This is a genomic window from Duganella sp. CF517 (assembly GCF_900110275.1).
Classification (GTDB): Bacteria; Pseudomonadota; Gammaproteobacteria; order Burkholderiales; family Burkholderiaceae_D; genus Rugamonas.
In genome coordinates this window covers 517,972-633,314 of the sequence record NZ_FODC01000002.1, presented here as the reverse complement: position 1 = coordinate 633,314, position 115,343 = coordinate 517,972, and the positions used below count along the sequence as shown (strand labels likewise).

Below are 115,343 nucleotides of genomic sequence, written 5' to 3'. Positions count from 1 at the left end.
AAAAAATATCGCCAGCCTGAAGGCCGTCGCCCTCGCCGCCGCCGTGTTCTGCGCCATGCCGCAAGGCGCGCACGCGGCCAGCAACGAGGACATCGTCAAGCGCCACTTCGCCTCGCTGGTTTCGGGCAAGGAGCCGAAACTGGCCGAGCTGACGATGTTCTTTACGATGATGCCCAAGGGCGGCGATCTGCACCACCATTATTCCGGCGCGATCTACGCCGAGCAGTATCTGGAGTGGGTGGACAAGGAGGGCTACTGCGTCAACAAGACCAGCTTCATGATCGACAAGACCAAGGAGACCGTCGCCAGCGAGCGCGCCAAGCCGCTGGCCGAGCGCGCGTGCCTGTCCGGCCAGGATATTTTGCAGGACAACACGGTACTGGCCAACCTGCTGCAAAAATGGTCGGACAAGGACTTTTACAACCATAGCGCGATCCAATCGCCGCCGGACCGCCAGTTCTTCGATACCTTCGGCTACTTCACGCCGGTCGCGTCGACCAACGCGGCCGAAGGCCTGAAGACGCTCAAGCAGCGCGCGATCCAGGAAAACCTGAGCTACATCGAGACCATCTACGAGATCGCGCCGATCGCGCAGGACAAGGCCTTCGACGACAAAGCCCTCGCCGGCGGCGTGACCGACGCCGACCTGGCCGCCTTCAGCGCCAAACTGCAGGACGACAAGGCCTACCAGGGCTGGATCGCCGCCTACCTGGACAACGTCAAGACCTCCGGCGCCGGCATCGACGACGCCGACTTCACGATGCGCTACCAGCCGTTCGCGCTGCGCTTCCTGTCGCCGTCGCAGGTGTTCTCGCAGATGGTGTCGAGCTTTAAGCTGGCGTCCTCCAGCCCGATGATCGTCGGCGTCAACATCGTCGGCCAGGAGAGCGTCCACGTGTCGATGCGCGACTATGCGATGCACATGCAGATGTTTAAATTCCTGAAGACGAAGTATCCGAAGGTGAAACTGGCGCTGCACGCCGGCGAGCTGTCGCTGGGCATGGTGCCGCCGGAAGGCCTGACCTTCCACATCCGCGACGCCATCGACGTCGCCGGCGCCAGCCGCATCGGCCACGGCATGGACATCGCCCACGAGACCAATCCGCTGCAGATCATGAAAAAAATGCGTGATCGACAGATTCCGGTCGAGGTCAACCTCAGTAGTAACGACTTTATTTTGGGTGTGAAGGGCGCCGCGCATCCGGTCACCCTGTACCGGCAATATGGCGTGCCGTTCGTGCTGTCGACCGACGACGCCGGCGTGTCGCGCAATAACCTGTCCGGCGAATTCGTGTTGTACGCGGCCCGTTATCAGCCGACATATGCGGAAGTTAAAAAACTGTCGTACGACAGCATCCGGTATTCCTTCCTCGCCGACGCCGACAAACAGCGGCTGTTGAAGGGCTTGGACGGCAAGTTCAGCAAATTTGAAGCGGAAATTGCTGCGTCGCAAAGCAAGGCGGCGCGCTAGGCGTACAAGCGTCGCCAGCGGCAAGCTGGCTCAACAGCAGGGCGGTGTGGTGTCCGATCCACATCGACCTGCGGTTTGTTACAAAATATTCTGCCGCACAGCAGCATTCGACTGTTGTCATAAATTCCTCTCTGTGGCATGCGCGGCCCCCGTTTTTTAACGCTTGTGGCCGCGATACGACATATGCGCGGGCAGTGGTGTTGCTTTTTGCAGTAATACCAATGAAAAGATTTCACGTGAGAATGGCTGATTTATAATTCCGGCTTATTCCACGTCGTAGTTGCACTCGCATGTGAATCTAGCCTTATTTATATATTTTTCATCTGAATTCGTAAAATAAATCGTATTTGTCATGCTTTTTTCGATCCTGCATAGTTGGCGCGGATGATCCAAAAAAAGCAAGATTATTGCTTTCTCACAGTTCAGTAGATAAGTGGCAAACCAGGCGATGCGTCACCTACCGACGTCACAGCCCTGACATATTAAGCCGTTACACTCACCCGCTGCCGTTGGCACGCCGGGATTTGGGCGGCTCGACCAGTTGCAGCAAACGTAAAGCGGAGTGCCGCCATCAGCGGGATTTCCACATAACTATTAGTCTTTTTTGGGGTTATACAATGATCAATCATAAACGGCTCAAGCTGACGCAAATAGCGCTCAGCCTGTCTATCGCGCTCGCGGCGGCACCGGCCTTTGCACAGAACACGACGTCGGCCATCGGCGGCCGCATCTCGGTGGCCGACGGCAAGCCAGCAGCGGGCGCGACCGTTACCATCGTCCATACCGAATCCGGTACCGTGACCAACATCGTGACCGACGCCGAGGGCCGTTACGTCCAGCGCGGTCTGCGTACCGGCGGTCCGTACACGATCACGATCACCAAAGACGGCGTTGTGGAAAAACGCGAAGGCGTCTTCACGCAACTGGCGGAAACCGCCACGGTCGACGCGACCCTGGGCGGCTCGATGCAAACCGTGACCATCGCCGGCACCGCCGGTGGCCGCTCGGAGCGCTTCAACAAAACCAACATGGGCGCCGGCACCAGCATCAGCGCCACCGAACTGGCGATCCAGGGTTCGATCAACCGCAACCTGCAAGACTATGCCCGTGCCGATCCGCGCGTGTCGCAGACCGACAAGGAGCGCGGCGAGATGTCCGTCGCCGGCCAGAACTCGCGCTACAACTCGCTGACCATCGACGGCGTGGCCGTCAACGATACGTTCGGCCTGGAGTCGAACGGCAGCCCGACCGCCAAGCAGCCGATCTCGATCGAAGCGATCCAGTCGGTGCAGGTCAACGTCGCCAACTACGACGTCACGCAAAAGGGCTACACCGGCGGCAATATCAACGCGGTCACCAAGTCCGGCACCAACACCGTCAAGGGCAGCGTCTACTACGTGTTCCGTAACGACAGCATGGCCGGCGATCGCTACAACGCCTCCACCGACACCTACTCCAAGCCGGCGCCGTTCAAGGAAACGACCAAGGGCGCGACCGTCGGTCTGCCGCTGATCCAGGACAAGCTGTTCCTGTTCGCCGCCTACGAGAAACTGGAATCGACCCGCAACGCGCCATCGTTCGGCCCGCTGGGCAGTTCGCTGACCAACGTCGGCATCACGCCGGCGGCCATCGCCAGCGCCACCGATATCGCCAAGAACACGTATGGCATCAACATCGGCGATTCGTCGATGTCGGCCGGTTCCCAGCTGACCGTCGACGATAGCCTGGTCAAGGTCGACTGGAACATCAACGACAACCACCGCGCCATGTTCCGCTACTCGAAGACCAAGCAGGCGGAGCCGCAATTCACCGGCATGTCGGCCACCGGCCTGTCGCTCAACTCGGAATGGTTCTCGCAAGAGAAAGTCATCGAGACGCTGGTCGGCCAGTGGACCGCCGACTGGAGCCCGACCTTCTCGACCGAGGTGAAAGTGTCGTCGCGCGACTACGACAGCACGCCGTCGCTGAACTCCGCGCTGCCGCTGATGAACCTGTCGTTCACCGGCGCCAATCCGGCCGGCACGCCGTCGACGGTGTCGACCGCCGCCCGCACGCTGTCGTTCGGTACCGATAACAGCCGCCACCGCAACATCCTCGGCACCAAGACCAAGGACGCCTACGCGGGCGCCAACTGGTCGCTGGGCGATCACGAAGTCAAGTTCGGCTCGGACTACAGCAAGAACGATGTCTACAACGCCTTCCTGCAGAACATCTGGGGCAACTACACGTTCTCGTGCGTGCAGAACTGGAACTACGCGTTCCTGGGCGGCGGCACGCTGACCGACTGCGGCAACAACGCCAACATGCAGGCCGCCGTGCTGGAGAACTTCCGCATCGGCCGTCCATCGTCGTACACGTTGCAAACGCCGAACAATGGATTCTCGCTCGACAGCGCCGTGTCGAGCTTCAGCATGAAGAACTACGGCCTGTTCCTGCAAGACACCTGGAGCGTCACGCCGCAACTGACCGTCAGCTACGGCGTGCGCCTGGACGCCACCCGCATGAACGACCGTCCGCTGCTCAATACCCGCGTCGCGCAAGCCGCTGTCGCCGCCAGCGGCGCCACCGACAACCGTCAGACCGGCGGCTTCGGCCTGGACAACACCGTCACCTTCGACGGCCAGAATGTCTGGCAGCCGCGCGCCGGCTTCAACTACAGCTTCGACACCGTGCGCAAGATGCAAATCCGCGGCGGCGCCGGCTTGTTCCAGGGCGCGGCCGCCACCGTGTGGCTGTCGAATCCGTTCTCCAACCCTGGCGTGGCCACCTCCAGCATCAGCTGCAGCGCCTCGACCCGGGCCTGCCCGAACGTCGGCGGCACCTTCACGCCGGACATCACCAAGCAGCCGACCACGCTGAGCGGCGGCACCAGCACCGCCCAGTTGAACGTCGACGCCCTGGCGCCGGGCCTGAAGCAGCCGTCGGTGTGGAAATCGAACATCGCCTTCGACACCGAACTGCCATGGTACGGCCTGGTGCTGGGCCTGGAGTACATGAACACCAAGGTCAAGGACGGCATCTACTACCGCAACCTGAACCTGGGCGCGGCCACCCGCATCGGTACCGATGGCCGTGAGCTGTACTACAGCGACGCCGCCTACGATACCCGTTGCTGGTCGTCGACCGGTACGCTGACCACCACCGGCGCCACCTGCGGGGCAACCTCCGCCCGCGCCGCCGCGCGCACCAAGTCGGGCAGCAACATCGGCTTCAACAACGTGCTGGTCGCCACCGCGACCGACAAGGGCGGCAGCAACCTGGCCACCGCGTCGCTGAGCCGTCCGATGACCAACGGCTTCGGCTGGTCGCTGTCGTACACCTACACCGATGCCAAGGAAGTGTCCGGCCTGACGTCGTCGACGTCGAGCTCGAACTACAGCGGCCGTTCGGTGTTCAACCCGAACGAGGAAGTCAACGCCAACTCGAGCTATCTGGTGAAAGACCGTATCAACGCGCTGGTCAACTTCCAGAAGCGTTTCTTCGGTTCGTACAAGACCACCTTCGGCATGTTCTACGAAGGCCGCACCGGCAAGCCATACAGCTGGACCATCAACAACGACTTGAACGGCGATGGCCTGGGCGGCAACGACCTGATGTACATTCCGTCGGCGCCGGGTTCGGGCCAGGTGGTGTTCCTGGGCGACACCGCGACCAACAAGACCAACGAAAACAAGTTCTGGTCGATCGTCAACGCCAATGGCGTTCTGCGTAATGCGAAAGGCCGCGTCGTCGACCGTAACAGCGACTTCTCGCCTTGGACCAACACCTTCGATCTGCGTATCGCGCAAGAGATCCCGGGTCTGTTCAAAGGCAACAAGGCGTCGTTCACGCTGGACCTGTTCAACTTCGGCAACCTGCTGAACAAGAAGTGGGGCCGTATCAACGAAGTCGGCTTCCAGGCCGCTGGCGCCCAAGCCCGCAGCTTCGTCGACTTCGCTGGTTTGGACGCCGCCGGCCGTTACATCTACAAGGTGCGCGACAACGTCGAATCGCTGGACGTTCGCCAGAACAAGGGCGAATCGCAGTGGGCCATCCAGGCGACTGTGAAGTACGAATTCTAAGTTCGTAACTCCTTGTTGATCCAAAAACGGCTGGTGGCGACATCAGCCGTTTTTTTATTGCGGGACGGTTTGTAACGTAATATTTTTGCCGGGCCCGGCGCCGTTTTTCGGCCGGCCCGGGCTGTACAATATTTGATTATTTCCGATTGATCAGTAATGACTAAACCTTTGAGTTCCGTCGCCGGCGCCGTGTTGGCGGGCGCGCTGGCGGCCTTGTCCGGCGGCTGCGCCTTCGGACCGCCACCGTTGCCGCCGGGCGTCGTCGAGGTGCAACTGGCCACGCTCAACGACTTCCATGGCAACCTCGAACCGAGCCGATTCGTGTACGACAGCGTGCGCCATGACGACGCGCGCACGGTGATGGCCGGCGGTATCGATACGCTGGGCGCGGCGCTGCGGGCCTGGCGCAAGCAGGACCCGGAACTGCTGCTGGTCGGCGCCGGCGATTTGATCGGCGCCAGCCCGGCCATCTCGTCGATGTGGGCCGACGAGCCGACCTTGGCGGCGATGGATTTGTTGGGACTGCGCGCGAGCACCGTCGGCAATCACGAATTCGACGCCGGCCGCATCGAGCTGCTGCGCCAGCAGAAGGGCGGCTGCAAATCGCCGCGCGCCGACAAGGCCTGCAAGTTCGATCCGGACTACGCCGGCGCGAAATTCAGTTATCTGGCCGCCAACGTGATCGACATGGTCACCCGCAAGCCGATCCTGCCGGCCTACAAGATCGAGACCGCGCATGGCGTCAAGGTGGCCTTCATCGGCACCGTGCTGCGCGAGACCGCCGAAACCTCGATGGCGTCCGGCATCGCCGGCCTCGAATTCATCGACGAGGCGGACGCGATCAACCGCCAGTTGCCGGAACTGCGCCAGCAGGGCGTGGGCGTGTTCGTGGTGCTGCTGCACCAGGGCGGCACCACCGTCGAGAAGTTCGACCAGCACGATTGCGGGCAGCTGAAAGGCCCGGTCGTCGATGTCGTCAAACGCCTCGATCCGGCGATCCGCGTGGTGGTCAGCGGCCACTCGCACAAGGGCTATCTGTGCCGGGTGGACGGCCGCCTGGTGACGCAGTCCGATACGGCCGGCCACGTGATGGCGCGCATCAAGCTGCGCATCGATACCGCCACCAACACGCTGCGCGACGCCAGCGCCACGCAGGAGGTGATGGTGCCGGGTGCCTGGCCGGCCGACCCAGCGCTCGAGGCGTATCTGAAGAAGGCGCGCGAGCGCAGCGCGGCGCAACTGGCGCGTCCGGTGGCGGCGCTGGCCGTGCCCAGCGTGGAGCGCGATCTCGATGACGGCGGCGAGTCGCCGCTGGGCGACCTGGTTGCCGACTCGGTGCTGGCGGCGGGACGCCCGTTCGGCGCGCAGATCGCCTTCATGAACAACGGCGGCATGCGCAGGGACCTGGAAAGCGGCGCCGGTAACCGTGTCGCGGTCGGCCAGGCGCAGGCGGTGCTACCGTTCGGGAACAAGCTGGTGGCGATGAACCTTAAAGGTTGGCAGATCCACGAGCTGCTGGAACAGCAGTGGATCGGCGGGCGCGATTCGTGGCGCGGGCTGCTGCAGGTGTCCGACGGCTTCGCCTATCAGTGGGATGCGAAACGCGGCGAAGGCAGCAAGGTGCTGCCCGACAGCGTGACGCTGAACGGCGTGCCGTTGCAGAGGGAGTCGTCCTACCGCGTGATAGTGAATAACTTTCTGGCCGAAGGCGGCGATGCGTTTCCGATGTTCGCCAATGGCAGCAACCGCGCCGAAACGGGCGTGCTCGCCGTCGATGCGCTGACCGCCTACCTGGTCAAGCGCGAGGAGGCGGGCAAGCCGGCCGGCAGGGCCGGGACGCAGCAGCGCATCCGGCGCCTGCGGTAATCAAGACTAAATACATTTATTGGAGTAACCGCTATGCGTCGTACCTTACTTTCCGTCGCCGTGTCGACGCTGCTGGCTTCCGCCGCGCCGGCGCGCGCCGAGTTTTCCATCCCCGGCTTTGAACTGGTGCAAACCGCGCCGGTCGAAACGTCGCTGCGCAGCGACGACCTGCGCGATCCCGCGACGGTGTGGAGCGAGATGTTCGACAACGCCAAAACCGAGATCGTGATCGGCCAGTTCTACGCGGTCAATAAGCCGGGCAGCGCGTTCGACAAGGTCGTCGAGCGCCTGGCGGCGGCCGGCAAGCGCGGTGTCAAGATCCGCTTCCTGCTCGAACAAAAAGGCCTGGGCCTGTCGGAGAAACCGACCTTGGACCAGTTGCGGGCGATTCCTAACCTGGAACTGCGCATGCTCGATTTCAGCAAGTTGACCGGCAACGGCATCATCCATGCCAAGTACATGGTGGTCGATGGCGCCACGGCCTTCATCGGCAGCCAGAACTTCGACTGGCGCGCCTTCGAGCATATCCACGAGACGGGACTGCGCATCACCGATCCCAAGCTGGTTGGCCAGGTGCTGGCGGTGTTCAACCAGGACTGGCGCGCGCAGGCGCTGACGGAGCAGGGCACGGCGGTGCCGGCGCTGAACGCCATCACGGCGGCACCCAACTACCGCCAGGAGACCTTCCTGCTGGCCAGTCCGAACCGCTATAACCCGGCCGGCATCGGCGACTCCGAGTCCGGCTTGCCGGCGCTGCTGGCCGACGCCAAAAGCGAAGTGCGGATCCAGCTGTTGGAGTACGCGCCGCTCAGTTATGGGCCGAAGGGCACGCGCCCGTACTACGCGGTGATCGACAACGCGGTGCGCGCCGCCGCCAATCGCGGCGTCAAGATCAAGCTGATGGTCTCCAACTGGAACCTGGAGCAACCGGCGCAGGCCTATCTGAAAAGCCTGGCGATGCTGCCGAACGTGGAGATCCGCGTGGTGACGATACCGGCGGCGTCGGGCGGTTTCATTCCGTTCGCGCGCGTCATCCACAGCAAGACCATGGTGATCGACAATCAGGTCGCGTGGGTCGGTACCAGCAACTGGTCCGGCGGCTATATGGATTTGTCGCGTAATATGGAAGTGGTGATGCGTAACGAGAAAATGGCGCAGCGACTGGCGGCCACGCAGGAGCGGATCTGGAGCTCGCAGTACGCGCAGGCGCTCGACATCAACAAGCAGTACCCAAAACCGGTCAAAGGCAAAGCGGAATGAAGAAGCTATTGGTGGTAGCGGCGGTGTGCGGCGCCTTCGCCTCCGCGTTTGTCTGCTCCGACGCGCAGGCGTGGGGCAACGACGGCCACCGCGCGGTCGGCGCCATCGCCGATCAACTGATCATGGGCAGCAACGCCGAAAAGCGCGTGCGGGACTTGCTGCTGCCCGGCGAGAGCCTGGAAAAGATCGCCACCTGGGCGGACTGCATCAAGGGGACTTATTGCGGCCCGCAGACGGCGGAGATGGAGGCCTATGTGGCGGCCAATCCCCGCCATAGTGAGTACCACTACACCAACGTGCCGTTCCAGCTGAGCGAGTACCACGACCACGCGGTGGGGACGGCAGACGACGACATCGTGCAGACGCTCAAGCAGTGCATCGTTACTTTGCAGGGCAAGGGCGATTCGGTCAGCAATCCGCGCAACTTCACGCCGCGCCAGGCTTTGCTGATTCTGACCCATCTGACCGGCGATATCGCGCAACCGCTGCACGTGGGCGAAGCGTATGTCGGCAAGGACGGCGGATTCGTGGTGCCGGCGGGGCAGGCGCAGCTCGACGCCGGCGCGGCGTTCGCCACCCAGGGCGGCAACAACCTGCTGCTCGACGACGTCAAACTGGGCGAGAGCAGTGGACGCCTGATTCCGCCGCCAGAGGCCGAAAACGTCGATCCTCCCGGCCCGCCGCGCGCGCCCAGGACTACCCGCCCGCTACATTCGTATTGGGACGGCTCGGTGGTGAACTACGCCTTCCGCCGCATCGACGCGCGCACGCCGGAGCAATTCGCGAAGCTGGTCATCGCGGCCAATCCTGCGGTCGCCGTCGACAGCGGCGATCCGGTCGGCTGGCCCTATCAATGGGCCGAACAGGCGCTGGCGGTATCCAAACTGGCGTACGACGGCGTGGTGCCGGGCGCCATGTCCACGCAGACCAGCAAGACCACCGGCGCGGTCTACTACACCTGGCCGGTGTCGGTGCCGGACGATTATCCGGTGCCGACCTCGGCCGCCGCCAGGACGCAGCTGACCCGGGGCGGCTACCATTTGGCCGCCGTGCTCAAGGCCATCTGGCCCTGACGACCGGGATGGTGCCATAACAACGGATCGCTCGTACCGTTGAGCGCTTTGTTGACTTCCGACATCGCTACTGCTTATGCTAGAGACGAAGCTCTTGATTTCGTAGGCCGCGACCCCGCCCACGTGCAACCGATTTTTCGCTGGCAAACGCTGTCGGAGGTAATATGGATAAGCACGCGGCGGACCTGGTCCGCCTGATGGCGATGGCGGCCGCGCTGGGCGTGTGCTGCCCGCGGGCCGGCGCGCAGAACGCGGTCGGCGAGCCGGCGCGGGACCCGGCCGCCGTCTCGCCATTCAGCGCGAACGTCACGCTGGCGTCGCAGTACATCTCGCGCGGCTTTCGCCAGACCTGGGGCAAGCCCGCGCTGCAGGGCGGCTTCGATTACGCCGGCCCTGCCGGCTTTTCCGCCGGCACCTGGCTGTCGACCGTCAGCAACCGCTACATCGAGGACGGCACGCTCGAGTGGGACATCTACGGCGCCTACAACGGCAGCGCCGGCGATATCGGCTACTCCGGCGGGCTGTATGTCTACATCTATCCCGGCGCCGAATACCGCGCCACCGCCACCACTTACGACTACACCGAGCTCGCGCTGGGCCTGAGCTACAAGTTCGCCTACGCCAAATACAACTACACGGTCAGCAAGGAGTTCTTCGGCATCGAGAACGCGCGCGGCACCGGCTATCTGGATGTCGGCGCCAATATCGACCTTGGCGGCGGCTACGCGCTGCAGCTGCACGCCGGCCAGGGCCGGGTGGCCAACAACAGTGTCTGGAACTGGCGCGACTACAAGGTTGGCGTCAGCAAGGCGCTGGCGCCCGGGTGGAGCGCTGCCGCCGCCTACACGCGCGCCCACGGCGCCACCGACGCCTACGACCGCTACACGCTGGGGATACCCAATTCCGCCGGCGTGATCGAGAGCTCCAATCCGGCCGAGGGCACTTTCGTGCTGTCGCTGACCCGGACCTTCTGACCCTTTTGCGTACAGGCCATCCATGACTAACGCAGCTTCCTCCAACGCCGTGCGCGGCTCGCGCTTCAGCCTCTCACTCAACGGCAAGATCTGCGCCGCCGCCACCGCGCTGGTGGTGCTCAGCCTCGCGGTCACCGCGACCGTGATCGGCATCCGCAGCAGCGCCAGCGCGGAGGCTGCGGCGATGGAGCTGGCACGCACCTCGGCGCGCCAAGTGTCCGACGCGCTGCAGGCGCGCATCGTCACCAATCTGTCGGCGGTCATCAACCTGGGCGGCGCCATGCGCGCCACCAGCGCGGCCAAGCTGCCGTTGGCGCGGGACCAGGTCAACGAGATGGTCAAGGCCACCTTGGGCGGCTCGGAGGACCTGATCGGCGCCGCCGTCACCTGGGAGCCGAACGCCCTGGACGGCAAGGACGCCGAGTTCGCGGGCAAGGCGCCGTTGTACGACGCCACCGGGCGCTATATGCCGTACTGGACCCGCACCAGCGCCGGCGGCGTGCAGGCCGAGCCGATCGTGTTCGACAGCGCACCGGGCGCCAACGACTGGTACGACATTCCCAAGCGTTCGGGCAAAGTGTTCTTCACCGAACCTTATAATTATCCGGTCGCGGGCAAACCGGTGTTGATGGCGTCCCTGGTGGCGCCGATCCTCGTCGAGGGCCAGTTCAAAGGCGTTGCCAGCGCCGACTTCATGCTCACACGGCTTGGCAAAATCCTCGCCGAGCTGAAAACCATCGAGGGCGCGAAACTGAGCCTGATTTCCAATGGCGGCCTGTATGCCAGCAATCCGGTCGCAGAAAAGCTGGGCAAGAAGGCCGACGACGTACCGCCCGAAGGACTGGCGCGGGTCCGCGAGGGCAAATCCTACGAATACGAGGAGCAGGGCATGGTGCATCTGCTGCAGCCGCTGTCGATCCACGCCGAAGTCGCGCCATGGTCGGTGAAGCTGACGTTCCCGAAAAGCGTGGCGACCGCGCCCGCGCGCGAGCTGCTGCTGTACACGCTGATCGTCTCGCTGGTGTGCGCGGTGGCGACGGCCCTGATCCTGATCGCCGTGGTGTTCCGCCTGACCAGCCCCTTGCGCGTGCTGGGCGAGCGCATGACGGCGTTGTCGAGCGGCGACGCCGATTTGAGCGTGAAGCTGGACGTCGTTGGAAAAGACGAGCTGGCGGTGATCGGCAACGGCTTCAATCAGTTCGTCGGCAAGATCCACGACGTGCTGCTGCAGGTGAGCGCGAGCGCGGAAAACGTCGCCCGAGGCAGTTCCGAAATCTCGCACGGCAACGCCGACCTGTCGGCGCGCACCGAGCAGCAGGCCAGCGCGCTGGAGGAAACGGCCGCCTCGATCGAGGAGTTGACCAGCACCGTCAAGGAGAACGCGGAGAACGCGCGCTTGGCCAACCAGCTGGCCGGATCGGCATCGGCGGTGGCTGAAAAGAGCGGCGCGGTGGTGACGCAGGTGGTGGCGACGATGGCCTCGATCAATGCGTCGTCCAACCAGATCGTCGACATCATCAGCGTCATCGACGGCATCGCGTTCCAGACCAACATCCTGGCCTTGAACGCGGCGGTCGAGGCGGCGCGCGCGGGCGAGCAGGGACGCGGTTTCGCGGTGGTCGCATCGGAGGTGCGCAATCTGGCGCAGCGCAGCGCGGCGGCGGCCAAGGAGATCAAGGCGCTGATCGACGACTCGGTCGGCAAGGTGGCGGCGGGCAGCCGCCTGGTCGACGAGGCCGGCGGCACGATGGACGAGGTGGTGGCCAGCGTGCGCCGCGTGACGGAGATCATGAGCGAGATCACGGTCGCCACGGCCGAGCAGAGCGAGGGTATCGCGCAGGTCAACCAGGCGGTCGTGCAGATGGACGGGGTGACGCAGCAGAACGCGGCGCTGGTGGAGCAGGCCGCCGCCGCCGCCGAGAGCCTGCAGGAGCAGGCGGCCCACCTGGCGCAGGCGGTGAGCGTGTTCAAGCTCGATCGCGGCGCGGCGCCGTCGTTGTCCATCCCCGCGCGCAGGCCTGCGACCGTCCCTGCACGCGTGACCGCGCCGGTTGCCGCCCCGCGTGCCGCTATCGCGCGGCCTGCGAAGGCCGCCTCCAGGCCGGCCTCCAAGCCGGCGAAGGCGGACAGCGAGTGGGAAGAGTTCTAGCCGTCGGCCAGCACCACGTCGATACCCATGTCGCGGTAGGGCGCCAGCAGCGCGTCCGGCACGCCGGCGTTGACGATGATCGCGCCGACGCTGTCCATCGGCGCGATCTGGAACGGTGACGCGGTGTCGAGCTTTTCCGGCGACGCCAGCACCACCGTCTTGTGCGCCGCCGCCGCTATCGCGCGCTTGACCCCGGCCTCGTCGTAGTCGCCGGTGCTGATGCCTTGCTCCGGATGCAGGCTGCAAACGCCCATGAAGTAGATATCGGTGCGGATCTGCGCGATGGCGTCCAGCGCGGCCGGTCCCATGGCGACGATCGAATGCTTGAACAGGCGGCCGCCGATCATGATCACGTCGATCAGCGGATGGTCTGCCAGTTCGACCGCGATGCTGGGACTGTGCGTGACGACGGTGCACTTCAAATCGGCAGGCAAATGGCGCGCCAACTGGACCGCCGTCGTACCGCCGTCAATGAACACCATCTGGCCCGTTTTGATCATGGCGGCCGCCGCGCGGGCAATGGCAGGCTTGGCGTCGCTCGATATCTGCTGGCGCTCGGCGAAGTTGCCCATCGCGGGTGACGCGGGCAGCGGCGCCGCCAGCGGCAGCGCGCCGCCGTGCACCCGCTGCAGCAAGCCTTCGCCGGCCAGCTCGCGCAGGTCGCGCCGTATCGTGTCCTCCGATAATCCCCACTCCTCGCTCAATGATTTGGCGACGATCTGTCCGTCCTCTTTGAGGCGCGATAGTAGCAGTTCCTTGCGTTGACGAGTGAGCATGATTTGCACGAATTATCTTGATATTGCACGATAATGCATGATATCGTAAAAATACGCAACTCAGAGAGTCCACCATGCCCGAAGATCGTATCCGCATCCACAAAGTCGAAACCCTGTCCGACGACTGGTTCGTGCTGAAGAAGACCACGTTCGACTATCGCCGCAGCGACGGCACCTGGCAGCGCCAGTCGCGTGAAACCTATGATCGCGGCCATGGCGCGACGATCCTGCTGTACAACCGCGAGCGGCGCACCGTGGTGCTGGTGCGGCAGTTCCGTTTTCCGGCGTATGTCGAAGGGCACCCCGGCTTCTTGATCGAGGCGCCGGCCGGGCTGCTGGACCAGGCCACGCCGGAGGTGCGCATCAAGGCCGAGGTGGAGGAGGAGACGGGGTATCGCATCGGCGAGGTGCATAAGGTGTTCGAGGCGTTCATGAGTCCCGGCTCGGTCACGGAGCGGCTGCACTTCTTCGTCGCGGAATACGATCCGGCGTCGCGTCCCGGCAGCGGCGGCGGCGTGGCGGAAGAGGGCGAGGACATCGAAGTGCTGGAACTGCCGATGGAGCAGGCGATGGCGATGATGGCCTCCGGCGAAATCGCCGATGGCAAAACCATCATGCTGCTGCAATATGCCGCGCTGCACCTGCTGCGTTAAACGTTAGAGTGAACTCGATGTGACGACTGTTCCACGTAGGGCGGATTAGCGAAGCGTAATCGGCCAATCCCAGCCGGTGGCTCGGCCACACTTTTTGGGTGCCCTCAATCGTAAAAAGGTTTAAAGTCCTACAGTGACGGATGCGTTTCGTTTTCCCTGGCGCGGACTATGTGCATGTTGACCCATGCAGAATACGATAAGTGGTGCAAGCGTTACCGTCAGGGAAAGGCATAACCATGAATTTTCTCGTTGATCAGATCGATGGCACTGCCCTGGCTGCAGCGTGGCAGGAGTTCGACCACACCGCTGGGCTGAGGCCGATTAAAACCGAAACGGACTACGATCACACTGTCGCGTTGATGAACCGCGTACTGGATGTAATGGGGGAAGATGAGCAACATCCTTTGGCGGGACTGTTGGAGTTGTTGGCGAAAATGGTTAGCAGCTACGAAACGATCCATTATCCGGTGGAGCAATTATAGAAACGACCGATGCGCATCATTAGCAGCCTACTCGCCGCTGCGATGGCGGCCTTGCTCTTTTCAAGCCACGCCGGCGCCGCCGCTTACGTCGGCAACGCCAAGGCCGGCGAGGCGGCGTTCCGCAAGTGCGCCTCGTGCCATCAGGTCGGCCGCTACGCGCAGGCCGGCTACGGCCCACAGCTGAACGGCATCATCGGCCGCAAGGCGGCGTCCACGCCGGACTTCAAGTATTCCGAAGCGATGAAGAAATCGGGCATCGTCTGGACCGAGCAAAAACTGGCCGCGTACCTGCGCGCGCCGCACGACGTGGTGCCGGGGACCAGCATGCGTTTTTGGGGTATCGGCGACGACCAGCAGATCGCCGATCTGCTGGTGTATATGCGGGAGTTCCGCTAGGAGAGGGCGGGATTAGCGCGACTTGACGAACGGGATGCCGAGCGATTTCGGCGCCACCGACTTGGCCATCAGGCCCGCCAGCACGATCACGGTCAGCACGTACGGCACCATCTGGATCATCGCGCCCGGCAGGCGGCCGATGCCCGGCAGTTCCACGCCTTCGATCTGGATTTGCACCGCGCCGAAGAAGCCGAACATCAGGCAGCCCAGGAAGGTGTACAGCGGACGCCAGTTACCGAACACCATCGCCGTCAGCGCCAGGTAGCCGGCGCCGGCCGACATGTCGCGCAGGAAGAAGCCGCTCTGCACGATCGACAGGTAGGCGCCCGCGAACGAGCACAGGAAACCGGCGATCAGCATCGCCATGTAGCGCTGGCGCTCGACGCTCACGCCCGCCGCGTCGGCCGCGTGCGGGTTCTCGCCGCAGGCGCGCAGGCGCAGGCCGAAGCGGCTGTGGTAGACGATCCAGTGCACCAGCGGCACCAGCGCGAAGGCCATGTATACCAGCACCGAATGGCCGCCGATCAAATGCGCGTAGACCCAGCCGATGAACGGTATGCCCTCGACCGCCGCCGTCCCCGGCAGCACCACGTCGAACAGGCGCGCCGAGCCCAGGTCCGGCGTGCGGCCGCCCTGCTGGAAGATGTACTGCGCCACCACGAAGGTCAGGCCGCTCATGGCGATGTTGATGGCGATGCCGGCCACCAGCTGGTTGCCCTTTTGCGTGATGGCGATGTAGGCCTGCAGGCTGGCCAGCAGCATCGACACCACGACGCCGGCCATGACGCCGTACCACGGATTCTGCGTGGTGAAGGCGACGGCCGCCGAGACGAACGCCGACGCCAGGATTTTGCCCTCAAGGCCGATGTCGATCACGCCCGAGCGCTCGGCGAACAGGCCGGCCATGCCGGCGAAAATCAGCACCGGCGCGTTGCGCACGGTCGATACCAGGATACTGCCGATATGGAGGTCGTCGAAAGTCATAGTGTCCTCACTTCTTCAGTTTGAGCAGTTTGGCGATCGCCGGCGCGTACAGGTTTTCCATCGCGCCGCAGAACAGGATGATCAAGCCCTGCACCAGGATCACCGTCTCCGGCGGGATGTTCTGCTTCTCCAGCGACAGGTCGAAGCCGCCCTGGGTCAGCGCGCCGAACAGCACCGCCGACAGGAAGATGCCGACCGGATGCTGGCGGCCCATCAGCGCGATGGCGATGCCGATGAAGCCCGCGCCGCCGACGAAGTTGAGCGACAGGTAGTGGGTCGAGCCCATGATGGAGTTGACCGAGCCGAGACCGGCCAGCGCGCCCGAGATCAGCATGACGATGATGATCATCTTGCTGATGCGGATGCCCGCGTAGTGGGCGGCGTGCTTGTTCAGGCCCGTGGCGCGCAGCTTGAAGCCCCACGAGGAGCGCGACACCACCACGCCGTAAATCACCAGCGCGATGATCGCCAGGAAAAAGCTGATGTTAAGCGGGGTTTCGCCCAGCACCGGGAACCATTGGTTCAGGCGCGGCATTTCGGCGGCGGCGGCGAAGGCGCGGCTGGCCGGATTCTGTTCGCCCGGCGGCACCAGCTTGACGATCACGGTGTTCATCAGCGCGGCGGCGATGTAGTTGAACATGATGGTGGTGACCACCACGTGGCTGCCGCGCTTGGCCTGCAGATAGCCGGGCACGAACGCCCACAGCGCGCCGAACAGCGCCGCGCCGATCATGCCGACCGGGATCAGCACCAGCGCCGGCAGGGTGCTGTCGAAGGTCAGCATGGCCAGGGTCAGGCCAAGGCCGGCGAAGTACATCTGGCCTTCGGCGCCGATGTTGAACAGGCCCGCCTCCATCGCGATCGACACGGCCAGGCCGGTGAAGATGAAGGTGGACGCGTAGAACAGCGTGTAGCTCAAGCCCTCCGGATTGACGACGGCGCTGTTGATCAGGATCGCCAGCGATTCGGTCGGGCTTTCGCCCAGCAGGTGGATCACCAGCGCGGTCACCAGCAGCGCCGACAACAGGTTCAACAGGGGCAGGGCAAACGCGGTCGCCCAGCGTGGCAGGTCTTTGTTCATGATTTGTGCATTCCGCCCATCAGCAAGCCGATACGGGTCGTGTCGAATTCTTCAATTTTCAGTTCGCCGGTGATGCGGCCGCCGCACATGACGAGGATGCGGTCCGCCAGCGCGCGCACCTCCTCCAGTTCCACCGACACCAGCAGGATCGCCACGCCGGAATCGCGCAGGGCCAGCAGCTGTTTGTGGATGCTTTCGATGGTGCCGATGTCGACGCCGCGCGTGGGCTGGCCGACCAGCATCAGCTTGGGCTGCGCCAGCACTTCGCGCGCGATCACCACCTTCTGCTGGTTGCCGCCGGAGAGCAGGCCGATACGCAGGTCGTGGTTATCGGGACGCACGTCGAAGCTTTTCATCAGCGCGTCGCAGCGCGCCGCGATGGCCTTGAAGTTGAGCAGGCCCCATTTGTTTTTCAGCTTGTCCTGGTAGCCTAGGATGGTGTTGTGCATGACCGAGAAGGCCTTGACGACGCCGTCGCGCAGGCGGTCCTCCGGCACGTGGGCGATGCCCAGTTCGCGGAAGGTGCGCGGCAGGCCGTCGGCGTCGGAGCGGCCGCCGAAGGGCAGGTCCTTGCCGAGGAATTCGAGCGTGCCGGACGTCGGCAGGCGCATGCCCGACAGGATTTCCATCAACTCGCTCTGGCCGTTGCCGGAGACGCCGGCGATCGCCACGATTTCGCCGGCGCGCAGGGTGAAGCCGATGTCGGCCAGCAGCTTGACCTGCTGGTCGTCGCTGAGCTGCAGATTCTCGACGCGCAGCACCGGCGCGCCCGGGTTGTACGGCGCGCGCGGCAGGTTGTTCTCGATCGGGCGGCCGACCATCATGTTGGCCAGCGCTTCCTTGGTGGTGCCGGCGGTCGGCACGGCGCCGATCACGCGCCCGCCGCGCATCACGGTGACGGTGTCGGTGATGTCGAGGATTTCCTGCAGCTTGTGGGTGATCAGGATGATGGTTTTGCCCTGTTCCTTGAACAGGCGCAGGATCTCGAACAGCGACGCGGTTTCCTGCGCCGTCAGCACGGCGGTCGGCTCGTCGAGGATCAGGATGTTGGCGCTGCGGTAGATCTGCTTGAGGATTTCGACGCGCTGCTGCGCGCCCACCGACAGGTCGTGGATGGTGGCCAGCGGATCGACGTCGAGCTGGTAGCGGGCGCAGATCTCGCGCAGCTTGGCCTCGACGGCGGCGCGCTTGGATTGAAGCTTGAAACCGCCCTCGCTGCCCAGCATGACGTTGTCGAGCACGGTCATGTTCTCGACCAGCATGAAGTGCTGGTGCACCATGCCGATGCCGAGGGCGATCGCCTCCTGGCTGTTGTGGATGCGGCGCGCCTGGCCGTCGAGCAGGATCTCCCCGCCGTCGGCGCGGTAGTAGCCGTACAGGATACTCATCAGGGTCGATTTGCCGGCGCCGTTCTCGCCCACCAGGCCGTGGATCGATCCCTTGGCGATGGCGAAGCTGACGTCCGTGTTCGCCTTGACGGCTCCGAAATGCTTGGAGATGCCGCGAAATTCTACTGCTGGCTGCATAGGGTCGTTTTCGGTTCGGTTAAATAGCTGTAATGCGTTAGCTGTAATGCGTAAAACGGTAAAGCGTAAAACGTTAAACGCGCCGCACGGGGGACAACCCCGGCGGCGCGCTCAATATGCGAACTGGCGTCAGACGGGGCAGGCCGCGCCGGAACGGATATCGATGACCTTGACCTTGCCGTCGACGATGTCCTTGCGCGCGCCCAGCACGCGCTTTTCGATCTCCGGCGTGATCAGCGAGCGGTTGTGGGCGTCCAGCGCCCAATCGACGCCGCCTTCCTTGATGCCCTTGGCGGTCACGCCGGCCTTCCAGGTGCCGGCCTTGACCTGCATGAAGGAGTCGTAGACGGCGTTGTCGACGCGTTTGACCATCGAAGTCAGGATCGCACCCGGATACAGGTGGTTCTGGTTGGAGTCGACGCCGATGGCCAGCTTGCCTTTTTCCTTGGCCGTTTGCAGCGTGCCCAGGCCCGAACCGCCGGCGACGGCGAACACCACGTCGACGCCGCGGTCGAACTGCGAACGGGCCAGCTCACCGCCCTTGGCGGGGTTGTTCCACGAATCGGCGGTGGTGCCGACCATGTTGGAGGTGACGTCGACCTTCTTGTCGACCGATTTCGCGCCCTGGGCGTAGCCGCAGGCGAAGGTGCGGATCAGCGGGATGTCGACGCCGCCGATGAAGCCGAGCTTCTTGGATTTGGACGCCATCGCGGCGGCCACGCCGACCAGGTACGAGCCTTCTTCTTCCTTGAAGGTGATCGAATTGATGTTGGCGCCTTGCGCCACGCCGTCGATCAGCACGAAACGCACCTTCGGAAATTCCTTGGCGACCTTCTGCACGGCCGACTGCTGGGCGAAGCCGATCGAGGCGATCAAATCCATGTTCTTGCGCGCCAGGCCGCGCAGCACTTGCTCGGCCTGGGTGTCGCTGGAGGCTTGCACCTCGGTGAAATTGATGTTGGTTTCCTTCTTGAAGCGCGAGGCGCCTTCAAAGGCGGACTGGTTGAACGATTTGTCGAACTTGCCGCCGGCGTCATACACGATGGCCAATTTTGGGTCCGCCGCGGACGCGCTGGCAGCGATACAGATGGCTGCAACCGTCAAACTAAGTTGTGAAAGTTTCATGAGTAGGCTCCTGGAAGAACGATATTGTATATTTTTATTGGACGAAACATATAATCCGGCGCCGTTTTATGGCGGCAAATCCCTGATTTTTAGAGCTTTGCCTCGGGGTCGGCCGGCGCCGGCGGGCACGCCGCGCCGAAACCTTGTTTTAATGGCAGTGTTGATCGATCGCTGACGGGGCCGGGCGGCGGCGCTCCGGGCCGTCCATGTCGCACTGCCGCAACAGTCGGCGCCGAATTAAATATTTTTATATTGTTGCTTTTTGTCCTATTGGAAAAACTTCCTGCCGTTTGGATAAGTGGTGGACCGCACGTCAAGCGGGCCCTGCCGGCACACCCCTGCCATTCTTGAAACGTCTTGCTTTGTGCAAGTGACCAGCGTTTGCGCTAGGCGATCGGCTATTTTTTAGGCAATCCGTCACTATGCATCAGCCGGGATATGTACGACAAATTCGATTTTGTTTAGTCATTTAGACAAAATAGATATGAATCGAACCATGGAAAAAGTAGGTTTATGTCATTTTCTTCCATGCTAGGATGATCGGGATAACTACAAATACCATCCAAACTTATACAAACGGGAGCAGCATTTATGAGCAAGAACAGTAGTGGTTTCGCGGTGCGATCGTTGATCGCCCTGGCCGTGGCGAGCGCCTTCCCGCTGCACGCGGCCCTGGCCACCGAAGCTGGCGCGGACGCCCAGTCGGCAGCCGCCGAGGGACAAGACGCCGCGGCCGCGACCACCGCGCCGCGCAGCGCCGGCGGCCAGCTCGAAACGGTGATCGTGACCGCGCAGCGCCGCGCCGAAAACATCAAGGACGTGCCGATGTCGATCGCCACCGTCAAGGGCGACAAGCTCGATGTGCTGACATCCGGCGCCGCCGACATCCGCTTCCTGTCGGGCCGTTCGCCGTCGGTCTCCATCGAATCGGATTACGGCCGCACCTTCCCGCGCTTTTATATCCGCGGCCTGGGTAACACCGATTTCGACCTGAACGCCTCGCAGCCGGTCGGCCTGGTGATGGACGACATCGTGATGGAAAACGCCATGCTCAAGGGCTTCCCGGTGTTCGACGTCGACCAGATCGAAGTGCTGCGCGGCCCGCAAGGCACGCTGTTCGGCCGTAACTCCCCGGCCGGCGTCATCAAGTTCGACTCCGCCAAGCCGGTCTTCAAGCAGGAAGGCTATCTGCAGGTCGGCCTGGGCAACTACTCGGCCAAAACGGTCGAGGGCATGTTCAATATGCCGGTCAGCGACACGGTGGCGCTGCGCGTCTCCGGCACCAGCCAGCATCGCGGCAACCGCGTGGATAACACCAACCCGTCGGGCAAGGGCACCCAGGAGTTCGAAGGCTACGGCGACCAGGCGATCCGCCTGCAGGCGCTGGTGCAGCCGAACAAGGACCTCAGTGCGCTGTTCAACTACCACGCGCGCGACTACCACGGCAACGCCACCCTGTTCCGCGCCAATATCATCAAGAAGGGCACCAACGATCTGGTCGACGGCTTCGACTACGATTCCTACCCGAGCGACGGCATCAACCACCAGAACCTGAAAACCAAGGGCGGCAGCATCCGCCTGAAGTACAACGCCGGCGACGTTACCTTCAACTCGATCACCGGCTACGAGAAGCTGGACTTCTACAGCCGCGCCGACGTCGACGGCGGCTATGGCGCCGTGTACGCGCCGCCGTATGGCCCCGGCTTCATCCCGTTCGCGGTGGAGACGGCCGACGTGCTGCCGAACCACAAGCAGTTCTCGCAGGAGCTGCGCGCCGAATCGAACTACAGCGGCCCGCTTCAGTGGATCGGTGGTCTGTTCTTCTTCAACGAGAAGATCCAGATCGACTCGGTCAGCTTCGAGACCTTCGACGCCGGCAATCCGCAGCGGGCCAACTACGCGGTGCAGTTCCAGGACACGAAGTCCTACGCGGCCTTCGGTTCGCTGAACTACACGGTCTCGGACAAGCTCAAAGTGCGCGGCGGCGTGCGTTACACGAACGACAAAAAGGAGTTCGCCGCTTCGCGCGTGCAGACCGACGGCCGCACCAACTTCAACATCGACAACACCTCGCACAACGTCAGCTGGGACTTGAGCGGCACCTATGAGCTGAACAAGTCGACCAACCTGTTCGCCCGCGTGGCCACCGGCTACCGCGCGCCGTCGATGCAGGGCCGCCTGGACGACTTGACCAGCCAGCCGTCGTTCGCCGGCGCCGAAAAAGCGGTGTCGTATGAAGCGGGCATCAAGCAGGACCTGTTCGAGAAGCGCGCGCGCCTGAGCGCCAGCGTGTTCCAGTACCGGATGAAGGACAAGCAGCTGACCGCCGGTAACGGCTCGGTCAACATGAATCAGCTGATCAACGCCGACAAGGTCACCGGGCAGGGCGTGGAGCTGGACTTCCAGGCCAACCTGAGCGATGGGTTCAGCATGACGGCCGGTTACAGCTACAACCACACCGAGATCAAGGACCCGAACCTGTACGTGAAATACTGCGGCAACGTATTGAACAACCCGACCGGCGCCAGCGGCTGCACACGCCTCGATCCGGACGGCGCCGTCGCAGGCCTGTCGCTCATCGACGGCAACCCGCTGCCGCGCGCGCCGAAGTCGCAGTTCAACATCACGCTGAAGTACAGCACCGCGATCGGCGACGGCGAGTTCTACGCCTACACCGACTGGGCCTATCGCAGCAGCTACAACTTCTTCCTGTACGAGGCCAAGGAATACAAGGCCAAGCCGCTGACCGAGGGCGGCGTGCGCGCCGGCTACAAGTGGGGCAACGGCAAGTACGAAGTGGCCGCGTTCGGGCGCAACATCACCGACCGCCAGGTCATCGTCGGCGCGATCGACTTCGACAACCTGACCGGCATGCTGAACGAGCCGCGCACCTGGGGCGGCACCTTCAAAGTCAACTTCTAAATCGAAGCCATGAGAGAATCCCCGCGCATCGCAAGGTGCGCGGGGATTTTCACATCCAGGGAGCTGAAATGAATCACACTGTTAATCTGTGGCCGCTGCTTGGCGTGGCCGTTATCGTTCTCGGTTTCGCGCTGCGCGCGCATCCGGTGCTGGTGGTGATCGCCGCCTGCGCCGTCACCGGCTTCGCCGCGGCGATGGATGTCGGGCATCTGCTGGCGGTGCTGGGCGCGGCCTTCATCAAGACGCGCAACCTGCCGCTGATATTGCTGCTGCCGCTGGCGGCCATCGGCCTGCTGGAACGCTACGGCTTGAAGGAACACGCGCAGGCGTCGATCGCCCGCATCAAGTCGGCCACCACCGGGCGCCTGCTGATCGTGTACCTGGCAATCCGCGAAATCAGCGCCGCCTTCGGCCTGACCAGCATCGGCGGCCACCCGAACATGGTGCGACCGCTGATCGCGCCGATGGCCGAGGGCGCGGCCGAGAACCGCTACCCGGCGCTGACCGACCCGCTGCGCCACCGCATCCGCGCCATGTCGGCCGCCACCGACAACGTCGGCCTGTTCTTCGGCGAGGACGTGTTCGTGGCCTTCGGCGCCATCGTGCTGATGCAAACCATCCTGCGCGGCGAGGGCATCGAGGTCGATCCGCTGCACATCGCGATGTGGGGTATTCCGACGGCGGTGACTGCCTTCATCATCCATTCGTGGCGGCTGCACCGGCTCGACGCCCACATCGCCCGCGCAATGATGAAGAGCGTAAAGGGCGGCCAGGCATGATCTTCAAGCTCGATTTCTTTTATCTGGTGCTGGGCGCGATGCTGCTGATGATCGCGGTGATGGCGCTGCGCGACCCCCACAATCCCAAGCGCTATTCCAGCGCGCTGTTCTGGGCCTTGTACGCGGTGGTCTATCTGGCCGGCGACTGGCTGCCGCCGGTGGCGGCGGGCGCGCTGATGGTGGCGATGGCGCTCATCGCCGGCTTCGGCGGCGTCACGCTGGGACGCTACGGCGAGCGCTCGCCCGAGCAGCGCCGCGACAGCGCGCAGCGGCTGGGCCACAAGCTGCTGATCCCCGCGCTGATCATCCCGATCACGACGATGATCGGTTCGACCTTGCTCAAGGACGTGAAATTCGACGGCCGGTTCCTGCTCGACCCGAAGAACACCACCCTGGTGAGCCTCGGTTGCGGTTCGCTGTTCGCCGTCGCCACCGCGTGCTGGCTCACGCGCGCCACGCCGCTGCAGGCGATGCGCGAGTCGCGCCGCCTGGTCGACCATCTGGGCTGGGCGGTGGTGCTGCCGCACATGCTGGCGGTGCTTGGCCTGCTGTTCACCGAGGCGGGCATGGGCAAGGCCGTGGCGCACGTGGTCACCTCGTACATCAACATGGACGTGAAGCTGGTGGCGGTGGCGGTGTACTGCATCGGCATGGCGCTGTTCACCATCATCATGGGCAACGGCTTCGCCGCCTTCCCGGTGATCGCCGGCGGCGTCGGCATCCCGGTCCTGGTGGGCGTGTACCACGCCAACCCCGCGGTCATGGCGGCCATCGGCATGTTCAGCGCCTACTGCGGCACGTTGATGACGCCGATGGCGGCCAACTTCAACATCGTGCCGGCGGCCTTGCTGGAGCTGCCCGACAAGAACGCCGTGGTCAAAATTCAGGTGGCGACGGCGCTGCCCATTTTGCTTGTTAATATTGCACTACTGTATTTTCTTCTGAACATGTAAACGACAATCATTTAGGTTAGAGTAGCGATCTGGTAGTTGAGTGTGGAGTCAAAGCGGATGAAAAAGATCATATTGTTGACGGGTTTCGAGCCGTTCAACCAGGAGACGATCAACCCTTCCTGGGAAGCGGTACGCGCCCTGCAGGGCTGGCACGAAGGGGATTTCGTCGTGCACGCGCGCCAGTTGCCATGCGTGTTCGGACAGGCCAAGAAGGCGATGCACCAGGCGGTGGAGGAACTGCAGCCGAGCATCGTGATCGCGGTCGGCCAGGCCGGCGGCCGCGTCGATCTGTCGATCGAGCGGGTCGCGATCAACGTCGACGACGCGCCGATCGCCGACAACCAGATGCGCCAGATCGTCGACCAGCCCATCGTCACCGGCGGTCCGGCCGCTTACTTTTCCACGTTGCCGATCAAGGCGATCGTGCAGGCTCTGCGCGAGGCCGGCCTGCCGTCGTCGGTGTCGCAAAGCGCCGGCACGTTCGTGTGCAACCACGTGTTCTACGGCTTGATGCACCAGGCCAGCGAATGGGGCACGACGATGCGCGCCGGCTTTATCCACATCCCTTATCTGCCGCAGCAGGCGGCGCGCCATCCCGGCGCCGCCAGCATGCGGCTCGACGACATGGTCGAAGGCCTGCGCATCGCCATCCGCACCACGCTCGCGCACACCGTCGATGTGCGCGAGGCGGGCGGTTTGACGCATTAGCCGCGGCACGCTTTATTGCTGACGTTTCACCAGTTCGACGATGAGTTGTTCGAGCGTCGTCGTTCCCGCCCATGCGAGCGCCGTGGGATCGCTCTTGATGTCGATATGCGCGCAATTGAGGCCCAGCGTCATTTCCGCGAACCCGGCAAGGGCGGTATTCGAGAAACCCACATCCGCCAGCGCTGTGGGCCATTCCTGCTGCGGCAGCGCGGCCGCGCCGACAGGCTTGTGGAGCGTGGCTGAAATAATGGCGGCGACATCATCGGGGCTGTAGTCTTTTGGACCCGAGAGAGTGACGATGGACGTCCACTTGCTGCTTTGTCTTAGCAAAGCCGCGGCCGCGCGGCCCACATCAACGGTCGCCACCATCGGCAGCGGCCGCTGTGGAGGTGCGAGGAATGTCGGCAGGGTGCCGCTGCGCACGGCCTGTGCGACCAGCGGCGTCCAGTTCTCCATGAAGTAGGCGGCGCGCAGGAAGACGGCGGGCACCCCGGCGTCGCCCAGACGCTGTTCGAACACGCGGTTCATCGCGATCCATCCGGTTTCACTTTGACGGTCGGCGCCCACCGAGGACAGCGCCACTAGCCTGGGCAGGTCGGCCGCCACGGCGGCGCGCGCCGTGGTGTCGGCAATCAAGGCCGCACGCTCGAACAGGTCTTCGCGGCCATACTGCTGCGGACTGACGACATAAGCGCCGCGCGCCCGCATGAGCGCCTTGGTCATCGCGCCCAGGTCCGTCAGGTCGGCCACGGCGACCTGCGCGCCGCGCTCGGCCCACGGCTGGCCATTGGCCGGATCGCGCACCACGACGCGCACCGGATCGCCGGCGCGCAACAGCGCATCGGCGGCCGCGGCGCCGGTACGCCCGGTCACGCCGAAAACAACGTAGGGAAGATGGGGGGAAACGGCCATATAAAAATCTCCTATTCAGATGAACGGGAATGGTGGATGATGCCCCGACATACATCAATGGCATGCAAGTCATGGTCAACATGCACCAAGTGGATTTGTCGACGGTCGACCTCAATCTGTTAAAACTGTTCGAGGCGCTGGTCCGTGAGCGAAGCGTGACCCGCGCGGGCCTTTGCCTGGGCTTGAGCCAACCGGCCGCCAGCCGCGCGCTGGGGCGCCTGCGTAGGATGCTGGGCGATCGCCTGGTGGTGCGCGGCAGGCTCGCTCTGGAGCTGACGCCGCGCGGCGCAGCGCTCGCGGGTCCTGTGGCCAAGCTGCTCGAAGATGTCCGGGGCATCGTCTCGCCCGCGGTCTTCGATCCCGCCTCCGCGACGGGGCGCATCACGATTGCCGCCCACGACCATCTGAGCCTGACGGTCCTCGCCGGGTTGATTGCCAGGTTCGAGCGCGATGCGCCTGCGCTCAGCCTCCATATCGCGCAACCGGCCGGGGACAACGTTCGGCTTATCGAACAGGGCGGCGCCGATCTGGCGCTGGGCATTTTCCCGGCGCTGCCGGGCAGTTTGCATCGGCGCGGCCTTTACGCCGACCGCCTGGTGTGCGTGCTCAGGCGCGGCCATCCGGGGGCGGAGCAGGGACTTGATCTGGCGCGCTATGTGGCCTTGCGCCACATTGCCGTGACCATTTCGGGGGTCGGGGAAAGCGCGGTCGACGTCGCGCTATCGGCGCTGGGGATCGGCCGCCACGTCGCGCTGCGCGTGCCGCACTTTCTGGCTGGCGCAATGTTGGTGGCCGACAGCGACATGATACTTACGATGCCGAGCCGCCTGGCGCGCCTGCTCGCGCGGCGTCTTGCGCTTTCGGTGCTGGATTTGCCGCTGGAGGTTGCGCCTTTGGCGCCGGCGATGATCTGGCACGAGCGCTTCCACCGCGACCCCGCTCATGTCTGGGTCCGTCGGCAGCTTGTCGACGTCGTCGCCTCGTTCGATACGATCGATTAAGCCGGCTTCGAGGGATTGAGGATGTTGAGGAACGCCCGCACCACGGGGGCATCGTCCAGCGTGGTGTAGGTGATATACAGGTTGGCCGACGGCGGATTGCTGCGGATCGGCAGGAACACCACGCCCGGCCAGCCGATACGGCTGGTGGTCTCGGGCAGCAGCGCCACGCCCAGGCCCGCGCCGACCATCGCCAGCAGGGTTTGCGGCTCGGACGCCTCCTGGAAGATCGTCGGCTGGAAGCCGGCCTTCACGCAGCACTGGATCAGATAGCGCGGGAACGACGATTTGTCGAGCGCCAGCGTTAGCATCGGTTCGTCGGCGATGTCCATCAACTCGATCGACTCCTGCTTGGCCAGCGGATGGTGCTCGTTGATGGCCACGCACACGTCCTCGCGGAAGCACAGCTCCTGGCGCAGGTTGTCCTGTTTCAGATCGTCCTCGTCGAGCTTGGGCTCGCGCCAGAAACCGACGTCCACCTGCTTGGCGCGCAGCGCCTCGTACTGCAAGGTCGGCCCCAGTTCGTGCAGGGTCCACGTCACGCGCGGGAACTTGGTCTGGAATTCCTCCAGCAAGCTGGGGATCGGCCCCCACATCGCCGAGCCGACGATGCCCACGCGCAGGCGTCCCACTTCGCCACGGTCGATCTGGCGGATGGTGTCGATCGTCATGCGCATCTTCGCCAGCAGCTCGGACGCTTCGCTCATGAGCGCCTTGCCGGCCACCGTCAGCTCGAAGGTGCGGGTGGTGCGGGCGAACAGTTTGACACCGAGCTCGCTCTCCAGTTTCATGATCTGCTGGCTCAGTGGCGGCTGCGAGATGTGCAGGCGTTCGGCGGCGCGGCTAAAGCTCTTTTCCTCGGCGACCGCCAGGAAGTACCTCAGTTGTTTCAGATCGATGGACATGGCGGGCCTGGTGTCGGTGGTCTCGATTAGTGCGACTGCATGGCGCAGGCCAGCGCGGCGCCGCAGCGGGCGTTGTTCTTCACCAGCGCGATGTTGGTGGCCAGGCTGCGGCCCTCGGTCAGCTGCTTGATGCGGCCGAGCAGGAACGGCGTGACGTTCTTGCCGGTGACGCCTTGCGCGTCCGCTTCGCCCAGCGCCTGGAGGGTGATGGCGTCGATCTCCGCCTTCGGCATCGCGTCCGCTTCCGGTACTGGATTGCTGACGACGATGCCGCCGTCGAGGCCCAGCTGCCATTTGGTCTGGATGAAGGCCGCCTGTTCGGCCGGGGTGTCGAGCTGGAAGTCGGCGTTGAAGCCGCTCTCGCGCGTGAAGAAGGCGGGAAAGCCGCGCTGGCCGACGCTGACCACCGGCACGCCGTGCGTCTCCAGGTATTCCAGCGTCAAGCCGATGTCGAGGATCGATTTGACGCCGGCGCACACCACCGCCACCGAGGTGCGCGCCAGTTCCTGCAGGTCGGCCGAGATGTCGAAGCTGGTTTCGGCGCCCCGGTGCACGCCGCCGATGCCGCCGGTGACGAACACCTGGATGCCGGCCAACGCCGCGCAGATCATCGTCGCCGCCACCGTGGTGGCGCCCAGTTTCGATTGCGCCAGCACGTACGCCAGGTCGCGTCGGCTGACCTTCATCGCATCGGGGGAAGTGCCGAGCAATTCGAGCTGCTCCTCCGACAGGCCGATGCAGATCTTGCCGCCCATGACCGCGATGGTGGCCGGCACGGCGCCGCCGTCGCGGATGATCTGTTCGACCTCGCGCGCCATCCGCACGTTTTGCGGATACGGCATGCCGTGCGAGATGATGGTCGATTCCAACGCGACGATCGGTTTGCCGGCGGCGCGGGCGGCGGCCACTTCGGGCGAGAACAGGAGGAATTGGTGCATGGGTCAGTCCTTATGGGGGAAGAGGGGAGGCTCGAAGCTCGAATAGGTCGGTGGCAGCGGCGGCATCGGTGGGATCGGCGTCGGATAAAAATCCTGGATCTCGTCGAGGATGTCGGAGGCCAGCATGGGCGAAACGGTTTCGTGACTTTCCAAAGTCATCGCGGCGACCTTCAGGCCGCGGCGGCAGGCGAGCGTCAGATCCTGGCTGCCCTGGTACAGCGACCAGCAAACGGCGGCCGAGAAGGCGTCGCCGGCGCCGGTGACATCGACCACGTCCACCTCGTGCGCGGCCAGCCATGCCAGCTCGCCGTCGCGGGTGTGGAACACGCCCTGGCTGCCGCAAGTGACGATGACATCCCGGGCGCCGCGCGCCTGCACGGCGCGGCAGGCCAGGCGCACGTCGGCCTCGGTCGGCAGCGCGTGCCCGGCCAGCGTTTCGAGTTCGCCGCGATTGAGTATCAGCAGGCGCAGGCCGGTCAGGTCGGCCGGCAGGCGCGCCATCTTCGGCTGCGACACGGCGACCAGGATCAAGGGCACGTTGTCGGCGCGGGCGCTGTCGAGCAAAGCGCTGACGCTGTCGGCCGGCAGGTTCAGGTCCGCCACCGTCATCGAGGCGGCCGCGCGCTGCGGCAGCCGGCTGTCGATGAACTCCGGCGTCATGCGGTCGTACAGCGCCATGTCGGCCAGCGCCACCACCAATTCGCCGCGTTCGTCGAGGATCGCGGTGTAGGTGCCGGTGGCGGTGTCGGCGAGGTTGAGCGAGCCGCGCATGTCGATGCCGGCGGTTTCCGCATGGTCGCGCAGCGCGCGGCCGGCGCCGTCGTCGCCCAGGGCGGTCAGCAGCGCGGTCGGCAGATTCAAGCGCGCCAGGTTCTCGGCGATATTGCGGGCCACGCCGCCGTAGACTTCCTCGGCGGTGGCCGGGTTGGACGTCCCCAGCTGCATGGCGGCGATGGTGCGCAGCTTGCGGTCGAGGTTGGCCGCGCCGATACACAGCACCGGACGCTTGTCGGGCAGCACATAGGCGCGGCCCAGCAGCCGGCGCTCGCGGATCAGGCTGGCGATGTGGCCGGCCACGGCCGAGCGCGACAGGCGCAGGCCGACCGCCAGATCCTGCTGGGAGATGAAGGGATTGGCGCGGATCAGCTCGTAGAGCTGCTCCTTTTTAGAAATTTCGTTCACGGTCGGCCTTAAGACATTTGTCCGTTATAATAGACATTTGTTTGCCTGTGGTCAATCAATGCATCAGTGGCGAGCCCGGTTTAGCGCACCGGCTAGTCCATCGGCCTTTATAATACGTCCTATTTATAGGAATTTTGTATAAATCCGGAAGAAAAATGGTATTTGCCATACATATGGGGAATGATGCATAGTGTCAGTATCCGCAGTAAAACTTCAATCGGCCAACCTACGGCCCGCAGCGCGTCAGCTATAAAAACAGAGGATAACCATGTCTAATAATTCCCCATTCCAGGCCGCCGAAATCATCCGCGCGCGCATTCCCGCGGACTTCAAACCGCGTGTCGCCATGATCCTCGGTTCCGGCCTGGGCGTGCTGGCCGAGCAGATGACCGACGCGGTCACCATCAGTTTCAACGAACTGCCAGGCTTCCCGATCAGCACCGTGCATGGTCACGCCGGCGAGCTGGTGATCGGCACCTTGTCCGGCGTGGCGGTGGTGTGCATGAAGGGCCGCGGCCACGTCTACGAAGGCTATGGCCTGGGCGTGATGACCAGCGCCGTGCGCACCATGAAGCTGCTGGGCTGCGAGATGCTGTTCGTGACCAATGCCGCCGGGTCGCTGCGCACCGAAGTCGACGCCGGCGCGCTGGTCGCGCTGACCGACCATATCAACTTCATGCCCGGCACGCCGATGATGGGCCCCAACGACGAGCGTTTCGGTCCGCGCTTCTTCAGCATGGCCAACGCCTACGACGCCGACCTGCGCGCGCTGCTGAAGGCTTCCGCCGAAGAGAAGAAGGTCACCTTGCATGAAGGCGTATACATCGCCTACGCCGGCCCGAACTTCGAAACCCCGGCCGAGATCCGCGCCTTCAAGACGCTGGGCGCCGATGTCGTCGGCATGTCGGTGGTGCCGGAAGTGGTTTCGGCCCGTCATTGCGGCCTGAAAGTGGTCGGCGTGTCCGCCATCACCAACCTGGCCGAAGGCCTGTCGCCGTTCCCGCTGTCGCACGAGCAGACCTTGAAGTACGCCGCCATCGCCGCGACGTCGCTGATTGAAGTCATCCTCGGCTTCCTGGCCAACGTGGCCAAAACACCGCAGGCGTAAGAACCCGAAGGGCGGCTTTGTCCGCCCTTTTTTGCTTTTTGGAGCACACTATGAAACGCGCATTTATCCTGCTGCTGGACTCCTTCGGTCTGGGCGCCACGCCCGACGCAGCCAAATACAACGACGTCGGCGCCAACACCTTCGGCCACATCGCCGCCTGGGCCGCCAAGACCGGCAAGCCGATGTCGCTGCCGACGATGGAAAAACTGGGCCTGGCCGCCGCCGCCCACGCCGCCAGCGGCGAATGGGCCGAGGGCTTCGCGCAGCGCGACGGCTTCACCGCCGCCTACGGCGCCGCGCGCGAGCGCTCGACCGGCAAGGACACGCAGTCCGGCCACTGGGAGATCGCCGGTGTGCCGGTGGAATTCGACTGGGGCTACTTCCCGAAGACGGTGCCGTCGTTCCCCGCCGAGCTGACCAAGAAGCTGCAGGAGCTGACCGGCGTGCCGGGCTTCCTGGGCGACTGCCACGCGTCCGGCACGGAGATCATCAACAAGCATGGCGATGAACACGTCGCCACCGGCAAGCCGATCATCTACACCTCGGCCGACTCGGTGCTGCAGATCGCCGCGCACGAGGAGTCGTTCGGCCTGGAGCGCCTGTACGAAGTGTGCGAGATCGCCTTTAAACTGGTCGAGCCGTACAACATCGGCCGCGTGATCGCGCGTCCGTTCACGGGCGCCAACGGCAACTACACCCGCACCACCAACCGCCACGATTACGCGGTCGCGCCGCCGGCGCCGACCCTGCTGGACCACGTGAAGAACGATGGCGGCGAAGTCATCGCCCTCGGCAAGATCAGCGACATCTTCGCCACCCAGGGCGTATCGCGCGTGGTCAAGGGCAAGGACAACATGGCGCTGTTCGACGCGCTGATGACGGTCGAGCGCGAAGCCGGCGACAAGTCGCTGACGTTCGTGAACTTCGTCGACTTCGACCAGGCCTTCGGCCACCGCCGCGACGTCACCGGCTACTCGAACGCGCTGCACGAGATGGACGCGCGCCTGCCGGAATTCATCGCCCAGCTCAAGGAGGGCGACCTGGTGGTCATCACCGCCGACCATGGCTGCGATCCGACCTGGCCGGGCTCCGACCACACCCGCGAGCACATTCCGATGATCTTCTTCGGTCCGGGCGTAAAGGCGCGGCAGCTGCCGATCTCCGAAACCTTCTCCGACATCGGCCAGACCCTGGCCCACCACCTCGGCGTGAAACCACTTTCCCACGGAAGCAATCTGTTATGACGATTATCGCGGACTTCAAACGCAATGAAGCGGTCCCGCTGGACCTGGGCTGGATCAACCATATCCACATCAACAAGAGCGCGGCCGACCGCCGCGCCGCCAGCCTGGCCAACCGCCGCACGGTCAAGAAGGAATACCAGGCCGCGTGGCTGGTCAAGGCCATCGGCCTGATCGATCTGACCACCCTGTCCGGCGACGATACGCCGGGCCGCGTCGAGCGCCTGTGCATGAAGGCCATGCGTCCGCTGCGCGCGGACCTGGTCGAGGCGCTTGGCCTGCAAGGCGAGAAGCTGACCACCGGCGCCGTCTGCGTGTACCACGAGATGATCAAGCCGGCGGTGCAGGTGCTGCAAGGCCGCCTGCCGATCGCCGCCGTCTCGACCGGCTTCCCGGCCGGCTTGACCAGCATGGAAACCAAGGTGCGCGAGATCGAATTGTCGGTCGCCGCCGGCGCCAGCGAAATCGATATCGTCATCACCCGCCAGCACGTGTTGACTGGTAACTGGCAGGCGCTGTACGACGAGATGGTGGCTTACCGCCAGGCTTGCGGCGAGGCGCACGTCAAGGCGATCCTGGCGACCGGTGAACTGGTCACGCTGGAAAACGTGGCCAAGGCGTCGTGGGTCTGCATGATGGCCGGCGCGGACTTCATCAAGACCTCGACCGGCAAGGAGCCGGTCAACGCGACGATTCCGGTGTCGCTGACGATGGTGCGCGCGATCCGCGACTACCACGAGCAGACCGGCTTCAAGATCGGCTACAAGCCGGCCGGTGGCGTCGGCACGGCCAAGGCCGCGCTGCAGTACCTGACCCTGATGAAGGAGGAACTGGGCAATGAGTGGCTGGAGCCGCATCTGTTCCGCATCGGCGCATCGAGCCTGCTGACCGACATCGAGCGTCAGCTTGAGCACTATGTGACCGGGAACTACTCGGCCGCTCACCGCCACGCACAACCCTAATACGGACACGTCATGCCATCTATCAAAGAGATCCTCAATACCATGGAATACGGCCCAGCACCCGAAAGCCAAAAAGAAGCGCAAGCGTGGCTGGAGCAGCACGGCCGCGCCTTCGGTCTGTTCATCGACAACGCGTGGAGCGAGCCGGGCGAACTGTTCGCATCGACCAATCCGGCCGATGCCGGCAAACTGGCCGACCTGACGCAAGCGACCGGCGCCGACGTCGACCGCGCCGTCGAAGCGGCGCGCCGCGCGCAGCCGGGCTGGCAGGCCTTGGGTGGCCACGGCCGCGCGAAAGTCATGTACTCGCTGGCGCGCCTTCTGCAAAAGCACGCGCGCCTGTTCGCGGTGCTCGAGACGCTTGACAACGGCAAGACCATCCGCGAAACGCGCGATGTCGACCTGCCGCTGGCGGCGCGCCACTTCTACTATCACGCCGGCTGGGCGCAGCTGCAGTCCGAGGAATTCGCCGACTACCGCGCCGTTGGCGTGGTGGGCCAGATCGTGCCGTGGAATTTCCCGCTGCTGATGCTGTCCTGGAAAATCGCCCCGGCCATGGCCGCCGGTAACACCATCGTCTTCAAGCCGGCCGAATTCACGTCGCTGACGGCGATGCTGTTCGCCGAGATCTGCGTGCAGGCCGGCGTGCCTGCCGGCGTGGTCAACATCGTCACCGGCGACGGCCGCGTGGGCGAAGCGATCGTCAACCATGCGGGCATCGACAAAATCGCCTTCACCGGTTCGACCGAAGTGGGCCGCTTGATCCGCGTCGCCACCGCCGGCAGCGGCAAGAAGCTGTCGCTGGAGTTGGGCGGCAAGTCGCCGTTCATCGTCTTCGACGACGCCGATCTGGATGCCGCCGTCGAGGGACTTGTCGATTCGATCTGGTTCAACCAGGGACAGGTTTGCTGCGCCGGTTCGCGCCTGCTGGTGCAGGAATCGGTGCAGGACAAATTCCTCGCCAAGCTGCGCGCGCGCATGGACAAGCTGACCCTCGGTTCGCCGCTGGACAAGTCGATCGACATCGGCGCGCTGGTCGATCCGGTGCAGCAGCAACGCATCGCCGGCCTGGTCGAATCGGCCCGCGCCGAGGGTTGCGACGTCTACCAGCCCGCCTGCGAGATTCCCGCCAACGGCTCGTGGTATCCACCGACGCTGATCACCGGCGCCTCGACCTCCGCCGCCGTGGCGCAGGCCGAGATCTTCGGCCCGGTGCTGGTGGCAATGAGCTTCCGCACCCCGCCGGAAGCGGTGCAACTGGCGAACAACACCGTCTACGGCCTGGCCGCCTGCGTATGGACCGAGAACATCTCGCTGGCGCTGGACGTCGCGCCGCAGATCAAGGCCGGCGTGGTGTGGATTAACACCGCCAACCAGTTCGACGCCGCGTGCGGCTTCGGCGGCTACCGCGAATCGGGCTTCGGCCGCGAAGGCGGGCGCGAAGGCATGTACGAGTACATGACCGCGCTGTCCGAGGATGCGCGTCCGGCCGCGCCGCTGGTCGAGGCGAAGCCGAAGGCCAAAGCGGCCGCGCCGGCCGCCGGAGCATTTGCGATCGACCGCACCGCCAAGCTGTACATCGGCGGCAAGCAGGCGCGCCCCGACGGCGCCTACAGCCGCCCGGTGCACGGCGCCGACGGCGCCTTCATCGCCGAAGTGGGCGAGGGCAGCCGCAAGGACATCCGCAACGCGGTGGAAGCGGCGCACAAGGCCGGCGGCTGGGCGAAGGCGACTTCGCACAACCGCGCGCAGGTGCTGTATTACATCGCCGAGAACCTGGCGGCACGTGGCGAAGAATTCGCCGCCCGTATCGCCGCGATGACCGGCACCAAGAACGCCGAGAAGGAAGTACAGGCTTCGATCGAGCGCCTGTTCTACTACGCGGCGTGGGCCGACAAGTACGACGGCCTGGCGCACCAGCCGCCGATGCACGGCGTGACGGTGGCGTTGAACGAGCCGGTCGGCGTGATCGGCATCGTCTGCCCGAACGAGGCGCCGTTGTTGGGCTTTATCTCGCTGGTGGCGCCGGCGATCGCGCTGGGTAACCGCGTGGTGGTGGTGCCGTCGGAAGCGCATCCGCTGTCGGCCACCGATTTGTACCAGGTGCTCGACACGTCGGATCTGCCCGATGGCGTGGTCAATATCGTCACCGGTTCGGCCGACGAACTGGCGCGCACCCTGGCGACGCATTCGGATATCGACGCGGTGTGGCGTCATGACGGTTCGGCCGAGGGTTGCGCCGAAGTGGAGCGCCTGTCCGCCGGGTCGCTCAAGCGCACCTGGGTCGGCGGCGCCAAGGGACGCGACTGGTATAGTACGGCCCAAAGTGGCGGCCGCGCGGTGCTGGCGCATGCCTCGCAAGTCAAGAATGTCTGGATACCTTACGGCGTTTAACGCCATCTTTGGCGGGTCCAGCGGACCCGCCATGCATCCCCAATACCCCAATACCCCAATACCCCAATACCTGAAGCGGAGAATCGCATGTTTTTACCTCAAGAGATCATACGCAAAAAGCGTGACGGCGGCGTGCTGAGCGCCGAAGAGATCCAGTTCTTCGTCGGCGGCATCACCAGCAATCGCGTGACCGAAGGCCAGATCGCTGCGCTGGCCATGGCCGTGTTCTTCAACGATATGACCATGGACGAACGCGTGGCCTTCACGCTGGCCATGCGCGACTCCGGCGAAGTGCTGGACTGGCGCTCGCTGGACCTGCCGGGTCCCGTGGTCGACAAGCACTCGACCGGCGGCGTCGGCGACGTCGTCTCGCTGCTGCTCGGCCCCATGATCGCGGCCTGCGGCGGCTTCGTGCCGATGATCTCCGGGCGCGGCCTGGGCCACACCGGCGGTACGCTCGACAAGTTCGATTCCATCCCCGGCTACACCACGGTGCCGGACAACGCCTTGTTCCGCAAGGTCGTCAAGGAAGTCGGCGTCGCCATCATCGGCCAGACGTCGTCGCTGGCGCCGTCGGACAAGATCTTCTACGGCGTGCGCGATGTCACCGCCACCGTGGAATCGGTGGCGATGATCACCGGCTCGATCCTGTCGAAGAAGCTGTCGGCCGGCCTGGACGCGCTGGTCATGGACGTCAAGGCCGGTAGCGGCGCCTTCATGCCGACCTACGACAAGTCGGTCGAGCTGGCCGACAGCATCGTCAAGGTCGGCAACGGCGCGGGCATGATGACGTCGGCCATCCTGACCGACATGAACGAATCGCTGGCGCCGTACGCCGGCAACGCGCTGGAAGTACGCGGCGCGATGGATTACCTGACCGGCGTGTCGCGCCCGGCGCGCCTGCACGAAGTGACGATGGCGCTGTGCGCCGAGATGCTGGTGCTGGGCAAGCTGGCCGCGAACGAAACGGAAGCGCGTGCCAAGCTGCAGGCATGCCTGGACAACGGTTCTGCCGCCGAGCGTTTCGCGCGCATGGTGGTGGCCCTGGGCGGTCCGGCCGACCTGATGGAAAATCCGGACAAGCACCTGGAGCGGGCGCCGATCGTCATCCCGGCGCCGTCGCTGAAGTCCGGCTACGCCTCGACCACCGACTGCCGCGGCATCGGCCTGGCGGTGGTGAGCCTGGGCGGCGGACGTCGCCGCGCGGCCGATCCGATCGACTTCGCCGTCGGCCTGACGGGACTGGCGGGACTGGGCGAGAAGATCGAAGCCGGCCAGCCGCTGGCGATGGTGCACGCGCGCACGCAGGAAGCAGCCGAGCAGGCGGTGCGCGAAATCCAGGCCGCCTACCAGATCGGCGACGCCGCTCCAACGGCCAACCCTGTCGTCTATCGCACGATTCGTCCATAAAAGGGAATCCATGAACAAGCAAGAGCTGATCGCCGAAGCCGCCGCCGCGCGGCTGAAGGCTTACACGCCTTACTCCAACTTCAAGGTCGGCGCCGCGCTGCTGACCAACGACGGCAAGGTTTTCCACGGCTGTAACGTGGAGAACGCGGCCTACGGTTTGTGCAACTGCGCGGAGCGCACCGCCTTCTTCAGCGCCTTCGCGCATGGCTACAAGCCGGGCGAGTTCGACCAACTGGTCGTCATCGGCGAGACCGACGGCCCGATCGCGCCCTGCGGCGCCTGCCGCCAGGTGATCCTGGAACTGGGCGGCGACGCGCTGCCGGTGCTGTTGACCAACCTGAAAGGCGACATCCTCGAGACCACGGCCGCGGCCCAGCTGCCGAACGGCTTCGGCCGCGCCGATCTGAAGAAGTAAGCGCGTTGGCCCTCAAGAAGACGATCGATGTGCAGGCGGCCGTCGCGATCGCGGCGGCCGAGGCGATCGCCGCCAAGACGCAGGGCACCTTCGGCGTCGGCGGCCTGATGCTGGACCAGCATGGCAACGTGCTGCAGTCGCTGCACAACAACGTCATCAAGCAGGGGTTGATCTTCGATCCCACCGCCCACGGCGAGCGCCAGTTGATCGACTGGTACTACGCCGAACGCGCCAAGGGCCGCGACCTGCCGCCGCCGGCCGACATCACCATCGTCACCACGCTCGACCCGTGCTGCATGTGCAGCGGCGCGATACTGGCCGGCGGCTTCAACGTGGTGGTGGCCGCGCCGGACCGCGAAGCGGGCATCGACCACGATGTCAGCGCCGGCTTCGGCGCGCTGCCGCCGGCGCTGCGCGCGCAAGCCGCATCGACCTTCAGCTATCCGGCGATTTTGGGTGCGTCGCCGTACGCGCGCGCCGCCTCCGGCGCCACGCCCAAGTCCTTCTTCATCGGTAAGACCATCTCCGAACCGACGCAGGCCTTGTGCGCGCTGGTGTTCGAGGCGACCTCCGACGAGGTGATGCGGCTGTTCCAGACCGATCCTCCGGTTGAACAGCTGCTCGATCCCGCCATGCTGGCGCCCGACCACCCGATCGCGCGGACCCTGAAGCAGGTCTATCCCGACGCGCTGACCTACCGCTGCGCGCCGCTGGCGCCCGATGCCGGCCTGGCGCCGTTCCTGTTGCGGGCGATGGCGCGCGACCGCGAACATGGCGGCGACGGCGATGCCGTTGCGCTGCTCGATTCGTTCGGCAATCTGCTGCTTTGCATGCCCGGCAGGATGGCGCAATCGGGCATCCGCAGCGCCTTCATGGAAGCCACGCGCGCCTACGCGCAACTGCGCTACAAGTTGATGGCTGGCGCGACGCCGGAACGGCAGCTGGAGGTGCGCCGCTATCTGGGCCATCCGAAGGACGGCACCCTGGTGTTCGCCAGGGGGCCGGACGCCGGCGCGGTGAGCTTCATGAATCTGGGGGCTTACGGCTCGACGATGGAGGGGCCGCTACCGCCGGACAATCCGAGGCAGTTCCAGTACGTCCTCCCTGCCATCGCGCAGCAGGAGCTCGACGCCATCTGCGCGGCGATGCCGCCGCTGTACAGCGACATCATCCGCATTCATCCCACCCAGGTCGCCGACCGGGCGCTGATCGACGCCCTGACGCGCGGCTGAGCGCGGGCGCTCAGCCTTGCGGATCGTAGGTGCCGACGCTCCACACGTGGCCTTCGGGGTCGCGGCAGGTGAAGCCGCGGCCGCCGTAATCCTCATCTTTGATATCCAGCAGGATCTTGGCGCCGGCTTCCAGCGCGCGGCCGTACACCAGGTCGGCGTTGTTGACCACCAGGTAGGTGCTTTGCGTGACGAAGTCGTCGATTTCGGCGGGCTGCTTCATCAAGCGGCCGAATTCGGTGTCGAACACCGAACCGAGCATGATCATGCTGTTACCGAACGAGAGCTGGGCGTGGGCGATGGTGCCGTCCTCGTTGGGGACGACCAGTTGCGGTTCGAAGCCGAAGGTGTTGCACAGCCAGGTGATGGCGGCCGGCGCGTCGCGGTAGCGCATGCAGGGGACTACGGTGCAGAGGGTTTGCTTGGGTATGCTGGACATTGTTTTCTCCCCGTTCTGTCGATGGAACAGCTTCGATCGATTTTCCGCGCGGTCCGTTCGCCGTGCTGATGCGAACGGGCGCGGAAAAGAAAGTATATATTGATAACGCTCAGGGGGAAATCACAATTCCTCACATTTGCTGGAACAGATGGGTGTTGCCCCGGCTGACCTCCAACTGCTCGGAAAAATTCCTGATCTTGACCATCTGCCGCCCGCGCAGGTCGCGCGTGACGCTCTCGATGGCGTCCACCCGCACCAGCGTCGAGCGGTGGATGCGCCAGAACTCGTCCGGGTCCAGCTCGTCGGCCAGCTCCTTGAGTGTCTTGCGTATCAATACCTCCGACTGCTCGGTCTGGACGCGGGTGTATTTTTCGTCGGCGCGGAAGAACAGCACCTCGCGCGTGCTGATCATGCGCAGGTTGGCGCCGACCACCGCCTGTATCCAGCGCAGGTAGCCGGGTTCGGCCGGGTCGGGCCGGCCCGGCTTGCCCTGGGCCGCCAGCAGCGCGCCCAGTTGGCGCTCGATGTTGGACGGCTGCCGGCCGATCAGCGTTTGCAGCCGCGCGCAGGTGGTCTTGAGCCGTTCGCCGCCGGCCGGCTTGAGCAGGTAGTCGAGGGCGCCCTGTTCGAACGCCTCGATCGCATACTGGTCGTAGGCCGTCACGAACACCAGGTGGCAGCGGTTGAACAGCATGCGCGCCGCCTCGATGCCGGACAGGCCGGGCATGCGGATGTCGAGGAAGACGATGTCCGGCTGGTGCTGGCCGGCCAGCGCCACGGCCTCGATGCCATTGGCCGCTTCGGCCACGATCTCCAGTCCCGGCCAGGCTTCGCGCAGGCGGCTGCGCAGCTGCTCGCGCATCGGCTCCTCGTCGTCGGCGATCAGCGCGGTGGCGCGCCGCGGCGGATTCGTTTGCGGATTCATGGGATTCATTTGACTCCATCGGCAAAAATATCGGGCGCGTACGGCACGCGGATGCTGGCGCGGGTGCCGCCGGTTAGCGGCGCCTCGATCACCAGCTGCGCGCGCTGGCCGTACAGGATGCGCAGGCGCTCGCGCACGTTCGCCAGCCCCAGGCCGTCGCCGGCGTGGACGTTGAAGCCGATGCCGTCGTCGATGACGTCCACCTGCAGCATCTGGCCGTCGACGTTGGCGCGGATGTCGATGCGGCCACCGTCGATCTTGGGCTCCAGCCCGTGCTTGATGGCGTTCTCGATCAGGATCTGCAGCATCATCACCGGGAAGGTGGCGCTGAGCATGTGCTCCGGCACGTCCACCGACACCGCTAGCCGAGCGCGCATGCGCGCCTGCATGATGGCCAGGTAGGCGCGCGACATCTCGATCTGCCGTCCCAGGGTGCCGGCGCCCTTGGCGCGCATCTGCGGCAGGGTGGCGCGCAGGTAGTCGATCAGGTTCTGGTGGATGCGCGCCGCCTGCGGCGGATCGGTTTCGATCAACTGGCCGATCAGCGCCAGGGTGTTGAACAAAAAGTGCGGCTCCACCTGCGCCTGCAGCGCGGCCATGCGCGCCTCCACCAGGCGCCGCTCGAGGCCCTCCTCGTCGGCGTGGCTGGTGGCGTCGCGCGCCTCGATTTCGGCCTTGCGCTTGCCGCCGGCCAGCACCTTCAGACCCAGCGACAGCAGGATGAAGCCGACCGTCTGCTTGGGCAGGCCGAACGGCGTCAGGCCGAGGATCAGCAGCAGCAGCCAGATGATGATCAGCTTGCGCCATTCGACCTGCGCCAGCCAGTCGAAGAAGCGCCACCACAGCGCGGCGGCGGTTTCGCCGATCTCGCGCACGATGTCGAGCAGGCTTTTGGCGTTGTCGTAGCCGGCCTTGGCCAGCCGCGATTTTTTCATTGCAGGCGCTCCTTGCGCAGCCGGTGGCGGCGCTTGGCCAGGACGCAGCCGACGACGGCCAGCTTGACCAGCATGAAGGCGGCGAACAGCACGATGGCCATCGGCAGGATGGCCAGGATCAGCGCCAGCGCCAGCGCCACGCCCAGCAGCGCGGACGGCGGCATGGCGCCGATCAGGCGTCCCGCGCGGCGCAGCATGTGCATGCAGGTGGTGAAAATCTCGTCGAGCAGGTCGGACAGGGAATCGGCGGTCGGCTTGCGCATGTTGTGTCTCCTTGGTGTGTTGCGATGTGGTTACTGTAGCAAAAGCGCGGAGGCGCCGGCGGGGATTGCGATCAACTGCTGTTTGGGCGGGTTGACCGGCGCCACCCGGCGATGAACGGCGGTTGGCCGTGGCCGTATATCGACTCGCGCACAGTTGCCGCCGGGGACCAGGCATGCCATGCGCGGCAATTAAAAATGTTGCGAAAAACAAAAAACATATGTGTTGTTGGCAATTATCAATGATATACTACGTGCAACTGAGTTCTTGACCGGTAATTTGCGTGCCGCCAAGCCGCATTTAATCTTAATTTGAGGAAATTTGATGTCCCGATATTTCGCACTGAGCACGCTGGCCGCCGCCGCGATCTTCGCCGCGCCAGCACAGGCAGGTTCGCTGAACCAACAACAGATTTTCGACCAGTTCAACGTCGTTACCTTGGGTAACATGACGTCCACGTCGCACGTCGACGGCCGCACCTATGTGACCGGCTCGATGCAGGGCAACGGCGCCGTGCTGGGCATGCACCCGAACGATATGCGCGCGTCCAACTACGCCGCCGTGACCGTCAAGGGCGTGGGCGTCGCCGCCGACCAGGCGGCCCTGAGCGGTACACAAGTCACCGACAAGGGCGCCGTCGTCTACGGCAACGTGGTTGACTCGATCGTCAACAACGGCAGCAGCGCCGTCTATGGCAACTCCGTCAACACCAGCTACAACGGCAACGGCAGCGTCTACGTCCAGGGCGACACCAACGGCGGCAACGTCAACGTGACCAAGCTCAAGTCGGTGGCGGCCGGCAGCCTGCAGGCCACCAACTCGACCGCCGCGACGTCGACCGACATGGGCAAGATCCTGACCGCCGTGTCGAACCAGATGAAGACCTACAAGTCGACCGGCAGCAGCGTGGTCATCGATGCGGGCAAGGCCACCTTCAACGCCAAGGTCAACAGCCAGGGCGTGGCGGTGTTCGATTTGACCAGCATCGAAAGCACGCTGTTCAACCAGAACCTGGTGCACGAGTTCAGCTTCAATTTCAACGGCGCCACCTCGGTCTACATGAACAGCGGCATCACCTCGGGCGTGATCAACGATAACTTCCTGGGCGGCAGCGCGCGCGAAGTCGGCCAGAAAGTGATCTGGAACTTCTACGATGCCACCGACCTGACCATCAACGCCGAGTTCGGCGGTTCGATCCTGGCCGTCAAGTCCAACCTGATCAACAACGCCAACATCGAAGGCGGCGTCTACGTCAACAACCTCGATTCGCGCGCCGAAATCCACATCAACAACTTCGCCGGCGCCGTGCCGGAAGCGGAAACCTACGCGATGATGCTGGCCGGTCTGGGCCTGGTCGGCGCGATCGCCCGCCGCCGCAAAGCCGCCCGCGCTTAAGCCGAGCAGCTTCGCCGCAAAGCCATCCTTCGGGGTGGCTTTTTTTTGTCCAACGGCTTTCGCTTATGCCTGAGGAGGTGCCGCTGGCGCCGGCACGCTGATCGCCGCCAGCACCATGTCGACGATGACTTTTTCGGCGTCGTCGAAATCCTTCTTGTTGAGCTGCTTGCGGTTCAACACCAGCGCCATCTGCGCCGAGAAGTCGGCGTACGACTGCGTCATCGCCCAGATGGCGAACAGCAGGTGGGTGGCGTTGATCGGCGCGATCTTGCCGGCGCTGATCCACTTCTCGAACACCTCGATATCCTTGCGCAGCAGCGGCACCACGCGGCTCTGGATCTGCGCGCCGTACAGCTGCGCGCCGCTGATCACCTCCATCGCGTACACCCGCGAGGCCCACGGCTGCTCGCGCGAGAACTTCAACTTGGCCTGCACGTAGGTGCGCAGCACTTCGCGCGGTTCCTGGTCCTCGGCGGCCAGGTTCTCCATGCGTTCGAGCCATTCGTCGAGCACCTCGTCGAGCACGCGCTGGTACAGCGACTGCTTGGTGGGGAAGTAATACATCAGGTTCTGCTTCGACAGCCCGGCGTTTTCCGCCACGGTGGCGATCGACGTGCCCTCGTAGCCGCATTCGGCGAACACCCGCACCGCCTCGGCGGCGATTTCCGCCTCGAGCTTGTCGCGGTTGAGGACGCGCCGTTTGATCTTCGGCGGTGGCGCTGCGGTCAGTTTGGCTGTCGACATATGTGTCTCAGGAAGGTCAGTAGTTGCGGGTGGTCGGTGTAGGCCACGTTGAACCGGAACCAGATCGTCTCCGGCTGGCGCAGCATGAAGAAGTCGCACGGCGACAGCAGGATGCCGGCCTTGAGCGCCTGGTCGGCGATGACCTGGCCGTTCCATTCGGCGCTCGGGGCCTGCCGCCAGCCGGCGCTGACGAACATGCCGCCGCGCGGCTTGGCCAGCGGTGTCATGCCGGCGCCGCGCAGGCTGTCGATGGTGCGCTCCCGCGCCGCCTCCAGCTGCGCGATCAATTTGTCGACCATGCGCTTGTAGGGCCGCGCGCTGATGGCGTGGTAGACGGCGCGCTCGTTGATCTCGGAGGTGGTCAGCCCGGCCAGCATCTTGACCCGCACCAGCTCCGGCAGCAGCGAGGCCGAGGCGCAGATCGAGCCGACCCGCAGCACCGGCGACAGGGTCTTGGAGAAGCTGCCGACCCGGATCACGCGCCGCAGGCCGTCCATCGCCGCCAGCGAGGCCTCGCCGCGCGGCGCCAGTTCGCGGTAGATGTCGTCCTCCACCAGCCAGAAGTCGAACTGCTCGGCGAGGCCGAGCAGGCGGTGCGCCTGCGCCGCGCTGAGCGAGGTGCCGAGCGGGTTTTGCAGCACCGTGTTGACGAACATGAGTTTGGGCTGGGTGCGCGTCGCCTGCGCGGCCAGCGCCTCGAAGTCCAGCCCCTGGTCGCCGCGCGGGATGCCGACCGCCACGCAGCCGTGGTGGCGGATCAGCGACAGCAGGTTGCTGTAGCCCGGGTCCTCGACGAAGACGGTGTCGCCCGGCCGGGTGAGCGTGCGCAGGATCAGATCGAAGGCGTGGGTGGCGCCGTGCGTCAGCAGGATCTGCTCCGGCTCCACCGGGAACAGGTCCTCGGTCAGGCAGGCCGCGAGGTGCTGGCGCAGCGTCGGGAAGCCGAGCGGATGGCCGTAGCCGCGCAGGCGGTTGGCCGGGATGCGCATGGCGTGGCGCACGGCGTCGAGGATGGTGTCCTCGCCGTACCACTCGGGCGGCAGCCAGCCGGCGCCCACCGCCAGCGCGTCGGACATGCCGGAGTACAGGTGGGCGGTGAGGGCGTCGATGGCGGTCGGCGTGGCTTCGCCGGCCAGCGGCAGCAGCGCCGCCGGCAGGTCCTGGCGCGCCACGAAGTAACCCGACCCGCGCCGCGAGGACAGCAGCCCCAAGGTGACGAGCCGGTCGTAGGATTCCACAACTGTAAAGGTGCTGACGCCATTACACTTGGCGAATTGGCGTACCGACGGCATTTTGGTTCCGATACGCAACTCCCGCGCGCCCACCATCGCGCTGATGGCCGAGACGATCTGATCCACGAGGCTGCCTTTGCCGCCGCGCTCTATGGCGATAACGGGCCAGCCGGGCGCCGTGGGCGGCTCGGTGGCGGATTGATCGATCGCAGGATACGCTGTTTCCATCCTTGACTCCAAAGGCGGCATAAAGCAAAACTGTACTGTTTTTACTACCGATACGGTTGGACAGTTTTGATATTTGTGTATCTGTGCCATAGTTGTAGCGCTGTCTATTATTGCATCATCATTTTGCCAACTGGTAAATTTTTTTACGGTTCGTCAAAAAATCCGCTTGGCGTCACAGGAGATATGCATGAACGAATCACGACCAGAATCGATGGCGTCCTTCTGGATGCCGTTTACGAACAACCGCGACTTCAAAGCCCATCCGCGCCTGCTGGTGTCGGCCGAGGGCATGTACTACAAGGACGTCGACGGCAACAGCATCCTCGATGGCACGGCGGGCCTGTGGTGCGTCCCGTGCGGCCACGCGCAGCCGAAGATCGTCGCCGCCGTGCGCGAGATGGTCGGCCAGCTCGATTTCGCGCCGACCTTCCAGATGGGCCACCCGGCCGCCTTCGACCTGGCCGAGAAGCTGATGGAGTACACCAACCACCGCTTCGGCCACGTCTTCTACACCAACTCCGGCTCGGAGGCGGTCGACACCGCGCTGAAGATGGCGCTGGCGTACCACAAGGCGCGCGGCGAGGCTTCGCGCACGCGCCTGATCGGGCGTGAGCGCGGCTACCACGGCGTTGGCTTCGGCGGCATCTCGGTCGGCGGCATCGCCGGCAACCGCAAGCAGTACACCGTCATGCTGCCCGGCGTCGACCACCTGCCGCACACGCACAACCTGGAAAAGAACGCCTACACGCGCGGCGAGCCGGAATACGGCACCGAGCTGGCCGATGAACTGGAACGCATCGTCGCGCTGCACGACGCCTCCACCATCGCCGCCGTCATCGTCGAACCGGTGGCCGGATCGACCGGCGTGCTGATACCGCCGAAGGGTTACCTGAAGCGCCTGCGCGAGTTGTGCACCAAGCACGGCATCCTGCTGATCTTCGACGAGGTGATCACCGGCTTCGGACGTTTGACGACGCCGTTCGCATCGGACTACTTCGACGTCGAGCCGGACATGATGACCACCGCCAAAGGCCTGACCAACGGCGTCATTCCAATGGGCGCGGTGTTCAGCAAACAGCACATCCACGACGCCTTCATGGACGCGCCGGCGGGCATTGAGCTGTTCCACGGTTATACCTATTCGGGCCACCCGGTGGCCTGCGCGGCGTCGCTGGCGACGCTTGAGGTGTTCAAGGAACAGAACATCCTGGAACACGCGGCCGGCCTGGCCGAATACTGGGCCGACGCGGTGCACTCGCTCAAAGGCCTGCCGCACGTGATCGACATCCGCACCATCGGTCTGATCGCCGGCATCGAGCTGGCGCCGATTCCCGGCAAACCCGGCGCGCGCGCGTTCACCGCCTTCAAGCAGGCCTTCGCCGACGGCATCCTGATCCGCACGACCGGCGACACCATCGCCTTGTCGCCGCCGCTGGTGCTGGAGAAAAAACACATCGACGAATTGTTTGGAAAGTTAACCACGGTGCTGAAAAACCTGGAGTGAGCGGTATACAACGGAGGAGACCATCATGCTGGTAGGCGTTCCAAAAGAAATCAAGAACCAGGAATCCCGCGTTGGCCTTACCCCGGCCAGCGTGAAGGAGCTCGTACTGCGCGGCCATCAAGTCCTTGTACAAAAGGACGCGGGCGCCGCCATCGGACTGACCGACGCGATGTATGAAGGCGCCGGCGCCGAAATCGTCGACAACGCGCCGGACATCTTCGCGCGCGCCGGCATGATCGTCAAAGTCAAGGAGCCGCAGCCGAACGAATGCGCGATGCTGCGCAAGGACCAGATCCTCTACACCTATCTGCACCTGGCGCCCGACGCGGAGCAGACCAAGGCGCTGGTCGAATCGGGCGCGGTCTGCATCGCCTACGAAACCATCACCGGGGACAACGGCGGCCTGCCGCTGCTGGCGCCGATGAGCGAAGTGGCGGGCCGCATGTCGATCCAGGCCGGCGCCGCGCACCTGGAGAAATCCAAGGGCGGCATGGGCCTGTTGCTGGGCGGCGTGCCCGGCGTGGCGCCCGGCCACATCGCCATCATCGGCGCCGGCGTGGTCGGCACCAACGCCTTGCAGATGGCGGTAGGCATCGGCGCGCGCGTCACTGTCCTCGACAAGAACATCGACCGCCTGCGCCAGCTCGATCTGGTGTACGGCAACCGCATCTCGACGATGTTCTCCAGCGCCCATTCGATCGAACAGGCGGTGCTCGACGCCGACCTGGTCATCGGCGGCGTGCTGGTGCCCGGCGCGGCCGCGCCCAAGCTGGTCACGCGCAACATGATCTCGCGCATGAAGCCCGGCGCGGTGGTGGTGGACGTCGCCATCGACCAGGGCGGGTGCTTCGAAACGTCGCGCGCCACCACGCACCAGGACCCGACCTTCGTGGTCGACGGCGTGGTGCACTACTGCGTGGCCAACATGCCCGGCGCGGTGGCCCGCACCTCGACCTTCGCGCTGAATAACGCGACGATCAGCCACGCGCTGGCGCTGGCCGACAAGGGCTGGCAAAAAGCGTTGAAGGCCAATGCCCATCTGAAGAACGGTTTGAATGTATGCCAGGGCCACGTCACCTATGCAGCGGTGGCGCACGCCCTGGGCTACCCTTATGTGGACGCGGACGGCCTGCTGGGCTGACCCTATCACGATATAACGAGAGAAAAACACCATGAGCAACCTTGACACCATCACCCACTTCATCAACGGCGCCAAAGTCGATACCCAAAGCGGCCGCTATGCGGACGTCTTCAATCCGGCGCTGGGCGAACCGGTGGCGCGCGTGGCCCTTGGCACCGCTGAAGAAGTCGATGTCGCCGTGCGCGCGGCGGAAGCGGCATTCCCCGCCTGGTCGGCGACGCCGCCGCTGACGCGCGCGCGCGTGCTGTTCAAGTATCTGCAACTGTGCCAGCAGCACGTCGACGAATTCGCGGCGATGCTGACGCGCGAACACGGCAAGACCTTCGCCGACGCCCAGGGCGAGGTCGCGCGCGGCATCGAGATGGTGGAATTCGCGGTCGGCATTCCGCAGATGCTCAAGGGCGAATTCACCGACCAGATCTCGCGCGGTATCGATGCCTGGTCGATGCGCCAGGCGCTGGGCGTAGTGGCCGGCATCACGCCGTTCAACTTCCCGGTGATGGTGCCGATGTGGATGTTCCCGGTCGCCATCGCCTGCGGTAACACCTTTGTCCTCAAGCCTTCCGAACGCGATCCGTCGCCGTCGCTGCTGCATGCAAAACTGCTGCAGGAGGCGGGCCTGCCGGATGGCGTGTTCAACGTCGTCCAGGGCGATAAGACGACGGTCGACGCGCTGCTCGATCATCCGGTGGTGCAAGCGTTGAGCTTTGTCGGCTCGACGCCGATCGCGGAGTATATCTATGCGCGCGGCTGCGCTGCCGGCAAGCGCGTGCAGGCTTTGGGCGGCGCCAAGAACCACATGGTGGTGATGCCGGATGCCGATATGGAGATGACGGTCGATGCGTTGATGGGCGCCGCGTACGGTTCCGCCGGCGAGCGTTGCATGGCCATTTCCGTGGTGGTCGCCGTCGGCGACGCGGGCGATAAAATCGTCGACGCACTGGCAAAGCGCACGGCCGCACTGAAAGTGCGCGACGGTATGGAGCACGACGCCGAAATGGGACCTGTCGTTTCAAGCGCGGCCAAGCAGCGCATAGAGCGCTTGATCGGCGAGGGCGTGGAGCAGGGTGCGAAATTGGTGGTCGATGGACGCAACCACGTCGTGCCCGGACGCGAGAACGGCTTCTTCATCGGCGGTACTTTGTTCGACCACGTCACGCCCGATATGACGATCTACAAGGAAGAGATTTTCGGCCCCGTGCTGTGCATGCTGCGCTCGCCCGATGTGGGCAGCGCCGTGGAGCTGATCAACCGCAACGAGTACGGCAACGGCGTGGCGATCTACACGCGCGACGGTGGCGTGGCGCGTGAGTTCGTGCGCCAGATCCAGGTCGGCATGGTGGGCGTGAACGTGCCGTTGCCGGTGCCGATGGCCTTCAACAGTTTCGGCGGATGGAAGCGCAGCCTGTTCGGCGACCATCACGCTTATGGTCCCGAGGGCGTGCGTTTCTACACGCGCCACAAGGCGGTCATGCAGCGCTGGCCGAACACCGCCAGCGCTGGCGCGGAATTTGCATTCCCACAGATGAAGTAGTCGGACGAATTCGTCGTCCGGGGTATCCGAGACTACCGAGCCATTAGCCAGGAAAATGAATGATGATCGAATCCCTGAAATACATGCCGCATCCGAAGGAAGCCAATGCGGCATTGGCGGAACACTTCACCGATCTCGCGCCGGCACTGAATGCGCGCAAGGCCGCGATCGAGAGTTCGCGCTGCCTGTACTGCTACGACGCGCCATGCACGCGCATCTGCCCGTCGGACATCGACGTCGCAAGTTTCATCCGCAATATCCACGACGGTAACGTCAACGGCGCGGCGGTCGGCATCCTCAAGCAAAATATCCTGGGCGGCAGTTGCGCGCGCGTTTGTCCGACCGAGATCCTGTGCGAGGACGCCTGCGTGCGCAATCACGACGCCGAAGGCCAGCCGGTGAAGATCGGCCTGCTGCAGCGCTACGCCATCGACAACATGTCGCTCGACGAGCATCCATTCAAACGCTTCCCGTCGACCGGCAAGAAGATCGCCGTGGTCGGCGCCGGTCCGGCCGGTCTGTCGTGCGCGCACCGCCTGGCGATGCTGGGCAACGACGTGGTGATCTTCGAAGCGCGCGAGAAATCGGGCGGCCTCAATGAATACGGTATCGCCAAGTACAAGCTGACCGATAACTTCGCGCAAAAGGAAGTCGACTTCCTGCTGGCGATCGGCGGCATCGAGATTCTCCACGGCCAGACCCTGGGCGGCAACATACAGCTGAAAGACCTGCACGCGCAATACGACTCGGTGTTCCTCGGCCTTGGCCTCGGCGCCAGCAAGCAGCTTGGCTTGACCGGCGAGGATGCCCCCGGTTTGCTGGCCGCCGTCGATTACATCGCCGCACTGCGCCAGGCGGACGACTTGAGCCAGCTGCCGCTGCCATCGCGCGCCATCGTGATCGGCGCCGGCAATACCGCCATCGATATGGCGGTGCAGATCCAGCGCCTTGGCGCCGAGGAGGTCACGCTGGTGTACCGGCGCGGCTTCGAGGCCATGAGCGCCACCGAACACGAACAGCACATCGCCAAGGAAAACCAGGTGCGCATGCGCACTTGGGCGCAACCGCAGCAGGTGCTGCTGGACGAGGCGGGCCGGGTGCGCGGCATGCGCTTCGAGAAAACCGCTATCGTCGATGGCCGCTTCGGCGGTACCGGCGAAACCTTCGAGATCGCGGCCGACGCCATCTTCAAGGCCATCGGCCAAAGCATGGACCAAGCCGGCATCAGCGATCCGCTGGCGAAAACGCTGAAACGCGACGGTGACAAAATCCACGTGGACGACCAGTTCCGCACCGTGCTGCCGGGGATTTATGCCGGCGGCGACTGCGTGGCGCCGGGTCAGGATCTGACCGTGCAGGCGGTCCAGCATGGCAAGCTGGCCGCCCACGCGATCCATGAGGACCTGAAATCAATGACGGCATCAATAACCGCTGCATCGAAAGTGGAGGCTGCATAATGGCTGACCTGAGCATAGAATTTTGCGGCATCAAGTCGATCAATCCATTCTGGCTGGCCTCCGCGCCGCCGACCGACAAGGCCTACAACGTGGTGCGCGCCTTCGAGGCGGGGTGGGGCGGCGTGGTGTGGAAGACGCTGGGCGAAGACCCGGCCGCCGTCAACGTCTCGTCGCGCTACTCGGCGCACTACGGCAAGAACCGTGAGGTCCTCGGCTTCAACAACATCGAATTGATCACCGACCGTTCGCTGGACATCAACCTGCGCGAGATCACGCAGGTCAAGAAGGATTGGCCCGACCGCGTGATCATCGTCTCGCTGATGCTGCCGTGCGAGGAGAAGCTGTGGGCCGATATCCTGCCGCTGGTGGAGGCGACCGGCGCCGACGGCATCGAACTCAATTTCGGCTGCCCGCACGGCATGCCGGAGCGCGGCATGGGCGCGGCGGTGGGCCAGGTTCCTGAGTACGTGGAAATGGTCACGCGCTGGTGCAAGACGCACAGCAAGCTGCCGGTCATCGTCAAGCTGACGCCGAACATCACCGACGTGCGCGCGCCGGCGCGCGCCGCCAAGGCCGGCGGCGCCGACGCCGTCTCGCTGATCAACACGATCAATTCGATCACCCACCTCGATCTGGACCAGATGGTGGCGTTCCCCATCGTCGGCGGCGCCAGCACGCACGGCGGCTACTGCGGTTCGGCGGTGAAGCCGATCGCGCTGAACATGGTGGCTGAAATCGCGCGCGACCCGGCCACCAAGGGCTTGCCGATCTCGGGCATCGGCGGCATCGGCAACTGGCGCGACGCGGCGGAGTTCATGGCGCTCGGTTCCGGCTGCGTGCAGGTCTGCACGGCCGCCATGCTGCATGGCTTCCGCATCGTCGAGGAGATGAAGGACGGCCTGTCGCGCTGGATGGACCAGAAAGGCTACACCAGCGTCAGTCAATTCGTCGGCAAGGCGGTGCCCAACACCACCGACTGGAAGTACCTGAACATGAACTATCAGGTCATCGCCCACATCAACCAGGACGACTGCATCAAGTGCGGCCGCTGTTACGTGGCGTGCGAGGACACGTCGCACCAGTCGATCGCGCAGTTGATCGATGAAGCCGGCGTGCGCACCTATGAGGTGATCAAGGAGGAATGCGTCGGCTGCAATCTGTGCGAGATCACCTGCCCGGTGCAGGGGTGCATCACGATGGTGCCGCAGGATACGGGCAAGCCTTACATGAACTGGACGCAGGACCCGCGCAACCCGCGTGCGGAAAACGTGAAGGTGCCGGAGACTGTATAGGAACGGATCTTGCAACGGAAGATGCACGATTGTTTGATCAACCCTTGGAGAACGCCCTGTGAGCAAAGAACTCTCTGGCAGCACGCAACTCTGGAACGAAGACCTGGCGCCGACCACCGCAGCGCAACGCACCTGGCGCTGGTATCACTTCGCGGCGCTGTGGGTGGGCATGGTGATGTGCATTCCGGCGTACACGCTGTCGGCGAGTTTGATCGAAGGGGGCATGTCGGGTTATCAGGCGGTGCTGACGGTGTTCATCGCCAACGCCATCGTGCTGCTGCCGATGCTGCTGATCGGCCACGCCGGCACCAAGTACGGCATTCCCTATGCGGTGCTGGCGCGCGCCTCGTTCGGCACCTCCGGCGCGCGGCTGCCTGCGTTGATGCGGGCCATCGTCGCCTGCGGCTGGTACGGCATCCAGACCTGGTTCGGCGGCTCGATGATCTACACGCTGCTCGGCGTGATGATGGGCGGCGAGATCGGCGGCGCCAAACTCGGCTTCCTCGGCATCAATGGCGCGCAGCTGCTTTGCTTCCTGGCCTTCTGGGCCATCCAGTTCTGGTACATCGTGCACGGCATGGACGCCATTCGCAAACTGGAGACCTACACCGCGCCGCTGAAGATCGCCATCTGCTTCGTGCTGCTGGCGTGGGTGCACAACAAGGCCGGCGGCTTTGGCGACCTGTTGTCGGCGCCATCGCAGTTCGTCGCTGGCGGCAAGAAGGAAGGCCAGTTCTGGTCCGTGTTCTGGCCGTCGCTGACGGCGATGGTGGGCTTCTGGGCCACGCTGGCGCTGAACATTCCCGACTTCACCCGCTTCGCGAAATCGCAGCGCGACCAGGTCATCGGCCAGTCGGTCGGCCTGCCGGTGCCTATGGGGCTGCTGGCGGCGATGGCGGTGATCGTCACCTCTGCCACGGTCGTCCTGTATGGTAAAGCGATCTGGGACCCGGTCGATCTGGCGAGCCGGATGACCGGCGTCGCGGTGCTGGTGGCGCTGCTGATCCTGTTGATCGACACCGTCTCGGTGAACCTGGCCGCCAATCTGGTCGGCCCGGCGTATGATTTCTCGGCGCTCTCGCCCAAGAAGATCTCCTACAAGACCGGCGGCTACATCACCGCCGGTATCGCCATCCTCATGATGCCGTGGAAGATACTCGAATCGACGCAGGGTTACGTCTTCACGTGGCTGATCGGCTATTCGGCGCTGCTCGGCCCCATCGCCGGCATCCTGATCATCGATTACTACATGGTCCGCAAGACCGAACTCAATGTCGCCGAGTTGTATCGCGAGGATGGCGTCTACTCTTACGGAAACGGCTGGAACGTGGCCGCGCTGGTGGCCTTCGTGGTCGGCGTGGCGCCGAACATCCCGGGCTTCCTCAACGCCGCCTTCCCGGCGTCGTTCCCCGGCGTGGGCGAGGGCTTCAAAACGATTTATACCTATGCATGGTTCGTCGGAATCGTAATCTCCGCAATCGTGTATGGGGTTATGATGAAGGGGAAGACGGTGCCCGCGGTGAGGGCGCCCGCCCACCCCTAAGATTCACAGGATTCAGGAGAAGTAAATGACTACTATCATCCGCGGCGGTACCGTCGTCAACGCCGACCGCGCCTTTCGTGCCGATGTGCTGTGCTATGGCGACAAGATCGTCGCCGTTGGCGAAAATCTGGAGGCGCCGGCGTCGGCGCGCGTGATCGACGCCACCGGCCAGTACGTGATGCCCGGCGGGATAGATCCGCACACCCATATGAACCTGCCCTTCATGGGCACCGTCACGCAGGATGACTTTTACACCGGCACCGCCGCCGGCCTGGCCGGCGGCACCACCACCATCATCGATTTCGTGATTCCGGCGCCCGGGCAGAACCTGATCGAGGCCTATCACCAGTGGCGTGAATGGGCGCGCAAGTCCGCCGGCGACTATACCTTCCATGTGGCGATCACGTGGTGGGACGAGACCGTGCACCGCGATATGGAAATCCTGGTGCGCGACCATGGCGTCAACAGCTTCAAACACTTCATGGCGTACAAAAACGCCATCATGGCCGACGATGAAACGCTGGTGAAGAGTTTCCGCCGCTCGCTGGAGCTGGGCGCCATTCCGACCGTGCACGCCGAGAACGGCGAGCTGGTTTATCAGTTGCAGCAGGATTTGCTCAAGAAGGGCCTGACCGGACCGAGTTCGCATCCGTTGTCGCGGCCACCGGCGGTGGAGGCGGAAGCGGCCAACCGCGCCATCGCCATCGCCAATGTGCTCAACACACCGGTCTACATCGTGCACGTGTCCTGCGCCGAATCGCTGGACGCCATCACGCGCGCCCGCGCCAACGGCCAGCGGGTGTACGGGGAGGCGCTGGCCGGCCATTTGATCATCGACGACAGCGTTTACCAGAGCGACGACCTGGAATACGCCGCCGCCCACGTCATGAGTCCACCGTTCCGCAGCAAGCAGCACCAGGCCGCGTTGTGGCATGGCCTGCAAGGCGGTAACCTGCACACCACGGCCACCGACCACTGCACCTTTTGCGCCGAGCAGAAAGCGGCCGGCAAGGACGATTTCACCAAGATTCCGAACGGCTGCGGCGGCGTCGAGGACCGCATGTCGGTGATCTGGGACGCGGGCGTCAACAGCGGCATGCTGACGCCTTCGGAATTCGTCAAGGTCACCTCGACCAACGCCGCGCAGATTTTCAATATGTATCCTCGCAAGGGGTTGATCGCGGTCGGTTCGGATGCCGATATCGTCGTCTGGGACCCGGAAGGCACCCGCACGATTTCGTCGTTGACCCAGTTCGCCAAGGGCGGCTTCAACGTCTTCGAGGGCCGCACCGTGCGCGGCATCCCCAGTACCACGCTGGCCGCCGGTAACGTCGTGTTCCATCGCGGCGTGCTGATGGCGGTGGAGGGGGCCGGCCGCCACATCGATCGTCCCGCGTTCAAAGCCACGTCGGCGCGTTAATCAACACAGGAGCAGGGATATGAGTGAAATGCGCATCAATGGCGACCGTCTGTGGGCGGCGCTGATGGAACTGGCCCAAATCGGCGCCACGCCCAAAGGTGGCGTCAAGCGCCTGGCGCTGACGGACCTGGACAAGCAAGGGCGCGACCTGGTGGTCGGCTGGGCCAAGGACGCCGGCATGTCGATCACGATCGACCAAATCGGCAACGTCTTCATGCGCCGCGACGGCACCAACAACGCGCTGCCTCCAATTATGACCGGCAGCCATATCGACACCCAGCCCACCGGCGGCAAGTTCGACGGCAATTACGGCGTGCTCGCCGGCCTTGAGGTGGTGCGCACGCTGAACGATTTGAAGATCAAGACCGAGGCGCCAATTGAGGTGGCCTTCTGGACCAACGAGGAAGGCTCGCGCTTCGTCCCGGTGATGATGGGTTCCGGCGTGTTCTGCGGCGCCTTCAGCCTGGAGACGGCGTACGCGGCCAAGGACACCGAGGGCAAGACCGTGGGCGAGGAATTGGCGCGCATCGGCTACAAGGGCGATCAGGTGCCCGGCCAGCATCCGATCGGCGCCTACTTCGAGACCCATATCGAACAAGGGCCGGTGCTGGAAGACGCCGACAAGGTGATCGGCGTGGTGCCGGCCGTGATGGGCCTGTCGTGGTACGACTGCGTGGTCAGCGGCATGGAGGCGCACGCCGGTCCGACGCCGATGGGATTGCGAAAGGACGCGCTGCAGGTATCGACCCGCATCATGCAGGAAGTGGTGGCCATCGCCAACCGCTATCCGCCGTATGGTCGCGGCACCGTCGGCATGGTGCAGGTGTTCCCGAACAGCCGCAACGTGATCCCGGGCGAAGTCAAATTCAGCATCGACCTGCGCAACGTGAACGACGAACTGCTCAACACCATGCACGAGGAGATGCTGGCCTTTATCGACAAGACCCGCGCCGACAGCGGCCTGGGGATTTCGATCGAGCGCGTGTCTTACTACCCGCCATGCCCGTTCCATCCGGACTGCGTGGACGCGGTCCGCAACGCCACCGCCAAATTGGGATATTCGACGATGGACGTGGTCTCCGGCGCCGGCCACGATGCGATCTACGCCGCGCGACTGGCGCCGTCGGGCATGATTTTCGTGCCCTGCAAGGACGGCATCAGCCATAACGAGATCGAGGACGCCAAGTCCGAGCATCTGGAAGCCGGTTGCAACGTGCTGCTGCATGCCATGCTGGAGCGCGCCAGGATCGTCTAGCCGGCAGTCACGGCGGGGATGGTATGCTTTTGTTTTCGCACAGGCTTACTCCCCGATGTACACAGACCCACAGCAAGCCTACCTCGATGGCAACCGGCGCATGGCCGTCGGCGACGCGGTCGGCGCCGAAGAGTGCTTTTGGCAGGCGATAGCGCTGCAGCCGGAGCACGCCGGTGCGCGTGCCAATCTCGGTTATCTGAAGGAGCTGCGCGGGGACTTGCTGGAGGCGGAGTTCCACTATCTGCACGCCATCGCGTTATTGCCAGACAACGCCCGGCTGTATCAAAATCTCGGCGTGCTTTTGCAAAAGTCCCGGCGTTTCGACGAATCGGAGGCGGCCGCGCGCATGGCGCTCGACCTCGCACCCGAGTCGCCGTCCGCGTGGAGCCAGTTGGGTGTGCTGCTCGCCTGCGTGCAGCGCGAGCAGGAGGCCGAGGCGTGCTACCGCCGCGCGCTGGAGCTGGACGAGGACTATCCGAAGGCGCAGTTCAATCTCGCCTATATCCTGCTGCGGCAGGGGCGGTTCGCCGAGGGCTGGCCGCTGCTGGAGTCGCGCTGGCACTTCGACAGCCTTGCGCAGCCGTTCAACTGCCCGCCATGGGAGGGCGAAACGCTGGCGGGAAAATCGGTGGTGATCGTATCCGAGGCCGGGCAGGGGGACATGATCCATTTCAGCCGTTATGCCGCGAAGCTCAAGGAGGCAGGCGCGGCGCGCGTCGCGGTGGCCTGTCCAGCTACGCTGCGGCGGCTGATGGCGGGGTTGGACGGTGTCGATGAGGTTTACGTCCAGCAGGGCGCGGTGCCGGGCAGTGGATGGGATTTCTGGACGCATCCAATGCGCCTGCCGGCGTTGTTCGGCACCGACCTGTCCAACATTCCGTCCGCGCCGTATATCACGGCCGATCCCGAGTCGGTGCGTTACTGGGCGGGCATGCTGCCTCAAAAAGGTTTGCGGGTTGGTTTGGCGTGGAAAGGCAACCCGCAGTTCGAGAATGACGCCGAGCGTTCGTTACCGTCATTGCACACGCTGTCGCCGTTGGCGGACCTCTGTCAGAACGGCGCGCTGCATTTCGTCAGCCTGCAGAAAGGGGACAGCGAGGCGGAGGCGTTGACGCCGCCGGCGGGCATGACGCTGCTAGCGATCGCGCCGCGCCTGCAGGACTTTGCCGATACGGCCGGCGTGATCGCCAATCTGGATCTGGTGATCAGTGTCGACACGGCGGTGGCGCATCTGGCGGGCGCGCTGGGCAAACCGTGCTGGCTGCTGCTACCGCATCATCGCTGCGACTGGCGATGGATGACGGAGCGCGGCGATACGCCGTGGTATCCATCGATGCGACTATTCCGGCAGCCGTCTGAAGGCGGCTGGACCACGGTGATCGCCGAAGTGGCATCGGAACTACGGCGCATGCTCATTCCTGACAACGCGAAATGAAACGCGCACACACGTATGGCTACCGTGGTTCGTTCAGGTCTCGTAATTTCTCAGGAAATCCAGCAGCACCCGCGCGGCGATATCCGCGTCGTCCGCCGTCATCGTCTCCAGCGGATTGTGGCTGATACCACCATTACCGCAGCGTGTGAACAGCATCGCCACCTCCGTAATCGCCGCCATCGCCATCGCGTCGTGCCCGGCTCCCGACAACAAATCGAAACGCGGCAAACCGGCCCGCTCGATCGCCGCCCCCAACTGGTCCATCAAACGCGGCGCACACGGCGCCGCCGCCGCATCGACGATCCGCTGCAAACTGAATTCCACTTGCCGCCGCGCGCAAATCTCCGCGATCCCGTCCAACACATCCTTGACCGCCGCCTGCCGCACCGCATCGTCGGCCGAGCGGATGTCGAGCGACAGTTTGCACGCGCCGGGCACCACGTTGACCGAGCCACCCGGTACCTGTAACTGCCCGACCGTACCAACCAGCGCCACACCCTGACCGCAACGCCGCTCCACCAGCAGCACGATCTCCGCCGCCGCCGCAGCGGCGTCCTTACGCATCGTCATCGGCGTGGTGCCGGCGTGACTGGCCAAGCCGGTCAACTCGACCAGATAGCGCGAGCTGCCGGCGATCGCCGTCACAACGCCCAGCGCCAGGTCGCGTTCCAGCAGCACCGGACCCTGTTCGATATGTACTTCGACAAAGCCGAGCAACTGCGCCGGATCGCGCGCGATCGCGGGAATGCGCGACACGTCGTGCCCTGCCGCCAGCAGCGCGTCGCGCATGGCGATGCCGTCGGCGTCGGTCTGGTCCAGCAGCGACAGGTCGAAACGGCCCGTCACCGCGTTACTGCCCAGGAAGGTACTCTTGAAGCGCACCCCTTCCTCCTCGGCGAAACCGACGATCTCGAAGTGATACGGCAGTTTTTCGCCGCGCTGGTGCAGATGGCGCACGATGGCGATCGGCAGCAGGATGCCGAGACGTCCGTCGTATTTGCCGCCGTTGCGCACCGTGTCGTAGTGCGACCCGGTCATCAGCGTCTTCGCGCCGGCAACGTCCGAGCGGTAGACGCCGACGACATTGCCGACGTTGTCGATGTGCGCCTCCATGCCGGCTTCGCGCATCCACTCCGCCAGTTGCGCGGCGGTGCGCCGGTGGGCCGGAGTCATGTAAGCGCAGGTCAGGTCGAAGTCAGCGTCGCCGCTGTTGTCCGTGTCGCTCCAGGCGCCGATGACCTCCGACCACTGCATGATGGCCGGGCCGAAGTCCAGCGTCACGCCCAGCAGGTCGTTCAGGCGGATTTCCGCGATGCGTTTTATCTGGCGCAGGCACTCGGCGATTTCGTCGGCGCGCTGATTCTTCAACCGGCGCGTGAAAGTGGCGATGACGTGGCGCCGCGTCAGCCCCTGTCCATCCGGGCCTTTGACCGCCAGGATGAACGGAAAGCCGAATTTGGCGTTGTAGTCGGCGTTGAGTCGGTGCAGTGTGGCGAATTCCTCGGCGCTGCACAGGTGCAGCCCGGATTTTGCCTGCTCGCTGGTCGATTCTGCCGTCAACTGGCCGGCGACGGCGGCTTTTCCCGCAAGCTCCGGGTGTTCCCGGATCAAACCCAGTTGCTCGTCCAGGGTGGCGGCGCTGACCACATCCTGCAACGCCAGCTTGAGCGCCGTCGCGTTGGCGAACGGCCGCCGTGCCGCCGCCCGCTCCGGTATCCAGGGGGAGTGCTCATAGATGCCGCGCAGGTGCTCGACGAAAGTGGCGGCGTCGCAGCTGTTTAAATCGGAGAGTGTGGTCATGGCGTGGTATCCGGTATCGATCGCTTATCATAACCTTGCGGGCACTCGCGCGATATACGCGGTATGCCGTAAGATGTATATCGGACGGCGTACTTCGCGCGCTTACTTCTGGATCAGCGCCTTGGCGGCGGCGGCGACCTGCTCGCGCAGCCACTTGTGCTCGGGCGCCTGGTGCACGCGTTCGTGCCACAGCTGGTAAAAGCGCATCGCCGGGAATTTGACCGGCACCGTGTAGGTTTTCAGCGCCATTTGCTTTTCGTAGTAGCGGACGAACTGGCGGCCGGTGGTCAGCACCAGGTCCGTCTGGGTCAGCATGTAGGGGATCAGGCCGAAATAGGCCGATTCGACGACGACGTTGCGCTGCAAGTCCTGGCGCTCCAGATAGTCGTCGATGACGCCGTGGTAGCCGGGCAGGATCTGGGTCGGCGCCACATGGGGCAGGGCCAGGTAGTCGTTCAGTGTCATGGCGTCGCTGGCGGTGCGCAGCGCGTATGGGCAGTCGGCGCGCATCACGCAGATGATCGGGTCCTCGAACAGCTTGGACATGTGCAGGTGCTCGGGCGGCTCGTCCCAGTTGGCGATGACCAGGTCCATGTCGCCGTCGGACAGCAGGCGCACGTAGTCGACACCCGGACCCAGGCTGTGGATCTTGACGCGGCTGTTGGGCGAACCCCGGCGCAGCAACGCGACCAGGTTGGGCAGGAACTGGCTGTCCAGATAGTCCGGCGCGGCGATGTGGAAGGTGCGCGCCTCCTCCTGCGGGACGAAGGGCGACTTTTTGAGGAACAGGTTTTCGGTCTCGTCGAGGATGCGTTTGGCCGGCAGCAGCAGGCTTTCGCCATGCTGGGTGGGCACCATGCCGCGCGCGCCGCGCACCAGCAGCGGATCACCGGTCAACTCGCGCAGCTTGCGCAGCGAGGCGGAGATCGAGGGCTGCGGCTGATTGAGCTTGAGCGCGACACGGGAGACGTTTTTCTCCACCAGCAGCAGGTAGAGGATGCGGATCAGGTGGAGGTCCAGGTGTTGCGGCAGGGCGGCCATGAACTATACGTGCTTGAATAGGGTTATACGGGAATCGATATGTTTAATATACTCTAATCTTCATGTGGCCGGTATCAAATCCGTTTATCGTCTGTAAATTAGCCACATCCTTGACCGGAAAGAATCCATGGAATTATTCGCCTATCTGATCCCGTACGGCCTTGAGTGGCTGAACCTGATCGTGCGCTGGCTGCACGTCATCACCGGCATCGCCTGGATCGGCGCCTCGTTCTACTTCGTCTGGCTGGACAACTCGATCCGGCCGCCCGCGCCGGGATCGGAGCTGGCGAAGAAGGGCGTCTCGGGCGAACTGTGGGCGGTGCACGGCGGCGGCTTCTATAACCCGCAAAAATACCTGGTCGCACCGGCGGAGCTGCCGAAGGAACTGCACTGGTTTAAATGGGAAGCCTATTCCACCTGGCTGTCCGGCATCGCGCTGCTGACCATCGCCTACTACTTCAACGCCCAGGCGATGATGATCGATAAATCCGTGGCCGACATCAGCAGCCTGCAGGCGATCGGCATCGGCGTCGGCACCCTGGTCGTCGGCTGGACGGTCTACGACCTGCTGTGCCGCTCCCCGCTGGGCAAGCACGACCTGTGGTTCGGCATCGTGGTGTTCGCGCTGATCGTGGCGGCGGCCTATGGCCTCACGCATGTGCTCAGCGGCCGTGCCGCCTACATCCACGTCGGCGCGCTGATCGGCACTATCATGGTCGGCAATGTGCTGATGCTGATCATCCCGGGCCAGCGCAAGATGGTCGAGGCCATGTCGGCCGGGCGCATGCCGGACCCGGTCCACGGCCAGAAGGCCAAGCAGCGCAGCGTCCACAATAACTACTTCACGTTGCCGGTGCTGTTCATCATGATCAGCAACCACTATGCCATGACTTACCGTCACGATCACGCCTGGCTGGTGCTGGCGTTTATCATGGCGGCCGGCGTCTTCATTCGCCACTTCTTCAATCTGCGCCACAAGGGCCGCGTCGAGTGGCGCTATCCGGCGATCGGCGTCGCGCTGCTGGCGGCGGTGGCCGTGGCCATCGCGCCCGCCCGCCCGGTGGCGGTGGCGCCGGCGGCCGATCCGGCGGCGGAATTCGCCAGGGTGAAAGCCATCATCGCGCACCGCTGCGCCTCCTGCCACGCCGAACGGCCGACGCAAGCCGGCTTCGCTGCGGCGCCTTTGGGCGTGATGCTCGAGAACGACGCCGAAATTCATCAAAATGCCGAGAAAATCTACAAGCAGACGGTCCAGCTCAAAGCCATGCCGTTAGCGAACCTGACGCAAATGACCGATGCCGAACGGGCGCAAATCGCCGCCTGGTACGAAGCCGGCGCAAAATAAAGGAAACGACTATGAGCGGCACCAAGGAACAACTGGCCAAATGGATCGACGACCACTTCGACGAGGAGGTCGGCGTTTTGCAGCAGTTGTTGCGCGTGCCGACCGACACGCCGCCCGGTAACAACGCGCCGCACGCGGACATGGTGGCCGATCTGGTCGAGGCCTATGGCTGGCGCGCCGAAAAGCACGCGGTGCCGCAGCAGGTGGTGCGCGACTACGGCATGCAGACGATCACCAACCTGATCGTCCGCCGTCCCTACCAGGCCGGCGGTCCGACGGTGGCGCTCAACGCCCACGGCGACGTGGTGCCGCCGGGGGACAACTGGACCTATCCTCCCTACGGCGGCGTGGTCGAAAACGGCTTCATCTACGGGCGCGCCGCCGCCGTCTCCAAGTGCGACTTCGCCACCTACATCTTCGCCACCCGCGCGCTGGAGGCGCTGGGCGTGCCGCTCAAGGGCGGCCTGGAACTGCATTTCACCTATGACGAGGAATTCGGCGGCCTGCTCGGTCCCGGATGGCTGCTGGAGCAAAAGCTGACCAAGCCCGATTACGTCATCGCGGCGGGCTTCAGCTACAACATCGTCACCGCGCACAACGCCTGCCTGCAGCTGGAGATCACGGTCAACGGCAAATCCGGCCACGGCGCGATGCCGGAAACGGGTCATGACGCGCTGCAGGCGGCGACGAAGATCCTCAACGCCATCTACGACCAGCTGCCGGAGCTGAAAAAGATCAAATCGAAGGTCGCGGGCATCGACTCGCCCACCATGCTGGTGGGCCGCATCGACGGCGGCACCAACACCAACGTCGTACCGGGCAAGGTGGTACTGAAGATGGACCGCCGCATGATACCGGAAGAGGAACCGGCGGCGGTCGAGGCGCAGGTGCGCGCGATGATCGAAAACGCGGTGCGCGGCATCCCCGGCATCAGCCTGGAGATCAAGCGCCTGCTGCTATCGCACGCGCTGCGCGAGCAGCCGGGGACGGAAAAGCTGGTCGCCAGCCTGCAGCAAAACGCCCAGACCTACATCGGCGAGCTGATTCCGGCGCAGGGCACGCCGTTGTATGCGGACGCGCGCCTGTACGGCGAGCACGGTATCCCGGCGGTGCTGTACGGCGCCGGCCCGCGCACCGTACCCGAATCGAACGCCAAGAAGGCCGACGAGCGCCTGAACCTCGAAGACTTGCGCAAGGCCACCAAGGTGGTCGCCGCGACCTTGCTCGATTTCCTCGGTTAAAAACCCGGGGTCAAGTCTGACATTCGGACACGAGCTGGACGCTGGGGCTCACTACAGCCGGGGCCGTGTCCGAATGACAGACTTGACCCCGGCGCTGGGCGTGGCGTAGCGCACGGCGGCTGCAATCAAGATTGCCGTATGATATGGAAATTATTGTCCATACGGCTAGCCTGTGCTTCGATACGAGTTGATCAGTTGCCATGACTGCGGGGTGCTGCACCAGTACCGCCCCGTACGGCCGCGCGAAAAGGCGCGCTGCGTGCGCTGCGGCTCCGTGCTCTATCGCGGCATCCATTCGGACCCCAACCGCATGGCCGCCATCACCCTCGGCGCCATCGTCACCTTCCTGATCGCGCAGTTTTTCCCCATCGTCGAACTGCAAATCGGCGGCTACAGCACCAGCGCGACCCTGCTGGGCTCCATCCGCGTGCTTTGGCACGAGCAGATGCAGCTGGTGGCGGCGGTGGTGTTCCTCTTTACGATGCTGCTGCCGGCGGTGGAGCTGGGGGCGCTGTTTTACGTGACGATGGCGCTGCACGCCGGCCGCCGTCCTCCCGGCTTCGACCACCTGCTGCGCGCCATCGGCGCCGCGCGGCGCTGGGGCATGACCGAGGTGCTGATGATCGGTATCCTGATCACCATCGTCAAGATGACCAGTCTCGCCCAGGTTTTGCTGCAACCGGGCCTGTTCGCCTTCGGCGCGCTGACCCTGATGCTGGCCATCGTGGTCTCCTTCGATCCCAAACATTTGTGGAATATCGGCGAGCATCTGCCGGGTCCCGGCGGTCCACGAGCGTCGCAACGTGAATTTCAGTACAAGGCGGTGCCCGGTGGCGCCCATCTCGAGGCCTGTCATAGCTGCGGGCTGGTGGCGTCGGTGCCGCGCCGCGCGCGCCATCAGCGCTGCGAGCGTTGCGGCGCGGCGCTGCACCGGCGCCGCCCGGACAGCGTCGGCCGCACCTGGGCCTTCCTGCTGGCGGCCACCATCCTGTATATCCCCGCCATGCTGCTGCCGGTGATGTACACCGATTCGCTGTTCGGCAAGGAGGACGATACGATCATCAGCGGCGTCATGCTGTTCTGGAACAGCGGCTCGCAGGCGCTGGCGATCATCATTTTCGTCGCCAGTATCGTGGTGCCGGTGCTGAAGCTGGCCGCGTTGTCGCTGCTGGCGCTGACCGCGCAGACCCGCTCGCGCTGGCGCCCGCAGCAACGCACGGTCCTGTACCGGATCGTGGAGTTCGTCGGCCGCTGGTCGATGCTCGATATTTTTGTCATCACGCTGACGGTGGCGCTGGTGCGCTTCCAGACGCTGGCGGTGATCACCGCAGGCCCCGGCGCGCTGGCGTTTTGCGCCGTGGTGGTGCTGACGATGCTGGCGTCGATGCAGTTCGACCCGCGCTTGATATGGGATGCAACCGATTCAAATGGAGAAAAACATGCCTGAAAACGAAGGCGGCCAGCCGCCGCTGCACGAGCCCCATGTGGAGAAGGCCAGCCGCTGGCTACCGTCGCTGGTGTGGCTCATTCCGCTGCTGGCGGCGTTGATCGGCGCCGGCCTGGTGGTCAAGTCGTTCATCGACCGGGGACCCACGGTGACCGTGAGCTTCCGCAGCGGCGACGGCCTGGAACCGGGCAAGACCAAGGTCAAGTTCAAGGACGTGGACATCGGCCTGGTGCGCTCGATCTCGTTGGCGCGCGACCTGTCCAAGGTGCTCGTCACCATCGACATGAGCAAAGAGGCGTCGCGCTTCACCGCGATCGATACCCGCTTCTGGGTGGTGCGCCCGCGCATCGGCGCCAGCGGCGTCTCCGGACTCAATACCCTGCTGTCAGGCTCCTACATCGGCGTCGATGCCGGCAAGTCGGAGGAGACCAGGGAAGAATTCACCGGCCTTGAACAGGCGCCGCAAGTGGCGTTCGACGAGAAGGGCAGCTATTTCACGCTGCATGGCGAGACCCTCGGGTCGATCGATGTCGGTTCGCCGATCTTCTATCGCCGCATCCCCGTCGGGCAGGTGGCCGCCTACGATCTGGAGGCGAAGGGGCGCGGCATCAATATGAAGGTGTTCGTCAAATCGCCCTACGACCAGTACGTCGGCAAGGGCACGCGCTGGTGGCATGCCAGCGGCGTTGACGTGCGGCTCGATTCCAACGGTTTCAAGGTCAACACGCAGTCGTTGGCGGCGTTGCTGGTCGGCGGCATCGCCTTCGAGAGCATGAACGGCCAAAAGCCCGTCACCGCCGCGCCGACCGGCAGCGAGTTCCTGCTGGCGGCCGACCAGGCCAGCGCGCTGCGCGAACCCGATGGCGCGCCGATCACCACGGTGCTGTATTTCGACCAGTCGCTGCGCGGCCTGTCGCAGGGCGCCACCGTCGACTTCCGCGGCATCGTGCTGGGCGAGGTGCGTTCGGTGGGCGTGGAGTTCGATCCTGTCAAGAAATCGTTCCGCATGCCGGTGACGGTGGACATGTATCCGGCCCGCCTGGGCCGCGCCTTCCAGAAGTCCGTCGACGAGGATCAGCGCAACAGCGCCGGCTCGCAGGTGCTGGAGCGGATGGTGGCGCGCGGCCTGCGCGGCCAGCTACGCACCGGTAATCTGCTCACCGGCCAGTTGTACGTCGCGCTGGACTTCTTCCCGAACGCGGCGCCGGTCAAGCTTGACATGAGCAAGGAGACGGTGGAACTTCCAACGGTCCCGAACAGTCTGGACGAGCTGCAAACGCAGTTGGCCAGCGTCGCGCGCAAGCTGGATAAGGTGCCGTTCGACGAAATCGGCGTCAATCTGCGCGACACGCTGAAGAGCGCCAATGTGCTGATCAAGCAGCTCGATGCGCAAGTGGTGCCGGAGATGAAAGACACGCTGGGCGCGGCGCGCAAGACCTTCGCCACCGCCGACCAGATCTTGCAGAAGGATTCGCCGGTGCAGTCCGATTTGCGCGAGGCCTTGCAGCAGCTGACGCAGACCATGCAATCGCTGAACGCCTTGTCCGATTATCTGGAACGCCATCCGGAATCGCTATTGCGCGGCAAGGGCAGCAAGCAGGATAAACTCGGAGAGAAGAAATGACGCAGATGATCAATCGACGCACCCGCCCGACCCGGTCGGTCCTAGCGATGTCCACGGCGGCCCTTGCGTTCGCGCTGGCCGGCTGCGCCAGCACGCCGCCCGAGCATTTCTACAGTCTCAGTAACGGCATGGGCGTGGCGCAGAAGGCCGACACGCCCCCCGCCGGATACTACATCGAAGTGCCTGCGGTGACGGTGCCGCAGCAGGTCGCGCGCAACCAGATGGTGGTCACCACCGGCGCGGGTAGTATCGATCTGCTGGAATACGATCGCTGGGCGTCGCCGCCGGCCGCGGAGATCGGCCAGGCGCTGTCGCTGGCCGTTTCCGGCGAGCTGGGAACCGTCGACGTGTTCCGCACGCCGTCGCCGGACGGCATGCCCGTCTACCGCATTAGCACCAACGTGCAGCGGTTCGAATCGGCGCCCGGCAAGTACGCGCTGATCGACGCGGTATGGAGCGTGCGCCTGCTGGGCGGCGCCAAGGTGCTCACTTGCCGCAGCGTCGCCAACGAGGAGGTCGGCCCCGGCAACGACGCGCTGGTGGCGGGCCACCGCCGTGCCGTCGTCCGCATTGGCGCCGATATCTCCAGGGCCGTGCGCGCGCTCGCCGCCGGCGGCAACGCGGGCTGCTGAAGGCACTCTTGAACTAGGATTGTAAAAATATATGGGACAAATTTACATGGTGCGCAGCGGACAAGCGTCCTTCGGCAGCGCCAATTACGATCAACTGTCGGCCATGGGCCACGAGCAGGCGCGCCTGCTGGGGAAGTGGTTCGCCAAAGGCGGGCAGCCCTTTCATCGGCTGATCACCGGCGGCATGGCGCGGCACCACCAGACCGCGGACGCCTGCCTTGCGCAGCTCACCAAACGGCAGGTGGCGGGCGCCGACTGCCTGACCGACGCGGGCTTTGCCGAATTCGATCATCATGAGGTGATGCTGCGGCATTGTCCGGAGTTCGCCGATCCGGCCACCTTCCGGGAACTGCTGTCCCGCTCAGCCGACCCGCAGCGCGCTGCCGAGCAGCTGTTCCGCAGCGCCATGCAGCGCTGGATGACCGGCTGGCACGACGACCAGTACGCCGAAGCCTGGCCGGATTTCCGGCGCCGCGTGGTGTCCGCGCTGGAGCGGCTCGATACGCCGGACAGCAAGCGCACCACCATCGTATTCACCTCCAGCGGCGTGATCGCGACGGTGATCCAGCACGTGCTGGGGTTCCAGGATTTTCAGGTGATGGAGATGACGTGGAAGGTGGCCAATTGCTCGGTCACCAAGCTGCTGCATCGTCCGGGCGAATTCGGCCTGGGTTATCTAAACAATTATTCGCACCTCGAGCAACCGGGGCGGCCCAGCACCGTGACGTACCGTTAAATCGCGCGCTTATCCGCTGATGTTGACTGTATGAGCATACAGTATAATTAAGTATGCTTACTCCCGCCGATCCACCTTCACAGCAAGGATTTATCCTGACCCGCCATTGGCGCGACGCGCCCAACGGGACGGAGATCGAGTTTTGGCTGGCGACCGACGACGGCCCCAGGAAAATCCGGCTGACGATGCAAACCTCGGTGGCCTTCGCCGAGGCGCGGGAGCGCTCGGCCATCGAGGCGCTGCTGGACAAATCGGACGGCATCGAGCTGCGCGACCTGAAGCTCAAGACCTTCGAACAGGAGCCGGTGGTCGGCGTCTATTCGTCCCGCTACAAACAATTGACGGCGCTGGAGCGCACCCTGCGCGACCACGGCATCAAGATGTACGAGGCCGATATCCGTCCGCCCGAGCGCTATCTGATGGAGCGCTTCATCACCGCCTGCGTGCAGGTGGAGGGCGGCCGCGTCGACGGCACGACCATCCGCGACTGCAAACTCAAACCAGCTCCCGACTACCGTCCCAAGCTCAAGATGGTGTCGCTCGATATCGAAACCAGCGCCTACGAAGACCTGTATTCGATCGCGCTCGAAGGCTGCGGCCAGCGCCAGGTTTACATGCTCGGCGCGCCGCCCGCCGGCGCGCCCGGCGCGATCGACTTCGATCTGGAATACTGCGCCACGCCGCGCCAGTTGATCGAAAGGCTCAACGCCTGGATGGCGCGCCACGACCCGGATGTGCTGGTGGGCTGGAACGTGGTGCAGTTCGACCTGCGCGTGCTGCAGAAGAACGCCGACAAGCACAAGATCGCGCTGACCCTGGGCCGCGAGGGCAAGACCATCGAATGGCGCGAGCATCCCGGCAAGCAGGGATACATGTTCGCGCCGGTGGTCGGCCGGGTCGTCCTCGATGGCATCGACGCGCTCAAGGCGGCGTCGTGGATGTTCCCGTCCTTCAGCCTGGAGAACGTCTCGCAGGCGATGCTGGGCGAGGGCAAGGACATCGGCGACGTCTACGACAAGATGGCGGAAATCGAACGCCGCTTCCAGGAAGACAAGCCCGCGCTGGCCCACTACAACCTGAAGGACTGCGAACTGGTCACCCGCATCTTCGACAAGGCCAATCTGCTGGCGTTCATGATCGAGCGGGCGACGGTGACCGGTTTGCAAGCGGACCATCTGGGCGGCTCGATCGCCGCCTTCGGCCACCACTATCTGCCGCGCATGCACCGCGAAGGCTATGTGGCGCCGAACGTGGGCGACATCTCGGGCGGCGCCTCGCCGGGTGGCTTCGTCATGGATTCCAAACCTGGGCTGTACGATTCGGTGGTGGTGCTGGATTATAAAAGCCTGTACCCGTCGATCATCCGCACCTTCCTGGTCGATCCGGTGGGCTTGATCGAGGGCGAGATCGCGGAAGATCCGGCGACGATCGTGGAAGGCGTCAACGGTACCGTGTTCTCGCGCGAGAAGCACTGCCTGCCCGAGGTCACTACGCAAATCTGGAAGCAGCGCGACGCCGCCAAGCGCGCCAAAAACGAGCCGCTGTCGCAGGCGCTCAAGCTGCTGATGAACTCCTTCTGCGGCGTGCTGGGCGCGACCGAATGCCGTTTCTTCAATCCGCGCCTGGTCTCCTCGGTCACCCTGCGCGGACACCAGATGATGAAGCAAACCCGCGAACTGGTCGAGGCGGAAGGCTATGACGTCATCTACGGCGACACCGATTCGATTTTCATCTGGCTCAAAAAAGAGTACAGGAACGCCGACGCGCTGGACATCGGCCAGCAGCTGGCGAACAAGATCAACGCCTGGTGGCACGCGATGTTGAAGGACAAGCATGGTCTGGAATGCCATCTCGAGATCGAGTTCGATACGCACTTCCAGAAGTTCTTCATGCCGACGATACGCGGCACGGAAACGGGCAGCAAGAAGCGCTACGCCGGCCTGACGGTCAATGCCAAGGGCGAGGAAGAGGTGATTTATCGCGGCCTGGAAGTGGCGCGCAGCGACTGGACGCCGTTGGCGCAGCAGTTCCAGAAAGGGCTGTTCATGCGCATCTTCAAGGACGAGCCGTACCAGGACTTCGTGCGCGACTACGCGCGCAAGACGCTGTCGGGGGATTTCGACGAGCTGCTGGTCTACCGCAAGCGGCTGCGCCACCGGCTGGACGAATACAAGGTCAACGTGCCGCCGCAGGTGCGGGCCGCGCGCCTTGCCGACGAATACAACCAGTCGCATCGCCGTCCGCTGCGCTATCAGAACGGCGGCTGGATTAGCTACGTGATGACCACCGGCGGCCCGGAGCCGCTGGAGGCGATGCGTTCGAATATCGATTACGACCATTATCTGACCAAGCAATTGCAACCGATCGCCGATTCGATCCTGTTGCCGATGAAGGACAGTTTTTCCAGCCTGACCACCTCACAAGCCAGTCTTTTTTAGGGAGCGACCATGAACGATTTCAAGAAACTGCACGACGGTAGCAAGCTGCTGCACCTGCCCAACGCCTGGGATGCGGGCAGCGCGCGCTTGTTCGAAAGTCTTGGCGCGCCGGCTATCGCCACCACCAGCGCCGGTGTGGCCTGGGCCGCCGGTTACGCCGATGGCGACAATATGCCTGCCGATGTGGCCATCGCGGTCGCCATCAACATGGCGCGGGTGCTGACGGTGCCGCTGTCGGTCGATCTGGAAAACGGCTACTCGGATGACGCGGACCTGGTTGCGCACACCGCGATGAAGCTGGTCGACGCCGGCGTGGCGGGCATCAATCTGGAAGATGGCGGCGGCACGCCGGAGTCGTTGGCCGAGAAGATTGTCGCGATCAAGAAGGCGGTTGCCGCAGCGGGCAAGGAACTCTTCATCAACACCCGTACCGACGTTTATCTGAAAGGACTGGCGCCGGAAGGCGAGCGGGTGGCGGAGGTGTTGAAGCGTGCCGCGATCTACAAGGCGGCTGGAGCCGATGGCCTGTTCGTGCCGGGTATCTGCAATGTCGATGAGATCAAGGCCGTCGTCGCCGGCGCCGGCTTGCCGGTGAACGTGATGGACTGGCCGGGCGTGCCGTCCGCCGATGAGTTGCATAAGCTGGGCGTGTGTCGCCTGAGCGCCGGTTCCGGCATACCGCAGGCCTTGTGGGCCGTCGCCGCCGATATGGCCAAGGGTTTTCTGGCCGCCGGCAGCGCCGGTCCGTTGATGGACAAGGCGATGCCGTATGGTGCGTTGCAGGCGTTATTTATCAAAGCTTAGCGCGTCGCCGGGATCAGCGTTTTTGCGCGGTTATCGAAGCTGTACGCGCCGGCGCCGAACGCCACCACTTGCAGCAAACCACCGGCCATCGCGAAGTTTTTCAGCAGATGGATCATTTGATTCTGGTCTCCCACCGCGTTGTGGAAGGCCAGGCCGGTGACGATCGAGAATGCCGCCAGCCCCGCCGCCACAAGGCGCGTCTTGACTCCCAACACCAGCAGCAGGCCGCCGCCCAATTCGACGCCGATGGCGATCGCCAAGGCCAGCGGCGCGAGAGGTAGGCCGGTCGAGGCGATGTAGCCTATCGTCGCGGCGGGCGCGGCCAGCTTGCCGAAGCCGCTGATGATAAAGATCGCCGCCAGCAGTACGCGGCCGATGACTGGGATGATTGAGGTGTTTGGATTGATGGTGTTCATGTTATTTCCTTTCGAGGTTTAATTTAAGTAGGTTGCTTTGGACAGCACTGCTTACATCAATTTCGCGGAGCGCAACTGCGCGCCGATACGTTCAATTTCGCTTTCGCCCTTGACCAGCGCCGCCTCGCTGGTATGCACCGAGTAGCGGCCGGTCACTAGGTCGTACGGGTGCTTCACGGCAGAACCGAGGACGAATTCGGTGGCGCCTTCGGCGACGAAATCGATCGCCTCGTTCCCGTCGGCGAACACCGCGACCTCCTTGCCGATCGTGGTGCGGCCGGTGCGCAGCGCGCCGCTGGCCACCGATACCCAGGCCACGTCATGGCCGGCCGGCGGCGTATAGGTCCAGCGTTCGCCGTCGCTCAATTTCACATGCAGATAATTGATCGAGGCGCGCGGCCGGATGGCGCTGACGGCGCCGCCGTAACTGCCGATAATCACGCGCGCCGGGCCCACGCTTTGCACTTGTTCGGCCGCCAGGTACTGGCTATGCGCCGGACCGTTTTCATCTTCGGCCGGCAGTGCAAGCCACAGCTGGAAACCGGTCACGCTGCCGCCGGTCACCGGGCCGCCGTCGTGCCACACGCCGCCGCCGGCATTCATCCATTCGACACCGCCTGCCGCGACTTGTCCTTCGCTGCCGGTGGTTTCGCGGTAGCGTATGGCGCCATCCACGACCACGGTCACGGTGGCGATGCCCGAGTGCGGGTGCATCCCCATCATGTGGCCGCTCGTCGATTCCATATCGAACAGGTCGAGGAAGACGAAAGGCTTGATTAGCTGGCCGACGTCGCCAGGGCTCACCAGGCGGGTGATGCCGCCTCTGCTGTGGCCGGCGGTGCGGTGAATCAGATTGCGTTGAGTTGGCTGGTTCATGGTACGGCTCCTTGTTTTGTTTGCGGCACATGTTTGTCAGTGCATGCAATGAATCATAGATATCGCCGATCCATCTGAGAAGCCAATATAATTAGATGTATAGTATTCAAGGAGTAGATACATGCTGGACGCGATGTCGCTGGACCAACTGCGCACCTTTATCGCCGCGGCGGAGGAGGGGAGTTTTTCTGCCGCCGGCCGCAAGCTGCGCCGCGCGCAATCGGTGGTCAGCACCACGCTGGCCAATCTGGAGTTGCAAATCGGTTTCCCGCTGTTCGAACGCACCGGCCGCTATCCACAACTGACGGAGGCGGGCCGGGCGCTGCTGTCGCAGGCACGCCTGGCGGTCGACAGCATGGACGCCTTCAAGGCCCGGGCGCGCACCCTGGCCGAGGGGCTGGAGCCGGAGCTGGTGGTGGCGGTGGATGTGATGTTTCCGATCGAGACGCTGACGGCCGCCGTGCAGGCGTTCCACCAGGCCTATCCCGGCACGCCGCTGCGGCTATATGTGGAGGCGCTGGGCGCGGTGCTGCAGCCTCTGCTGGACGGCAATTGCCGGGTGGCGGTCATCGGCAGCTTGCCGGATATCCCGGATGGCTGCGCATCGGAATTTTTGCTCAGCGTGGCGGCGGTATGCGTGGTCGCGCCCGCCCATCCGCTGGCGGCGATCAAAGGGCCGATCCCGCGCGCGGTCGCCGCCGAACAGGTACAGCTGGTGTTGACGGACCGCTCCAGCCTGACTGCGGGACGCAACTTCGGTGTCATGTCGTCCAAGACCTGGCGCCTCGGCGACCTCGGCGCCAAGCACGCCTTCCTGCGCGCGGGCTTGGGCTGGGGCTACATGCCGCTGCACATGGTGCAGGAAGAGCTGCGCGACGGCAAGCTGGTCGAGATCCGCCTTGAGGGGCAGCCCTCGATCGGCTCCGGATTCTCCATGCACGCGCTGCACATGAAGGAGTTCCCGCCCGGCCCCGCCGGCCGATGGTTCGTCAACCAGCTCAAGCTGTAGTCGTCCCGCTTAGGACATGTGGCCGTCGGCCGCGCCCGCCGAGCCGATCTCGACAGCCAGCGCCTCCAGGCGATCGATGCGGCGGTCGCACAGCTTGCCTAATCCTCCAGAACACATGCGCGGCACTTCAACCCGCGTTGTAGCGAAATAGAAACATTCTCAGCGCCGTGCCATTAACGCGAAACGCGCAGTTTTCACTTTTTCCAAACGGACAAATTTGCGCTTCAGTACGAATACTTCCTCATAGGGATGTCGCTACTTTTAATCGTCTTCTGAAACTTTTTGTTACAGTTTCTTGTCGGAATATCACATATTTCCACAGAAACTTGGTTACATTTTCCTTACAAAATAGTTTCATGCAAGCTTTGACAGTCGAGTCCGCCAAACAACAGAATCGCCTTACACCCACTTAAGAAAACATTAATTCTGATGTGCTTCGTAGCGGCGGCCGGCCAACCGCAGGCCGCCGAAAAGTGGGTGTGGTGTTAGCGCTATCTCTCTAACTGTCTGATAAAAAGGAAGACTCATGACTTTGAATAAAGCAATGATGGCATTGACGTTGTCGCTCGCCGGCGGCTTGGCGACGGCCGCGCCGGGCTCCTCGTTCGTCGATTTTTCCAATGGGGCGCAAGGGTGGGAAGGCATGCAGCCGGCCAATGGCGTCGGCGGCTCCGGCATCAATCCCAACCTGGGCAACGGGGCGCCGGCCTTGCACACGGTGATGGAAAACTTCGGTATCAGCTTCAGCAACAGCACCAACCAGTCCTACCTGGGCGATTATGGCAAACTTGGTAGCGTCACCATCGGCCTGGACGTCATTGCCAACTCGATTCGGTTCTTCGGCCAGGAAGTCTCGCGCAACATGGTGGTCGAACTGCGCGACTATGGCAACACGCCGCAGGGCATGCCGTACACCAGCGTTTGGTATGACCTGGGCACCATCGACTACACCAAGGGCTGGCAGCATTTGTCTGTAACTATCGGTGATACGACGTCGACCGCTCTGCCGACCGGTTGGGGCGGTTACGGGTCGTCCGACGATGCCGGCGGTCCCGGCCTGCCGCCAGGCCGCAGCTTCGCCGACGTGCTGTCCGGCGTCGACGAATTGGTCTTCACCACCTACGTCCCCGGCTATATGTACGGTTTCACGGACTTCGATGTCGCGGTCGACAATATCTCCGTCAGCGCCGTGCCGGAGCCATCGACCTACGCGATGATGCTGGGCGGCCTGGGCATGGTCGGCTGGATGAAGCGCCGCAAGTCGCGCGCCGCTTCGGCGACAAAAGCGGCCTGAGCGCCGAGGCGTAGTTGAGCGAGTCGGAGAGTGGGGCCCCGCTTTCCGATTGCACGATTCTACAGGCCCATTGCCGGCCCCAACGGCACACGCCACGTTTACCCCTTGCGCGACTGACAATCGGTCACTAAAATGCGAATGATTCTCATTTATTGAGGAAATATAGAATATCAGCCAGGCGCAGCGCTCTCCCAGCCAGATAACAATCCGCCGTTATACAAAGGGAGTGGTAATGCGATCAAAGAAGTTAGAGGCCGGTGTACGGAATAGTTTTGGCCGGCGTGTCGATGCGGCATGGCGTCCGCGCGTGATGTCGATGGCCGTTGCCGGGGCGCTTGCGTTGTTGGGCGTCAACCCCGTGCACGCGGATGATAAGCCGGCCGAAGCGGCCGCGGCCGATGCTGCGCCGATACCGACCGTGCAGATCACGGGTCAGGCGGGGCCGGGCGACACCACCGAAGGCACCGGCTCGTATACGACCCGCAGCATGAACACGGCCACCCGGCTGAACATGTCGGTGCGCGAGACGCCGCAGTCGATCAGCGTGGTGACCCGCCAGCAGATGGACGACCTGAACCTGCAATCGGTCGATCAAATCGTCAACATCACCCCGGGCCTGTCGCTCAACCGGAACGGCACCGACCGCAACAGTATTTATTCGCGCGGCTTCGCCATCTCCAACTTCACCGAGGACGGCCTGACCATGGCCAGCGAGAGCGACACCCTCGGCTTCGCCACGTTGGCGATGTACGACCGCATCGAAGTGCTGCGCGGCTCGGCCGGCATGGCCATCGGCGCCGGCACCCCGGCCGGCACGCTCAACTTCGTGCGCAAGCGCCCGACCGCCGACACCCGCGTCGCGCTCACCGGCAGCGTCGGCCGCTACAACGATTATCGCGGCGAGGTCGACGTCAGCGGCGCCCTGAACGCCGCCGCCACCCTGCGCGCCCGCGCCGTGCTCGCCTACCAGGACACCGACACCTTCATCTCCAACTACGGCCACAAGCGCAAGCTGGCCTACGTCACGGCCGACGCCGACCTGTCGCGCGACACCACCTTGAGCGTGGGCTTCCACTACAACCAGGAAAAGAACAACGGCTCGACCTGGTACGGCCTGCCGACCTCGCAAACCGGCGCCTTCCTGCCGCTGGACCGTTCGACCAGCAACGCGCCCGACTGGACCACCTGGGACAAGACCAACACCCGCGTCTTCGCCGAGATCGAGCACAAGCTCGGTGGCGGCTGGAAGGCCAGGCTGGCCGGCCAGGCGCTGACCGACGATATGGATTCGGAGGTGGTCGGCATCGGCCGGGTCCGTGGTACCGAGCTGTTCCGCTTCATCGCCGCCGACAATTTCATCTACGACCGCGAGCAGCGCAGCTACGACGCGCAGGCCTCCGGTCCATTCACGTTGCTGGGCCGGCAGCATGAGATCGTGTTCGGCGCCAACTACCGCAACCGCCACACGTCGGACAGGGGGTTGCAGTCGGTGCCCGCGTACGACTACGTTTTCGACCCGGTCAACTGGGACAGCAGCGTGCCGCAGCGTCCTGTGATGAACGATTTTTACTACGGGCAAGCGGTCAAGCTGAAGCAGCAGGCCGTCTACACCACTGCGCGCTTCAGCCTGGCCGATCCGCTGTCGCTGCTGCTGGGAGCGCGCGTGGACTGGTACGACTACGCGTTGCACAACACCTTCACCGGCGCGCGCTCGGGCTACAAGATCGACAATGAAAAGACGCCGTACGTGGGCCTGGTCTACGACGTCAATGGTACGTACTCGCTGTACGGCAGCTGGACCAGCATCTTCAATCCGCAGAGCGCGGTGGACCGCAACGGCGCGCTGCTCGACCCGGTCACCGGCATCAACATGGAGGCCGGCGTCAAGGGCGAGTATTTCGGCGGCGGGCTCAACGCCTCGGCGGCCGTATTCCGCATCAAGCAAAAGAACCTGGCCAACGCCTTGCCGGTGGGGCAGTGCTCGCCCGGCGTGCTGTCGTGTTCGGAATCGACCGGGGAAGTGGAAAGCGAGGGCGTCGAGCTCACCTTGGCCGGCGAACTGGCGCGGGACTGGCAGGCCAGCGCCGGCGTCACCCTCAACTCGGCCAAGTACGCCAAGGCGCAAGGCAGCAACAAGGTCGGCGCGCGCTTCGCCGCCGAACGGCCGACGCGGTTGCTCCGGCTGGCGACCAGCTACCGCCTGCCGGGCAATCTGAACGCCTGGCGCGTGGGCGCGGCCGTGCGCGCGCAGAACCGCATCTTCCGCACCAACGTGCCGATCCGGCAGGGCGGCTACGCGATCGTCGACCTGAACGCGGGCTGGCAGGCCACCAAGCGGCTCGACGTGAGCCTGGGCGTGAGCAACCTGTTCGACCGAAGCTACTACCAGAGCATCTCCGCGCTGGACAGCGGCAACGCCTTCGGCGATCCGCTCAGCTACAACGTCACGGCGCGTTACCGGTTTTAATTAGTAGTCTTCGGTGTTCACCGTGCAGGTCAGCGCGGTGACGCCGTCTTCGACGCTGGCGGTCAGCACGCCCAGCTTGGTGGCGCGGCCGTAGCCCTGGCCGTCCTTGCCGCGCTTCAGCTTGGCCGCCTTGACCAATTGCGCCTCCGTCACGCCGGGCAGATAGGCGCGATAGGTGTGCTCGCCGCCATCGCGCATGACAAGCACGCGTTGCGTCGGCAGGCCGAACGGCGTTACCTGCAGCGGCAAATTCACTGCGGATTCCCGGTCCCAGCCCGCGCTCGTCAGCGCCTTTTCGGCGGTCTGGAAACTGCCGTCAAGCCTGGAGCAGGTCAAGGCCGCCTCCAGGATAGGCTTGGCCTTGGTCCACTGGGCCGAAGGCGTCTGGGCTGCGGCTTGGCTGGCCACGATTGCGAGCAGCGTGGCGGCGCCAATCCGCATGAATGCCTGTTTGTTGCGCATGGTTTGTCCTGGGTAGTGGTGGGTAGTGGTGGGTAGGTCGATATGCTAAAAAAACAATGCAAAAATTATAACCCGACCCAGGCGCCGGACGTTGCACGGTTCGGCCCGAATCGCCCCCGTCATCCGTGACAGATGAAATTTTCAGTCGTGACATAATCGTTCCCATTCCCCACAACCGAAGGGCACGGCGTGAGCAAACTCTTTTCCACTTTTAAGATCGGGCCGTTGGAGCTGGCCAACCGCATCATCATCGCGCCGATGTGCCAGTACTCGGCCGAGCAGGGCAGCGCCACCGACTGGCATTTGATTCATCTGGGCAGCTTGGCGCTTTCCGGCGCCGGCCTGCTGATCCTCGAGGCCACCGCCGTCTCGCCCGAGGCGCGCATCTCGCCGGCCGACCTGGGCTTGTACTCCGACGAAAACGAGCAAGCGCTGGCCCGCGTGCTCCAGGCGGTCCGCCAGCACTCCGACATGCCCATCGGCATCCAGCTCGGGCACGCCGGACGCAAGGCTTCGTGCGCCGCGCCATGGGACGGCGGCGCGCAAGTGGCGGCGGACGCGGGCGGCTGGACCACCGAGGCGCCGTCCGCGGTGCCGTACGCCGAAACGGACCGTCCACCCGTGGCGCTGGACGATGCCGGCCTGGCGCGCGTGCGCGAAGCGTTCGCGCAGACCGCGCGCCGCGCCGCCAGGCTGGGCCTGGACATGGTCGAGGTGCACGCCGCGCATGGTTATCTGCTGCACCAGTTCCTGTCGCCGCTATCCAACCAGCGCACCGATCAGTACGGCGGCTCGCTGGAAAACCGCATGCGCTTCCCGCTGGAGGTGTTCGACGCCGTGCGCGCCGCCTTCCCGGCCGACAAGCCGGTCGGCGTGCGCATCTCGGCCACCGATTGGGTCGAGGGTGGCTGGGACCTGGCGCAAAGCGTGGCGTTCTCCAGGGCGCTGGCGGCGCGCGGCAGCGCCTACGTGCACGTGTCGAGCGGCGGCTTGTCGGCGCAGCAGAAGATCGACGTGGGACCGGGCTACCAGCTGCCGTTCGCGCAGGAGATCAAGCGCCACGTCGAGGTGCCGGTCATCGGCGTCGGCATGATCACCACGCCGGAACAGGCCGAGACGGCGATCCGCGACGGCAGCGCCGACCTGGTGGCGCTGGCGCGCGGCATCCTGTACGACCCGCGCTGGCCGTGGCACGCGGCGGCCACGCTGGGCGCGCAGGTCGAGGCGCCCAGGCAGTACTGGCGTTCGCAGCCCGCCGCGTACAAGAACCTGTTCGCGACCGGAAAGTGAGCCATGGTCGATTTACTCGAAGCCGCCGTCGCCCAGGGCGCGCTTCAGGTAATCGACGAAGGACGTGATGCGCGACGATAGCGCGGTATTGCGGTAGTAGACCGCGTTGATCGGCTGGCGCACCTCGAAGGTTTGCTGCGTCAGCACCTGCTTGAACCGCTTGGCTTTCCTATCCTCGCGGGTCATGAAATCGGACAGGCAAACAATGCCGGCGCCCTCGAGGGCCAGCTGCCGCAAGGTCTCCCCGCTTGACGAACGGATGGTTGGCTGGATGTGCAATGGCTGTCCGTTCTGGTCCGGCAGCGGCCAGTCGTTCAGCGACTCCGGCTGGTTGAAGCCCAACAGCGCATGGCGCGCCAGGTCGGACACCTTCCTCGGCGTGCCATGCGCCGCCAGGTAGTCCGGCGTGGCCAGCACCCGTATCCTGCTGCTGCCGATCGGCGTCGCGTGCAGGGTCGAGTCCTTGAGCGCGCCGATGCGGATGGCGACGTCGGTGCGCCGCTCCAGCAAATCGATGATGCCTTCGTTGCTGTTGAATTCCAGTTGCACCTGCGGATAGCGCTCGCGGTAGCCGCGCACCAGCGGCACCACCACGTGCAGCATGAACGGCGACGCCGCGTCCACGCGCAGCAGGCCGGCCGGCGTGTCGCGCCGCACCGACATCTGCTCCTCGGTCGCCTCCACCGACGCCACGATCTCGCGCACCCGGTCCAGATAGGCCGAACCCTCCTCGGTCAGCTCCATGCGCCGCGTGGTCCGCCGCAGCAAGGTGGTTTGCAGCTTTTCCTCCAGCCTGCCCAGCGTGCGGCTGGCGGCGGAGATGGTCTGGCCCAGCTGTTCGGCGGCGGCCGTGATCGAGCCGTTGTCCACCACGGCCAGGAACAGCTGCATTTCATCGAGAGTCGTCTTCATATTTTACATATTATCAAATATCTTTCCCGGATTCGCGGCTTTTTCCGGGAGAATAAAGCGCGCACACTGGGGTCTTCGATTTATCACGCAAGGAGATCCACATGAGTATTCCATCTTTCGGCGTCGGCACGTTCCGCCTGCAGGGCCAGGTTGTTATCGATTCGGTGCGCACCGCGCTCGAGGTAGGGTATCGCGCCATCGACACCGCGCAAATCTACGGGAACGAAGCCGATGTGGGGCAGGCGATAGGGGAGTCCGGCGTCGCCCGCGACCAGCTGTTCGTCACCACCAAGATCTGGACCGCGAACTACGCCGCCGACAAGCTGATTCCGAGCCTGAAGGACAGCCTCGCCAAGCTGCGCACCGACCATGTCGACCTGACCTTGATCCACTGGCCCGCGCCAGGCAACGGCGTGCCGCTGACGGAATATATGCAAGCGCTGGCCGAAGCCAGGGCGCAAGGGCTGACGGGGCAAATCGGCATCTCCAACTTCAACATCGCGCTGACCCGCGAGGCCATCGCGGCGGTGGGCAAGGAGGCGATCGCCACCAACCAGATCGAATTGAGCCCCTACCTGCAAAGCCGCCAGCTGACGGCCTTCCTGAAAGAGCAGGGCATCCACGTCACCTCGTACATGACGCTCGCTTACGGCAAGGTGCTGAAAGACCCGGTCATCGCCGACATCGCCCGACGTCACGGCGCCACCCCGGCGCAGGTCGCGCTGGCGTGGGCGCTGGGCGAGGGCTATTCGGTGATCCCTTCGTCGACCAAGCGCGAGAACCTGGCGGGCAATCTGCTGGCGCGCGACCTGCATTTGACCGACGAGGACATGGCGCGCATCGCCGCGTTGGAACGCAATGGCCGCGAAGTCAGCCCGGACGGCCTGGCGCCGGCCTGGGATTGAACCTGCCGTTTCAGCCACCGATAACTTTTAAAGGACACACCCATGAATGACCTCAAACACATCGCGCTTGCCGCCGCAGTCACCCTGGTGGCCGGCACCGCCGTCGCAGCCGACTGGTATCCCTCGGCCTATGGTCCCAAGGACGAAATCGGCGCCGCCAACCTGCTGACGCCGGAAGTGGTGCGCCAGGCCGCCACGCTGGTCAAGACCGGCAAGACCTATCCGCTGGCGGTACCGGTCAGCAAAGACTTGTCGGCCTTCCGCCACCGCAGCTTCAAGCTCTACAACATTCAGCCCGGCGAGCAGGCGGGGCTGACGATGGGGCCGAACAAGTTCACCTTCAACGACGAGCTGGCGGTGGCCTGGACCGGCGTCGGCACGCAGCTCAACGGCATCGGCCACATCGGCATCGACAACGTCTACTACAACGGCAACCGCGCGGCCGACTTTGTTACCGTCGAAGGCGTCAAGAAGCTTGGCGTCGAGAAGGTGCCGCCGATGGTCACGCGCGGCGTGGTGCTGGACATGACCAGGCACTATGGCAGGGACGTCGTCCCCGGTGGCACCGAGTTCACCGTGGCCGATTTGCAGGCGGTGCTCAAGCGGCAAGGCATCACTTTGCGCAAAGGCGACGTCGTGCTGTTCAACACCGGCTGGCTGGAACTGATCGGCAAGGACAACAAGCAATTCCTTGAAACGGAACCGGGCATCGGCATGAAAGCGGCGCAGTGGCTGGCCGACCAGGGCATCGTCGCCTTCGGCGGTGACACGTGGGCATCGGAGGTGTATCCGAACAAGAGCGGCGAAGAGTTCCCGGTCAACCAGTTCATGCTGGCCAAGCGCGGCATCTACAACCTGGAGCTGATCGACAGCCGCGCGCTGGTGCGCGACCAGGCCTGGGAATTCATGTTTGTGCTGGGCCAGCCGCTGTACGTTGGCTCGACGCAGGTTAATGTCAATCCGGTGGCGATCCGCTGATCAGGCGGAAACGCGGCAAAAAAGGCGGCGGAAAGAACCACCCATGTGCTGAACATCGAGACGCGTCCGATCCAGCGCGAGCTCTATGATTTCTGCCGCACCAAGCGCGGCGAGTTCACGCCGGAAGGATCGTCGCCGCCGCTGACGACGCATCCGACCTTGAGCAGCAACGGCAAGTTCATGAACTTCTATCCGTTTAACGACATCGAGACGATCTCGGATGGCTGCCGCTGGCGCTGGGCGCCGTCACCGGGGCGATGGCGTCCGGCTCCAACCGCGAGAGCGCGCCTGATGCGACGCCCCACACTACTTTTTTCTTACATGACTATGACGACGGCACTCATGGCGGGCACTGCGGCGCCGGTCTGGCGCCGTCACGCGGCCGTGGCGTGTTTGAGCTGGCGATCGAAATCGGCCGGATCGAAGTAGTCGCGCCAGACGGTGATCTCGCCGTTCTCCACCGTCACCGTGCCCATCACCGGCAAGGTGATGGTGCCGCCGTCCTTGTGGCGGAAAATGTCGATCCGCTCGTTGAGGACGACGTTGCCGGTGGCCGCGATGTGCGTCACCTGCCAGTCGACCAGGAATTCGGTGCCGATGCCGAAGCCGCGATGGAATGCTTCGACGCCGGCGCGGCCGACGATGTCGGGGAAGGGCACGTTGTCGTACAGGACGTCCTCGGACAGCATCGCCAGCGCCTCGTCGATGCGGTTGGCGCTCCAGTGCGCGAAAAAGGTTTCGGCGATGTGCACCGGGTTGTTGGTATGGTTGGTGGTCATGTTCCTCTCCTCAGGCGATCTGGCCGCCGTCGACGTTCAGCGTGGCGCCGGTGATGTAGGCGGCGTCCGGGCCGGCCAGGAAGACGACGGCGGCGGCGATTTCGTCCGGCCGGCCGTAGCGGCCCAGCGCGGCCATGGTTTTCAGCGTCTCGGCGAAGGCGCCGCTATCCGGATTCATTTCGGTGTCGATGGCGCCGGGCTGGATCACGTTGACGGTGATCTGACGGGCGCCGAGGTCGCGCGCCCAGCCCCGGGTATAGGCCGCCACCGCCGCCTTCGAGGCGACATAGTCGGCCACGCCGGCGAAGGCGATGCGGTCGGCGCCGGTGGTGCCGATCGAGACCACGCGGCCGCCGTCGGCCATCAACGGCGCGGCGGCGCGCACGGCGGCGGCCACGCCTTTGACGTTGACGTCGATCTGGCGCTCGAAGCCGGCCAGGTCGGCCTCGGCATCGTCCACCTTGCCGGTGACGAAGACGCCGGCCGAGTTGACCAGGATGTCGAGGCGGCCGAAATGCGCGTGCGCCTGTTTCACCATTGTCGCGACTTCATCGGCCTTGGCCTGGTCGGCGCGGATCGCCAACGCCTGGCCGCCCAGCGCCTCGACTTCGCCGACGACCTGCTTGGCGCGGTCGGGCGAGGCGGCGTAGCTGAAGGCGACCTTGGCGCCGTCGCGCGCCAGGCGTTTGACGATGGCCGCGCCGATGCCGCGCGAACCGCCGGTGACGATGGCGACCTTGCCTTGCAGCGGCAGGTTGGAGAGGGTGTTGTCGGTGGTGGTGTTCATGGCGCTTTTCCTTCAAGTGGTTTGTCGATGGGTCTACTATCCGCTTTTTATTCCCCTCTGATTAGTGCTGAATGGCTTTAAATATCTTCAAGTATTGGTATAAGATGAGGGGATGGAAACTCTCAGCAATCTCGAATGTTTTGTGCGGGCGGCCGAAGCGGCCAGCTTTTCGGAGGCCGCGCGGCGGCTCGGCCTGACGCCGGCGGCGGTCAGCCGCAATGTCGCCATGCTGGAAAAAAACCTGGGCGCGCGCCTGTTCCAGCGCTCCACGCGCCGGCTGCACCTGACCGAGGCCGGCGAGCGCCTGCTGGCCGGCATCGGCTCCAACCTGGACGGCCTGCAGGCGGCGCTGGCCGACGTCTCGACCGAACAGCAGCGGCCGACGGGTATTTTGAAGGTGAGTCTGGCGCCGAACTTCGGCATCGGCTACGTGCTGCCGCAGCTGCCGGCCTTTCTTGAAAGGTATCCCGGCATACGGCCGGAATGGCATCTGGAGAATCGCCAGGTGGACCTGATCGGCGAGGGCTACGATGCCGCCATCGGCGGCGGCTTCCACCTCAATCCCGGCGTGGTGGCGCGCGCGTTGGCGCCGGCGCACCTGGTGGCGGTGGCCGCGCCGTCCTGGCTGGCCGGCCGCGCCGTGCCATCGCACCCGAGCGAGCTGGCGGACGCCGATGCGATAGGCATGCGCTTCCTGCAAAGCGGCCGGTTGCGCGACTGGACCATGCGTAACGGCGCGGGGGAGGAGGCCGGGCTGGAAATGCGCCCGCTGGCGGTGCTGAGCGATCCGCAGGCGGTGTGCGCGGCGGCGGTGATGGGTGTCGGCGTTGCGGTGCTGGCGATGTCGGACGTGCTGGAGGCCGTGCGGCAAGGCGCCTTGGTGCGGCTGCTGCCGGAGTGGTACGTCGATGCCGGCATGATCTCGCTGTACTACCCGAGCCGCACGCAGTTGCCTGCCAAGACGCGCGCCTTTGTCGATTTCGTGGTGGCGGCGTTCGAGCGCGAGGGCTTGGCGCGCAAATTGTCGGCGATGCCGCGCTAGCGGCACCGCCGATGATGCGGCGTGATGCTGCCTTGAACCTCAGCGCGCCAACGTGGCGGTGTCGATCACGAAGCGGTAGCGCACATCGCCCTTGAGCATACGCTCATAGGATTCGTTGATCTGGTCGGCCCGTACCAGTTCGATGTCGGCGACGATGCCATGCTCGGCGCAGAAGTCCAGCATCTCCTGTGTTTCCGGTATCCCGCCGATCATCGAGCCGGCGATCGAGCGCCGCTTCATGATCAGGTTGAAGACGTTGGGCGACGGATGCGGCGTCGCCGGCGCGCCCACCAGGGCCATGGTGCCGTCGCGCTTGAGCAGCACCAGCAGGGCGTCGAGGTCGTGCGGCGCCGCCACCGTGTTGAGGATGAAGTCGAAGCTCTTGGCGTGGGCCGCCATCTCGTCGGCGTTCTTCGAGACCACCACTTCGTCCGCGCCCAGTTGGACCGCCGCCTCGCGCTTGGCGTCGGAGGTGGTGAAGGCCACCACGTGGGCCCCCATCGCGTGGGCCAGCTTGATGCCCATGTGGCCGAGGCCACCGATGCCGACCACGCCCACTTTCTTGCCCGGACCGGCGTTCCAGTGGCGCAGCGGCGAGTAGGTGGTGATGCCGGCGCACAGCAGCGGGGCGACGGCGGCCAGTTGTTCCTCCGGATGGCGCACCTTGAGCACGTAGCGCTCGTGCACGACGATTTTTTCCGAGTAGCCGCCCAGCGTCCAACCCGGCGCGTCCGGCGTGGGGGCGTTGTAGGTGCCCACCATGCCGTCACAATAATTTTCCAGGCCGTCGTCGCACTCGGCGCAATGCTGGCAGCTGTCGACCAGGCAGCCGACGCCGACCAGGTCGCCGACGTTGTGGCCCGTGACGTGGGCGCCGACCGCCGACACGCGGCCGACGATCTCGTGGCCCGGCACGCACGGATACTGCGTGCCGGCCCATTCGGAGCGCACCTGGTGCAGGTCCGAGTGGCAGATGCCGCAGAAGGCGATGTCGATCAGGACATCGTGGGCGCCCGGCGCGCGGCGGGTGATGGCCAGCGATTCGAGCGGCTTGTCGGCGGCGTGGGCGCCGTAGGCTTGTACTTGCATGGTGGGGCTCCTTGGTGCGTTTGAACAGATGGACATTTTCCATGTCTGGACGTCCGAATCGTTAGCCCGTTCCGCCGCAATTCTTGCCCGATCCAGCGGCGGCGCGGTCTTTCGGTAGTCGGCGCCCGCCCCGGCGAGCTAAAATTCGTACAGGAGGAAGTGAGCGGAAATGAGATCGACAGACGACAAGGCGGCGCCGCGCGGCGCGCATCAGCGGGCGCTGGCCAGCATCATTGAAAACCGGTTGAGCGCAACCGGCGACTATGAGACGGCGATTCCGCACCTGCGCTTTTTCCGGCGCGACGAGCCCGCGCCGCCGACGGTGTGCATGGTGGAGCCGTGCATCGTGTTCGTCGCGCAGGGGGCCAAGCGCTTGTGGGTCGGCGGCGAAGGGTATTTGTACGACAGTTCGCGGCTGCTGGTGACGTCGCTCGATTTGCCCGGCGGCTCGGAGGTGCTCACGGCCAGCGCGGCGCAGCCTTGCGTGGGGCTGATGCTCAAGCTCGACATGCGCGCGCTGGCGGAACTGATCGCGATGGGCGGCCTGCCGGCGCTCGACGGGACGGCAGCCGGCGCCGGCGCCGGCATAGGCATCGGCGCGGCAACGGACGATATCCTGGCGCCGCTGGAGCGGTTGCTGGCGTTGCTGGACGATCCGGCGGCCATACCCGTCATCGCGCCGTTGATCCAGCGCGAGATCTACTACCGGCTGCTGCGGGGCGACCAGGCGGCGCGCCTGCGGCGGATCACGGCGGTCGACAGCCAGGGACACCGGATCACGAAGGCCATCGATTGGCTCAAATCGAATTTCACGCAGTCGCTGCGCGTCGAGGAATTGGCGGCGCGGGTGCAAATGAGCGCGACCACGTTCCACCAGCATTTTCGGCAATTGACCGCGATGAGTCCCTTGCAGTACCAGAAGTGGTTGCGGTTGAACGAGGCCAAGCGCCTGATGCTCAGCGAGCACCTGGACGCCGCCAGCGCCGCCTACAAGGTGGGCTACGAAAGCCCGTCGCAGTTCAGCCGCGAGTACAGCCGGCTGTATGGACTATCGCCCAAGCGCGACATCATGGAGATGCGCGGCCGGGCCGCCGAGGGGAGCTAACCCCTGGGCGGCCAGGCTTCACGCCACCTTTGGCAGTTCGCCGATCAACTTGTCGAGCGTGATCGGATACTCGCGCACACGTATGCCGGTGGCGTTGTACACCGCGTTGGCGATGGCCGCCGCCACGCCGCTGATCCCCAGCTCGCCCACGCCCTTGGCCTTCAGCGGGCCGGCGGTGGCGTCGGCCTCGTCGAGGAAGATCACATCCAGGTGCGGAATGTCGGCGTGCACCGGCACTTCGTATCCGGCCAGGTCATGGTTGACGAAGTAGCCGGCACGCTTGTCGACCACCATGTCCTCCATCAGCGCGGCGCCGGCGCCCATCGTCATGCCGCCGATGATCTGGCTGCGCGCCGTCTTCGGATTGATGATGCGCCCCGCCGCGCACACGGCCAGCATGCGGCGGATGCGGATCTCGCCGGTGTACGCGTCCACCGCCACCTCGGCGAAGTGCGCGCCGAAGGTCTGCTGGGCGAAGCGCGTGGCCAGGTCGCCGTATTCCATCTTGTCTTCCCCGATTAGTTCGCGCTCGCGCGCGGCCGATTGCAGGGCCACGCTGCGCCCGCCCCATGTGACCTGGCCTTGCGCGAACGTGGCGTCGGCCACGTTGAAGCCGAGCTGCCTGGCCACCGCCTCCCGCAGCTGGACGCAGGCGGCGTACACGCCGGCCGTCGACGAGGCCGCGCCCCACTGGCCGCCGGAACCGGCCGACTCCGGAAAGCGCGAGTCGCCCAGGCGCACCACCACCTGGTCGAGCGCCACGCCCATCATCTCGGCGGCGGTCTGCGCGATGATCGTATAGCTGCCGGTGCCGATGTCGGTCATGTCGGTTTCCACCGTCACCACGCCGCGCTTGTCCAGGCGCACGCGCGCGCCCGAGGCCATGACCGGCGCGCCACGGATGGCGGCGGCCACGCCGTAGCCGGTCAGCCAGCGTCCGTCGCGCCGGCCGGCCGGACGCTCGGGACGCCGGCTCCAGCCGAAACGCTGCGCGCCGGTCTGCAGGCAGGCGATCAGCTGCCGCTGCGAGAATGGCCGCTTGGGGTCTTCCGGATCGACCTGCGTATCGTTGCGGACCCTGAAGGCGATCGGGTCGAGGTTCAGCTTCTCGGCCAGTTCGTCCATGGCGATTTCCAGCGCCATCATGCCCGGCGCTTCGCCCGGCGCGCGCATGGCGCTGCCTTCGGCCAGGTCCAGCTGCGCCAGTTTCAGTTTGGTCATGCGGTTGGCGCCCGCGTACAGCAGGCGGGTCGGAGCGGTGGCCGCCTCCGGGCGTCCGCCGGCGATGTTGCCCGACCAGCTCTCGTGGCCGATGGCGACGATGTCGCCCGCCGCCGTGGCGCCGATGCGGATGCGCTGTATCGTCGCCGGCCGGTGCGTGACATTGTTGAACATCAGCGGCCGTTGCAGCGCCACCTTGACCGGGCGTTGGGCGGCGCGCGCGCCCAGCGCCGCCAGCACGGCGTCGCACAGGATCGTGCCCTTGCCGCCGAAGCCGCCGCCGATGTACGGCGACACCAGGCGGATGTCGTCCACCGCGATGCCGAGCGTCCTGGCCAGGTCGCGCCGGCCCCAGTTGACTTGTTGGATCGCGGTCCAGCAAGTCAGCTGGTCGCCGTTCCAGGCGGCGATGGTGGCGTGCGGCTCCATCATCGCGTGCGCGTGGTCCGGCGTGGTGTAGGTCGCGTCGAGCTTGACCGCCGCGCCGGCGTAGGCGCCGTCGAAATCGCCGATGCCGGTTTGCGCCGGTGGCCTGAATTTGCCCGGCTTCGGCGGCTGCGCGCCGTCCTTCGCGGCCGCCAGGTCGAAGGCGCCGGCGCTGCGCGTGTAGCGCACGTTGATCAGGGCGGCCGCCGCGCGCGCCTGCTCGAAGGTGTCGGCCACCACCAGCGCCACCGCCTGGTGATAATGGTCGACGGCGGGACCGGCCAGCGCGCGGCCGGCATAGAACTCCCCCTTGTCGAGCTTGCCGGCATTGTCGGCGGTGACCACCGCCAGCACGCCCGGCGCGGCCCTCGCGCGGGCCGTGTCGATGCTGTCGATGCGGCCCTTGGCGATGGCCGCGCCCAGCACGTAGCCGTAGGCCGCGCCGGGCGCCGCGGCGTGCTGCTCGTAGGCGTAGGAGGCGCCGCCGGTGACCTTGAGCAGGCCGTCGACGCGGTCGACCGGTTTGCCGACCACGCGCAACTGGTCGATGGGATTGGTGGTGGCGGGTTTATCGAATTTCATGACTTGGCCTTTCCGCCATCGGCGAGGATCGATTGCAGCGCGCGTTCGGCCAGGGCGACCTTGAACGCGTTGTCTTTGGTGGGGGCGGCTTTTCCGAGCAGGGCGGCGATGACCGCGCGCGCGCCTCGGGGCAGGGCGGCGTCGCCGGCCGCGCTGCGCCAGGGCTGGTGCGCCACGCCGCCCAGCGCCACGCGGCCGCCGCCGTCCGGTTGGACGATTGCCGCCACCGACACCAGCGCGAAGGCGTAGGAGGCGCGGTCGCGCACCTTCTGATAGTGGTGGCGTCCGCCGACAGGCGCCGGCAGCACCACCGCCGTAATCAGTTCGCCGGGCAGCAGCGCGTTCTCCAGATGCGGCGTGGCGCCCGGCGGCCGATAGAACTCGGCGATCGGAATCCGTCGGCCGGCGCCGTCGGCGCGCACCGTCTCGACGACGGCGTCGAGCGCGCGCATGCCGACCGCCATGTCGCTGGGATGGGTGGCGATGCAGGCGTCGCTGGCGCCGACCACGGCCAGTTGCCGGCTATAGCCGCCGATCGCCGAGCAGCCGCTGCCGGGCTGGCGCTTGTTGCACGCCTGGTTGGTGTCGTAGAAGTAGGGGCAGCGGGTGCGCTGCAGCAGGTTGCCGGCGGTGGTGGCCTTGTTGCGCAGTTGCGCCGAGGCGCCGGCCAGCAGCGCGCGCGACAGCACCGCGTAGCCGCTGCGCACGGTCGCGTCGGCGGCCAGGTCGGTATTGCGCACCAGCGCGCCCACGCGCAGGCCGCCCTCGGGCGTCGGCTCGATCTTGTCCAGGCCGATGCCGTTGACGTCGATCAGGTGGGCCGGCGCTTCGATTTCCAGCTTCATCAGGTCGAGCAGGTTGGTGCCGCCGGCGATGAAGCGGGCGCCGGGATGGCGCGCCGCCGCTTCCGCGGCCTCGGCCGGTGTGCGGGCGCGCTGATAGGTGAACGTTTTCATGCCTTGCCCTCCGCGACCTCGGTGATCGCTTCGATGATGTTGGAGTAGGCGCCGCAGCGGCAGATATTGCCGCTCATGCGTTCGCGCAGTTCGTCCGCCGTCACCAGGGGAACCGTCGCCAGGCTGGCGCTGACGTGGCTGGGCACGCCGCGCTTGAGCTCATCCAGCGCGCCCACGGCCGAGCAGATCTGCCCAGGCGTGCAGTAGCCGCACTGGAAGCCGTCGTGCTTGACGAAGGCGGCCTGCATCGGATGCAGCGTCGACGGCGTCCCCAGGCCCTCGATCGTGGTGACGCGGTCGCCGTCATGCATCACGGCCAGGGTCAGGCAGGAATTGACGCGGCGGCCGTTGACCAGCACCGTGCAGGCGCCGCACTGGCCGTGGTCGCAGCCCTTCTTGGTGCCGGTCAGGTGCAGATGCTCGCGCAGGGCGTCGAGCAGGGTGACGCGCGTGTCCAGTTCCAGCCGGTGCGTGGTACCGTTCACTTCGAGCGCGGTGGTGGTCATCGAGGGGGCGGCGGCGGGCGCGCCGCGCGCGGCGCCGGGCACCATGGTCGCGGCCACGGCCGTCGAACTGGAGACCAGGAAGGTGCGTCGTGTTACGTCGGGGCCAGTGAGGCTTTTCATGCGCGAACTCCGGTGGTCGGTGGCGAAAACGCGTTCTGGCGTGATTGCCTGATCGCGCAGACCAGTGTGACGCTTCACCGGGCTGAGCGGTATCCCGTTCCTCTGGATTGATTGCCTGATACTCTGGTCGTCGATGTTCCGCTAGCCAGTTGCCACCCGCACTCGGTATCATCGACACGAAAACAGGAGGATCACTTTGGCATCTGGCGCATCAGTGGAAAAACCGGTCGACATGCTGTGCGACGAGCTGGCGCGCAAGTGCGCGCCGTTCGCGTTGTCGAAGGAAAACCCCACCATCATTCCCCAGCTGACCCTGTATCGCCACACGGCCGCCACGCAGCCGCTGCCGATCACCTATACCCCCAGCATCGCGCTGGTGGTGCAGGGGAGCAAGCATGTGCATCTGGGGACCCACACCTTCATCTACGACCGCTCGCGGTTCTTGCTGACCTCGATCGAGCTGCCGGTGACCAGCCAGGTGATGGAGGCCAGCGAGGCGCTGCCGTACATGTGTCTGCGACTGGGGCTGGACATGCGGCTGGTGGCCGAGGTGATCGCCGGCGCCGAGCCCGCCGCCGGAGCAGGCGGCGATTCGTTCGGCATGGAAACCGGCGCGGCGACCGCCGACATCATCGGCGCCTTCGGCAGGCTGGTCGACGCGCTGCATACGCCGGGCGACGCGCGTTTCCTCGGTGACCTGTTGCAACGGGAAATCATCTACCGGGTCTTGCAAAGCGAGGCGGGCAGCCGGCTGCGCGCGATCGCCACCAACGGCGACCACAGCCACCGGACCGCCAAGGCGGTGGCCTGGGTCCGCGCCAACTTCACCAAGGCGTTGCGGGTGGAAAACCTGGCGGCGGTGGCCGGCATGGGGGTATCGACCTTGCACCATCATTTCCGCCGGTTGACGTCGATGAGTCCGCTGCAATATCAAAAGCAGCTGCGCTTGCAGGAAGCGCGCCGCCGCATGCTGACCGACGGCCTGGACGCGGCCAGCGCCGCTTTCGAGGTCGGCTACGAAAGCGCCAGCCAGTTCAACCGGGAATACAGCCGCGTGTTCGGGCTGTCGCCGATGCGCGATGTGCGCGCGCTGCGCGACCAGGGTGGCGCGCTGTAGGGGCGGCGGCCGGCGTCGTCAGGCGCAATCGGAGCGGTGGCAATGCAGCTTGGCCCGGGTATGCCATTCCTTGACCAATTGCCGGCGGCTGTCCTCGTAGCGCTCGTCGAGGAAGTCCGCCTTCACGACGCGCGCGGCGTGGAACATGTGGAAGTCGCCCAGCGACTCGCACCAGGCGGCGATGAAGCGTTGCGTGTCGATGAAACCGAGGATGATGGGCCTTGTCGATCAAACTGCCCCAGGTCGTCATGCCCGGCGTGCCGAGGCAGGCGGCGTCCGCGAACGAGACGCCGTCTGGCTTCTTGGCCACGAATTTCGCGTTGGTGACCAGCGCCTGGCCCAGCGCGCCGCTTTCCTTGAAGCGCGCCAAGCCGAACACGGCGTCGCCGGGCTGCAGGCGCGCCACCTCCGGACCGACGGCGATGACGGTGCCCGAAAAGTCGAAGCCCATGGCGCGCGGGAATTTTTGTCCTGTCATCATCTTCATCACGCCCTGGCGCAGTTTCCAGTCGATCGGGTTGATCGCTGCGAACTGGACCCGTACCGCCACTTCACCCCTGCCCGGCGTATCCAGGTCGAAGTGTTCAAGCCGCATCAGCTCCGGGCCGCCGTACTGGTGATACTGAAGTCGTTTCATCGTGCTCATGCTGGATTCTCTTGGTGAATGTAAAGAAATCCAGTGTAGAGCGACATGGTGCCAGATTATGGCACCATGCTGAGCGGGCGCGGAAGCAGGTTCAAATCTTTTTCAGCGCGTCGGCCTTGTGCGCCGCTTCCGCGCCGGTCTTGTCGCTGACGACCAGATACTCGGGATGGTCCTTCGACGCGGCCACTTCGTGCCCCTTGATGTGGGTGGGGGAGGTCAGCTTTTTCTTGACCTTGCCATGTACCACGCCCTGCGGCGAGTGCCACTGCACCTTGTCGCCCGCCTTGAATTGGTCCGTCATACGGCCTCCCTGTTTGAGTGTCCGCCGATTGGATCATGAATCCTTTATTCCCCGCGTACGTTACCGCGCAAGAAAAGTGTAGACGACTGGTCTAGTTGTGCTATAGTGATGTTCATGGGCACAGCACACACCTCCGACAACGTCGATGTTCGCGGGAACATCCTAGCCACCGGCCAGCGCATCATGGCGGGCAAGGGCTTTTCGGCCGTCGGCCTGAACGAGATCCTGGCCACGGCCGGAGTGCCCAAGGGTTCCTTCTATCATTACTTCGGTTCGAAGGACGCGTTCGGCGAGGCGATGCTCGAAGCGTATTTCGACGACTATCTGGCCGACATGGACGCCACGCTCGGCCAGTCCGGTTTGACGATGGCGCAGCGGCTGATGAATTACTGGCAGGCGTGGCAGAACTCGCAGTCGTTCTACGATTGCCAGGGCAAGTGCCTGGCCGTCAAGCTGGGCGCCGAAGTGGCGGACTTGTCCGAGGCGATGCGCTTATCGATGAAACGCGGCACTGCCGGCATCGTCGGCAGGCTGGCCGCCGCCATCGAGGCCGGCGTGGCCGAGGGATCGCTGTCGATCGACGGCGACGTCCAGGACACGGCCAGCAGCCTGTATCAACTGTGGCTGGGCGCCAGCGTGATGGTGAAGATCGTGCGGGACACCACCCCGTTCGCGTCGGCGCTGCGGACGACCAGGCAAATTCTGCATCTAGCCCCGGCTTGAACGGGGTGCAACAGGGCATTTCATTCGAAATGCTTTTTTTTGCCGGCTTTCTAGACGACTAGTCTACTAATAACGTTCAATATCCCGCCTTTGCGCGGCGAGAACTCTCGAAACAGAAAGGTTATGCGATGCTCGAACATATCAAATCCTCTGGTTGGCTGCGTGAGACCAACTTCATCGGCGGCGCATGGGTCGCCGCCGCCGATGGCGCGCGGCACGACGTGGACGATCCCGCCACCGGCGCGGCGCTCGGATCGATCGCCTGGTCCGGCGCGGCCGACACCCGGCGCGCCATCGACGCCGCGCACTCCGCCTTCGCTTCCTGGTCGATGACCACCGCCAACGAGCGCGCCGACGTGCTGCAAAAGATGGCCGCCACGGTGCGCGCCAATCTGGATGACCTGGCGGCCATGCTGACCCTCGAGCAGGGCAAGCCGCTGGCCGAGGCGCGCGCGGAAATCAAGCTTGGCGCCGATTACATCCAGTGGTTCGCCGAGCAGGCGCGCCGCATCAACGGCGAGATCATCCCGTCGCCGTGGCAAGGCCGGCAAATCCTGGTGACGCGCGAACCGGTCGGCGTGGTGGGTGCCATCTCGCCGTGGAATTTCCCGTTCTCGATGCTGGCGCGCAAAATCGCGCCGGCGCTGGCGGCCGGCTGCACCGTCGTCGTCAAGCCGTCGGAACTGACGCCGTATTGCGGCCTGCTGTGGGGCGTGCTGGCCGAGGCGGCCGGGGTGCCGGCCGGCGTGGTCAACGTCGTCACCGGCGACGCGGCGGCCATCGGCGGCGAACTGGTGGCCGATGCGCGGGTGCGCAAGCTGACCTTTACCGGTTCGACCAGGATCGGCAAGCTGCTGTACCAGCAATCGGCCGCGACGATGAAAAAGCTGTCGCTGGAGTTGGGCGGCAACGCGCCGTTCATCGTCTTCGACGACGCCGACATCGAACGCGCCGTCGACGGCGCCGTCGCCGCCAAGTTCCGCAACAGCGGGCAAACCTGCATCTGCGTCAACCGCTTCTATGTGCAGGACGGCGTCTACGACGAATTCGCGCGCCGCCTGACCGCAAGGGTCGCCGCGCTCAAGGTCGGCAACGGCTTCAGGCCCGACGTCCAGCAAGGACCGCTGATCAACGAGGCGGCGGTCGCCAAGGTCGAGGCGCATATCGCCGACGCCCGGGCCAAGGGCGGCCGGATTTTGTTTGGCGGCCGGCGCCACGCGCTCGGCGGCACCTTCTTCGAACCGACCGTCATCGCCGACGCCAGCGCCGACATGCTGATCGCGCACGAGGAGACGTTCGGCCCGGTGGCGGCGCTGTTCCGCTTCACGCACGAACAGGAGGCGGTCGACGCGGCCAACGCCGCCCCGTTCGGGCTGGCCGCCTATTTCTACAGCCAGAACCTGTCGCGCGTGTTCCGCCTGTCGCGGGCGCTGGAAAGCGGCATGGTCGGCGTCAACGAAGGACTGGTGACGACCGAAGTCGCGCCGTTCGGCGGCGTCAAGGACAGCGGCATCGGCCGCGAAGGCGCGACCCAGGGCATCGACGAATACCTCCACCTCAAATATGTCAGCCTCGGCGGCCTGTAACGGCGCGCACGAAAACAACATTCAACCCAAAGGCACACCATGAACAGTAAAAAACTCCTCGCACCCGTCACCCTGGGACGCCACCAGTTGGCCAACCGCATCGTCCTGCCGCCGCTGACGCGCCAGCGCGCCGCGCAGCCCGGCGACATCCCCACCGACCTGATGGCGCAGTACTACAGCCAGCGCGCCGGCGCCGGCTTCATGGTCAGCGAGGGCACGCAGATCGAGCCGCGCGGCCAGGGCTACGCCTGGACGCCGGGCATCTACAGCCAGGCGCAAATCGCCGGCTGGCGCAAGGTGACCCGGGCCGTGCATGCCGAGGGCGGCGTGATCTTCGCGCAGCTGTGGCATGTCGGCCGCGTCTCGCACACCGCGCTGCAACCGGGTGGCGCCGCGCCTGTCGCGCCGTCGGCCTTGCCGGCGCTGAACGCCAAGGCCTTCATCGAAACCGGTCCCGGCGCGGGCATATTGGTGGCGCCTTCGATGCCGCGCGAGTTGAGCGTGGCCGAGATCGCGGAACTGGTCGGGTTATACGCCCAGGCGGCGCGCAACGCGCTTGAGGCGGGCTTCGACGGCGTCGAAATCCACGCCGCCAACGGCTACCTGGTCAACCAGTTCATCTCCGGCCACGCCAACACGCGCACCGACGAATACGGCGGCTCGCTGGCGAAGCGCCTGCGCTTCCTGCGCGAAGTCGTCGCCGCCGTCGCCGCCGTGGTGGGTCCCGAACGCATGGGCGTGCGCTTCACGCCGCTGTTCACCAGCACCGACGAGGACCGCGTCTACATCGGTTTCGTCGAAGACGATCCGCACGCCACCTACATCGAGGCGATCAAGGTGCTGGAGCAGGCCGGCGTCGGCTACCTGTCGATCGCCGAGGCGGACTGGGACCACGCGCCCGATCTGCCCGAGCAGTTCCGGCGCGCTGTGCGGGACGCCTTCAGCGGCCGCATCGTCTACGCCGGCCGCTATACGGCGGAGCGCGGCGAGCGGCTGCTGGAGACCGGGCTGGCCGACCTGATCGCGTTCGGCCGGCCGTTCATCGCCAATCCGGATCTGCCGGCGCGCATCGCCAACGGCTGGCCGTTGAACGCGGTTGATCCGGCGACGATGTATGGCGGCACGGAGCAGGGCTACACAGACTACCCGGCGTTTGCCGAGACAACTTCCATCACAACCAACAAGGATTAATCATGAACGACAATATCGAAAACAAAGTGGTGCTGATCACCGGCGGCAGCACCGGCATCGGCGCCGAGGTGGCGCGCCTGCTGGCCAGCCGCGGCGCCAAGGTGGCGATCGGCGCGCGCCGCAAGGACAAGCTGGACGAAGTCGTCGCCGGCATCGAAGCGGCCGGCGGCAGCGCCAAAGCCTACAGCCTCGACGTCACCGACAAGAAGCAGGTCGAGGCCGTCGTGGCGGCCGCCGTCGCCGATTTCGGCAAGCTCGACGTGCTGATCAACAACGCCGGACTGATGCCGATCCGGCCCATGTCCGAGGTCAATACCGACGAGTGGGACGCGATGATCGACGTCAACCTCAAGGGCACCTTGTACGGCATCGCCGCCGTGCTGCCGCGCTTCCTCGCGCAGCAAAGCGGCCACATCATCAACCTTAGCTCGGTGGCCGGCATCAAGGTCTTCGCGCCGGGCGGCACGGTTTATTCGGGCACCAAGTTCGCCGTCTCGGCCATCACCGAAGGACTGCGGCAGGAAGTGGGCGACCAGATCCGCGTGACGTCGATCGCGCCGGGCGCCGTCGACAGCGATCTGAAACACAGCACGTCGGGCACGGCGGCGGAAACGGTGATGGACTTTTACAAGCAGGCGATTCCCGCCGCGTCGGTGGCGCGCGCGGTCGCCTTCGCCATCGAGCAGCCGGCCGACGTCGACATCAACGAGATCGTGCTGCGGCCGACGCGCCAGGTGTTCTAACAGTTACGGCGGCGTCGTCGGCGGCGGCGGGTGGATTGATGCCCGCCGCGTGGACGTGGATGAGCGCCTCGCGATGCCGCCCGTCGGGCCGGCGTCGGCATCGGCACGCTCTACCGCCACTTTCCAACGCGCGCAGCGTTGCTCGCCGCGCTGTTGGGAAAAATCGTCGACCGGCTCACCGCCAGGGCGGGGGAACCCGATTCATCGGACCGTCCCGGGGCGGCGCGCGGCAGGGCCAATCGGCAGTGTCCGCAAGGGCCGTTTTTTTCGTTGTCCCTGCCTTTTGGCGGGTTCGGTGCCGCACGTGCCGGCGGTAAGATCGGGCCTTTCTCCGATATCGAGGACCGCGCCATGACTGCCACCGACCACGCCGCAACTTCCACTCCCGTACGCCTGCCGATCGGCGCCACCGATGGCGTCGTGTTCGACGTGGTCGCTTGGGGGCCGGCCCATGCCGACGTCGACTTCAGCGTCGCGTGCATGTTCGAGCGCGAGGTCGGCGGCGCGCCCATCGCCGGCGGGCTGCTGGGACTGGACCAGGCGCTGGGCGGGCATCTGACCCGCATGCGCGAGGCCCGCGCCTTCCGCGCGCAGCCGATGGAAACCATGCTGATCACGTCGCCGCCGCCGGGCATGTTGCCGCGCGCGGTGCTGGTGATCGGGCTGGGCGATCCGGCCACGCTCGACGCGGAACGGCTGCGCCAGGCCACCCGTGTGGCCATGCGCGAAGCGATCCGCCACGGCGCCCGTTCGATGGCGTTCGCGCCCAGCGTGCTCGACGCCGGCCACACCGACAACGCCGCGCTCGACATGCCGGCGGTGATGTTGGACGGCATGCTGAGCGCCTTGCGCGCCGAGCTGGCGCTGGCCGTCGGAGGCTTGGCGCCGCCACCGGCGCTGCGGCATTGCACCTTCGATGTCGGCGCGGCGCGGGCGGCCGGCGCGGCGCAGGCGTTCGCCGCCGCGTTCGCCCGGTATTGAATCGGCGACGGCGGATAAAACGTCAGCGGAACTCCTCGGCGAGGAAATCGATGAACGCGCGGACTTTCGCGGGCAGGTTGCTGCGGCTAAGGTAGTACAGGTAAAGGTCCGCGTCCGGCAGCCTGTAGTCCTTCATGATCTCCTTCAGGCGGCCGCTTTCCAGGTACTTCGCGACATCCCACTCGGAGCGCTGGACGATGCCATGTCCGTCCAGCGCCCAGTTCATCACGATGTCGCCGTCGTTGCTCGACACCGCGCCGCGCACCTTCACCAGCTCCACCGCTTTGCCTTTCTGCAGCCGCCAGGTGCCGTACACGTCGTCGTTTTGGCGGTGCAGGATGCAGCGGTGCTGGTGCAGTTCGGCCGGATTTTGCGGCTCGCCGGCTTTTTTCAGATACACCGGCGACGCGCACAAAAAACGCCTGTTCGACATCAGCTTGCGCGCGGTCAGGCGTGTGTCCGGCAGTTCGCCGAAGCGGATCGCCAGATCGTAGGCCTCCTCCACCAGACTGATAGGGCGGTCGGTCAGGTGCAATTCCACCTCGACCTCGGGATACGCTTGCGCGAAGCGCGAGACGATAGGCGCGATCCGGGTGCGGCCGAAGCCCGGCGTCGCGTTCACCCGCAGCAGTCCCTTGGGCGCGGCGCGGCCGCTGGAAATCGATTCCTCCATCTCGCGTATCTGGTGCAGGATGCGGGTCGCCTGCGCCAGGTACGCCTCGCCCTCGTTGGTCAGGCTGATGCGCCGCGTGGTGCGGTTGACCAGCCGCACGCCGAGCTTTTGCTCCATCAGGCTCAGGCGCTTGGTAACGGCAGGCGGCGTGACGCCCAGCTCGCGGGCGGTGGCCGACAGGCTGCCCAATTTCGCCAGCAGCACGAAGAACGCCAGGTCGGGCGCGGTTTCAATCTTCATTTAAAGTGAATAAAGGTTTAAATTGAAGTGAATATTAACAGTTTAATTCAAGAGTAAGCTGGTGTCATTGCTCAGTACAGCACCCGACACTTTGGAGACTTACCATGAAAATCCTTGAAATCCGCGAGAAAACCGTCCCGATCAGTTCCCCGATCCGCAATGCCTACATCGACTTCAGCAAGATGACGTTGAGCCTGGTGGCGGTGGTGACCGACGTCATCCGCGACGGCAAGCCGGTGATCGGCTACGGCTTCAACTCGAACGGCCGCTACGGGCAGGGCAAGCTGATGCGCGAGCGCTTCATTCCGCGCATCCTGGAGGCCGATCCGCAAAGCCTGGTCGACGACAGCGGCGACAACCTGGACCCGCACAAGATCTGGCAGTGCATGTTCACCAACGAAAAGCCGGGCGGACACGGCGAGCGCTCGGTGGCGATCGGCACCATCGACATGGCCGTGTGGGACGCGGTCGCCAAGATCGAAGGCAAGCCGCTGTTCCAGCTGCTGGCCGACCGCTACGGCGACGGCAAGGCCGACCGCAACATCTTCGTCTACGCCGCCGGCGGCTACTACTATCCGGGCCAGGACCACAACCAGCTCAAGGACGAGATGCGCAGCTACATCGACCGCGGCTACACGGTGGTCAAGAAGAAGATCGGTGGCGCCTCGCTGGACGAGGATCTGCGCCGCATCGATTCGGTGCTGAGCGTGCTGCAGGACGGCCAGAAACTGGCGGTGGACGCCAACGGCCGCTTCGACCTCGACACCGCGATCCGGTACGCCAAGGCGCTGTCGCAGTACGACCTGTTCTGGTACGAGGAGCCGGGCGATCCGCTCGACTTCGAACTGCAGGCGACGTTGCGCAACTACTACAAGAATCCGATGGCGACTGGCGAAGACCTGTTCTCGATGCAGGACGCGCGCAACCTGATCCGCTACGGCGGCATGCGCGCCGACCGCGACTGGCTGCAGTTCGACTGCGCGCTCAGTTACGGCCTGGTCGAATACCTGCGCACGCTCGACATGCTGCGCGAGCACGGCTGGTCGGCCAAGCGCTGCATCCCGCACGGCGGCCACCAGATGTCGCTCAACATCGCCGCCGGCCTGGGCCTGGGCGGCAACGAATCGTACCCGGACCTGTTCCAGCCATACGGCGGCTTCCCGGACGGCGTCAAGGTCGACAACGGCCACATCATGCTACCCGAGCTGCCGGGCATCGGCTTCGAAGGCAAGGCCGACCTGTACCGCGAAATGGTCAAGCTCGCCGATTAAACTCCGGGGTCAAGTCTGTCATTCGGACACGAGCCCGTCAGTAAGCCGCGTTCAGGGAAGAGGTCGTGTCTGAATGACAGACTTGACCCCGGTGAGTAAGCCGCGTTTATGGAAGAGGTCGTGTCTGAATGACAGACTTGACCCCGGTGAGTAAGCCGCGTTTAGGGAAGAGGTCGTGTCTGAATGACAGACTTGACCCCGGTGAGGGTGGCTTCGAGGCCGCCGTCGGGATGGTTGCGCAGCGTTAGCGTGGCGTCGATCGCTTGCGCCAGTTGCCGCGCGATCGCCAACCCCAGCCCCGTGCCGCCGGTGTCGCGGTTGCGCGAGGCTTCGAGGCGGTAGAACGGCTGCATGACGTTGTCTAATTCGTCGCCAGGGATGCCGGGGCCGCGATCGCGTACGCGAATCGTCATTTGTCCTTCGGCGGCGGCGACGTGCACGTCCGCCGATCCCGCATATTTGAGCGCGTTATCGATCAAGTTGCCCAGCACCCGGCGCAGCGCGTGCGGGCGGGTGACCAGCGGCGCGCCGGCCCGGCCTTCCAACCTGACCGGATGGCCGCCATCCAGATAGTCCCCAACCAGGCTTGCCAGCAGCGAGTCCAGATCGACCCGGCACGCAGCCTCCGACGTGCCGTGCAGCGTGCGCGCATAGGCCACGCCGTCGCGCACCAGCATTTCCATCTCGACCAGGTCGCGGTTCATTTTCTCGCGCTGGATGTCGTCATCCATCATGTCGGCGCGCATGCGCATGCGGGTGATCGGCGTTTGCAGGTCATGCGAGATCGCCGCCAAAATCTGCGTGCGCTCGTTCAGGTGGGCGCCGATGCGGTCCTGCATGGCGTTGAAGGCGCGCGCCGCACGTGCGACTTCCAGCGGCCCGTTTTCGGCAACGGGGGCCGCTTTCATATCGGGCCCCAGTCGGTCGGCGGCGTCGGCGAGCTGCGCCAGCGGCCGCGTCGCCAGCCGCACGCCGTACCACGTGACCACCGCCAGCAACGCGAGCTGCAGCAGCAGCACCGCCGGCAGCCACGCCGGAATCGGCAGGCCGCTCGGGCGCATGTCGATGGTCAGCGTTGTACCATCGCTTAGCGTGACGTGCGCCTGCACGCGGTTCGGGTGGCCCGGCACCGCGCTGGCGGTGACCGGATACTGTTTGCCGATGGATTTCACGAACGATGCCGCGACCCGCTTCGATAGCTCGCTGTCCGGCGCATGGCCGGCGTCACCGGTGCCCAGCGCAAATCGATAGCTGCGGCGCTCAAGCCGTGGCAGCCACGCCGCCCGCTCGCCGGCCGGCAGATGATCGAGCAGCGCCACCGAGCTGGCGACGTCCTGCTCCAGATAGCCGAGCATCAAACCGGTGGTCGCTTCGCGCCGTTCGCTGACGATCAGCCAGTACGACATCGCGTGCGCCGCCGCCAGGCCGACGAACAGGATCAACGTCAGCCGCGTGAACAGCGTGCGCGGCCAGCGCAGCCAGGTCATGCCGCGCCTCCGAGATCGACCTCGGACGAAAACACATAGCCTTCGCTGCGCAGGGTTTTGATGTAGCGCGGCTCGCGCGCGTCGTCCAGCAGTCGCTGGCGCAGGCGGCTTACCAGCAGATCGATCGAGCGGTCGAAGCTGTCGGCGTCGCGCCCTTGCGTGAGATTGAGCAGCTGGTCGCGCGTCAGCACCCGGCGCGGATGGTCGAGGAACACGCGCAGCAGCCGATATTCGGCGCCGCTCAGGGACACCACCGTGCCGGCGCGGTCCAGCAGGTGGCGGCCGACGGTGTCCAGCTTCCAGTCGCCGAAGGTGATGAACTGCCCCGGCTCGTCGACCTGCATGTTCGGCGGCAGCATGCGCGCCCGGCGCAGCACCGAGCGGATGCGGGCGAACAGCTCGCGCACCGCGAACGGCTTGGTCAGGTAGTCGTCGGCGCCCATCTCCAGCCCGACGATGCGGTCGGTCTCCTCGCCGCGCGCGGTCAGCATCAGCACCGGCAGGGCGCGCCATTTGCTGGCGCGCAGTTCGCGGCACAAGGTCAGGCCGTCCTCGCCGGGCAGCATCAAGTCCAGCACCAGCAGATCGAAGTTTTGTTGTTCCAGCAGCGCGCGCATCTGGCGCCCGTTCGCGGCCACGGTGGCGCGCATGCCGTTTTTCTCGAGATACGCGGCCAGCAGCTCGCGGATTTCGCGGTCGTCGTCGACGATGAGGATGTGGTCTGTATTTTCCATGGACGCATCTTAACCCGTGAAAGAAGGCGATATCGCCCGCTTTGTATCCCAGTGTATCCGGAACGACGCTGTACACACAACCTTGCAAAAGCCCCTGTTTTGGACACAGCCGATACACACGGCGGCGGTTAAATGGAGTCTTCCAAAACACGAGGACTAGCCATGAACAATCTGATCGAACTGCCGCTGGCGACGCTGGCCGGCGTGCTGACCATCGCCTCTCCCTGCGTGCTGCCGATCCTGCCGATCGTATTGGGCAGCACTTTGCAGCGCACCGGCCAGCGCAAAAACCGCAGCCGCCCGCTGTTCATCGTGGCCGGCTTCGTGCTCACCTTCGCCGCGCTGGGCATGCTGCTGGCCAGCGCCTCGCAGCACGTCGTCATCGCCCACGAGACGCTGCGCCTGGCCGGCATCGCCATGCTGATGATGACCGGCTTGCTGATGCTGTGGCGCCAGCCCTACGAATGGCTGATGGCCCGCATGGGCGGCTTCCTGCACCGCGCCGGCCCGTCGGTCGACGGCAGCAGCGGCAATGCCGGCGGCTTCGTGCTCGGCATGTCGCTCGGCGCCGTGTGGACGCCGTGCGCCGGCCCGGTGCTGGCGTCGATCCTGGTGCTGGTCGCCAAGGCGCAGGACATCGGCTGGTCGGCCACGCTGCTGGTGATGTATGCCCTCGGCGCCGGCATACCGATGCTGGTGATCGCCTACGGCGGCCAGTTCATGGCGACGCGGGTCCGGGTACTGGCGCGCCATTCCCATCGCCTGATCCAGGTATTCGGCGCGCTGATCCTGCTGACCGGCTTCGCAATCTACTTCCAGTACGACGTCGTGCTCTACGCGGCCCTGGCCGACTTTTTCCCCACCCTGAAAGGATACTGAACATGAGATCCGCTTTCCACACCACGCTGGCCGCTATCGCCTTATCGACCGCCGCCTTCACCGCCACGGCAACGGCTGCGGTGGTCGCTCCGACGACGGCGCCCGAGTTCACCGGCATCCAGCAATGGCTCAATAGCGCGCCGCTGACGATCGGACAGCTGCGCGGCAAGGTCGTGCTGGTCGACTTCTGGACCTACACCTGCATCAACTGCATCCGCACCTTGCCCTACGTGACAAGCTGGCACGAGAAGTACAAGGACCAGGGCCTGGTGGTGGTGGGCGTGCACACCCCTGAATATCCGTTCGAGCGCTCGACCGACAACGTGAAGTCCGCGATCAAGCGCTTCGGCATCGCGTACCCGGTCGCGCAGGACAACAAGTACGCCACCTGGAGCGCCTACAACAACCAGTATTGGCCCGCCGTCTACCTGATCGACAAGCAGGGAAAGGTGGTGTACCAGCACTTCGGCGAGGGCGCGTACGCGGCGACCGAGGCGAAGATCCGCACCTTGCTGGCCGAGCCGGCCGTCGCGGCCCGGTAATCGGTATCCATCCAATCGAAAGGAATCATCATGACTGAACCCACCAACATGAAACGCCGGAGTTTTCTGAACACCGCCGCGCTGGGACTGGCCGCGAGCCAGATCGGCTACGCCGGCGGCGCCCTGGCCGCCACGCCGTCCCCGGCGAATGCCTTCCCGGCGATCCGGCAGATCGACGCCGGCCTGCTCGACGTCGGGTATGTCGACATGGGGCCGGCGGACGGCATGCCGATCCTGCTGCTGCACGGCTGGCCCTACGACATCCATGCCTTCGTCGACGTGGCGCCGATCCTGGTCGCGGCGGGATACCGCGTCATCATTCCGCATCTGCGCGGCTATGGCAGCACACGATTCCTGTCGGCGAAGACGCCGCGCAACGGCCAGCAGGCGACGTTCACCGCCGATGCCGTCGCTTTCATGGACGCGCTGAAAATCGACAAGGCCATCGTCGCCGGTTTCGACTGGGGCGCCAGGATCGCCGGCACCCTGGCCGCGTTGTGGCCGCAGCGCTTCACGGCGCTGGTGTCGGTCAGCGGTTACCTGATCGGCAGCCAGGAGGCGAACCGCGCGCCGTTGTCGCCCAAGGCCGAGCTGCAATGGTGGTACCAGTATTACTTCGCCACCGAGCGCGGGGAAAAGGGCTACCGCGCCGACACCCACGCCTTCGCGCGCCTGATCTGGGAGCTCGCCTCGCCGCAGTGGAAATTCGACGACGCCACGTTCGCCCGGTCCGCCAGGTCCCTGGACAATCCGGACCATGTCGCCATCTCGATCGGCAACTACCGCTGGCGCCTCGGCCTGGCGCCGGGCGAGGCGCGCTACGACGATCTTGAGCGCAAGCTGGCGCGGTTCCCCGACATCGGCGTGCCGACGATCACCATGGAGGGCGACGCCAACGGCGCCCCGCATCCCGATCCGAAAAACTACGCTAAAAAATTCACCGGCAGGTACGAGCACCGCTTGATCACCGGCGGCATCGGCCACAACCTGCCGCAAGAGGCGCCGCGGGCTTTCGCACAGGCCATTCTCGATGTGGCGAAGCTCGGCTGAGCGACGCATCCTTTCGCTCACATACCAGGGCAACAGTCGTGCCGAACGCGGCGGCATCCGCGCATCGGTCGCGCGCCGGTCTCGGTCCGGATCGGCGGCTCCGGCCCGGTCGTCGTCAGCTGGCGCGGCCTGGCGCAAGGCACGCGCTACCTCGGTGGCGTGCGCATGGCCAATCCGGCCGGCGGCATCATCGCCGTCACAGCTCAATATCGACACGCGCGATGTGATACCGGCGAGCGGCGTGGCGGTCGCCAAGCGTCTTAATATGGGGAGATAGTGGATAGCCAGCCCGCCGCCGCCCGCTTTCGGCGGGCCGACCGCAAGTCATCATGGTGTCACAAGCTCTTGTTATCTTGAAAATCTTTAACGAAGCTGGGTAGATAACATGAAACGCAAGTCCCTTCTCCTTGCCGGCTTGAGCGCGGCCCTGATCGCCGGCTGCAGCAGCGATTCCTCCTCGATCACACCGCCGGCCGTCACGCCGCCGGTCGCGGCCGCGCCGAAGAACGTCATCTTCTTCCTCGGCGACGGCATGGGCATGACCACCATGACCGCCGCGCGCATCTATTCCGTCGGCGAGGACGGCGAATTGACCGTCGACACGCTGCCGGAGACGGCCTTCGTCAAGACCTATTCCAACGACGCCCAGGTCACCGACAGCGCGCCGTCGATGTCGGCCTACATGACCGGTGTGAAGATGAACAACGAAGTGATCTCGATGTCGGCCAACACGGTGGCGGTCGATCCGGTGGCCGACGCCAACGGCAACAAACTGGGCAACAACTGCGGCGCCAGCAACGGCACCGCCGTCACCACCTTGCTTGAATCGGCCAAGGCACAGGGCCTGGCCGCCGGCGTCGTCACCACCACCCGCGTCACCCACGCCACGCCGGCCGCGACGTACTCGCACATCTGCCACCGCGACCTGGAGAACGACATCGCCGCCGCCTCGGTGCCGGGCGGCGCCGGCTACAACAGCGCCCTCGGCTCCGGCCTCGACGTGCTGCTCGGCGGCGGCAGCCAGTTCTTCACGCCGGTCAAGGATGGCGGCAAGCGCAGCGACGGCCGCAACCTGATCACCGAGATGAAGGCCAAGAACGCCGCCTTCGTCAGCAATGTGACCGAACTGAACGCCATCGACGCCGGCAAGACCGACCGCCTGCTGGGCCTGTTCACGTCCGGGCACATGAGCTACGACCTCGACCGCGATCCGGCCAAGGAGCCGAGCCTGGCCGAGATGACCACCAAGGCGATGGACGTGCTGGCCAAGAACAGCAAGGGCTACTTCCTGATGGTCGAGGGCGGCCGCATCGACCACGCGCTGCACGAAACCACCGCCAAGAAGGCGCTGCAGGACATGGTCGCGTTCGACAACGCCATCAAGGCGGCGCTGGCCAAGGCGCGGCTGGCCGATCCGGAGCTCAAGAACACGCTGGTGGTGGTCACCGCCGACCACGACCACACGCTGGTGCTGAACGGCTACGCCAAGCGCACCGGCAAGACCACCGCCGCCAACGCCGGCGTGCTGGGCGTGGTGAAGAACTACGTCACCGGCGCGGTCGACAAGGATCTGGACGGCGCGCCGTACTCGATCATCGGCTTCGGCAACGGCGAGAACCGCACCCAGGGCAGCCGCGGCGCCATGGCCAGCCTGGACGACAGCGTCACCGGTTCCAACACCTACCACCAGGAAGCGGTGGTGCGCGTGGCCGCCGGCGGCGAGACCCACGGCGGCACCGACGTGTTCCTGGCCGCCACCGGCAAGGGCGCAGAGACCTTCACCGGCACCATCGACAACACCAAGGTCTACAGCCTGGTCAAAGCCGCTGCCGGCCTCTGACCCGGTCAGCATAACCAGAACAATGAACGGATACCCACTCATGAAACCCACCCGACTCGCGGCCGCACTGGCCCTGGCCCTGGCCGGCGCCCAGGCGGCCCACGCCGCCGGCGAAGCCAAGAACATCATCTTCTTCCTCGGCGACGGCATGGGGCCGACCACCGTCACCGCCGCGCGCATCTACAAGTACGGCGAAGACGGCAGCCTGACCATGGACACGCTCGAGCGCACCGCCCGCATCAAGACCTTCTCGGCCGACGCCCAGACCACCGACAGCGCGCCGTCGATGGCCGCCTACATGACCGGCGTCAAGATGAACAACGAGGTCATCTCGATGTCGGCCGAGACCGTCGCCACCAACCCGGGCCGCGACGCCAACGGCAACCTGGGCGTGAATAACTGCGCCGCCGGCAACGGCACGCCGGCCACCACCATCCTGGAACTGGCCAAGGCCAAGGGCAAGGCGGTCGGCGCCATCACCACCACCGAGCTGACCCACGCGACGCCGGCGGCGACCTATTCGCACATCTGCAACCGCAACGCGCAGTACCACATCGCCGCGCAGCTGGTGCCGGGCGGCGCCGGCTTCAACAGCGCGCTGGGCGACGGCGTCGACGTGCTGATGGGCGGCGGGCGCAACCACTTCACGCCTTACGGCGCGGCCAATACCAGCGGCCGCGCCGACGGCCGCAACCTGCTGACCGAATTGGCCGCCAAGGGCTACACCGTGGCCGCCACCAAGGCCGAGATGAACGCCGCCAGCGGCAAGAAGTTCATCGGCCTGTACAGCACCAAGAGCCATCTGGAATATGAACTCGACCGCTCCGCCACGCCGCCGCTGGGCGAGGGCGCCTCGCAGCCAAGCCTGGCCGAGATGACCGTCAAGGCGATGGACCTGCTGGCGCAGAACACCAACGGCTACTTCCTGATGGTCGAGGGCGGGCGGATCGACCACGCGCTTCACGGCACCAACGCCAAGCGCGCGCTGACCGACACCATCGCCTTCGACGACGCCATCAAGGCGGCGCTGGCCAAGGCCAGGTTGACCGACCCGACGCTGGCCAACACGCTGATCGTCGTCACCGCCGACCACGACCACACGCTGGCGTTCAACGGCTACGGCAAGCGCGGCAATCCGATCCTGGACATCAACCGTGGCTACCGCGACGGCCAGCCGGCCAAGGATGCGGACGGCAACACCTACACGACGCTGGTGTTCGGCAACGGCCCGAACCGGCCGAACACGCGCACCGGCCTCGATAGCACCACCGTACTGGCAGACAACTATCTGCAGGAGACCGGCGTGCGCCTGTCGAGCGAGACGCACGGCGGCGGCGACGTCAAGCTGTTCGCCACCGGCGCCGGCGCCAAGCCGTTCAAGGGCACCTTGGACAACACCAAGGTGTTCGGCCTGCTCAAGTCGGCCTTCGGCCTGTAATCCGCAACAACGCGCAACCGCGCCGGCGCACGCCGCCGGCGCTTTTTGATCGACCGTCATGAAGATTTATCGCTACGCCATGCTGCTGGCCACCGTCTGCGCGGCCGGCGCGCAGTCGGCCGCCGCCACCGCCGCCGCCACCGCGGCGGCGGCGCCCGACCTGGACCTCACCGTCGCCTACTACAGCAAGACGGTCACGCCCGACGGCGTGACGCGCGAATCGCGCTACGAGGAGAAAATGCTGCGCCGTCCCGGCCACGTGTGGAGCGCGCGCGTGCTGCCCGCGCACGCGGCGGAGCCGGAGGGCGCGCACCACCACGGCTTCAACCACATCGTGCTGCCGCGCCACGTGACCCTGGACGGCAAGACGCCGCGCGTCGAATACGTCGACGCCAGCGAGCGCGCGGTGGTGGCGATTCCCCCGTCCGAGTTCGACAACGTCAATTTCGACGGTTCGTGGGAACGCGCCTTTTATCTGCTCGATCCGCGCCTGCTGGGCAGCATGCCGGTGACGGCGCGCGCCACCACCGCGCCCGGCGCGCGCTGGCGCGAGCGCGAGGAGGGCGGCGTCTACCAGCGCGTGCTATGGGACGAGCGCCGGCAGATTCCGCTGGTGATCGAAAGCGGCGACAAGGCCGGCACCTTCTACCGCCGCATGGACGTGACGGCGCAGGCCGGCGCGGGCGAGGCGCCGTGGAAGAAATTGCAGGGCTACGCGCGGCGCGAGTACGCCGACTTCCTCGATTGAGGCGCCGGCGCCGATCAAAATCGAAAAGCCGCCAGGTTCCCCCTGCGAATGACCAGTTGGAGTGGGCAGGCGGCCAGCACATCGGCCTGCGCCGAGGTCAGCGGCGCGGCGCCCACCGCCAGCAAGCCGCCGTCGACGATCCCGGTGGCGGCGGCTATCCGCAGCGCCGCCACATGGCCGTCGCACAGCACCGGCAGCGGGAGCCGCAGGTCGCCCCGCGCCACCTCCGCGCCATTCTTGAAGACGAACGGCGCCAAGTGCTTGGCGTAGATTCCGGCGCGCAGATCGCGCATCTGCGCCAGGCAGTCTGCCGCCACGACCGGCCCGACACTCATCTCGTCGAATGCGGCGCGCATCTCGGCGCTCAATTTGATGACAAGTTCGCGCGTATAGCTGGTCGAGAAAATCGGCAGCGACGCATCGGCATGGTTCAGCACCAGATACGATTGTGGATCATCGGGCGCCAGCTCGCCGATGGCGGCCAGAAGTTCGGTGCCGCGCCAGACAAAGCGGCGAAAGCGCGGGCGCGCCTCCCCGCGGTCCGACACCAACTCGAATACGCCGTCTCCCTCGCCCGGCAGCACCTGCGGCGCCTGCAGGACGCCGCCCATCACCGGCATCGTCCGGTCATACTCGTGTTCGCCCTCTCCGAGCACGAAGCGGCCATTGTCCAGGACGCGGACGGAGGCTTGAAAACTGGCGTAGGCGATCCAGCGCCGGCTATTGAGAATGTGCACCAGCGCGCTGCCCAGCACCGGCGGCTCGACTTCATTGAAGCGCCCGGCAAGCGCTTCGATGGCCTCCCCGATCTCGGCGCCCGACGTCGCCACGCGCCCCGGCAGTGCGATTTGAACCTCGTCAAACGAGTAGCCGCTGGTGCTGGCGAGCACGTTCTCGATGCGGTCGATGTCGGCGCGCTGCAGTTCGAGCAGCAGATATCGCAGACGCCGTTGGAAGTATTGCAGGAAGGCATCGGCGAAGTCTTCCTGGCCAGCGGCCAGTCCGGCCAGGTTGGCAATCCGGTAATGATCGAAATCGAGGATCATGGCGGCCAGTTGCTGGTCGCCGTAAAAGTAATTGGCGATGAATTGCAGGTAGAAGTCGGTGTCGTAGAGCGCATCCGCCTCCAGCGAGTCGATCAAATGCCAGCGCCAGTTCTTGACGAGCCAGTAGCCGGTCAGGTAACCGTCGGCATCGTCGATCAACGCCTGGCTGAGCACCACTTCCCTGCGTTTGATCGTGTCTCCGGACAGGCGGGCGCTCTCCAACAGCGCGCCCAGCACCTTGGCGATGGGTTGGCCTTGCCAGGCCGGCGGCAGGGCGTCGCCAAACAGCGCGACGACATCCGACAATGGCGGGCTGATCGATGCGGCCGACGCGCCGGGCGCGGCGTCGAATTCGGTGTACAGCGCGATGCCTTCGGCCAGCGGCCGCAGCGCCGCCGTCACGATGTCGTAACGGATCAGCGCCTCGGCCATGTGGTCGTCCCGCTCGTCTGAAGCGGCGTCCGCCAAATGGGTACGGATGGCTTCGAGAAAGCAGGCGCTCAGGGCATGGCCGACGGGCATCGCGAAGCAATAGTGATGCGCCGATTCATGCAGCACGGCCGGAAGGCAGCGACGCGGAAACGTGCCGGTGCCGGACAGCACGCGGCCCGCATCGGCGTTCAACGCCATGCCCGATAGCACCGTTGCGTTGCTGATGAGGTCGACAAAGCTGGCAGCGGAGTGGCCCGGTTCGTAATGGAGGCTCATCGCGTCTCGCCTGCGCTCAGTCCAGACCGGCCAGATCGGCGGGCGATACCTTCAGCGCCGCGGCGATTTGCTTCATCGCCTGCTCGGACAGCGCCTCCGTTTCGCTGGAATCGACCTCGATGGTGACATTTTTCGAGGTGCCGTCCGGCGTCACGACGGTGACGCTGATTTTCGTTTTTCTGGTAGTCGAGCCCCTGCCGTAGACCAGCAGCGCGGCGTTCAGCGCCTTGTAGCCGAGAACGGTGGCGACGATCAGCAAGCCCAGATCGCCATGGGTGCCGGGTGGCCGATCGGGCGTGATGACGTGGGCGTCACCGTCTAACAGGTTTTGCAACTCGTGGGCGTCAAGTCCGCCGAGGTCTCGGAACTGGATTTGGTAGGTCGATGTTTGCATTATGGTGGTGGCAAGGGTGGATGAAGGCGTGCTTGAGTATGCGCGCATTAAATCGCCCATGTCAAAAAAATATTCTTGACGATTTCGCACCCCATGCTCGGGCGCGCCGGACGTTGTCGATCGGCGCGGCGCCAGTCGCTGGACCACACAAAACGGCGGCCTGAAAGCCGCCGCTCGATTCGACAACGTCAACTTTCGGTTCTTTTGGTCGGGGTGAGAGGATTCGAACCTCCGGCCTCTGCGTCCCGAACGCAGCGCTCTACCGGGCTGAGCCACACCCCGACTGAATGATAATTACAGCAGATTTCCCCCCGGGTTTCAACCGGCGGGCGCAAACCATGGCGCGATAATTCGCGGTCGGCGCGCTGGTCGCGCCCTCCGCCAAATATGTTATGAATAAAACACTTCCATCCTGTATTATTCAGGGATCTACACGGGGGAGGGTGCCATGCGGGTGGTCTTGATGGGTTTGAACGCTGACGCCTCCGAGCACAGCGTGGCCGAAGGGCTGGCGCCGTTCTTTCATGTCCAGCACGTCACCATGGTGCGCGACGGCGCCATCGACAACCCGTGGGCGCTGATCGACGTCGACGATTCCTACGAGCGGGTGTGGAGCGTGTGCGAGCAATTGCGCGGCGTTTTCCATCGCGGCAAACGCGTGCACCTGTACATCCCGCTGCATCAAGAAGACGTGTACCACGACCTGCCGGCGCACGCGTGCATCCACATCCGCTGAGGCCGCGCCGCCGATGAAAAAACTGCATATCACGTTGCCCGTCGCGCTGGGCGCGCTGGTCGTCTGGCTGGGGCTGACCTTGGGCGGCGCCCGCCTGGCCTCGGGCGGGACACCGCCATCGATGGCCGAGGCGGCCGGCGGCGCCATCGGCTGGCACTGGGCGCTGGCCGCGCTGTTCGCGGCGGCGGTGGCGCTGGCCTCGGCCGACCGGCGCGGCGCCGGCCTGGGCGCGCCGGCGCCGCTCAATTCCATCCGGCTAACGTGGCCGGCGCTGGTCTACACCCTGCTCATGCTGTTCATCGCCTGGGCCGGCGACCTGCCGCCGCGCGCGGTGGTGCTGGTCGTGGCATGCAACGCCGCGCTGGTGGCGGTCTCCGAAGAGCTGATGTTCCGCGCCGTCTTGTTGCAAGGCTTGCTGGACCGGTATCCGGTATGGCCGGCGGTCCTGGCATGCTCGGGCATCTTCGGCCTGGTCCACGCGGCCAATGGCTTCGCCACCGGCGACTTCGACGCCGCCCTGTGGCAGGCAGCCGCCGCCGGCTTGCAGGGCGTGGCCTACGCGGCGATCCGCATGCGCACCGGCTCGGTGTGGCCGATGGTGGCGGTGCACGGCTTGTGGGATTTTTCGTTGACGACGTCGGTGTTGTCGGCCACCGCGCAGGGCGAGACGTCGGTGCTGCCGATCGCCGCGCTGGCCGCCGTGCTGCCGCTGTTCCTGTACGGCCTGTATCTGCTGCGCGGCATGCGCGGGCAGGCCGCGCCGGCGGTGCTCGCGCACGCGGATTGATTGTGCCGCGGCCGCGATTTCGCGTCCGCCAGCGCCCCCACGCTATTCCATTTCTGAATGATCGCATTGCCGCACGGCCGCCACGTGTGGCTGGATTCCAACGTTGACGATTTTGGCAGGTTTCTTGCTTGTTAAAAATTACAAGATGGTTAATATATAAAAATGCATCATTCTGGGGCACGCCCCTTTCGACTGGAGAAGCGCACGCATGAAGATCACTCAGAAAATAATGTGCAGTTCCATCGCCGCCGCCCTGGCCGCGCTGGCCGGTCCGGTGGGCGCGCAGCAGGCTCCGGTCAAGCCGTCCGACGAAATCGAGGTCGTCACCGTCACCGCGCAAAAGCGCAAGGAAGACCCCGCCAAGGTGGCGATGAGTATTTCGGCCGTCACCGGCAAGCAGCTGCAGGAAGAGCATATCCGCGACATCACCGATCTGACGCGGGTGGTGCCCAACATCTCCTTCACCGCCGCTAGCGGCAATGGCGGCGCCGGTCCGGGCACGTCCAACATCGAGATCCGCGGCATCAGCTCCACGGCCGGCGCGGCGACCGTCGGCGTCTATCTGGGCGATACGCCGGTCACCGTCGGCAACGTCTACACGATGGGGAACGTCGAGCCGAGGTTCTTCGATATCGACCGGGTGGAGGTGCTGCGCGGCCCGCAGGTGACCCTGTACGGCGCCAGCTCGATGGGCGGCACCATCAAATTCGTGCCGAACGAGCCGGATCTGAAGGAGCGCGAGTTCACCACCTACACCGAGTATTCGCACACCAAGGACGGCAGCCCGAGCTACTCTGCCAACGTGGTCGGCAACATCCCGCTGATCGCCGACGAACTGGCGCTGCGCATCGGCGTGCAGGCGCAGCACACGGGCGGCTATATCAACCAGGTGGACGGCGACGGCGGCGTGCTGGCCAAGGACATCAACAAATACAGCGACCAGGAATTGCGCCTGGCGCTGAAGTGGAAACCGACGCGCGCGCTGACCATCACGCCGTCGCTCTATTACCAGCGTCTGGATGCGAAGGACATTTCCGCCTTCAATATCGAGCTGCCCAACTACCAGGCGCAAAAGCAGGTGCGCGAGCCTTCCATCGACAAGCTGCTCACGCCCAGCGTGACCGTCAACTGGGATCTGGGCGCGGTCGATCTGACGTCGGCCACCAGCTACTTCTCGCGCAAGTTCGACCGCACGCAGAACGGCTCGGCCTACAACAGCTATTCGCTGTCGACCTTCCTGACTTCGACCGACGATGGCGGCAAGGCGCCGCCGGAACTGATCGACGCCATCGCGGCGCTGCCGTCGGCCGTGTATCTGAACAACCAGGTGCGGCAGGTGTCGCAGGAGTTCCGCCTCGCTTCGCGTCCGTACGACGCGGCGGTGTCGCCGTGGACCTGGCTGGCGGGGACGTACTTCTCGCGCCAGCACACCAACATCACCGAGAACGATCCGATCTTCGGCGTGACCGATATTTTCAAGCAGTTCGGTTTCGACATCTACGATCCCGAGCTGCTGCCCGATGTGCGTCCCGGCTCCTTCCCCAACGATAACTCGTTCGCCGGCGCCTTCCACTACAAGGAGAAGCAGTCGTCGATATTCGGCGAGGTCAATTACTACTTCACGCCGACGGTGCACGCCACGGTCGGCGCGCGCTATCTGCGCGCCAGCTCGAATCTGGAGCAGCGCAACGGCAACTACCTGGCCGGCGCCGGCAACAACAGCGGCGCGAGCCTGAAGTCGACCGCGTTCACGCCGAAATACGCGTTGACGTGGGAAGTCGATCCGCGCCACACGCTGTACACCAGCGTCTCGAAGGGCTTCCGCCTGGGTGGCTCGAACATCTTCGTGCCGCCGACCACCTGCGGCCCGGACCTGGAGTTGAACGGCCTGACCGAAGGACCGCCGAACTACGCGTCGGACAGCCTGTGGAATTACGAGGTGGGCAGCAAGTCGCGCTTCCTCAACAACCGCTTGACGATCAACGCCGACGTCTTCTACATCAAGTGGAAAAACATCCAGCAGGGCGTTTATCTGCCGACGTGCGCGTACACGTATAACGCCAACGCGGGCGACGCCACCAGCAAGGGCTTCGAATTCGACATCAAGGCCAAGCCGATCGCCGGCCTGACGTTGAGCGCGTCGGGTGGCTACGTCAAGGCGGAGCTGTCGAACGACCAGGGCATCCAGAACGGCGTGGTCGGCGCGGTGGCGGGGGCGCAGATCCAGGGCGTGCCGAAATATAACGCGGCGGTCAACGCGCGCTACAACTTCGCGCTGGGCGATCGCAGCGCGTTTGTCATGGGCGGCGTGCAGTGGGTCGGGTCGAGCAAGGGTTCGCTCAATCCGGAGCTGACCGATTACGAGCGTCCCGGGTATCACACGGCCGACTTCAGCGCGGGCATGGGCTTCGACCGCTACAACGTCAGCGTGTTCGTCAAGAACGCGTTCGACAACGACAAGGTGATCCAGCATCCGCAGGTGGCGTCGATCGTGCAGGGCTACCGGCTGATGCCGCGTGCGATCGGCGTCAGTTTGGCGGCGAAGTTTTAGGCGGGCCTTGGCGCGTGGTGTCGTGGTACTGCCAAAGCACGTTGACGATTTTCCACTCGCTGCGCTGGTTCTTATACAGGTGCATATAGTCGATCCACTCGTCGGCGGTGAGTTTGACGGTTGCCACGCGCTGGTCGACATCGAGGATCTTGATGTCGACCCGTGGCCGCGGCGGGAATTTCGTGCCGTCCTTGTTGTAGGTCCTGGCCACCTTGACCATGGTGTCGAAGTCGGTGTTCATGACGAATTCGGATCCGTCGGCCGCGCGCCAGTACGTGCGCTTGGCGAGCTTGGGGTCGAGGGCGCGCTCCATGCGTGACGGATCGGGAGTATGCTGCGACTCGATATAGTCGCGCACCGCGCGTTCGATCAACTGGTTGTCGGTGGCATCGGCGGCCCGTGCCAGCAGTGGCAATACCGCGAACAGCAGCAATATAAAGGAGCGTTTCATGGGTAACCTTGTGTGGTGGGTGGCACGAGGATGAAAACATAAAACCGTCGACCAGGCAACCGGCATTTCCGCCGGTTGAGCCGTCGAGGTTTGAGCGATAATGCCGGCTTTGAATTTACGCTCAAGGCCATCATATGACCGTCACGATTTACCACAACACCGCCTGCGGCACCTCGCGCAAAACGCTGGAGGCGATCCGCGCCGCCGGCATCGAGCCGGAGATCATCGATTACGTCAAGAATCCGCCATCGCGCGCGGCGCTCGAGGCGATGATCGACAAGGCCGGCCTGACCGCGCGCCAGGCGATGCGCGACAAGGGGGATTTGTATGGGGAATTGGGGCTGGCCGATGTGTCGCTGTCGGACGATGCGCTGCTCGATGCGATGATCGCGCATCCGATTCTGATCAACCGGCCGTTCGTGGTGACGGAGAAGGGCGTGCGGTTATGCCGCCCTTCGGAGCTGGTGCGGGACCTGC

At 64.9% G+C, this 115,343-nt stretch carries 100 protein-coding genes and 1 tRNA gene (2 of these 101 only partly in view); 65 read left to right on the top strand and 36 right to left on the bottom strand.

The features are described 5' to 3' along the window. From BMX85_RS09765 to BMX85_RS09735, 7 genes are all read left to right on the top strand, one after another. On the top strand, positions 1–1,471 hold the 3' portion of the coding sequence (locus BMX85_RS09765; protein WP_090316434.1) for an adenosine deaminase family protein. Its footprint begins 5 nt before the window's first position; only the last 1,471 of its 1,476 coding nucleotides appear in the window; its start codon lies beyond the left edge, outside the window; the stop codon is at positions 1,469–1,471. Positions 1,472–2,088: 617 nt separating this feature from the next. Then, on the top strand, positions 2,089–5,532 hold the full coding sequence (locus BMX85_RS09760) for a TonB-dependent receptor (RefSeq protein ID WP_090316433.1): 3,444 nt from the start codon (positions 2,089–2,091) through the stop codon (positions 5,530–5,532). A gap of 156 nt (positions 5,533–5,688) precedes the next feature. Further along, positions 5,689–7,398 carry a bifunctional metallophosphatase/5'-nucleotidase gene (locus BMX85_RS09755; RefSeq protein ID WP_090316430.1) on the top strand — a complete coding sequence of 570 codons (1,710 nt, stop codon included), beginning with the start codon at positions 5,689–5,691 and terminating at the stop codon, positions 7,396–7,398. A gap of 33 nt (positions 7,399–7,431) precedes the next feature. Next, positions 7,432–8,658, top strand: coding sequence for a phospholipase D-like domain-containing protein (locus tag BMX85_RS09750; protein ID WP_090316427.1), 1,227 nt, complete (start codon positions 7,432–7,434; stop codon positions 8,656–8,658). Further along, a complete protein-coding gene (locus tag BMX85_RS09745; protein ID WP_090316424.1) occupies positions 8,655–9,731 on the top strand; it encodes a S1/P1 nuclease in 1,077 nt (358 codons plus the stop codon). Before BMX85_RS09750 ends, BMX85_RS09745 begins: the two co-directional genes overlap by 4 nt. 164 nt (positions 9,732–9,895) lie before the next feature. Beyond that, entirely contained in the window at positions 9,896–10,705 is an 810-nt protein-coding gene (locus tag BMX85_RS09740) for a TorF family putative porin (RefSeq protein WP_229210371.1), read from the top strand. A 22-nt stretch (positions 10,706–10,727) separates the two neighbouring features. Next, positions 10,728–12,854, top strand: a complete 2,127-nt coding sequence (locus BMX85_RS09735) for a methyl-accepting chemotaxis protein (RefSeq protein WP_090316422.1) — start codon at positions 10,728–10,730, stop codon at positions 12,852–12,854. Here BMX85_RS09735 and BMX85_RS09730 read toward each other — a convergent pair. Then, positions 12,851–13,630 (bottom strand): DeoR/GlpR family DNA-binding transcription regulator, encoded by a 780-nt coding sequence (locus BMX85_RS09730; RefSeq protein ID WP_090316421.1) that lies wholly within the window; start codon positions 13,628–13,630, stop codon positions 12,851–12,853. The two genes, BMX85_RS09735 and BMX85_RS09730, sit on opposite strands and share 4 nt — an antisense overlap. 74 nt (positions 13,631–13,704) lie before the next feature. Between BMX85_RS09730 and BMX85_RS09725 the strand changes: the two genes are divergently transcribed. From BMX85_RS09725 to BMX85_RS09715, 3 genes are all read left to right on the top strand, one after another. Beyond that, on the top strand, positions 13,705–14,283 hold the full coding sequence (locus BMX85_RS09725; protein WP_090316418.1) for an NUDIX domain-containing protein: 579 nt from the start codon (positions 13,705–13,707) through the stop codon (positions 14,281–14,283). Between the two features lie 236 nt (positions 14,284–14,519). Beyond that, complete coding sequence (locus BMX85_RS09720) at positions 14,520–14,765, top strand: hypothetical protein (protein WP_090316415.1); 246 nt, start codon at positions 14,520–14,522, stop codon at positions 14,763–14,765. 9 nt (positions 14,766–14,774) lie between these two features. Next, positions 14,775–15,161, top strand: coding sequence for a c-type cytochrome (locus BMX85_RS09715; protein WP_090316412.1), 387 nt, complete (start codon positions 14,775–14,777; stop codon positions 15,159–15,161). 12 nt (positions 15,162–15,173) lie between these two features. On the opposite strand, the gene BMX85_RS09710 is transcribed toward BMX85_RS09715, so the two are convergent. The 4 genes from BMX85_RS09710 to BMX85_RS09695 form a co-directional block, all read right to left on the bottom strand. Then, positions 15,174–16,145 carry an ABC transporter permease gene (locus BMX85_RS09710; RefSeq protein ID WP_090316409.1) on the bottom strand — a complete coding sequence of 324 codons (972 nt, stop codon included), beginning with the start codon at positions 16,143–16,145 and terminating at the stop codon, positions 15,174–15,176. 7 nt (positions 16,146–16,152) lie between these two features. Further along, on the bottom strand, positions 16,153–17,226 hold the full coding sequence (locus BMX85_RS09705) for an ABC transporter permease (protein ID WP_373923451.1): 1,074 nt from the start codon (positions 17,224–17,226) through the stop codon (positions 16,153–16,155). Beyond that, on the bottom strand, positions 17,223–18,752 hold the full coding sequence (locus BMX85_RS09700; protein WP_090316404.1) for an ABC transporter ATP-binding protein: 1,530 nt from the start codon (positions 18,750–18,752) through the stop codon (positions 17,223–17,225). The genes BMX85_RS09705 and BMX85_RS09700 overlap by 4 nt, the downstream gene beginning before the upstream one ends. 129 nt (positions 18,753–18,881) lie before the next feature. Then, entirely contained in the window at positions 18,882–19,877 is a 996-nt protein-coding gene (locus tag BMX85_RS09695) for a BMP family lipoprotein (protein ID WP_090316401.1), read from the bottom strand. Between the two features lie 591 nt (positions 19,878–20,468). Between BMX85_RS09695 and BMX85_RS09690 the strand changes: the two genes are divergently transcribed. The 4 genes from BMX85_RS09690 (at position 20,469) to pcp (ending at position 25,239) form a co-directional block, all read left to right on the top strand. Then, positions 20,469–22,799: a TonB-dependent receptor gene (locus BMX85_RS09690; RefSeq protein ID WP_090316397.1), complete on the top strand. Its 2,331-nt coding sequence runs from the start codon at positions 20,469–20,471 to the stop codon at positions 22,797–22,799. Between the two features lie 68 nt (positions 22,800–22,867). Then, positions 22,868–23,578, top strand: coding sequence for a DUF969 domain-containing protein (locus BMX85_RS09685; RefSeq protein WP_090316394.1), 711 nt, complete (start codon positions 22,868–22,870; stop codon positions 23,576–23,578). Then, positions 23,575–24,531, top strand: coding sequence for a DUF979 domain-containing protein (locus BMX85_RS09680; RefSeq protein WP_090316391.1), 957 nt, complete (start codon positions 23,575–23,577; stop codon positions 24,529–24,531). Before BMX85_RS09685 ends, BMX85_RS09680 begins: the two co-directional genes overlap by 4 nt. Before the next feature lie 57 nt (positions 24,532–24,588). After that, positions 24,589–25,239 carry a pyroglutamyl-peptidase I gene (gene pcp / locus BMX85_RS09675; protein WP_090316388.1) on the top strand — a complete coding sequence of 217 codons (651 nt, stop codon included), beginning with the start codon at positions 24,589–24,591 and terminating at the stop codon, positions 25,237–25,239. A 12-nt stretch (positions 25,240–25,251) separates the two neighbouring features. Here pcp and BMX85_RS09670 read toward each other — a convergent pair whose 3' ends face one another. Beyond that, positions 25,252–26,151, bottom strand: a complete 900-nt coding sequence (locus BMX85_RS09670; protein WP_090316385.1) for an NmrA family NAD(P)-binding protein — start codon at positions 26,149–26,151, stop codon at positions 25,252–25,254. A gap of 29 nt (positions 26,152–26,180) precedes the next feature. On the opposite strand from BMX85_RS09670, the gene BMX85_RS09665 reads away from it, so the two are divergent. Further along, the gene (locus BMX85_RS09665) at positions 26,181–27,152 is read left to right on the top strand and encodes a LysR family transcriptional regulator (RefSeq protein ID WP_090316382.1); all 972 of its coding nucleotides are present in this window, start codon (positions 26,181–26,183) and stop codon (positions 27,150–27,152) included. Here BMX85_RS09665 and BMX85_RS09660 read toward each other — a convergent pair. The 3 genes from BMX85_RS09660 to BMX85_RS09650 are packed head-to-tail and all read right to left on the bottom strand — an operon-like array spanning position 27,149 to position 30,174. After that, positions 27,149–28,054, bottom strand: coding sequence for a LysR family transcriptional regulator (locus tag BMX85_RS09660; RefSeq protein ID WP_090316379.1), 906 nt, complete (start codon positions 28,052–28,054; stop codon positions 27,149–27,151). The genes BMX85_RS09665 and BMX85_RS09660 overlap by 4 nt on opposite strands. 26 nt (positions 28,055–28,080) lie before the next feature. Then, on the bottom strand, positions 28,081–28,992 hold the full coding sequence (locus BMX85_RS09655; protein ID WP_090316376.1) for a pseudouridine-5'-phosphate glycosidase: 912 nt from the start codon (positions 28,990–28,992) through the stop codon (positions 28,081–28,083). A 3-nt stretch (positions 28,993–28,995) separates the two neighbouring features. Beyond that, positions 28,996–30,174, bottom strand: coding sequence for a carbohydrate kinase (locus tag BMX85_RS09650; RefSeq protein ID WP_090316372.1), 1,179 nt, complete (start codon positions 30,172–30,174; stop codon positions 28,996–28,998). Between the two features lie 268 nt (positions 30,175–30,442). On the opposite strand from BMX85_RS09650, the gene xapA reads away from it, so the two are divergent. From xapA to BMX85_RS09615, 7 genes are all read left to right on the top strand, one after another. Further along, the gene (gene xapA, locus BMX85_RS09645) at positions 30,443–31,282 is read left to right on the top strand and encodes a xanthosine phosphorylase (RefSeq protein ID WP_090316369.1); all 840 of its coding nucleotides are present in this window, start codon (positions 30,443–30,445) and stop codon (positions 31,280–31,282) included. Between the two features lie 50 nt (positions 31,283–31,332). Beyond that, positions 31,333–32,526, top strand: coding sequence for a phosphopentomutase (locus tag BMX85_RS09640; RefSeq protein WP_090316366.1), 1,194 nt, complete (start codon positions 31,333–31,335; stop codon positions 32,524–32,526). After that, entirely contained in the window at positions 32,523–33,485 is a 963-nt protein-coding gene (gene deoC, locus BMX85_RS09635; protein ID WP_090316363.1) for a deoxyribose-phosphate aldolase, read from the top strand. Before BMX85_RS09640 ends, deoC begins: the two co-directional genes overlap by 4 nt. 12 nt (positions 33,486–33,497) lie before the next feature. Further along, the gene (locus BMX85_RS09630) at positions 33,498–35,879 is read left to right on the top strand and encodes an aldehyde dehydrogenase family protein (protein ID WP_373923447.1); all 2,382 of its coding nucleotides are present in this window, start codon (positions 33,498–33,500) and stop codon (positions 35,877–35,879) included. Between the two features lie 87 nt (positions 35,880–35,966). Beyond that, positions 35,967–37,289: a thymidine phosphorylase gene (deoA, locus tag BMX85_RS09625; RefSeq protein ID WP_090316357.1), complete on the top strand. Its 1,323-nt coding sequence runs from the start codon at positions 35,967–35,969 to the stop codon at positions 37,287–37,289. Between the two features lie 10 nt (positions 37,290–37,299). Beyond that, positions 37,300–37,704, top strand: coding sequence for a cytidine deaminase (locus tag BMX85_RS09620; protein WP_090316355.1), 405 nt, complete (start codon positions 37,300–37,302; stop codon positions 37,702–37,704). A gap of 5 nt (positions 37,705–37,709) precedes the next feature. Then, a complete protein-coding gene (locus BMX85_RS09615; RefSeq protein WP_090316352.1) occupies positions 37,710–38,936 on the top strand; it encodes a nucleoside deaminase in 1,227 nt (408 codons plus the stop codon). A gap of 10 nt (positions 38,937–38,946) precedes the next feature. Here BMX85_RS09615 and BMX85_RS09610 read toward each other — a convergent pair whose 3' ends face one another. The 4 genes from BMX85_RS09610 to BMX85_RS09595 all read right to left on the bottom strand — a co-directional run bounded on the left by BMX85_RS09610 (position 38,947) and on the right by BMX85_RS09595 (position 41,495). Beyond that, on the bottom strand, positions 38,947–39,372 hold the full coding sequence (locus BMX85_RS09610; protein ID WP_090316349.1) for a VOC family protein: 426 nt from the start codon (positions 39,370–39,372) through the stop codon (positions 38,947–38,949). Positions 39,373–39,502: 130 nt separating this feature from the next. After that, positions 39,503–40,306 (bottom strand): LytR/AlgR family response regulator transcription factor, encoded by an 804-nt coding sequence (locus tag BMX85_RS09605; protein WP_229210370.1) that lies wholly within the window; start codon positions 40,304–40,306, stop codon positions 39,503–39,505. Further along, positions 40,303–41,232 (bottom strand): sensor histidine kinase, encoded by a 930-nt coding sequence (locus BMX85_RS09600; protein ID WP_090316346.1) that lies wholly within the window; start codon positions 41,230–41,232, stop codon positions 40,303–40,305. The genes BMX85_RS09605 and BMX85_RS09600 overlap by 4 nt, the downstream gene beginning before the upstream one ends. Then, on the bottom strand, positions 41,229–41,495 hold the full coding sequence (locus BMX85_RS09595; RefSeq protein WP_090316343.1) for a hypothetical protein: 267 nt from the start codon (positions 41,493–41,495) through the stop codon (positions 41,229–41,231). Before BMX85_RS09595 ends, BMX85_RS09600 begins: the two co-directional genes overlap by 4 nt. Positions 41,496–41,817: 322 nt before the next feature. Between BMX85_RS09595 and BMX85_RS09590 the strand changes: the two genes are divergently transcribed. Next, positions 41,818–42,888, top strand: a complete 1,071-nt coding sequence (locus tag BMX85_RS09590; protein WP_090317651.1) for a collagen-binding domain-containing protein — start codon at positions 41,818–41,820, stop codon at positions 42,886–42,888. Between the two features lie 63 nt (positions 42,889–42,951). Here the strand turns inward: BMX85_RS09590 and BMX85_RS09585 are convergent, their stop codons facing one another. Further along, positions 42,952–43,632: a TetR/AcrR family transcriptional regulator gene (locus BMX85_RS09585; RefSeq protein WP_090316340.1), complete on the bottom strand. Its 681-nt coding sequence runs from the start codon at positions 43,630–43,632 to the stop codon at positions 42,952–42,954. Then, positions 43,614–45,092 carry an aminotransferase-like domain-containing protein gene (locus BMX85_RS09580; RefSeq protein WP_090316338.1) on the bottom strand — a complete coding sequence of 493 codons (1,479 nt, stop codon included), beginning with the start codon at positions 45,090–45,092 and terminating at the stop codon, positions 43,614–43,616. Before BMX85_RS09580 ends, BMX85_RS09585 begins: the two co-directional genes overlap by 19 nt. 187 nt (positions 45,093–45,279) lie before the next feature. On the opposite strand from BMX85_RS09580, the gene BMX85_RS09575 reads away from it, so the two are divergent. The 9 genes from BMX85_RS09575 to BMX85_RS09535 are packed head-to-tail and all read left to right on the top strand — an operon-like array spanning position 45,280 to position 57,673. Beyond that, on the top strand, positions 45,280–46,596 hold the full coding sequence (locus BMX85_RS09575) for an omega-aminotransferase AptA (RefSeq protein ID WP_090316335.1): 1,317 nt from the start codon (positions 45,280–45,282) through the stop codon (positions 46,594–46,596). A gap of 25 nt (positions 46,597–46,621) precedes the next feature. Further along, positions 46,622–47,737: an alanine dehydrogenase gene (gene ald, locus BMX85_RS09570; protein WP_090316332.1), complete on the top strand. Its 1,116-nt coding sequence runs from the start codon at positions 46,622–46,624 to the stop codon at positions 47,735–47,737. Between the two features lie 31 nt (positions 47,738–47,768). Next, positions 47,769–49,271, top strand: coding sequence for a CoA-acylating methylmalonate-semialdehyde dehydrogenase (locus BMX85_RS09565; RefSeq protein ID WP_090316330.1), 1,503 nt, complete (start codon positions 47,769–47,771; stop codon positions 49,269–49,271). Between the two features lie 59 nt (positions 49,272–49,330). Beyond that, positions 49,331–50,728 (top strand): NAD(P)-dependent oxidoreductase, encoded by a 1,398-nt coding sequence (locus BMX85_RS09560; RefSeq protein ID WP_090316327.1) that lies wholly within the window; start codon positions 49,331–49,333, stop codon positions 50,726–50,728. Continuing rightward, the gene (gene preA, locus BMX85_RS09555; protein ID WP_090316323.1) at positions 50,728–52,020 is read left to right on the top strand and encodes an NAD-dependent dihydropyrimidine dehydrogenase subunit PreA; all 1,293 of its coding nucleotides are present in this window, start codon (positions 50,728–50,730) and stop codon (positions 52,018–52,020) included. The genes BMX85_RS09560 and preA overlap by 1 nt, the downstream gene beginning before the upstream one ends. Before the next feature lie 58 nt (positions 52,021–52,078). Further along, positions 52,079–53,563: an NCS1 family nucleobase:cation symporter-1 gene (locus tag BMX85_RS09550; RefSeq protein WP_090316321.1), complete on the top strand. Its 1,485-nt coding sequence runs from the start codon at positions 52,079–52,081 to the stop codon at positions 53,561–53,563. 25 nt (positions 53,564–53,588) lie between these two features. After that, positions 53,589–54,983 (top strand): dihydropyrimidinase, encoded by a 1,395-nt coding sequence (hydA, locus tag BMX85_RS09545; RefSeq protein ID WP_090316318.1) that lies wholly within the window; start codon positions 53,589–53,591, stop codon positions 54,981–54,983. Positions 54,984–55,002: 19 nt separating this feature from the next. Further along, on the top strand, positions 55,003–56,238 hold the full coding sequence (locus BMX85_RS09540; protein WP_090316315.1) for a Zn-dependent hydrolase: 1,236 nt from the start codon (positions 55,003–55,005) through the stop codon (positions 56,236–56,238). Positions 56,239–56,293: 55 nt separating this feature from the next. Beyond that, positions 56,294–57,673 (top strand): tetratricopeptide repeat protein, encoded by a 1,380-nt coding sequence (locus tag BMX85_RS09535; protein WP_090316312.1) that lies wholly within the window; start codon positions 56,294–56,296, stop codon positions 57,671–57,673. Positions 57,674–57,706: 33 nt separating this feature from the next. Here BMX85_RS09535 and BMX85_RS09530 read toward each other — a convergent pair whose 3' ends face one another. Together BMX85_RS09530 and BMX85_RS09525 are read right to left on the bottom strand one after the other, a co-directional pair. Next, on the bottom strand, positions 57,707–59,473 hold the full coding sequence (locus tag BMX85_RS09530) for an allantoate amidohydrolase (protein WP_090316309.1): 1,767 nt from the start codon (positions 59,471–59,473) through the stop codon (positions 57,707–57,709). A 102-nt stretch (positions 59,474–59,575) separates the two neighbouring features. Next, positions 59,576–60,514: a LysR substrate-binding domain-containing protein gene (locus tag BMX85_RS09525; RefSeq protein ID WP_090316307.1), complete on the bottom strand. Its 939-nt coding sequence runs from the start codon at positions 60,512–60,514 to the stop codon at positions 59,576–59,578. Between the two features lie 127 nt (positions 60,515–60,641). On the opposite strand from BMX85_RS09525, the gene BMX85_RS09520 reads away from it, so the two are divergent. The 8 genes from BMX85_RS09520 to BMX85_RS09485 all read left to right on the top strand — a co-directional run bounded on the left by BMX85_RS09520 (position 60,642) and on the right by BMX85_RS09485 (position 70,781). Continuing rightward, a complete protein-coding gene (locus tag BMX85_RS09520; RefSeq protein WP_090316304.1) occupies positions 60,642–61,859 on the top strand; it encodes a urate hydroxylase PuuD in 1,218 nt (405 codons plus the stop codon). Between the two features lie 11 nt (positions 61,860–61,870). Further along, positions 61,871–63,100, top strand: coding sequence for a M20/M25/M40 family metallo-hydrolase (locus BMX85_RS09515; protein ID WP_090316301.1), 1,230 nt, complete (start codon positions 61,871–61,873; stop codon positions 63,098–63,100). Between the two features lie 172 nt (positions 63,101–63,272). Continuing rightward, positions 63,273–64,547, top strand: coding sequence for a paraquat-inducible protein A (locus BMX85_RS09510; protein WP_090316299.1), 1,275 nt, complete (start codon positions 63,273–63,275; stop codon positions 64,545–64,547). After that, complete coding sequence (locus BMX85_RS09505) at positions 64,540–66,171, top strand: PqiB family protein (RefSeq protein WP_090317648.1); 1,632 nt, start codon at positions 64,540–64,542, stop codon at positions 66,169–66,171. The genes BMX85_RS09510 and BMX85_RS09505 overlap by 8 nt, the downstream gene beginning before the upstream one ends. Beyond that, a complete protein-coding gene (locus BMX85_RS09500) occupies positions 66,168–66,803 on the top strand; it encodes a PqiC family protein (RefSeq protein ID WP_229210369.1) in 636 nt (211 codons plus the stop codon). The genes BMX85_RS09505 and BMX85_RS09500 overlap by 4 nt, the downstream gene beginning before the upstream one ends. A 31-nt stretch (positions 66,804–66,834) precedes the next feature. Beyond that, positions 66,835–67,539 (top strand): histidine phosphatase family protein, encoded by a 705-nt coding sequence (locus tag BMX85_RS09495; protein ID WP_090316293.1) that lies wholly within the window; start codon positions 66,835–66,837, stop codon positions 67,537–67,539. A 53-nt stretch (positions 67,540–67,592) separates the two neighbouring features. Further along, entirely contained in the window at positions 67,593–69,977 is a 2,385-nt protein-coding gene (locus BMX85_RS09490; RefSeq protein ID WP_090316290.1) for a DNA polymerase II, read from the top strand. 9 nt (positions 69,978–69,986) lie between these two features. Further along, a complete protein-coding gene (locus BMX85_RS09485; protein ID WP_090316288.1) occupies positions 69,987–70,781 on the top strand; it encodes an isocitrate lyase/PEP mutase family protein in 795 nt (264 codons plus the stop codon). Here BMX85_RS09485 and BMX85_RS09480 read toward each other — a convergent pair. Then, positions 70,778–71,197 carry a DoxX family protein gene (locus tag BMX85_RS09480; RefSeq protein WP_090316285.1) on the bottom strand — a complete coding sequence of 140 codons (420 nt, stop codon included), beginning with the start codon at positions 71,195–71,197 and terminating at the stop codon, positions 70,778–70,780. The two genes, BMX85_RS09485 and BMX85_RS09480, sit on opposite strands and share 4 nt — an antisense overlap. Positions 71,198–71,248: 51 nt before the next feature. Further along, positions 71,249–72,073, bottom strand: coding sequence for a pirin family protein (locus BMX85_RS09475; protein ID WP_090316282.1), 825 nt, complete (start codon positions 72,071–72,073; stop codon positions 71,249–71,251). 121 nt (positions 72,074–72,194) lie between these two features. Between BMX85_RS09475 and BMX85_RS09470 the strand changes: the two genes are divergently transcribed. The 3 genes from BMX85_RS09470 to BMX85_RS09460 all read left to right on the top strand — a co-directional run bounded on the left by BMX85_RS09470 (position 72,195) and on the right by BMX85_RS09460 (position 76,843). Next, positions 72,195–73,082: a LysR family transcriptional regulator gene (locus BMX85_RS09470; RefSeq protein WP_090316279.1), complete on the top strand. Its 888-nt coding sequence runs from the start codon at positions 72,195–72,197 to the stop codon at positions 73,080–73,082. Positions 73,083–73,608: 526 nt separating this feature from the next. Further along, entirely contained in the window at positions 73,609–74,376 is a 768-nt protein-coding gene (locus BMX85_RS09465; protein WP_090316276.1) for a PEPxxWA-CTERM sorting domain-containing protein, read from the top strand. Between the two features lie 358 nt (positions 74,377–74,734). Beyond that, the gene (locus BMX85_RS09460) at positions 74,735–76,843 is read left to right on the top strand and encodes a TonB-dependent siderophore receptor (protein WP_177196702.1); all 2,109 of its coding nucleotides are present in this window, start codon (positions 74,735–74,737) and stop codon (positions 76,841–76,843) included. On the opposite strand, the gene BMX85_RS09455 is transcribed toward BMX85_RS09460, so the two are convergent. Beyond that, positions 76,844–77,305 (bottom strand): hypothetical protein, encoded by a 462-nt coding sequence (locus BMX85_RS09455; protein WP_090316270.1) that lies wholly within the window; start codon positions 77,303–77,305, stop codon positions 76,844–76,846. Positions 77,306–77,494: 189 nt separating this feature from the next. Between BMX85_RS09455 and BMX85_RS09450 the strand changes: the two genes are divergently transcribed. Next, on the top strand, positions 77,495–78,595 hold the full coding sequence (locus tag BMX85_RS09450; protein ID WP_090316268.1) for an NADH:flavin oxidoreductase/NADH oxidase: 1,101 nt from the start codon (positions 77,495–77,497) through the stop codon (positions 78,593–78,595). Positions 78,596–78,607: 12 nt separating this feature from the next. On the opposite strand, the gene BMX85_RS09445 is transcribed toward BMX85_RS09450, so the two are convergent. Next, positions 78,608–79,507: a LysR family transcriptional regulator gene (locus tag BMX85_RS09445; protein ID WP_090316265.1), complete on the bottom strand. Its 900-nt coding sequence runs from the start codon at positions 79,505–79,507 to the stop codon at positions 78,608–78,610. A gap of 101 nt (positions 79,508–79,608) precedes the next feature. Between BMX85_RS09445 and dkgB the strand changes: the two genes are divergently transcribed. Continuing rightward, positions 79,609–80,412, top strand: coding sequence for a 2,5-didehydrogluconate reductase DkgB (gene dkgB, locus BMX85_RS09440; RefSeq protein WP_090316262.1), 804 nt, complete (start codon positions 79,609–79,611; stop codon positions 80,410–80,412). 42 nt (positions 80,413–80,454) lie between these two features. Beyond that, positions 80,455–81,390, top strand: a complete 936-nt coding sequence (locus BMX85_RS09435; RefSeq protein WP_090316260.1) for a cyclase family protein — start codon at positions 80,455–80,457, stop codon at positions 81,388–81,390. A gap of 374 nt (positions 81,391–81,764) precedes the next feature. Here the strand turns inward: BMX85_RS09435 and BMX85_RS09425 are convergent, their stop codons facing one another. Together BMX85_RS09425 and BMX85_RS09420 are read right to left on the bottom strand one after the other, a co-directional pair. After that, entirely contained in the window at positions 81,765–82,169 is a 405-nt protein-coding gene (locus BMX85_RS09425; RefSeq protein WP_090316257.1) for a limonene-1,2-epoxide hydrolase family protein, read from the bottom strand. A gap of 10 nt (positions 82,170–82,179) precedes the next feature. Then, positions 82,180–82,956: an SDR family NAD(P)-dependent oxidoreductase gene (locus tag BMX85_RS09420; protein WP_090316254.1), complete on the bottom strand. Its 777-nt coding sequence runs from the start codon at positions 82,954–82,956 to the stop codon at positions 82,180–82,182. 112 nt (positions 82,957–83,068) lie between these two features. Here BMX85_RS09420 and BMX85_RS09415 point away from each other — a divergent pair, with 112 nt between their 5' ends. Beyond that, complete coding sequence (locus BMX85_RS09415; RefSeq protein WP_090316251.1) at positions 83,069–83,998, top strand: LysR family transcriptional regulator; 930 nt, start codon at positions 83,069–83,071, stop codon at positions 83,996–83,998. Positions 83,999–84,037: 39 nt separating this feature from the next. On the opposite strand, the gene BMX85_RS09410 is transcribed toward BMX85_RS09415, so the two are convergent. Continuing rightward, on the bottom strand, positions 84,038–85,087 hold the full coding sequence (locus BMX85_RS09410) for an NAD(P)-dependent alcohol dehydrogenase (protein ID WP_090316248.1): 1,050 nt from the start codon (positions 85,085–85,087) through the stop codon (positions 84,038–84,040). 169 nt (positions 85,088–85,256) lie between these two features. On the opposite strand from BMX85_RS09410, the gene BMX85_RS09405 reads away from it, so the two are divergent. After that, a complete protein-coding gene (locus BMX85_RS09405; protein ID WP_090316245.1) occupies positions 85,257–86,192 on the top strand; it encodes an AraC family transcriptional regulator in 936 nt (311 codons plus the stop codon). Positions 86,193–86,210: 18 nt separating this feature from the next. Here BMX85_RS09405 and paoC read toward each other — a convergent pair whose 3' ends face one another. Genes paoC through paoA form a run of 3 tightly spaced genes read right to left on the bottom strand, consistent with a single transcriptional unit; the run spans position 86,211 to position 90,003 of the window. Next, positions 86,211–88,421 (bottom strand): aldehyde oxidoreductase molybdenum-binding subunit PaoC, encoded by a 2,211-nt coding sequence (gene paoC / locus BMX85_RS09400; protein WP_090316242.1) that lies wholly within the window; start codon positions 88,419–88,421, stop codon positions 86,211–86,213. Then, a complete protein-coding gene (locus tag BMX85_RS09395) occupies positions 88,418–89,377 on the bottom strand; it encodes an FAD binding domain-containing protein (RefSeq protein ID WP_090316239.1) in 960 nt (319 codons plus the stop codon). Before BMX85_RS09395 ends, paoC begins: the two co-directional genes overlap by 4 nt. Further along, positions 89,374–90,003: an aldehyde dehydrogenase iron-sulfur subunit PaoA gene (gene paoA, locus BMX85_RS09390; protein WP_090316236.1), complete on the bottom strand. Its 630-nt coding sequence runs from the start codon at positions 90,001–90,003 to the stop codon at positions 89,374–89,376. The genes BMX85_RS09395 and paoA overlap by 4 nt, the downstream gene beginning before the upstream one ends. A 214-nt stretch (positions 90,004–90,217) precedes the next feature. Between paoA and BMX85_RS09385 the strand changes: the two genes are divergently transcribed. Beyond that, entirely contained in the window at positions 90,218–91,120 is a 903-nt protein-coding gene (locus tag BMX85_RS09385; protein WP_090316234.1) for an AraC family transcriptional regulator, read from the top strand. Here BMX85_RS09385 and BMX85_RS30930 read toward each other — a convergent pair. Further along, positions 91,038–91,766: an NAD(P)-dependent alcohol dehydrogenase gene (locus BMX85_RS30930; protein ID WP_229210368.1), complete on the bottom strand. Its 729-nt coding sequence runs from the start codon at positions 91,764–91,766 to the stop codon at positions 91,038–91,040. The two genes, BMX85_RS09385 and BMX85_RS30930, sit on opposite strands and share 83 nt — an antisense overlap. A gap of 91 nt (positions 91,767–91,857) precedes the next feature. Next, positions 91,858–92,067, bottom strand: coding sequence for a hypervirulence associated TUDOR domain-containing protein (locus BMX85_RS09375; RefSeq protein ID WP_090316231.1), 210 nt, complete (start codon positions 92,065–92,067; stop codon positions 91,858–91,860). Positions 92,068–92,181: 114 nt separating this feature from the next. Here BMX85_RS09375 and BMX85_RS09370 point away from each other — a divergent pair, with 114 nt between their 5' ends. The 5 genes from BMX85_RS09370 to BMX85_RS09350 all read left to right on the top strand — a co-directional run bounded on the left by BMX85_RS09370 (position 92,182) and on the right by BMX85_RS09350 (position 97,291). After that, positions 92,182–92,790, top strand: a complete 609-nt coding sequence (locus BMX85_RS09370; protein ID WP_090317642.1) for a TetR/AcrR family transcriptional regulator — start codon at positions 92,182–92,184, stop codon at positions 92,788–92,790. Between the two features lie 128 nt (positions 92,791–92,918). Then, a complete protein-coding gene (locus BMX85_RS09365) occupies positions 92,919–94,376 on the top strand; it encodes an NAD-dependent succinate-semialdehyde dehydrogenase (protein ID WP_090316227.1) in 1,458 nt (485 codons plus the stop codon). Between the two features lie 39 nt (positions 94,377–94,415). Next, on the top strand, positions 94,416–95,567 hold the full coding sequence (locus BMX85_RS09360; RefSeq protein ID WP_090316224.1) for an alkene reductase: 1,152 nt from the start codon (positions 94,416–94,418) through the stop codon (positions 95,565–95,567). Positions 95,568–95,569: 2 nt separating this feature from the next. After that, the gene (locus BMX85_RS09355) at positions 95,570–96,310 is read left to right on the top strand and encodes an SDR family oxidoreductase (protein WP_090316223.1); all 741 of its coding nucleotides are present in this window, start codon (positions 95,570–95,572) and stop codon (positions 96,308–96,310) included. Positions 96,311–96,661: 351 nt separating this feature from the next. Then, a complete protein-coding gene (locus BMX85_RS09350; RefSeq protein WP_143067940.1) occupies positions 96,662–97,291 on the top strand; it encodes a M17 family peptidase N-terminal domain-containing protein in 630 nt (209 codons plus the stop codon). A 22-nt stretch (positions 97,292–97,313) separates the two neighbouring features. On the opposite strand, the gene BMX85_RS09345 is transcribed toward BMX85_RS09350, so the two are convergent. Beyond that, positions 97,314–98,204 carry a LysR family transcriptional regulator gene (locus tag BMX85_RS09345; RefSeq protein WP_090316216.1) on the bottom strand — a complete coding sequence of 297 codons (891 nt, stop codon included), beginning with the start codon at positions 98,202–98,204 and terminating at the stop codon, positions 97,314–97,316. A gap of 104 nt (positions 98,205–98,308) precedes the next feature. On the opposite strand from BMX85_RS09345, the gene BMX85_RS09340 reads away from it, so the two are divergent. Beyond that, positions 98,309–99,475: a mandelate racemase/muconate lactonizing enzyme family protein gene (locus BMX85_RS09340; RefSeq protein WP_090316213.1), complete on the top strand. Its 1,167-nt coding sequence runs from the start codon at positions 98,309–98,311 to the stop codon at positions 99,473–99,475. 161 nt (positions 99,476–99,636) lie between these two features. Here BMX85_RS09340 and BMX85_RS09335 read toward each other — a convergent pair whose 3' ends face one another. Both BMX85_RS09335 and BMX85_RS09330 read right to left on the bottom strand, forming a co-directional pair. Further along, the gene (locus tag BMX85_RS09335; protein ID WP_090316210.1) at positions 99,637–100,962 is read right to left on the bottom strand and encodes an ATP-binding protein; all 1,326 of its coding nucleotides are present in this window, start codon (positions 100,960–100,962) and stop codon (positions 99,637–99,639) included. Continuing rightward, positions 100,959–101,696, bottom strand: a complete 738-nt coding sequence (locus tag BMX85_RS09330; RefSeq protein ID WP_090316208.1) for a response regulator — start codon at positions 101,694–101,696, stop codon at positions 100,959–100,961. Before BMX85_RS09330 ends, BMX85_RS09335 begins: the two co-directional genes overlap by 4 nt. A 162-nt stretch (positions 101,697–101,858) precedes the next feature. Between BMX85_RS09330 and BMX85_RS09325 the strand changes: the two genes are divergently transcribed. From BMX85_RS09325 to BMX85_RS09300, 6 genes are all read left to right on the top strand, one after another. Beyond that, positions 101,859–102,575, top strand: a complete 717-nt coding sequence (locus BMX85_RS09325) for a cytochrome c biogenesis CcdA family protein (protein ID WP_090316206.1) — start codon at positions 101,859–101,861, stop codon at positions 102,573–102,575. Between the two features lie 2 nt (positions 102,576–102,577). Beyond that, positions 102,578–103,117 (top strand): thioredoxin family protein, encoded by a 540-nt coding sequence (locus BMX85_RS09320; RefSeq protein ID WP_090316203.1) that lies wholly within the window; start codon positions 102,578–102,580, stop codon positions 103,115–103,117. A 30-nt stretch (positions 103,118–103,147) separates the two neighbouring features. Then, a complete protein-coding gene (locus BMX85_RS09315; protein WP_090316200.1) occupies positions 103,148–104,167 on the top strand; it encodes an alpha/beta fold hydrolase in 1,020 nt (339 codons plus the stop codon). A 385-nt stretch (positions 104,168–104,552) separates the two neighbouring features. Next, positions 104,553–106,007 carry an alkaline phosphatase gene (locus BMX85_RS09310; RefSeq protein ID WP_090316197.1) on the top strand — a complete coding sequence of 485 codons (1,455 nt, stop codon included), beginning with the start codon at positions 104,553–104,555 and terminating at the stop codon, positions 106,005–106,007. 40 nt (positions 106,008–106,047) lie between these two features. After that, positions 106,048–107,445, top strand: coding sequence for an alkaline phosphatase (locus tag BMX85_RS09305; RefSeq protein WP_090316192.1), 1,398 nt, complete (start codon positions 106,048–106,050; stop codon positions 107,443–107,445). A gap of 58 nt (positions 107,446–107,503) precedes the next feature. Further along, complete coding sequence (locus tag BMX85_RS09300; protein ID WP_090316190.1) at positions 107,504–108,193, top strand: hypothetical protein; 690 nt, start codon at positions 107,504–107,506, stop codon at positions 108,191–108,193. 14 nt (positions 108,194–108,207) lie between these two features. Here BMX85_RS09300 and BMX85_RS09295 read toward each other — a convergent pair whose 3' ends face one another. The 3 genes from BMX85_RS09295 to BMX85_RS09285 form a co-directional block, all read right to left on the bottom strand. Beyond that, positions 108,208–109,947, bottom strand: a complete 1,740-nt coding sequence (locus BMX85_RS09295; protein ID WP_143067939.1) for a hypothetical protein — start codon at positions 109,945–109,947, stop codon at positions 108,208–108,210. 16 nt (positions 109,948–109,963) lie between these two features. Then, positions 109,964–110,401, bottom strand: a complete 438-nt coding sequence (locus BMX85_RS09290; protein WP_143067938.1) for a VCBS domain-containing protein — start codon at positions 110,399–110,401, stop codon at positions 109,964–109,966. Between the two features lie 145 nt (positions 110,402–110,546). Next, positions 110,547–110,623: transfer RNA gene (locus BMX85_RS09285), tRNA-Pro, on the bottom strand. Positions 110,624–110,804: 181 nt separating this feature from the next. Between BMX85_RS09285 and BMX85_RS09280 the strand changes: the two genes are divergently transcribed. From BMX85_RS09280 to BMX85_RS09270, 3 genes are all read left to right on the top strand, one after another. Continuing rightward, entirely contained in the window at positions 110,805–111,077 is a 273-nt protein-coding gene (locus BMX85_RS09280) for an RNA-binding protein (protein ID WP_229210367.1), read from the top strand. Between the two features lie 13 nt (positions 111,078–111,090). Continuing rightward, positions 111,091–111,864 (top strand): CPBP family intramembrane glutamic endopeptidase, encoded by a 774-nt coding sequence (locus BMX85_RS09275; protein WP_090316178.1) that lies wholly within the window; start codon positions 111,091–111,093, stop codon positions 111,862–111,864. 208 nt (positions 111,865–112,072) lie between these two features. Continuing rightward, complete coding sequence (locus tag BMX85_RS09270; protein ID WP_177196700.1) at positions 112,073–114,415, top strand: TonB-dependent receptor; 2,343 nt, start codon at positions 112,073–112,075, stop codon at positions 114,413–114,415. Here BMX85_RS09270 and BMX85_RS09265 read toward each other — a convergent pair. After that, the gene (locus BMX85_RS09265) at positions 114,393–114,866 is read right to left on the bottom strand and encodes a nuclear transport factor 2 family protein (RefSeq protein WP_090316172.1); all 474 of its coding nucleotides are present in this window, start codon (positions 114,864–114,866) and stop codon (positions 114,393–114,395) included. The two genes, BMX85_RS09270 and BMX85_RS09265, sit on opposite strands and share 23 nt — an antisense overlap. A 134-nt stretch (positions 114,867–115,000) precedes the next feature. On the opposite strand from BMX85_RS09265, the gene arsC reads away from it, so the two are divergent. Further along, on the top strand, positions 115,001–115,343 hold the 5' portion of the coding sequence (gene arsC / locus BMX85_RS09260; RefSeq protein WP_090316169.1) for an arsenate reductase (glutaredoxin). 5 nt of this gene lie beyond the right edge of the window; only the first 343 of its 348 coding nucleotides appear in the window; it begins with the start codon at positions 115,001–115,003; its stop codon lies off the right edge, out of view.

Coding starts and splice junctions, on each gene's coding strand:
- BMX85_RS09405 (WP_090316245.1), top strand. CDS start 85,257: ATGAGATCGACAGACGACAAGGCGGCGCCGCGCGGCGCGCATCAGCGG.
- BMX85_RS09330 (WP_090316208.1), bottom strand. CDS start 101,696: ATGGAAAATACAGACCACATCCTCATCGTCGACGACGACCGCGAAATC.
- dkgB (WP_090316262.1), top strand. CDS start 79,609: ATGAGTATTCCATCTTTCGGCGTCGGCACGTTCCGCCTGCAGGGCCAG.
- BMX85_RS09705 (WP_373923451.1), bottom strand. CDS start 17,226: ATGAACAAAGACCTGCCACGCTGGGCGACCGCGTTTGCCCTGCCCCTG.
- hydA (WP_090316318.1), top strand. CDS start 53,589: ATGACTACTATCATCCGCGGCGGTACCGTCGTCAACGCCGACCGCGCC.
- BMX85_RS09305 (WP_090316192.1), top strand. CDS start 106,048: ATGAAACCCACCCGACTCGCGGCCGCACTGGCCCTGGCCCTGGCCGGC.
- BMX85_RS09755 (WP_090316430.1), top strand. CDS start 5,689: ATGACTAAACCTTTGAGTTCCGTCGCCGGCGCCGTGTTGGCGGGCGCG.
- BMX85_RS09745 (WP_090316424.1), top strand. CDS start 8,655: ATGAAGAAGCTATTGGTGGTAGCGGCGGTGTGCGGCGCCTTCGCCTCC.
- BMX85_RS09530 (WP_090316309.1), bottom strand. CDS start 59,473: ATGACCACACTCTCCGATTTAAACAGCTGCGACGCCGCCACTTTCGTC.
- BMX85_RS09590 (WP_090317651.1), top strand. CDS start 41,818: ATGTCCCGATATTTCGCACTGAGCACGCTGGCCGCCGCCGCGATCTTC.
- BMX85_RS09375 (WP_090316231.1), bottom strand. CDS start 92,067: ATGACGGACCAATTCAAGGCGGGCGACAAGGTGCAGTGGCACTCGCCG.
- BMX85_RS09750 (WP_090316427.1), top strand. CDS start 7,432: ATGCGTCGTACCTTACTTTCCGTCGCCGTGTCGACGCTGCTGGCTTCC.
- BMX85_RS09575 (WP_090316335.1), top strand. CDS start 45,280: ATGAACGAATCACGACCAGAATCGATGGCGTCCTTCTGGATGCCGTTT.
- BMX85_RS09630 (WP_373923447.1), top strand. CDS start 33,498: ATGCCATCTATCAAAGAGATCCTCAATACCATGGAATACGGCCCAGCA.
- BMX85_RS09485 (WP_090316288.1), top strand. CDS start 69,987: ATGAACGATTTCAAGAAACTGCACGACGGTAGCAAGCTGCTGCACCTG.
- BMX85_RS09315 (WP_090316200.1), top strand. CDS start 103,148: ATGACTGAACCCACCAACATGAAACGCCGGAGTTTTCTGAACACCGCC.
- BMX85_RS09480 (WP_090316285.1), bottom strand. CDS start 71,197: ATGAACACCATCAATCCAAACACCTCAATCATCCCAGTCATCGGCCGC.
- BMX85_RS09640 (WP_090316366.1), top strand. CDS start 31,333: ATGAAACGCGCATTTATCCTGCTGCTGGACTCCTTCGGTCTGGGCGCC.
- BMX85_RS09295 (WP_143067939.1), bottom strand. CDS start 109,947: ATGAGCCTCCATTACGAACCGGGCCACTCCGCTGCCAGCTTTGTCGAC.
- BMX85_RS09540 (WP_090316315.1), top strand. CDS start 55,003: ATGAGTGAAATGCGCATCAATGGCGACCGTCTGTGGGCGGCGCTGATG.
- BMX85_RS09695 (WP_090316401.1), bottom strand. CDS start 19,877: ATGAAACTTTCACAACTTAGTTTGACGGTTGCAGCCATCTGTATCGCT.
- BMX85_RS09290 (WP_143067938.1), bottom strand. CDS start 110,401: ATGGGCGATTTAATGCGCGCATACTCAAGCACGCCTTCATCCACCCTT.
- BMX85_RS09700 (WP_090316404.1), bottom strand. CDS start 18,752: ATGCAGCCAGCAGTAGAATTTCGCGGCATCTCCAAGCATTTCGGAGCC.
- BMX85_RS09370 (WP_090317642.1), top strand. CDS start 92,182: ATGGGCACAGCACACACCTCCGACAACGTCGATGTTCGCGGGAACATC.
- BMX85_RS09340 (WP_090316213.1), top strand. CDS start 98,309: ATGAAAATCCTTGAAATCCGCGAGAAAACCGTCCCGATCAGTTCCCCG.
- BMX85_RS09525 (WP_090316307.1), bottom strand. CDS start 60,514: ATGGCCGCCCTGCCGCAACACCTGGACCTCCACCTGATCCGCATCCTC.
- BMX85_RS09710 (WP_090316409.1), bottom strand. CDS start 16,145: ATGACTTTCGACGACCTCCATATCGGCAGTATCCTGGTATCGACCGTG.
- BMX85_RS09325 (WP_090316206.1), top strand. CDS start 101,859: ATGAACAATCTGATCGAACTGCCGCTGGCGACGCTGGCCGGCGTGCTG.
- BMX85_RS09595 (WP_090316343.1), bottom strand. CDS start 41,495: ATGCGCAAGCCGACCGCCGATTCCCTGTCCGACCTGCTCGACGAGATT.
- deoC (WP_090316363.1), top strand. CDS start 32,523: ATGACGATTATCGCGGACTTCAAACGCAATGAAGCGGTCCCGCTGGAC.
- BMX85_RS09410 (WP_090316248.1), bottom strand. CDS start 85,087: ATGCAAGTACAAGCCTACGGCGCCCACGCCGCCGACAAGCCGCTCGAA.
- BMX85_RS09265 (WP_090316172.1), bottom strand. CDS start 114,866: ATGAAACGCTCCTTTATATTGCTGCTGTTCGCGGTATTGCCACTGCTG.
- BMX85_RS09720 (WP_090316415.1), top strand. CDS start 14,520: ATGAATTTTCTCGTTGATCAGATCGATGGCACTGCCCTGGCTGCAGCG.
- pcp (WP_090316388.1), top strand. CDS start 24,589: ATGAAAAAGATCATATTGTTGACGGGTTTCGAGCCGTTCAACCAGGAG.
- BMX85_RS09350 (WP_143067940.1), top strand. CDS start 96,662: ATGACTGCCACCGACCACGCCGCAACTTCCACTCCCGTACGCCTGCCG.
- BMX85_RS09565 (WP_090316330.1), top strand. CDS start 47,769: ATGAGCAACCTTGACACCATCACCCACTTCATCAACGGCGCCAAAGTC.
- BMX85_RS09490 (WP_090316290.1), top strand. CDS start 67,593: ATGCTTACTCCCGCCGATCCACCTTCACAGCAAGGATTTATCCTGACC.
- deoA (WP_090316357.1), top strand. CDS start 35,967: ATGTTTTTACCTCAAGAGATCATACGCAAAAAGCGTGACGGCGGCGTG.
- BMX85_RS09605 (WP_229210370.1), bottom strand. CDS start 40,306: ATGAATCCCATGAATCCGCAAACGAATCCGCCGCGGCGCGCCACCGCG.
- BMX85_RS09320 (WP_090316203.1), top strand. CDS start 102,578: ATGAGATCCGCTTTCCACACCACGCTGGCCGCTATCGCCTTATCGACC.
- BMX85_RS09665 (WP_090316382.1), top strand. CDS start 26,181: ATGGTGGATGATGCCCCGACATACATCAATGGCATGCAAGTCATGGTC.
- BMX85_RS09300 (WP_090316190.1), top strand. CDS start 107,504: ATGAAGATTTATCGCTACGCCATGCTGCTGGCCACCGTCTGCGCGGCC.
- BMX85_RS09655 (WP_090316376.1), bottom strand. CDS start 28,992: ATGCACCAATTCCTCCTGTTCTCGCCCGAAGTGGCCGCCGCCCGCGCC.
- paoC (WP_090316242.1), bottom strand. CDS start 88,421: ATGAAATTCGATAAACCCGCCACCACCAATCCCATCGACCAGTTGCGC.
- BMX85_RS09470 (WP_090316279.1), top strand. CDS start 72,195: ATGCTGGACGCGATGTCGCTGGACCAACTGCGCACCTTTATCGCCGCG.
- BMX85_RS09520 (WP_090316304.1), top strand. CDS start 60,642: ATGGAATTATTCGCCTATCTGATCCCGTACGGCCTTGAGTGGCTGAAC.
- BMX85_RS09735 (WP_090316422.1), top strand. CDS start 10,728: ATGACTAACGCAGCTTCCTCCAACGCCGTGCGCGGCTCGCGCTTCAGC.
- BMX85_RS09690 (WP_090316397.1), top strand. CDS start 20,469: ATGAGCAAGAACAGTAGTGGTTTCGCGGTGCGATCGTTGATCGCCCTG.
- BMX85_RS09345 (WP_090316216.1), bottom strand. CDS start 98,204: ATGAAGATTGAAACCGCGCCCGACCTGGCGTTCTTCGTGCTGCTGGCG.
- BMX85_RS09360 (WP_090316224.1), top strand. CDS start 94,416: ATGAACAGTAAAAAACTCCTCGCACCCGTCACCCTGGGACGCCACCAG.
- BMX85_RS09335 (WP_090316210.1), bottom strand. CDS start 100,962: ATGACCTGGCTGCGCTGGCCGCGCACGCTGTTCACGCGGCTGACGTTG.
- BMX85_RS09715 (WP_090316412.1), top strand. CDS start 14,775: ATGCGCATCATTAGCAGCCTACTCGCCGCTGCGATGGCGGCCTTGCTC.
- BMX85_RS09620 (WP_090316355.1), top strand. CDS start 37,300: ATGAACAAGCAAGAGCTGATCGCCGAAGCCGCCGCCGCGCGGCTGAAG.
- BMX85_RS09420 (WP_090316254.1), bottom strand. CDS start 82,956: ATGAACACCACCACCGACAACACCCTCTCCAACCTGCCGCTGCAAGGC.
- BMX85_RS09455 (WP_090316270.1), bottom strand. CDS start 77,305: ATGCGCAACAAACAGGCATTCATGCGGATTGGCGCCGCCACGCTGCTC.
- BMX85_RS09660 (WP_090316379.1), bottom strand. CDS start 28,054: ATGTCCATCGATCTGAAACAACTGAGGTACTTCCTGGCGGTCGCCGAG.
- BMX85_RS09610 (WP_090316349.1), bottom strand. CDS start 39,372: ATGTCCAGCATACCCAAGCAAACCCTCTGCACCGTAGTCCCCTGCATG.
- BMX85_RS09515 (WP_090316301.1), top strand. CDS start 61,871: ATGAGCGGCACCAAGGAACAACTGGCCAAATGGATCGACGACCACTTC.
- BMX85_RS09415 (WP_090316251.1), top strand. CDS start 83,069: ATGGAAACTCTCAGCAATCTCGAATGTTTTGTGCGGGCGGCCGAAGCG.
- preA (WP_090316323.1), top strand. CDS start 50,728: ATGGCTGACCTGAGCATAGAATTTTGCGGCATCAAGTCGATCAATCCA.
- BMX85_RS09465 (WP_090316276.1), top strand. CDS start 73,609: ATGACTTTGAATAAAGCAATGATGGCATTGACGTTGTCGCTCGCCGGC.
- BMX85_RS09280 (WP_229210367.1), top strand. CDS start 110,805: ATGGGTTTGAACGCTGACGCCTCCGAGCACAGCGTGGCCGAAGGGCTG.
- BMX85_RS09500 (WP_229210369.1), top strand. CDS start 66,168: ATGACGCAGATGATCAATCGACGCACCCGCCCGACCCGGTCGGTCCTA.
- BMX85_RS09680 (WP_090316391.1), top strand. CDS start 23,575: ATGATCTTCAAGCTCGATTTCTTTTATCTGGTGCTGGGCGCGATGCTG.
- BMX85_RS09585 (WP_090316340.1), bottom strand. CDS start 43,632: ATGTCGACAGCCAAACTGACCGCAGCGCCACCGCCGAAGATCAAACGG.
- BMX85_RS09475 (WP_090316282.1), bottom strand. CDS start 72,073: ATGAACCAGCCAACTCAACGCAATCTGATTCACCGCACCGCCGGCCAC.
- xapA (WP_090316369.1), top strand. CDS start 30,443: ATGTCTAATAATTCCCCATTCCAGGCCGCCGAAATCATCCGCGCGCGC.
- BMX85_RS09740 (WP_229210371.1), top strand. CDS start 9,896: ATGGATAAGCACGCGGCGGACCTGGTCCGCCTGATGGCGATGGCGGCC.
- BMX85_RS09560 (WP_090316327.1), top strand. CDS start 49,331: ATGATGATCGAATCCCTGAAATACATGCCGCATCCGAAGGAAGCCAAT.
- ald (WP_090316332.1), top strand. CDS start 46,622: ATGCTGGTAGGCGTTCCAAAAGAAATCAAGAACCAGGAATCCCGCGTT.
- BMX85_RS09725 (WP_090316418.1), top strand. CDS start 13,705: ATGCCCGAAGATCGTATCCGCATCCACAAAGTCGAAACCCTGTCCGAC.
- BMX85_RS30930 (WP_229210368.1), bottom strand. CDS start 91,766: ATGAGCACGATGAAACGACTTCAGTATCACCAGTACGGCGGCCCGGAG.
- BMX85_RS09270 (WP_177196700.1), top strand. CDS start 112,073: ATGAAGATCACTCAGAAAATAATGTGCAGTTCCATCGCCGCCGCCCTG.
- BMX85_RS09535 (WP_090316312.1), top strand. CDS start 56,294: ATGTACACAGACCCACAGCAAGCCTACCTCGATGGCAACCGGCGCATG.
- BMX85_RS09685 (WP_090316394.1), top strand. CDS start 22,868: ATGAATCACACTGTTAATCTGTGGCCGCTGCTTGGCGTGGCCGTTATC.
- BMX85_RS09580 (WP_090316338.1), bottom strand. CDS start 45,092: ATGGAAACAGCGTATCCTGCGATCGATCAATCCGCCACCGAGCCGCCC.
- BMX85_RS09495 (WP_090316293.1), top strand. CDS start 66,835: ATGGGACAAATTTACATGGTGCGCAGCGGACAAGCGTCCTTCGGCAGC.
- BMX85_RS09425 (WP_090316257.1), bottom strand. CDS start 82,169: ATGACCACCAACCATACCAACAACCCGGTGCACATCGCCGAAACCTTT.
- BMX85_RS09760 (WP_090316433.1), top strand. CDS start 2,089: ATGATCAATCATAAACGGCTCAAGCTGACGCAAATAGCGCTCAGCCTG.
- BMX85_RS09435 (WP_090316260.1), top strand. CDS start 80,455: ATGAATGACCTCAAACACATCGCGCTTGCCGCCGCAGTCACCCTGGTG.
- BMX85_RS09600 (WP_090316346.1), bottom strand. CDS start 41,232: ATGAAAAAATCGCGGCTGGCCAAGGCCGGCTACGACAACGCCAAAAGC.
- BMX85_RS09275 (WP_090316178.1), top strand. CDS start 111,091: ATGAAAAAACTGCATATCACGTTGCCCGTCGCGCTGGGCGCGCTGGTC.
- paoA (WP_090316236.1), bottom strand. CDS start 90,003: ATGAAAAGCCTCACTGGCCCCGACGTAACACGACGCACCTTCCTGGTC.
- BMX85_RS09670 (WP_090316385.1), bottom strand. CDS start 26,151: ATGGCCGTTTCCCCCCATCTTCCCTACGTTGTTTTCGGCGTGACCGGG.
- BMX85_RS09355 (WP_090316223.1), top strand. CDS start 95,570: ATGAACGACAATATCGAAAACAAAGTGGTGCTGATCACCGGCGGCAGC.
- BMX85_RS09730 (WP_090316421.1), bottom strand. CDS start 13,630: ATGCTCACTCGTCAACGCAAGGAACTGCTACTATCGCGCCTCAAAGAG.
- BMX85_RS09365 (WP_090316227.1), top strand. CDS start 92,919: ATGCTCGAACATATCAAATCCTCTGGTTGGCTGCGTGAGACCAACTTC.
- BMX85_RS09395 (WP_090316239.1), bottom strand. CDS start 89,377: ATGAAAACGTTCACCTATCAGCGCGCCCGCACACCGGCCGAGGCCGCG.
- BMX85_RS09310 (WP_090316197.1), top strand. CDS start 104,553: ATGAAACGCAAGTCCCTTCTCCTTGCCGGCTTGAGCGCGGCCCTGATC.
- BMX85_RS09445 (WP_090316265.1), bottom strand. CDS start 79,507: ATGAAGACGACTCTCGATGAAATGCAGCTGTTCCTGGCCGTGGTGGAC.
- BMX85_RS09505 (WP_090317648.1), top strand. CDS start 64,540: ATGCCTGAAAACGAAGGCGGCCAGCCGCCGCTGCACGAGCCCCATGTG.